Annotated in this window: 89 protein-coding genes and 2 pseudogenes; 59 read left to right on the forward strand and 32 right to left on the reverse strand. The window is 41.8% G+C overall.

All coding sequences use genetic code 11. The features are described from left to right. The first annotated feature begins 249 nt into the window (after positions 1-249). Both FTV31_RS06005 and FTV31_RS06010 read left to right on the forward strand, forming a co-directional pair. Positions 250-1620 carry an MFS transporter gene (locus tag FTV31_RS06005; protein WP_180013632.1) on the forward strand — a complete coding sequence of 457 codons (1371 nt, stop codon included), beginning with the start codon at positions 250-252 and terminating at the stop codon, positions 1618-1620. A 112-nt stretch (positions 1621-1732) separates the two neighbouring features. Beyond that, on the forward strand, positions 1733-3076 hold the full coding sequence (locus FTV31_RS06010; RefSeq protein ID WP_180013634.1) for a DcaP family trimeric outer membrane transporter: 1344 nt from the start codon (positions 1733-1735) through the stop codon (positions 3074-3076). Between the two features lie 41 nt (positions 3077-3117). Here the strand turns inward: FTV31_RS06010 and FTV31_RS06015 are convergent, their stop codons facing one another. Further along, positions 3118-4539 (reverse strand): PLP-dependent aminotransferase family protein, encoded by a 1422-nt coding sequence (locus tag FTV31_RS06015; protein ID WP_180013636.1) that lies wholly within the window; start codon positions 4537-4539, stop codon positions 3118-3120. Between the two features lie 189 nt (positions 4540-4728). On the opposite strand from FTV31_RS06015, the gene FTV31_RS06020 reads away from it, so the two are divergent. From FTV31_RS06020 to FTV31_RS06040, 5 genes are all read left to right on the forward strand, one after another. Next, a complete protein-coding gene (locus tag FTV31_RS06020) occupies positions 4729-4890 on the forward strand; it encodes a hypothetical protein (RefSeq protein ID WP_166138668.1) in 162 nt (53 codons plus the stop codon). Between the two features lie 260 nt (positions 4891-5150). Next, on the forward strand, positions 5151-6788 hold the full coding sequence (locus tag FTV31_RS06025) for a long-chain-fatty-acid--CoA ligase (protein WP_180013639.1): 1638 nt from the start codon (positions 5151-5153) through the stop codon (positions 6786-6788). Positions 6789-7106: 318 nt separating this feature from the next. Next, positions 7107-8129 (forward strand): flavin reductase family protein, encoded by a 1023-nt coding sequence (locus FTV31_RS06030; protein WP_180013641.1) that lies wholly within the window; start codon positions 7107-7109, stop codon positions 8127-8129. Positions 8130-8169: 40 nt separating this feature from the next. Next, positions 8170-9336, forward strand: a complete 1167-nt coding sequence (locus FTV31_RS06035) for an acyl-CoA desaturase (protein WP_180013643.1) — start codon at positions 8170-8172, stop codon at positions 9334-9336. A 251-nt stretch (positions 9337-9587) separates the two neighbouring features. Continuing rightward, positions 9588-9938, forward strand: a complete 351-nt coding sequence (locus FTV31_RS06040; RefSeq protein WP_159122938.1) for a hypothetical protein — start codon at positions 9588-9590, stop codon at positions 9936-9938. A 69-nt stretch (positions 9939-10007) separates the two neighbouring features. On the opposite strand, the gene FTV31_RS06045 is transcribed toward FTV31_RS06040, so the two are convergent. Further along, positions 10008-10718: an HAD family phosphatase gene (locus FTV31_RS06045; RefSeq protein ID WP_180013645.1), complete on the reverse strand. Its 711-nt coding sequence runs from the start codon at positions 10716-10718 to the stop codon at positions 10008-10010. A gap of 279 nt (positions 10719-10997) precedes the next feature. Here FTV31_RS06045 and FTV31_RS06050 point away from each other — a divergent pair, with 279 nt between their 5' ends. Beyond that, positions 10998-11891, forward strand: coding sequence for a LysR family transcriptional regulator (locus tag FTV31_RS06050; RefSeq protein ID WP_034587124.1), 894 nt, complete (start codon positions 10998-11000; stop codon positions 11889-11891). 420 nt (positions 11892-12311) lie between these two features. Beyond that, positions 12312-14438, forward strand: a pseudogene (mtlD, locus tag FTV31_RS06055) (bifunctional mannitol-1-phosphate dehydrogenase/phosphatase). Positions 14439-14509: 71 nt separating this feature from the next. On the opposite strand, the gene FTV31_RS06060 reads toward mtlD, so the two are convergent. Together FTV31_RS06060 and FTV31_RS06065 are read right to left on the reverse strand one after the other, a co-directional pair. After that, a complete protein-coding gene (locus FTV31_RS06060; RefSeq protein WP_180013647.1) occupies positions 14510-15514 on the reverse strand; it encodes an ABC transporter substrate-binding protein in 1005 nt (334 codons plus the stop codon). Positions 15515-15524: 10 nt separating this feature from the next. Continuing rightward, positions 15525-16103 carry an ANTAR domain-containing response regulator gene (locus tag FTV31_RS06065; protein WP_004785667.1) on the reverse strand — a complete coding sequence of 193 codons (579 nt, stop codon included), beginning with the start codon at positions 16101-16103 and terminating at the stop codon, positions 15525-15527. Between the two features lie 344 nt (positions 16104-16447). Here FTV31_RS06065 and FTV31_RS06070 point away from each other — a divergent pair, with 344 nt between their 5' ends. Both FTV31_RS06070 and FTV31_RS06075 read left to right on the forward strand, forming a co-directional pair. After that, on the forward strand, positions 16448-16651 hold the full coding sequence (locus FTV31_RS06070; protein ID WP_125278494.1) for a hypothetical protein: 204 nt from the start codon (positions 16448-16450) through the stop codon (positions 16649-16651). Between the two features lie 485 nt (positions 16652-17136). Continuing rightward, positions 17137-19302 carry a TonB-dependent receptor domain-containing protein gene (locus FTV31_RS06075; RefSeq protein WP_180013649.1) on the forward strand — a complete coding sequence of 722 codons (2166 nt, stop codon included), beginning with the start codon at positions 17137-17139 and terminating at the stop codon, positions 19300-19302. A 66-nt stretch (positions 19303-19368) separates the two neighbouring features. Here the strand turns inward: FTV31_RS06075 and FTV31_RS06080 are convergent, their stop codons facing one another. Together FTV31_RS06080 and FTV31_RS06085 are read right to left on the reverse strand one after the other, a co-directional pair. Continuing rightward, the gene (locus FTV31_RS06080) at positions 19369-19977 is read right to left on the reverse strand and encodes a MarC family protein (protein WP_159122944.1); all 609 of its coding nucleotides are present in this window, start codon (positions 19975-19977) and stop codon (positions 19369-19371) included. 28 nt (positions 19978-20005) lie between these two features. Then, entirely contained in the window at positions 20006-22042 is a 2037-nt protein-coding gene (locus tag FTV31_RS06085) for a choline transporter (RefSeq protein WP_180013651.1), read from the reverse strand. A gap of 271 nt (positions 22043-22313) precedes the next feature. On the opposite strand from FTV31_RS06085, the gene betI reads away from it, so the two are divergent. From betI to FTV31_RS06110, 5 genes are all read left to right on the forward strand, one after another. Then, on the forward strand, positions 22314-22892 hold the full coding sequence (gene betI / locus FTV31_RS06090; protein WP_005235723.1) for a transcriptional regulator BetI: 579 nt from the start codon (positions 22314-22316) through the stop codon (positions 22890-22892). Between the two features lie 21 nt (positions 22893-22913). Continuing rightward, positions 22914-24389: a betaine-aldehyde dehydrogenase gene (gene betB / locus FTV31_RS06095; protein WP_180013653.1), complete on the forward strand. Its 1476-nt coding sequence runs from the start codon at positions 22914-22916 to the stop codon at positions 24387-24389. 10 nt (positions 24390-24399) lie between these two features. Next, positions 24400-26055, forward strand: a complete 1656-nt coding sequence (gene betA, locus FTV31_RS06100) for a choline dehydrogenase (protein WP_179992563.1) — start codon at positions 24400-24402, stop codon at positions 26053-26055. A 127-nt stretch (positions 26056-26182) separates the two neighbouring features. Then, positions 26183-26953: a hypothetical protein gene (locus FTV31_RS06105; RefSeq protein ID WP_180013655.1), complete on the forward strand. Its 771-nt coding sequence runs from the start codon at positions 26183-26185 to the stop codon at positions 26951-26953. A 355-nt stretch (positions 26954-27308) separates the two neighbouring features. Further along, positions 27309-29507 (forward strand): OsmC domain/YcaO domain-containing protein, encoded by a 2199-nt coding sequence (locus FTV31_RS06110; protein WP_180013656.1) that lies wholly within the window; start codon positions 27309-27311, stop codon positions 29505-29507. Between the two features lie 163 nt (positions 29508-29670). Here FTV31_RS06110 and FTV31_RS06115 read toward each other — a convergent pair whose 3' ends face one another. Continuing rightward, entirely contained in the window at positions 29671-30507 is an 837-nt protein-coding gene (locus FTV31_RS06115; protein ID WP_180013658.1) for an IclR family transcriptional regulator, read from the reverse strand. A 568-nt stretch (positions 30508-31075) separates the two neighbouring features. On the opposite strand from FTV31_RS06115, the gene FTV31_RS06120 reads away from it, so the two are divergent. From FTV31_RS06120 to FTV31_RS06140, 5 genes are all read left to right on the forward strand, one after another. After that, positions 31076-32230 (forward strand): acyl-CoA dehydrogenase family protein, encoded by a 1155-nt coding sequence (locus tag FTV31_RS06120; protein WP_180013660.1) that lies wholly within the window; start codon positions 31076-31078, stop codon positions 32228-32230. 32 nt (positions 32231-32262) lie between these two features. Next, positions 32263-33462: an acyl-CoA dehydrogenase gene (locus tag FTV31_RS06125; protein ID WP_005235711.1), complete on the forward strand. Its 1200-nt coding sequence runs from the start codon at positions 32263-32265 to the stop codon at positions 33460-33462. 210 nt (positions 33463-33672) lie between these two features. Continuing rightward, entirely contained in the window at positions 33673-34953 is a 1281-nt protein-coding gene (locus FTV31_RS06130; protein ID WP_004785691.1) for an MFS transporter, read from the forward strand. Positions 34954-35003: 50 nt separating this feature from the next. Continuing rightward, positions 35004-35672 carry a 3-oxoacid CoA-transferase subunit A gene (locus tag FTV31_RS06135; protein WP_180013662.1) on the forward strand — a complete coding sequence of 223 codons (669 nt, stop codon included), beginning with the start codon at positions 35004-35006 and terminating at the stop codon, positions 35670-35672. Next, entirely contained in the window at positions 35672-36346 is a 675-nt protein-coding gene (locus tag FTV31_RS06140; RefSeq protein ID WP_180013664.1) for a 3-oxoacid CoA-transferase subunit B, read from the forward strand. The genes FTV31_RS06135 and FTV31_RS06140 overlap by 1 nt, the downstream gene beginning before the upstream one ends. Before the next feature lie 243 nt (positions 36347-36589). Here the strand turns inward: FTV31_RS06140 and FTV31_RS06145 are convergent, their stop codons facing one another. The 4 genes from FTV31_RS06145 to FTV31_RS06160 all read right to left on the reverse strand — a co-directional run bounded on the left by FTV31_RS06145 (position 36590) and on the right by FTV31_RS06160 (position 41880). Next, the gene (locus tag FTV31_RS06145; protein WP_180013666.1) at positions 36590-37321 is read right to left on the reverse strand and encodes a hypothetical protein; all 732 of its coding nucleotides are present in this window, start codon (positions 37319-37321) and stop codon (positions 36590-36592) included. A 554-nt stretch (positions 37322-37875) separates the two neighbouring features. Further along, positions 37876-39075 carry an MFS transporter gene (locus FTV31_RS06150; protein WP_180013668.1) on the reverse strand — a complete coding sequence of 400 codons (1200 nt, stop codon included), beginning with the start codon at positions 39073-39075 and terminating at the stop codon, positions 37876-37878. 17 nt (positions 39076-39092) lie between these two features. After that, the gene (locus tag FTV31_RS06155) at positions 39093-40358 is read right to left on the reverse strand and encodes a DcaP family trimeric outer membrane transporter (protein WP_180013670.1); all 1266 of its coding nucleotides are present in this window, start codon (positions 40356-40358) and stop codon (positions 39093-39095) included. A gap of 223 nt (positions 40359-40581) precedes the next feature. Next, positions 40582-41880: an MFS transporter gene (locus FTV31_RS06160; protein ID WP_180013672.1), complete on the reverse strand. Its 1299-nt coding sequence runs from the start codon at positions 41878-41880 to the stop codon at positions 40582-40584. 450 nt (positions 41881-42330) lie between these two features. On the opposite strand from FTV31_RS06160, the gene FTV31_RS06165 reads away from it, so the two are divergent. The 3 genes from FTV31_RS06165 to FTV31_RS06175 are packed head-to-tail and all read left to right on the forward strand — an operon-like array spanning position 42331 to position 45864. Further along, a complete protein-coding gene (locus FTV31_RS06165) occupies positions 42331-43104 on the forward strand; it encodes an enoyl-CoA hydratase (RefSeq protein WP_004785705.1) in 774 nt (257 codons plus the stop codon). Positions 43105-43106: 2 nt separating this feature from the next. Beyond that, positions 43107-44627 (forward strand): 3-hydroxyacyl-CoA dehydrogenase, encoded by a 1521-nt coding sequence (locus FTV31_RS06170; RefSeq protein WP_180013674.1) that lies wholly within the window; start codon positions 43107-43109, stop codon positions 44625-44627. A gap of 25 nt (positions 44628-44652) precedes the next feature. Then, a complete protein-coding gene (locus FTV31_RS06175; protein WP_125278510.1) occupies positions 44653-45864 on the forward strand; it encodes a 3-oxoadipyl-CoA thiolase in 1212 nt (403 codons plus the stop codon). 131 nt (positions 45865-45995) lie between these two features. Here FTV31_RS06175 and FTV31_RS06180 read toward each other — a convergent pair whose 3' ends face one another. Then, entirely contained in the window at positions 45996-46433 is a 438-nt protein-coding gene (locus FTV31_RS06180; protein ID WP_180012405.1) for a PaaI family thioesterase, read from the reverse strand. Positions 46434-46544: 111 nt separating this feature from the next. On the opposite strand from FTV31_RS06180, the gene FTV31_RS06185 reads away from it, so the two are divergent. The 7 genes from FTV31_RS06185 to FTV31_RS06215 all read left to right on the forward strand — a co-directional run bounded on the left by FTV31_RS06185 (position 46545) and on the right by FTV31_RS06215 (position 54533). Continuing rightward, positions 46545-47300: a class II aldolase/adducin family protein gene (locus tag FTV31_RS06185; protein ID WP_180013675.1), complete on the forward strand. Its 756-nt coding sequence runs from the start codon at positions 46545-46547 to the stop codon at positions 47298-47300. After that, complete coding sequence (locus tag FTV31_RS06190) at positions 47297-48220, forward strand: glyoxylate/hydroxypyruvate reductase A (protein ID WP_180013677.1); 924 nt, start codon at positions 47297-47299, stop codon at positions 48218-48220. The genes FTV31_RS06185 and FTV31_RS06190 overlap by 4 nt, the downstream gene beginning before the upstream one ends. A gap of 36 nt (positions 48221-48256) precedes the next feature. Beyond that, complete coding sequence (locus FTV31_RS06195; protein ID WP_180013679.1) at positions 48257-49045, forward strand: enoyl-CoA hydratase-related protein; 789 nt, start codon at positions 48257-48259, stop codon at positions 49043-49045. Positions 49046-49056: 11 nt separating this feature from the next. Then, positions 49057-50037, forward strand: a complete 981-nt coding sequence (locus tag FTV31_RS06200) for a nitronate monooxygenase family protein (RefSeq protein ID WP_180013681.1) — start codon at positions 49057-49059, stop codon at positions 50035-50037. A gap of 207 nt (positions 50038-50244) precedes the next feature. Continuing rightward, complete coding sequence (locus FTV31_RS06205; protein WP_125278516.1) at positions 50245-52047, forward strand: acyl-CoA dehydrogenase C-terminal domain-containing protein; 1803 nt, start codon at positions 50245-50247, stop codon at positions 52045-52047. A 134-nt stretch (positions 52048-52181) separates the two neighbouring features. Beyond that, positions 52182-53021, forward strand: coding sequence for an alpha/beta fold hydrolase (locus tag FTV31_RS06210; protein WP_180013683.1), 840 nt, complete (start codon positions 52182-52184; stop codon positions 53019-53021). A 15-nt stretch (positions 53022-53036) separates the two neighbouring features. Next, positions 53037-54533, forward strand: coding sequence for an NAD(P)/FAD-dependent oxidoreductase (locus FTV31_RS06215; protein ID WP_180013685.1), 1497 nt, complete (start codon positions 53037-53039; stop codon positions 54531-54533). 69 nt (positions 54534-54602) lie between these two features. On the opposite strand, the pseudogene FTV31_RS06220 reads toward FTV31_RS06215, so the two are convergent. Beyond that, positions 54603-55875 (reverse strand): annotated as a pseudogene (locus tag FTV31_RS06220) (MFS transporter). 282 nt (positions 55876-56157) lie between these two features. Here FTV31_RS06220 and FTV31_RS06225 point away from each other — a divergent pair. Then, positions 56158-57840 carry an AMP-binding protein gene (locus FTV31_RS06225; protein ID WP_180013687.1) on the forward strand — a complete coding sequence of 561 codons (1683 nt, stop codon included), beginning with the start codon at positions 56158-56160 and terminating at the stop codon, positions 57838-57840. 60 nt (positions 57841-57900) lie between these two features. Here FTV31_RS06225 and FTV31_RS06230 read toward each other — a convergent pair whose 3' ends face one another. Continuing rightward, positions 57901-59124 (reverse strand): CaiB/BaiF CoA-transferase family protein, encoded by a 1224-nt coding sequence (locus FTV31_RS06230; RefSeq protein WP_180013689.1) that lies wholly within the window; start codon positions 59122-59124, stop codon positions 57901-57903. A 345-nt stretch (positions 59125-59469) separates the two neighbouring features. Here FTV31_RS06230 and FTV31_RS06235 point away from each other — a divergent pair, with 345 nt between their 5' ends. Further along, positions 59470-60759 (forward strand): MFS transporter, encoded by a 1290-nt coding sequence (locus FTV31_RS06235; RefSeq protein WP_180013691.1) that lies wholly within the window; start codon positions 59470-59472, stop codon positions 60757-60759. 85 nt (positions 60760-60844) lie between these two features. Here the strand turns inward: FTV31_RS06235 and FTV31_RS06240 are convergent, their stop codons facing one another. Further along, positions 60845-61333, reverse strand: coding sequence for a MarR family transcriptional regulator (locus FTV31_RS06240; RefSeq protein WP_180013693.1), 489 nt, complete (start codon positions 61331-61333; stop codon positions 60845-60847). 504 nt (positions 61334-61837) lie between these two features. On the opposite strand from FTV31_RS06240, the gene FTV31_RS06245 reads away from it, so the two are divergent. The 4 genes from FTV31_RS06245 to aliA are packed head-to-tail and all read left to right on the forward strand — an operon-like array spanning position 61838 to position 66335. Then, complete coding sequence (locus FTV31_RS06245) at positions 61838-62602, forward strand: glucose 1-dehydrogenase (RefSeq protein ID WP_180013695.1); 765 nt, start codon at positions 61838-61840, stop codon at positions 62600-62602. A gap of 58 nt (positions 62603-62660) precedes the next feature. Continuing rightward, complete coding sequence (gene badI / locus FTV31_RS06250) at positions 62661-63443, forward strand: 2-ketocyclohexanecarboxyl-CoA hydrolase (protein ID WP_180013697.1); 783 nt, start codon at positions 62661-62663, stop codon at positions 63441-63443. Between the two features lie 12 nt (positions 63444-63455). Then, positions 63456-64613 (forward strand): cyclohexanecarboxyl-CoA dehydrogenase, encoded by a 1158-nt coding sequence (gene aliB, locus FTV31_RS06255; protein ID WP_180013700.1) that lies wholly within the window; start codon positions 63456-63458, stop codon positions 64611-64613. Between the two features lie 54 nt (positions 64614-64667). Beyond that, a complete protein-coding gene (gene aliA / locus FTV31_RS06260; protein ID WP_180013702.1) occupies positions 64668-66335 on the forward strand; it encodes a cyclohexanecarboxylate-CoA ligase in 1668 nt (555 codons plus the stop codon). A 102-nt stretch (positions 66336-66437) separates the two neighbouring features. Here the strand turns inward: aliA and FTV31_RS06265 are convergent, their stop codons facing one another. The 3 genes from FTV31_RS06265 to FTV31_RS06275 form a co-directional block, all read right to left on the reverse strand. Then, entirely contained in the window at positions 66438-67115 is a 678-nt protein-coding gene (locus FTV31_RS06265; RefSeq protein WP_180013703.1) for a type 1 glutamine amidotransferase domain-containing protein, read from the reverse strand. A 165-nt stretch (positions 67116-67280) separates the two neighbouring features. After that, a complete protein-coding gene (locus FTV31_RS06270) occupies positions 67281-67445 on the reverse strand; it encodes a hypothetical protein (protein ID WP_180013705.1) in 165 nt (54 codons plus the stop codon). A 228-nt stretch (positions 67446-67673) separates the two neighbouring features. Continuing rightward, positions 67674-68543, reverse strand: a complete 870-nt coding sequence (locus FTV31_RS06275) for an SDR family oxidoreductase (RefSeq protein ID WP_034706266.1) — start codon at positions 68541-68543, stop codon at positions 67674-67676. Between the two features lie 378 nt (positions 68544-68921). Between FTV31_RS06275 and FTV31_RS06280 the strand changes: the two genes are divergently transcribed. Genes FTV31_RS06280 through FTV31_RS06290 form a run of 3 tightly spaced genes read left to right on the forward strand, consistent with a single transcriptional unit; the run spans position 68922 to position 72089 of the window. Further along, positions 68922-70145, forward strand: a complete 1224-nt coding sequence (locus FTV31_RS06280; protein ID WP_180013707.1) for an efflux RND transporter periplasmic adaptor subunit — start codon at positions 68922-68924, stop codon at positions 70143-70145. Continuing rightward, positions 70142-71365 carry an ABC transporter permease gene (locus tag FTV31_RS06285; protein WP_180013709.1) on the forward strand — a complete coding sequence of 408 codons (1224 nt, stop codon included), beginning with the start codon at positions 70142-70144 and terminating at the stop codon, positions 71363-71365. Before FTV31_RS06280 ends, FTV31_RS06285 begins: the two co-directional genes overlap by 4 nt. Further along, positions 71358-72089, forward strand: coding sequence for an ABC transporter ATP-binding protein (locus FTV31_RS06290; RefSeq protein WP_159123573.1), 732 nt, complete (start codon positions 71358-71360; stop codon positions 72087-72089). Before FTV31_RS06285 ends, FTV31_RS06290 begins: the two co-directional genes overlap by 8 nt. A 63-nt stretch (positions 72090-72152) precedes the next feature. Here the strand turns inward: FTV31_RS06290 and FTV31_RS06295 are convergent, their stop codons facing one another. Beyond that, a complete protein-coding gene (locus tag FTV31_RS06295; protein WP_034170879.1) occupies positions 72153-72464 on the reverse strand; it encodes a metalloregulator ArsR/SmtB family transcription factor in 312 nt (103 codons plus the stop codon). A gap of 100 nt (positions 72465-72564) precedes the next feature. Between FTV31_RS06295 and FTV31_RS06300 the strand changes: the two genes are divergently transcribed. The 6 genes from FTV31_RS06300 to FTV31_RS06325 all read left to right on the forward strand — a co-directional run bounded on the left by FTV31_RS06300 (position 72565) and on the right by FTV31_RS06325 (position 77632). Further along, the gene (locus FTV31_RS06300) at positions 72565-72981 is read left to right on the forward strand and encodes a YeeE/YedE family protein (protein ID WP_180013711.1); all 417 of its coding nucleotides are present in this window, start codon (positions 72565-72567) and stop codon (positions 72979-72981) included. Then, the gene (locus tag FTV31_RS06305) at positions 72982-73398 is read left to right on the forward strand and encodes a DUF6691 family protein (RefSeq protein WP_180013713.1); all 417 of its coding nucleotides are present in this window, start codon (positions 72982-72984) and stop codon (positions 73396-73398) included. Between the two features lie 2 nt (positions 73399-73400). Beyond that, positions 73401-74276 (forward strand): MBL fold metallo-hydrolase, encoded by an 876-nt coding sequence (locus FTV31_RS06310; RefSeq protein ID WP_180013714.1) that lies wholly within the window; start codon positions 73401-73403, stop codon positions 74274-74276. A 118-nt stretch (positions 74277-74394) separates the two neighbouring features. Further along, positions 74395-74820, forward strand: a complete 426-nt coding sequence (locus FTV31_RS06315; protein WP_180013716.1) for a hypothetical protein — start codon at positions 74395-74397, stop codon at positions 74818-74820. A gap of 39 nt (positions 74821-74859) precedes the next feature. Then, complete coding sequence (locus FTV31_RS06320) at positions 74860-76752, forward strand: copper resistance system multicopper oxidase (protein WP_180013718.1); 1893 nt, start codon at positions 74860-74862, stop codon at positions 76750-76752. Next, positions 76739-77632 carry a copper resistance protein B gene (locus FTV31_RS06325; protein WP_180013720.1) on the forward strand — a complete coding sequence of 298 codons (894 nt, stop codon included), beginning with the start codon at positions 76739-76741 and terminating at the stop codon, positions 77630-77632. Before FTV31_RS06320 ends, FTV31_RS06325 begins: the two co-directional genes overlap by 14 nt. Positions 77633-78017: 385 nt before the next feature. On the opposite strand, the gene FTV31_RS06330 is transcribed toward FTV31_RS06325, so the two are convergent. From FTV31_RS06330 to cynS, 5 genes are all read right to left on the reverse strand, one after another. Then, positions 78018-79577 (reverse strand): PepSY domain-containing protein, encoded by a 1560-nt coding sequence (locus tag FTV31_RS06330; protein ID WP_180013722.1) that lies wholly within the window; start codon positions 79575-79577, stop codon positions 78018-78020. A 3-nt stretch (positions 79578-79580) separates the two neighbouring features. After that, on the reverse strand, positions 79581-79859 hold the full coding sequence (locus FTV31_RS06335; protein WP_104426131.1) for a hypothetical protein: 279 nt from the start codon (positions 79857-79859) through the stop codon (positions 79581-79583). 45 nt (positions 79860-79904) lie between these two features. Next, the gene (locus FTV31_RS06340) at positions 79905-80516 is read right to left on the reverse strand and encodes a DUF4198 domain-containing protein (protein WP_180013724.1); all 612 of its coding nucleotides are present in this window, start codon (positions 80514-80516) and stop codon (positions 79905-79907) included. Between the two features lie 72 nt (positions 80517-80588). Further along, positions 80589-82745 carry a TonB-dependent siderophore receptor gene (locus FTV31_RS06345; protein ID WP_180013726.1) on the reverse strand — a complete coding sequence of 719 codons (2157 nt, stop codon included), beginning with the start codon at positions 82743-82745 and terminating at the stop codon, positions 80589-80591. A 349-nt stretch (positions 82746-83094) separates the two neighbouring features. Then, positions 83095-83544: a cyanase gene (gene cynS / locus FTV31_RS06350; protein ID WP_004785763.1), complete on the reverse strand. Its 450-nt coding sequence runs from the start codon at positions 83542-83544 to the stop codon at positions 83095-83097. 280 nt (positions 83545-83824) lie between these two features. On the opposite strand from cynS, the gene FTV31_RS06355 reads away from it, so the two are divergent. The 7 genes from FTV31_RS06355 to FTV31_RS06385 all read left to right on the forward strand — a co-directional run bounded on the left by FTV31_RS06355 (position 83825) and on the right by FTV31_RS06385 (position 91991). Beyond that, positions 83825-84634, forward strand: a complete 810-nt coding sequence (locus tag FTV31_RS06355) for a formate/nitrite transporter family protein (protein WP_004785766.1) — start codon at positions 83825-83827, stop codon at positions 84632-84634. Positions 84635-84685: 51 nt separating this feature from the next. Beyond that, positions 84686-86410, forward strand: a complete 1725-nt coding sequence (locus FTV31_RS06360) for a bifunctional protein-serine/threonine kinase/phosphatase (RefSeq protein ID WP_180013728.1) — start codon at positions 84686-84688, stop codon at positions 86408-86410. Between the two features lie 177 nt (positions 86411-86587). Next, positions 86588-87904 (forward strand): sorbosone dehydrogenase family protein, encoded by a 1317-nt coding sequence (locus tag FTV31_RS06365; RefSeq protein WP_180013729.1) that lies wholly within the window; start codon positions 86588-86590, stop codon positions 87902-87904. A gap of 447 nt (positions 87905-88351) precedes the next feature. Then, positions 88352-89044 carry a metallophosphoesterase gene (locus tag FTV31_RS06370; RefSeq protein ID WP_180013731.1) on the forward strand — a complete coding sequence of 231 codons (693 nt, stop codon included), beginning with the start codon at positions 88352-88354 and terminating at the stop codon, positions 89042-89044. A gap of 295 nt (positions 89045-89339) precedes the next feature. Beyond that, entirely contained in the window at positions 89340-90338 is a 999-nt protein-coding gene (locus tag FTV31_RS06375) for a putative oxygenase MesX (RefSeq protein WP_180013733.1), read from the forward strand. Positions 90339-90380: 42 nt separating this feature from the next. After that, positions 90381-91409, forward strand: coding sequence for a methionine synthase (locus tag FTV31_RS06380; RefSeq protein ID WP_179993025.1), 1029 nt, complete (start codon positions 90381-90383; stop codon positions 91407-91409). An 87-nt stretch (positions 91410-91496) separates the two neighbouring features. Next, positions 91497-91991, forward strand: a complete 495-nt coding sequence (locus FTV31_RS06385) for a flavin reductase (RefSeq protein WP_180013735.1) — start codon at positions 91497-91499, stop codon at positions 91989-91991. A 65-nt stretch (positions 91992-92056) separates the two neighbouring features. On the opposite strand, the gene FTV31_RS06390 is transcribed toward FTV31_RS06385, so the two are convergent. The 3 genes from FTV31_RS06390 to FTV31_RS06400 form a co-directional block, all read right to left on the reverse strand. After that, the gene (locus FTV31_RS06390; protein WP_166137214.1) at positions 92057-92755 is read right to left on the reverse strand and encodes a DUF1826 domain-containing protein; all 699 of its coding nucleotides are present in this window, start codon (positions 92753-92755) and stop codon (positions 92057-92059) included. 120 nt (positions 92756-92875) lie between these two features. Further along, entirely contained in the window at positions 92876-93340 is a 465-nt protein-coding gene (locus FTV31_RS06395; RefSeq protein ID WP_034170895.1) for a DMT family transporter, read from the reverse strand. 12 nt (positions 93341-93352) lie between these two features. Then, on the reverse strand, positions 93353-93781 hold the full coding sequence (locus tag FTV31_RS06400; RefSeq protein WP_180013737.1) for a DMT family transporter: 429 nt from the start codon (positions 93779-93781) through the stop codon (positions 93353-93355). Between the two features lie 134 nt (positions 93782-93915). On the opposite strand from FTV31_RS06400, the gene FTV31_RS06405 reads away from it, so the two are divergent. Next, positions 93916-94398, forward strand: coding sequence for a LysR family transcriptional regulator (locus FTV31_RS06405; RefSeq protein ID WP_180013739.1), 483 nt, complete (start codon positions 93916-93918; stop codon positions 94396-94398). Positions 94399-94752: 354 nt separating this feature from the next. Here the strand turns inward: FTV31_RS06405 and FTV31_RS06410 are convergent, their stop codons facing one another. Then, positions 94753-95547 (reverse strand): IclR family transcriptional regulator, encoded by a 795-nt coding sequence (locus FTV31_RS06410; RefSeq protein WP_180013741.1) that lies wholly within the window; start codon positions 95545-95547, stop codon positions 94753-94755. A 425-nt stretch (positions 95548-95972) separates the two neighbouring features. Here FTV31_RS06410 and FTV31_RS06415 point away from each other — a divergent pair, with 425 nt between their 5' ends. The 4 genes from FTV31_RS06415 to FTV31_RS06430 all read left to right on the forward strand — a co-directional run bounded on the left by FTV31_RS06415 (position 95973) and on the right by FTV31_RS06430 (position 99952). Next, positions 95973-98048, forward strand: coding sequence for an FUSC family protein (locus tag FTV31_RS06415; protein WP_180013743.1), 2076 nt, complete (start codon positions 95973-95975; stop codon positions 98046-98048). A gap of 3 nt (positions 98049-98051) precedes the next feature. Further along, the gene (locus tag FTV31_RS06420; protein ID WP_180013745.1) at positions 98052-98252 is read left to right on the forward strand and encodes a DUF1656 domain-containing protein; all 201 of its coding nucleotides are present in this window, start codon (positions 98052-98054) and stop codon (positions 98250-98252) included. Between the two features lie 34 nt (positions 98253-98286). Beyond that, positions 98287-99297 (forward strand): HlyD family secretion protein, encoded by a 1011-nt coding sequence (locus FTV31_RS06425; protein WP_180013746.1) that lies wholly within the window; start codon positions 98287-98289, stop codon positions 99295-99297. A 211-nt stretch (positions 99298-99508) separates the two neighbouring features. Further along, positions 99509-99952, forward strand: coding sequence for a BLUF domain-containing protein (locus FTV31_RS06430; RefSeq protein ID WP_180013747.1), 444 nt, complete (start codon positions 99509-99511; stop codon positions 99950-99952). Positions 99953-100156: 204 nt separating this feature from the next. Here FTV31_RS06430 and FTV31_RS06435 read toward each other — a convergent pair whose 3' ends face one another. The 4 genes from FTV31_RS06435 to FTV31_RS06450 form a co-directional block, all read right to left on the reverse strand. After that, entirely contained in the window at positions 100157-100447 is a 291-nt protein-coding gene (locus FTV31_RS06435; protein ID WP_180013748.1) for a hypothetical protein, read from the reverse strand. A 634-nt stretch (positions 100448-101081) separates the two neighbouring features. Then, positions 101082-103214 carry a TonB-dependent receptor gene (locus FTV31_RS06440; RefSeq protein WP_180013750.1) on the reverse strand — a complete coding sequence of 711 codons (2133 nt, stop codon included), beginning with the start codon at positions 103212-103214 and terminating at the stop codon, positions 101082-101084. A gap of 233 nt (positions 103215-103447) precedes the next feature. Next, positions 103448-105850, reverse strand: coding sequence for a glucose/quinate/shikimate family membrane-bound PQQ-dependent dehydrogenase (locus tag FTV31_RS06445; protein WP_180013752.1), 2403 nt, complete (start codon positions 105848-105850; stop codon positions 103448-103450). A gap of 166 nt (positions 105851-106016) precedes the next feature. Next, a complete protein-coding gene (locus FTV31_RS06450; RefSeq protein WP_180013754.1) occupies positions 106017-107261 on the reverse strand; it encodes a carbohydrate porin in 1245 nt (414 codons plus the stop codon). 336 nt (positions 107262-107597) lie between these two features. Between FTV31_RS06450 and FTV31_RS17565 the strand changes: the two genes are divergently transcribed. Next, positions 107598-107774, forward strand: a 177-nt coding sequence (locus FTV31_RS17565) for a transposase family protein (protein WP_180013756.1), incomplete at its 3' end; no start/stop codon positions are given.

A 107774-nucleotide genomic window follows, 5' to 3' on the forward strand; every position in this document is an offset into this window, starting at 1 on the left:
TGAGGATCAGAAAGCTTGTTTGAATCGATGTATTTCATCCGCAGATTATGCACGAATGCTAAGAAATCCGGAGTGCAAATATTAACCAAAAAGAAGATCGTTTTTTGATTTATGAAAGAGATCTTATAAAGCCTTTTCTTGAAGGCAGACTTTATAGGTATAGAAGCATGCCTATTCAGTTTTGGACATTTATACACATCTTCTGCATTGTGAATCTCATAAATTGAACTTCACAATTAGGAGGTGGAGATGTCTACAAATAAAGTGAATATAAATACGCTGATTGATGAAGCAAAGTTCACGCCTTTTCATTGGGGCGTCCTGATCTGGTGTTTGCTGATCATTATTTTTGACGGTTATGACCTGGTGATTTACGGCGTTGCTTTACCATTACTGATGCAGGAATGGTCACTCAGTGCAGTACAGGCCGGCATGTTAGCCAGCACCGCCTTGTTTGGTATGATGTTTGGAGCCATGAGCTTTGGCACTTTGTCCGATAAACTGGGACGTAAAAAAACCATCATGATCTGTGTCGCAATCTTTAGTGGTTTTACGTTTATCGGTGCCTTTGCAACATCACCTGTCGAATTCGGGATTTTACGTTTTCTTGCCGGACTCGGAATTGGTGGCGTGATGCCAAACGTCGTTGCCCTGATGACGGAATACGCACCAAAAAGGATTCGCAGTACACTGGTCGCTTTGATGTTTAGTGGCTATGCCATCGGCGGGATGACATCTGCCTTGCTTGGCGCATGGCTGGTGCCACAGTTTGGCTGGAAAATCATGTTCTTGCTTGCGGGTACTCCTTTACTGTTTCTGCCGATACTCTGGAAATATTTACCAGAATCGCTGATGTATCTGACCAATAAGCAGCAAACGGCTCAAGCGCAAAGCATTATCCGGAAAATTTCGCCGACACAGGTAATTGGATCTGACACCCAGTTCGTCCTGAATGAAGTACAAAAGGGTGATGAGGCACCATTAAAGGCTTTATTTCAGCAAGGCCGTACATTTAGTACCTTCATGTTCTGGCTGGCTTTCTTTATGTGCCTATTGATGGTCTATGCACTGGGTAGCTGGTTACCAAAACTGATGATCCAGGCTGGATATTCACTGGGTACCAGCATGATCTTCCTATTTGCTCTGAATATTGGTGGCATGATTGGGGCTATTGGTGGGGGATATCTGGCAGACCGGTTCCATATCAAAAAAGTACTGACGATCATGTTTCTTTGTGGGGCAGCTTCTTTAATCCTGCTCGGTTATAACAGTCCGCAATTCGTGCTTTATAGCTTGATTGCTGTGGCCGGTGCAGCAACCATTGGTTCTCAAATCCTGCTCTACACCTTCGTAGCGCAATATTATCCATCAACGGTGCGTTCCACTGGCATGGGTTGGGCTTCCGGAATTGGACGTATCGGTGCGATCGTTGGACCGGTATTGACAGGTGCTTTACTCACCATGAATTTACCGCATCAAATGAACTTCTTTGCAATTGCGATTCCTGGTTTGATTGCTGCGCTGGCAATTTTCCTGGTGAACTTAAAAATGTCTGTAGAAGGTCAAGCCCTTGCTACACCTGAGATTCGCACTGATTCTCTCGCTGAAAAAGCAAGTTAATGGATTAAATATCAATTAATAAAGAAAACACTTCTAATGATAGAGATCGCCATCGTAAGCAGTGGTGATCTGTTGTTAGAATCGAGACGCATAATAAAAAAGTGAGTTTAGGATGAACACGAAACAATTATTTAATAATCAAACAATCACATTAAAACGCACGGTTCTGATGAGCATGATGGCAATGAGTTTAGGGGGTATCAGCTTGTCTACCCAGGCACAAACTCCAGCTCAGTCCAATCAGCAGGAAATTGAGCAGTTGCGTCAGGAGGTTCAAGCTCTACGCGCCTTGATTGAACAGCAGCAGACTCAGACAGCTGCTGTGACTGCACCTGTAGCGACAACGCCGGCACCTGCAAATACAGCAGTAGCCCCTGCGAGCAAACCTGTGATGAAAATTGCCAGTGGGGCCGAGTTTAATCTATACGGTAATATCCGTGCTGATGCCTCTTATCAGGCTGAGGGCGGTGCAGCGACACGTATGTATAACCAGATTAATGCCGTACCTCTTGAAGGCACAGGTGAACGCAGTGATGAGTTTAAATCCACGCTTTCAGCCACCCGTTTAGGGATGGATTTTAAAGCGCCCGTGGGTGCTGGGGATAATGCCTTAAGCGGTAAGGTTGAGGTCGATTTCCTGGGTGGAGCTGGTTTTGATAACCTGCGTATCCGTCATGCCTATATCAGCTATGCTGACTGGTTAATTGGTCAAACCTGGTCAAACTTTGCAACTCCGGACTATATACCTGAGACGGTAGATGCACTGGTTTATGCCGGTGGTTCAATTAAACGGACACCTCAGATTCGTCATACCAGTACTTTGAGTCCAGCGACCAATCTGGTGCTTGCAGTAGAAGATCCGAAAGATGCGACCATTACGGGAATCAAACAGCGTTTACCTGCCTTAACAGCACGCTTAAACCACAAATTTGCGGATAATCTTTCTGTCAGCGCGCGTGCGATGGGGAATGAAAAACGCGTGAATGAAGATGAAAAAACTGCATGGGGTGTAGGTGTAGGTGCGAAATACGAGTTTGTTCCAGGCACCAGCCTTAAGGCAGATTATTATCATGTCAAAGGGGATAGCAGTTTTGTCTCTTACGCCAATCCAGGTGTCGTTACAGCTGCTAATGGAGATCTTCTACAGAGTGAATTCGACTCAATTACAGTCGGTCTAACGCAGCAGTTTAATGATAAATTGCGTGGTACTGTAGGCTATGGTTATATGAATTTCGACCAAGATAATGGCTATCTTGCTGCTCCTGGTCTGAATCTAACAGCAGTGAACAAAGACCTTTGGCAGGCTTGGGCTAATGTGTTCTATAACCCTACAAAACCGCTGAGTTTTGGCCTGGAATATGTTTATGGTGAACGTGAAGCATTGGGTGCTGCACCAAATGGCAGTACAAAAGGTGAAGATAACCGAGTGAATGCCGTTGCAATTTACAGTTTCTAAGCTCTAGCGATTTTACATAAGAAACTTAAAGCGTGGATGAGTTAATCCACGCTTTTTGCATGATTCAGGATCACCTCTGCCAGCACATTGACAGCATTTTCTATCTCAGAAGTCCAGTCAAATGAACAGTTCAGGCGAATATAATTCTGGCTGGTATGTTCCGGTTTAAACAGCAAAGCAGGAGCAATGGCAATATTGTGCTGAATCAGCTGTTCATATAAAACCTGACCATCCAGCTGTTCCGGCAATTTGATCCAGAGAAAATAGCCACTAGAATAATAATAAATTTCACAGACTGAATCTAAACGTGCTTTGAGTTCCTGATAAAATTTTTGCTTATACTTTTCCAGCTGCTGTCTTAAATGGCGCAAATGCTTTTCATAATGATGATGGGACAGAAAATCAACCAATGCATTTTGTAATAGCGGACTAACAGTCAAAGTACTCATGAGCTGTAAATGCTGGATTGCATCGGAAAATGGGCCAGCGAAAACCCAGCCGGCCCGCGCACCCATGCCCAGGGTTTTAGAAAATGAAGAGCAGTGCAATACCCGTTGATGCTGATCAAAATATTTTACGGAAACCGGTTTATGAGCGCCGTAATTGAGTTCCTGATAGACATCATCTTCAATCAGATATACCTGATATTCATTCAACAGTTCCGCAATTCTTTGCTTGATCTCTGAATTTACCGTAAAGCCAATCGGATTATGCACATTCAGCATCAGCCAGCAAACTTTGATCGGGTACTGTTTTAGGGCCTGTTCAAATGATTCCAGGTCAAAACCAAACTGCGGATGTTCAGGGATTGTGATGACTTGCAAGCCTAAACGTTCAGCCGCCTGCCAGGCACCATAAAAAATGGTTTGCTGGAGCAGGATAAAATCACCAGGTTGAGTCAAAGCCTGTAAAGACAGATTAAGGGCTTCCAATGCACCAGAAGTAATGACAATGTCATCCGAAGTGCAGTTTATGCCTTGTAACTGATAGCGGTTAGCAATCAGTTGGCGTAATTCCTGATTACCCGGTGGCATATGATTTTGATGGCTATAACTGCTTTTTCTTTTGCTATGCTGCGCCAAAATCTGCATAAACCGGCTGTTATATAACAGTTCAGCATTTGGAAAAGCTGAACCAAAAGGCGCAATATTTGGAGTTTGCAGTGACTTTAAATAATTAAATACCACAGAGTTAATTTTAACTTTGGAGTTTAAGCCAATCTGTACCGCGGGTTCTTTGCTGTTATAGGTTTGAGGTCGCTCCGCAATATAGTAGCCAGATTTATCTTTGGCATAGACCAATCCTTGCGATTCAAGCACCTGATAGGCATTAAGCACCGTCATCAGGCTATAGCCGGACAGTTCAGTTTGTTCCCGTAATGAAGGTAATTTGTCATGCGCCTTCCATGCGCCATTTTCAATCATCTGGCGAATATTTTGGGCTAGCTTTTCAGATTTAAACATAAGAAAATAAAATCTAAACTGTACTAATATAATCAGGATTATATTATGAATAAGTTATTAAAATATAACAAATCAAAAAAATAAGTGGCTAACTGTTATATTTTTTTAAATGAATATTGTATCTATACAGCTGATTTAGGTCTGCTGATAATAAAACTCATAATGCCAGACCAACCTATGGGTGATCATATGAATTCAGAAGACAACAAAGCACCAAAATATGCGGATAGCAGTATTTCTGATGCAGCATTCAAGAAGATGATTCTCTGGTTTGCACTTTATACTGGTTTATTCTGCCTAGGCGTTATCTTTGTAGTAAATGCAGACAAAATTATGATGAGCGGCTTTTAAAATTCTCTTCTCCCTGAACACTATCATCGCCCCAATCTAAATTGGGGCTTTTTTTATGGCACACATTACCAGTTTTATTTTCTACTTTTTCTGCATCCACTCTATGACTTTGTCACAATTTGACACTCACAAAGTCAGATTTCCTTGCTAGATTCAGACTGTTTGATGATAAAAATGAATACAGGCTTTTCGCCAACGCATCATACAGAAATAACAACGATATAGCAGATGGACAAATAACAAGGATAAAGGAGTGAAGCATGCTCGGAAATATGATGTTCCAGCCCTTACTGATCAGCAGCATGATTGAACATGCCGGCCGTTATCATGCCGATACTGAGATCATTTCTAAAAATACCGATACCAGCATTAAAAAGACCAATTGGGGAGAAATCCGGGAAAACTCGAAACGTTTTGCCAATGTATTACAGCAATTCGGTTTGACACTCGACGACCGGGTTGCGACTATTGCCTGGAATAATCATCGACATCTAGAATCATGGTATGCCATTTCGGGGAGCGGGCTAGTTTGCCATACCATTAACCCGCGTTTATTTCCGGAACAGCTGGTATTTATTATCAATGATGCTGCCGATCGAATACTGCTGTTTGATAAAACCTTTGCACCTTTAATTAAAGCCGTCAAACCGTTATTAAAAACTGTAGAACAGTATATCTGTCTGGATGCTGAAGATTCGTCGATTCGTGAAGCCATTCCGGAAGTTCAGTTTTATGACGATTTGCTTGCCCAGCAATCTGCAGAATTTGACTGGCCTGAACTGGATGAAAATACAGCAAGTTCACTGTGTTATACCTCCGGTACGACTGGAAATCCGAAAGGGGTTTTATATAGCCATCGCTCAACAGTGCTGCATAGTTATGCGATTATCATGCCGGATTCCCTGAATGTGGCAGCGCGTGACATCATGCTGCCGGTGGTACCAATGTTCCATGTCAATGCCTGGGGAACCCCATATGCCGCTGCCATGGTCGGTTGTACCTTGGTGTTGCCGGGGCCAGGCCTGGATGGAGCTAGTCTGGTTAATCTGATTGATACGTATAAAGTCTCTGTGGCTTTAGGTGTTCCGACGATCTGGCAAGGGCTGATTGCGGCTGCCCAGCAAAGTGGTTCAAAACTGGAAAGCCTGAAACGGAATGTGGTCGGTGGTTCTGCCTGTCCACCGGCTATGCTGAAAACCTTTAAAGAGCAGTTTAACTGCGAAACCATTCATGCCTGGGGGATGACTGAAACCAGTCCACTTGGTAGTGCCAATCAGCTAAAAACCAAACACCTTGATCTGGCGGATGAAGAAAAAATGCAGATTCGTCTGTCTCAAGGTCGTCCACCGTTTGGCGTTGATTTACGTTTAACCGATGAAGAAAAAGGAACTCAGGAAATTGCCCGGGATGGTGAAACCATAGGTAATCTGCAGATTAAAGGGCACTGGATCATTGATCACTATTTTGGCAAGGAAGAATCTGCGCTCACAGCAGATGGCTGGTTTGATACCGGAGATATTGCTACCTTAAATGAAGATGGCTTTATGAAGCTGTGTGACCGTTCCAAAGATCTGATCAAGTCAGGCGGTGAATGGATCTCTTCAGTCGATCTTGAAAATATGGCGATGGGACATCCTGAAATTGCCATGGCTGCCGTGATTGCGGCACAGCATCCTAAATGGGATGAGCGTCCCGTTCTGATTGCGATTAAAAAGCCAGAGAGTCATGTGAGTGAAGCTGAAATTCTGGATTACTATGCGGACAAAGTCGCTAAATGGCAGATCCCGGATCGCGTGATCTTTGTAGATTCTATTCCGTTAAGTGGAACCGGCAAGATGCTGAAAAAAGACCTGCGTGAACTTTATGGCTCTATCTTGCTGGAACAGGCCGTAGGTTAAGCTATTTCTTTAAAAGGTAAAATTTTGCCTTTTTAACTCACCGAATATTTAAAACAGAAACTGATCTCTTATAAAGAGGTCAGTTTTTTTATATGTTTTTGCAAAAAATATACAGACCAAAAAACCAATTTATTCAGTTCATACAGTTTTAACAGCACTTTCTGGTTAGGATTGTCTTACAAAAAGTCTAACTATGGTTTCTAAGCACATAATTTGACCTACATTGACATGGTGCGAGCTTCAGAATTCTTTATTCTGGACTACATAATAAATAGACAGTTGTACATTAATACTGTCTGCGGAATAGAGGGGATAAAAATGACAAGTATGACAACCTACAAGCCGCATTGGATTCGTGAAGATTTCATTGATTTTGTTGGTGAAAAAATCCATCCAACCTGGGCACTCAAAAAAGTCAAAGCATCGGTCGTGAATATTCAGGCGGTTAGCCCAGACTTTTTCAAAATCCAGTTACGTCCAAATTATAACTTTAACCGCGGGTCATTTCAGGCCGGTCAAAATATCGCGGTGACTCTGCGTCTGGATGGAGTACGTCATCAACGTCATTATTCTATCGTGACCATTTTAAAAAATGGTGATGTGATTATTGCAGTCAAGCAGCAAGGTAAAGTGTCACGTGCCTTAACTTTATTGCAACTAGGTGCAGTGGTCGAGCTGTCTCAGCTACAGGGCGAATTTACCTTATTAAACTCTCCTAAACCGATTCTGTTTCTGGCATCTGGCAGTGGTATTACAGCAATTTATTCCTTATTGCAAAAAGCAGTCGTGCAGTTTCAGCATCCGATTGATCTGATCTATTTCACCCGTGATGATGCATTTCATTCCGAGATCAAAACCTTGGCGTTGATGCATCCTCATCTGAAATATCATCATTTTAATACAGTCGAGCATAAGCAACATCTGAGCCAGCAATTGCTAAACAAGCTGGTACCAGACTTTGAACAGCGTGAAATCTATGCGTGTGGTTCAGCGGGAATGATGAAAACTGCACTCAAAATTGCCGATAAACTGGCGGTGAAATCTAGCTTCCATTCTGAATATTTCCAGATTGCGATGGATGAAAAAGTGAAAGCACAGCCTGTACAGTTTTTAAGATCGCAGCAGGAATTTCAGGCAGAATCTAATTTGCTGGAAAGTGCAGAGCAGGCGGGTCTTCGTCCAGCGCATGGTTGCCGTATGGGTATCTGTAATACTTGCTCATGTACTAAAGTCAGCGGTTCGGTGAAAAACATGCTGACGGGTGAGATCGACCACGGCAGCAATACTCCAATCAAACTTTGTATTTCACAGGCCGTCAGTCCTGTAGTGATTAATTTATAAGCTATTTCAACCATTACTAAACGAATAAGAAGGTGCTCCCATGAATATGCAAATTGATTTTAAAAAATACAGTAAATCTCAATTTCTAAGCTCGGAACAGGTTGAAGAGTTCGGTGCCAAGGTTGATGCTATCCGCCGTGAAGTAATGGAAGATTTGGGCGAGAAAGACGCAGAATATATTTATAAAATCCGTAATTTTGTACGTTATAGCGAGATTGCTTCCCGCGGCATGTTGATGTTTGCAGGCTGGTTGCCGCCAGTCTGGTTAGCGGGCACAGGCTTATTGGGTATCTCGAAAATCGTGGAAAATATGGAACTTGGCCATAACGTGATGCACGGCCAGTTCGACTGGATGAATGATCCGAGTCTGAATGGTTCGACTTATGATTGGGATACTATTTCCACTGGGGATGACTGGAAATACACGCATAATTATATTCACCACACGTATACCAATATTGTCGGTATGGATCACGATGTCGGTTATGGCCTGATCCGTGTCAGTGAATCTCAGCCGTGGGAACTACGTTTTATCTGGAATATTCCTTTAACCATTCAGTTGATGGTGTTCTTTGAGTGGTATGTGGGTGTACAGCGTTTGCATCTGGAAGATGTAATTGCCTATAAAACCAAAACATGGAAACAGGTCTGGGAAGAAGCAGCACCTTTACGCAAAAAAATGCGCCGTCAGGTTCTGAAAGATTATGTATTTTTCCCGATTATTGCCGGTCCAAATGCGATTCCAGTATTTACTGGGAATGCGGTTGCCAATGTGATTCGTAGCCTATGGGCGTCTGCAGTGATCTTCAATGGACATTTCACTGAAGATGCAGAAACCTTTGAAATGGACAATACCGACAATGAAACCCGTGCGGAATGGTATCTGCGTCAGATCCGTGGTTCGAGCAACTTCAGTGGCGCGAACTGGTTGCATATTCTGAGTGGTAATTTAAGCCATCAGATTGAGCATCATCTGTTCCCAGATATGCCAGCAAACCGTTATGCCGAAGTAGCACCAAAAATCAAAGCCTTATGTGCTGAGTACGGGATTCACTATAACGAAGCCAGCTTTATGAAACAGTTCTCGACTGTATGGGTCAGACTGGCGAAATGCTCACTGCCAAATGAATGGAATCAGCAAATTGCAGAAAAAACTCACGCAGTTAAATCGGTGTTTCGTTACTTTAAATCCAAACTTGTAAATTAATTTTTTAAGGTTTCTCTATTATCCAGTTTGGTACTCCTCAATAGATTTGGATGGTCTATTGAGGATTTTTTTACCTGTTAAAAAGTGGTCAGTTCACACGAATTTATGAATGAAATATGAAGATGATTTTCAAAAAATGACGAAGGCGGGACAGATTTACTACCGCTGAAACGCTTCGCCTACAAGCTAAGCGTTTACCTCAAGGAGGTTCTTTTTATAATGGCCGCGTTCTATCATTCAAGGTCTCAGTTTTGAAATATCTTAAATATTTTTCAGGCATCTCACTTTTATTGCTGTTAACCGCGTGTAATACCCCGGAAACTCCAGCACCAGATTATCAGGGGAACTGGAAAAATACACTGGAAAATCCAAAATTGGAAAATATCCTGGTAATTTCCAAAAATGGTGAAAACTATTTCATTACCAATACCATTAAAGATAAAGAAAGCGGCAAAACCGACAAGAAAAATCCGATGCCCGCTTCAGTCGCTGATAATGGTCTGCTTCAGATTAATTCAGGTACAGGTGTCGTTGATTTCGCGATTGACGAAAAAACTGGCAATCTGGTCGGCTCAGGCTCCGTCTATAAAAAAGCCAAATAATGCTCTAATCTAATCAATTCAGAGATAACACGAAAAATGCCATGAACAGAAAGGATTCATGGCATTTTTTTAATTCACCAATTTTATGAGACCAGCAAAATCTTCTACAAAATAATCTGCCTTGGCTTTAATCAAATCCATTTCATGCGCAGAATACTGGTCGTAAATTGCCACGACATCAATCCCCGCATTGTTGGCAGCTTCCACCCCAATTAAAGAGTCTTCAATAATCAGGCAATCTTTGGCCACAATTTCAAAATGCTGGAGCGCATTTAAATACACTTCTGGATGCGGTTTGATATTCTCAACATTTTCGCGAGTCAAGATAATCGCAAAATCATCATCAAAACTGATTTTCTGATTAATCTTCTGGTTATTGTCCTGATAACGCTGCACATTGAACAAGCTGGTGGTAGTCGTGAGTGCCAATTGTATCCCTTGCTGTTTTAAGGCTTGAATCAGCAGCTCAGCTTGCGGTTTGAGTTCAATCACATGATCCAGAAAATGCCGTGAAATATGATAACGACGGTTTTTAACCTCTTCCTTGCTGGGTTCAAAACCATATAGCTCTTTTAAATAGCCACAATATTCTAGATAAGGATCGGGCATACGTCTAAAGGCTTTCAGTTGCAGGTCACGCAGTTGCTGAATCTGATCCAGACCGACTTCGATCCCCGATAATTCTAGAATCAGGGCAGCATCCACCTGGTTCCAGATGCCGACGGAATCAATCAAGGTGCCATCCAAATCAAAACACACCAGCTTTTTGCTCTGAAACATCCAATACCTTTCTTAATTCAATCATAAAATTCTACAAGGCCAAGTATAGCGTAGGTGGGATAGGGGTTTAAGCAGTTTTAATCGAACAACAGGGACCTGATTAAAATCAGGATTACATGACTTTAATCAGAGAAAAATAAAATGATTTTTTTATCAAAGAGGCAGGATCATTACATTGTAAATGCATGCAAAGTGTTATATTTAAGTATTGGCGCTTGATAATTTTCCGCAGATGATAAGCCGGCCAGACGATTAAAAAGTTAAAGGAAATGGGTTGCTGTGTTTGAACTAGACTGTAAATTGCTCAGTATTTTTTATTATGTGTATAAATTCAAAAATGTATCACAGGCAGCCGATTACCTTGAAATGAGCCAGCCGACGGTGAGTAACCTGCTCAATAAAATCCGGCAGCATTATCACGATCCCTTGTTTTTACGCATCGGCAATGAAATGTTGCCAACTGAACTGTCCAAGCATTTGTTTCCTTTGGTCAGTGAGGCCTTAAGCAAGGTTGAAGCGATTAATAACTTCACCATCGACTTTGATCAAGCCACTTCACAGCAACAATTCACCTTGGCCATGACCGACGTTTCGCATCTGGTGTTGCTGCCTAAAATTTCTCAATACTTAAAAGAACATGCCTCACATATCCGTCTGAATGTGCGCCCGATTACGTCAGAAACCAGTTATCTGATGGCCAATGGCGAAATCGATCTGGCACTGGGTTTTTTACCGAATCTGGAAAATGGTTTTTATCAGCAGAAACTGTTTGAACAATATTATGTGGTGATTGCGGCGAAAGACCATCCGCGTCTGACCGGTGACAGCATGACCACAGAAGACTATCTGCGCGAAACCCATATCGATATTGATGCCGGCATGGGGCATTATCATATTGAAAACGAGTTGCTGAATCTGGAACTGAAGCGTGACATCCTGATGCGTCTGCCAAGTTATCTCGGTGTAGGTTTGGTGGTGCAGGAAACCGATGCGATTGCCACCGTGCCGTACTATTTAAGTGAAGTGTTGTTGTCTCGCGGCAATCTGAAAATCTTTAATGCACCGATTGCGTTCCCAACCTATGCAGTCAAACAGTACTGGCACATGTCCTGCCATCACAAGATCAGTCATCAGTGGCTACGGCATACCTTGCATGAAATTTTAACGAAATAGCGTGCATGTTCAGTGTTATTTAGAAATGGTTAATCTCAACGTTTAAAAATCCTGGTCTAGGCTGGGATTTTTAGTTTTTGGTACATCTTGATTCATTAAAAATGTGATTTGCACCTTCATTGTTCATTTCATAAGTCAAATCAGTATTACTTGAATGAAAAATCGTAATACTAAATTGGCACAGCATTTGAATTTATCTACACCTCCTAATTTGAATATTTATTTTTTATAAGAAACAACTTGCTGGTTACTTTTTGTTACCTAACGGTTACATAAGAAAACCTAAAACTATTTAATTTAGTCTTTATTGATTAATTTATAGTCAGAACTATTTCATATCTTTACATCGGTTTATTTAATCTCTTATTTTCCTTAAGGTATTGTCCACTTCTTAACTCATTGAATTATAAAAGGGGAGCAATGCTAGAATTTAAAAATCAAATCGTACACGGCGCAATTTTCGATATGGATGGAACCATGTTTGATACTGAACGTTTGCGCTTTCAAACCTTGCAACAAGCTTCGCGTGAGCTGATCGACGTCGAATTTTCTGAAAACTATTTAATGCAGTGCTTGGGCTTAAGTGCCCGTAGTGCCGAGCAACTGGCCAAAGAGCGTTATGGACAAGATGTTCCTTATGCCGAGATCCGCCAGCGCGCCGATGTACTGGAACTAGAACATGTACGCAATTATGGTGTTCCAATTAAAAAAGGTTTATTACAGGTACTGGAACGCCTACGCAAGGCAGGTCTAAAAATGGCTGTGGCGACTTCGAGTCGACGTGCGATCGCAGAAGAATATCTGATCAATGCCAATGTCTATAAATTTTTTGATGTGCTGGTGTGTGGTGATGAGATTAAACAGGGGAAACCTCATCCAGAAATTTTTATCAGCGCAGCCGAAAAAATCAATTTAAGTCCGGCTCAATGCCTGATGTTTGAAGATTCCGAAAATGGCCTGCGATCTGCTTATGATGCAGGTGGTATGACGGTACTTTTCAAAGACATTAAAACGCCGAATAAATCAATGCTGGCACAAGCCCAGTATTATTATGAAACGATGGAAGATTTTCTGATAGATCTGAACCAGTTTGTTCCGGTTCTGGAAATGCCTGAACTTGAGACTGCATTTCCGCAAACGCTGAATCAGTTAACAGTTGGGATTCACGGCTTCGGTGCAATTGGCGGTGGTTATCTGGCTCAGGTGTTATCACACTGGGATGGCTATACGCGTCCACGCAAAATTATTGCCTCAACGCGTAATCCACTCTATCAATCTGCCGTAAATGCGTTTGGCACCTATTGCATTCGTTATGGTCAGAACTCTTTTGACCAGCGTATTGAAAATATGAGTGTGATTGATGCGCATGATCTGGAGCAAATGCAGAACATGTATATTGAATCCAGTCTGGTGGCAGTCTGTGTCCCTGAGGAAGCTCTGGTTTCTGAAGCAGAAGTAATTGCACAGGGTTTATATGCGCGATACTTGGCCTACGAGCAGCAGTAACAGCCGCTGACGCTGTTAATTATCCTGAATAAAATCGGGGCCAAACAGCTGGTGATGCAGCAGATTCTGAGCCGTCTGAAACAGATTACGGATGAACAGACAGCGCAGCACATTATGGATCAGCATTATTTCTGTGACACAGTGGTGAACCGTATGGTATCCAAACTGTCCGACCAGAAACTGTACCGTCAGCTGCGCATCAAATACAACATGTTCAAGCAGTATCAGCTGGATGAAGATCTGTCCGTAGTGGATCTGGATGATTCTACAGCCCTGAATGCAGAGCAGGAACATCAGGCGGGCTTATATATTGAAGACCTGCGCCGTAATTTTCAGCCAAGTCATATTCTGCAGTCGATGGACCTGATTCTGTTTAATGCCGAAACGGATATGCCAATCTATGTGGAAAATAACAGTCCATTATTGGCTAAAATGCGCCAAATGATTCTGGTAGATGATATTGCCAATATCCAGCTGATTAAAAACCGCTTATGGAATGGTGTGCATGCGATGATGGCCTGGTATGCCAGCCTGCGCGGTCATCAGACCATTGGCGTGGCCATGTCAGATCATGCGGTCAGAAAATTCATGCAGCAGGCCTTAGCGCAGGTGAAGCATGGTCTCTGTTACCAGATTCCTAAGCATGCTTCAGATCTGGAACGTCTGGCACAAAGTTTTACTGAATCCTGTGCCTATGCTTATCAGGACCCATGTGCACGTGTAGGGCGTGAACCCTTAAGAAAGCTGAAACACAATGAACGGGTTATGGGTTCATTATCGACCTTGCTTAAATATAGTTTACCGTTTGATGTGGTTTTAAAAGGCGCAGTGTTAGGTTATATTTATGCTCTGGAACAGGGTGAATGCGAGCAGCAGGAACTGTTGATGCATTTACAAATCCAGTTAAGACATATGGCATTAGAGCCGCAGCTATATGAGACCTTGTATGATGAAATGTCACAATTCATCAATCAGATTATCGCTGGAAAATTGTCCTTACAAAAATTCATGCAACTGGATTTGCAGCAAGCGCTCAGCTAAATATCAGCAGTAAATAAAAAGACCCAGAACGATTCTGGGTCTTTTTTTATGGAAGTTTATAAATTTATAATTTATACAGTCGTGGATTCTTGCTGATAAATACAGGATTGGGCAATCTGTTGCTGATCATCTGCGGACAGATTAATATTTTCCCATTTTTCCATCTGCTCTAATAGCCAGATAAAATCGGTGAATTGAGGCTCAACACTTTCACCTGCAAGGTTACGAATAATATTCTGAATCTTATGGAAGTCATAAACGTGTCGAGAAGCTGAACATTCAAACTGGATAATCTGATAATCCATCAGCATGTCCCAGACTTCAGAAAGATCCGTAGCATGCTTTAAATCCATCTGGGCTTTATTTACAGCTGCGACTAAGGCCTCTACAGTCAGTGGATGCAACTCGCCCCATTCCTGAGTTATTGCTAGTACTTTATCTGCCACTTTAGGAATCACATTTTGGCTTGCTGCGACAATCAGGCTATAACCTTCAAGCTTGGCCTGAATATTCCAAGGTTCACCCACACAAAAACCATCAAAAATCTGTGCTGCAATCCCTTTGACCATCAAAGGGGGAGGTGAGGTCTTGAGCAATATATTTTTAGCATATTGCGCATCAGTTAAAGCCAGCCATTCTCTTAAACAGTAATGATGAATGGAGTATTTATAAACATGAGCCAGACCTACTTTATGTTGCTGCTTTAAGGCACTGACCAGCTTTTGTGACGTGATCTGTTCATTATCTTCAGGCTGAATGCCCAGTTCATAACACAAATCCTGTCTTAAGCTGATAAATGCCTGATTGATACTGAGGACTAATGGGGTCTGCAAAGCGACTTGTAACTGGTCTGCGCCCAAAGCAGCCGCGGGAAGCATGGCAGACAGGCAATGGGCAGCATCCAGAAAGCCATAGGCCAGACGGTCGCGTAAGCTGGACCAGGAGGCTTCACGGATCAGGTTTACCTTTAAACCCTGTTCAGTAAAATAACCTTGTCGCTCCGCCCAAAGAATGGCAACACAATCAAGCAGTGGAATATAGCCAATATTGAGTTCTGTTTTTTCTAATGTTGTCATTGAATGCTCCTTATTGGCCGGATAACAGTTTTTGTGCATCAAGTAAGCGCCTTGCCATATCGCCAATGGTAATCCGGTGACTCATGGCATTTTTGCGCAACAGGGCAAATGCTTCTTCTTCACTCAGTCCATGCAGCTGGATCAGCAGGACTTTGGCTTTATCAATATCCCTGCGATCACTTAATTTTTCCTGAGTTTCCTTCAGGTCATGTAACAGTTTTTTATGTTTCTGGAATTGTTCAATCGATATTTCCAGAATATTTTCCAGTTTGGTTGGATCAATCCCGTCCACAATATATGCCGTGACTCCGGCATCAATGGCATTTCTGATGGTGTCCTTGTTGGAATTTTGGGTAAATAGAACCGTAGGTAATTCATACTGACTCACGCAGCTTTCGATAATATCGCGATGAGGATGATCCATATTTAACAGAATGACATCGGCATGCAGGCTTTTGATATCAACAATGTTGAGGTCATTCAGAATGACACAGGCCACCACATGAAAATCATGCGCAAGCAAAGAAGCCTGAATAAATTCAGCGCGTTCTGGATCATCATCAATCAGGGCAATTCGTAATTTAGACATGCAAGATTTTTAGCTAGTACATCGGGGAATATTCCATGAGGACTTATGCAAAAAACATACCATGCAATTTGGTGCAAAAAATCAGGAGATCAGATTAAAAGTGTCATAAAAATAGTGCATAGAGTCTGATGAAACCAAATTACTCTGACTAAAATGAGGCGTAATCAAAATAATTGCCCTAAAACAAGGAGTTTCAAGGCGAATAAGAATATAAAATTTATCCTTTAGATCAATTTTAATTTCATCAAGATGATCGGGAAAATAAAAAATCAAATATAGATAAAAATATTGGAATAATAATTGCTTATTTTTAATCCACTATAAAATAAAAAGGTGGAATAGACATGAAATTACAACTTATACCATCCCTGCTAGTAGTAATGAGCAGTCTTTTGATGGCGGGTAATGTGATGGCAGAAGATGGTGGTTTACGTTTTACCGAGAAAACTCTGGCCAAAGTGGCAGAAATGAAAACCAAGAAAAAATCAGCTGAAACCCAGCAAGCTGTACCATTACAAGCACAAGTAATCGAAAATGCCTCTAAATAAAATAATAGCTAGAATACATGAAGAAACTCTCCAGCAGGAGGGTTTCTTTTTTGGGCTGAAATCTATAAGCCATAGTTCAAAAAATAAGAATTCTATTTTCTAGTTATGACTAAGATTTTGGTCTAGAAACCTGTCTATTAAACTGATCTTGATGAATCAGAATATTGTTTATATCTTCAAAATTTTTAATTTAAATCACTTTTTGCCAACTCGAATTAGATGGTTACAAGAAAAAAATACATATTTATAAATTACAAATACTTAATAAATTAGATGTCAGAACTTGTATGAATCTGTCTGTGATCTTGTAAAGTACTGACAGATTTTTTGTATAGAAAAAATTAAAAATATTGCCGCACCAGTCAGATATTTTGGCAGAAAATATCTGCTTAATTTTACATGCTTCATTTATGCTACAGCTTAAATTTTTAAGCCAAGTCCTAAAGCAGATCAGGATCACTTATACAGGATTGTATAAATTCGCCATGAATATGATAAAAATTCCTCTCAAAAAAAATCCGCTTAGCCTGATGATATTGTCGGCATTTTCAGGCCATCTTTATGCTGAAACTACGCTAGCACAGGATAGTGTTCAGCAACTGGACACTATTGTGGTGACCACTGAGCAAAATACAAATTCCCAGCAACAGACTGCGGCCGAACTCGCTAAAGTTTCGGGAGGAACCAATTTTATTTCAGATCAGCAGCTCGAACATCAGCGTCTGGGAACCATTGCTGACGTCTTCCGTCTCCAGCCCGGCATTTATGCCCAATCGCCGGGCAATGAAGGAGCCAAAATTTCTATCCGTGGTTCTGGCATTAACCGTACTTCTGGTGCACATGCATCCGGAACTTATGTCATGATCGATGATATTCCCTTTACCGGACCGGGTGGTACAGCTTATGAACTGCTTGAACCATGGTGGATTGATCATGTTGAGGTGTACCGTGGTGCCAATGGTTTAAAACAGGGCGGATTGTCCTTAGGTGGAACAGTTAATTATAAAAGTAAGACTGGTGCAGAGCAGAATGGCTCTGAATTAAAATATGAAACGGGTAGCCATGGCTATCAGAAATACCAGTTTAGTACTGGCCGACAACTCGATAAGTTAGATTATTATCTGACAGTAACGGGTTCACAGTTTGATGGGATTCAGGATCATGCCGAAGGTGATGGTAAAGGTCTAGCTTTTAATCTGGGTTATCAGATCAGTCCAGATATTGAGACCCGCTTTTATGTCCGTTACCGTGAAAGCAAACATTTAACGCCAGGGCGCATTACCCAGGAACAGCTCAAGAATAATCCTGAAGCAGCCAATGATTTTAATCTGGCTGTAGATGCCAAGCGGATTCAACCGGGCAGTACCTGGCTGGCAAATACTACCACTTGGAACTTGCAGGATGATGCCAAACTGACCGGTAGTCTGGCTTATCACCATTATCCATTGGATCTACGTGAAAGTAGTTATCGTACCAATGTCGATTATGAGGATATTAGTGCGCGGGTTCAGTATGAGAAACCTTATCAGTTATTCGGTCTTGAACATCAAGGGCGAGTTGCTTTTCGAAGTACCACGCACCGTCCGAATAGTGGTGTAAACGAAACAATTCGACGCGATACTACGATTGACGGTGCGCTTTATCCGGCAGATACCGTAACACGCCGTTATACCTATCGTGGTTCAGACAATGTATTGCAATTTGATCAGGAAACCCAGTTGAATGATCAGTTTAAGCTTGATCTTGGATTGGCAGCTGCCTATACCCATCGTGAGAGTGAAGTGACTTACCCAGTCGCCAGTCCTGAAGTCAGTCGCTATGAATGGAATTTCGCACCGCGTATTGGTCTGACTTATCAGCCAAATGAAACATTACAATGGTTTGCCAATTTAAGTCGTAGTATTGAACCGGCACATCCATGGGCAATGGCATGGTCTTCACCATATTATTTTGACAGTGGTGTTGCTTCAGGGCGGGTACGTGAACCTATTTATCTGGACACGCAAACTGCAAATACTTTAGAACTGGGTGGCAGGGGTCAATCAGCTTGGGGCGATTGGGCACTGAGCTACTATTATTCCAAAGTTAAAAATGAGCTATTGTCTTCTGAAATGATTAAGGATTATGGCAATAGTTCGGCTCCCTCAGAAGAACGAATTAGTGTCGAATCCAATGCGACTCCAACCCTTCATCAAGGTGTGGAACTCAGTCTGGATACACCATTGTATGCATCACAGCAGGGCGAGCTTCGCCTACGACAGGCTTATACCTTGAGTGATTTCCAATATAAAAACGATCCTTTATTTGGCAAAAACCAGTTGCCGGGAATTCCAAAACATCTTTATCAGGCACAGCTCAGTTATGCCTTGAATAACGGTCTTTATGTGGGTCTAAATACAGAATATGCATCGAAGATGGCGCATGATTATGCCAATAGCCGCTTCAGTGATGATTATCAGATCTGGGGTATTGATCTGGGATATGCGCCAGAAGATCAGTCATGGAGTGCCTGGGTTAACTTCAAGAATATCACCGATGAAAAATATGCAGCAGTGGTGATTCCAGGTTATGACGACAAAGGTGCGGATGCAGCACGATCTTCACCGGGTGAAGGCTTCTCGACCTATGCAGGTGTATCGTTTAAATTTTAAAATCATCAATTCATAAAAAAAGCGGGCATTTTGCCCGCTTTGTTTATCCTGTCAGCTTATATAAAACTAGCCTTCCAGAATTCCACTGACACCAGTCACAATCATATCAATGGCAATGGTTCCGATTAACAGTGCTGCGACACGACCGACAATATCGACATAAAGGTCAATATAATTGGAATATTTGTGTTGCATATGATCATGCAGATATTTCATCAGGATCAGTAAGCTACAGGTTAAAAATAAAGTGAAAAAAATCACCAGAATAGTCTGCATTAAACTGAGCTGTACACCAGTAATAACTGAAGCTGAAATGGTACCGGGGCCAATCATAAAAGGCATGGCAATGGTGCCAGCCAGATGATTTGGTGCTCCGCGCATGACCCCAATCGTATCCGCACCTTCAAAGACATAGCGATAACCAATCACCAGAAAAATCAGACCACCGAAAATCTGGAAGGATTCAAAGCGAGCATGTAGCACTTCATTGAAGAAGGCTTCACCAGTTTTCGCAAAAATGATGAAAACAATAAAGCTGATCAGGCTGCCCTGAATCAATGCCATATTGAAGACCTTTGCTTCAGAATTACGAATAATTCCAAGCATATAGATACTCATCAAAAATGGATTGAGTAACGAAAAAAACAGGGCAAAGGCATTTAAACTTGCTGACATCATTCAATCCTTCCGTAGTTGAGTGATCCTAGATTTCACGATCCGGGAAAAGTGGACGTTTACCCGGACTAATCCGGTTGATGTGCAGATACATCATATGACGTTCATATTTATCCAGAATGTCGTTAATGACTTGTTCCTTGCTATAACCGACCAGATCATTGCCTTGCGATCCTTCAAACAGGTAACTTTCCAGACGATAGTAATAGCGTCTAGTCCGTTTACCCCGTGAACTAAAGTTTGGTGTGGCATAACGTACTGGCCAGATTTGATAGACGAAGTTTTCTTCTTCATCCAGCTGAATGGTGAGATCCAGATGATACAGTTCAGGTTCTTCATCAAGCGGCTTTTCCTGAATATTCACTTGAATACCTTTATCGGTTAACTCAGTCGCAACTGCTTCAATGGCTGGCTTGCAGACATCATCCAGCATGGCGCGGGTCTGTGAAAGGCTTGGATGCAACATCACCCGGCTCAGACGTTTTTTCCAGTTGAAGATGTCGACATTACCGACGACTGGTGCAGCATTCAGACTGGTACTGGCCTGACGGAAATCCTCAAGTCGCAAGGATTTATACAATCCAGCCATGACAAAGAAGATCACGAAACTAAAAGGCAGCCCCATAATAATGGTGGTGTTCTGTAATGCTGTCACACCGTTAGCCATCAGCATAGCTAGCGTCAACAGACCGATTGCAATCGCCCAGAACACACTGAGCCAGCGCGGTGAATCATGCTCAATATTAGTGAATTTAGTAGTGAAGTTCCCCAATACCAATGCCCCTGAATCCGCTGAAGTCACATAGAACAGCAAACCTGTAATGGTGGCGACACCTGCGAGAAATGTGAAACCTGGATACTGTGCCAGTAGGTCATAAAAACCATGTGCCGGGTTTTCTAAAACAGTGGTCGCAAGCTGAGTATTACCATCAAAAATCACGCTGTATAAAGCACTGTTACCGAAAATAGACAACCAGGTCAGGGTAAATAACAGAGGAATAACCAAAGTCCCGGTGACAAATTCACGAATGGTACGACCACGAGAAATACGGGCCAGGAACAGACCTACAAATGGCGACCAGGCAATCCACCATGCCCAGAAGAACAGGGTCCAACTATTCATCCATTCTTTCGGTTGTTCAAAAGGAAAACTGCTTAAAGAGAGTTTCGGGAACTGGCTGAGATAATCACCAAAATTCTGAATTAGAGCTGCTAATAAAAACTCGGTATTTCCCATAAAGAGAATAAAGAGCAGCAACCCGATTGATACGTAAATATTAATTTCAGACAGAACCCGGATACCTTTATTGACACCCGCAGTGACGGAAATAATGGTAATAATGACTGCAACACCAATTAATGCAGTTTGAATCCAGATATTTTCCGGTAAGCCGAACAGGACATGCAGACCGTAATTTAGCTGAACCACACCAATACCGCAGGTGGTGGCAATACCAAAGATTGTGCCCAGTACCGCAGCCGTATCCACCGTATGGCCAATCGGGCCATTAATTCTTTTTCCAAAAATAGGATAAAGCGCAGAGCGAATTGTCAGTGGTAAATTATAGCGATAACTGAAATATCCCAACGCAACCCCAATCAGCGCATACATACTCCAGCCAGTCAGACCATAGTGAAATAGGGTCCAGACCATGGACTGACGCGCGGCTTCAAAAGTTTCAGCTTCACCGACTGGTGGACTCATATAGTGCGACAGGGGTTCAGCGACCGAGAAGAACATCAAGTCAATCCCGATCCCGGCTGAGAACAACATGGCCGACCAGCTCAGCAGGCTGAATTCGGGTTTAGAATGTTTGGGACCAAGCTTGATTTCGCCATAACGTGAGCAGGCGATAAAGACAATAAAAACCAGATACAGCGTTGCCGCCAGCAGGTAATACCAGCTAAAGGTACTACTGACCCAGTTTAAAATATTAATAATGACTAGATTGGCTTGTTCATTAAATAAAATCGTGATGATAGAAAACAGCAGAATAAGCGTCGCCGAACAATAAAAGACTACCTTATTCAGACTATCTTGCACCTCTTCGTTTTTCTTTTGCATAAATCTCTGACCATCGTTTTTGTTGCCGGATGATCTACAGTGCAGTGTGATTTAAAAGCAAAAGCTGGCCCTAAAGCTTCCTTGTTTTCGTGAATTACAAACTTTTGCAAATCCAAAACAAACTGCGCTGTACATCAAGGGTGAGCTGGCACTATAATTTTTATTAATTGAACGTTCAATTAAAAAAGCGTTTATGAATTGTTACATCATTCAGCTATTTGCTTTAGCAGAATGATTTTTTATTGCTACATCAGTTATTCAGGTTAGTCCTATGCCAAAAGTTGGTATGCAACCGATCCGTCGTCAGCAACTGATCGATGCCACCTTAGCTGCAGTGAATGAGCTAGGTTTTGCAGAAGCTTCAATTAGTCAGATTGCTCAGAGGGCAGGTGTCTCAACCGGCATCATAAGTCATTATTTTCAAGGTAAAAATGGGTTAATTGAAGCCACAATGCGTTACTTATTGCAGCAATTAGGTAAATCTGTTGCTGAAATCAAGTCACAGGTGAATGACGCCCCTGAACAACGCTTACTGGCGATTGTGCGTGGCAATTTTACTGCTCCACAAACGGATAAAGCGGCCATGAAGGTGTGGTTGGCTTTTTGGGCCAGCAGTCTGCACCAGCCTGATTTACATCGTTTACAGCAAATTAACCATTACCGCTTACATTCCAATCTTAAATATGAATTCATGAAAAAGCTGAGTAAGGATCAAGCTGAGAAGGCAGCACAAGGTCTGGCTGCACTCATTGATGGATTCTGGCTAAGAGGTGCTTTAGTAAGTGGCGAAATTGATCCAGAACTGCCAATTGAACTGTGTAGTGAATATATCCGGCAACAACTCAAATAACCAATCTGCGAGGGAATTCCATTGACAACATTCAAACTGCAACGTCCTTATATCCATGGACAATATGTCGATGCAACGTCCAATAGCACGTTTCAAACTATTAACCCTGCAACAGGCGAAGTCCTGGCTGAAGTGCAGGTCTGTTCAAAAAATGATATCGATCGTGCGGTTGAATCTGCACAACAAGGGCAAAAAGTCTGGGCAGAAATGACGGCGATTCAACGTTCGCGCATCTTGAACAAGGCAGTCGCCATTTTACGCGAGCGCAACGATGAGCTGGCAAAATTAGAAAGTCTGGACAGCGGTAAAGCCTTTAGTGAAACATCGACTGTTGATATTACGACAGGTGCAGATGTACTCGAATATTATGCGGGGATTCTACCGGTTCTTGAAGGCCAGCAAATCCCGCTGAGAAGCAGTTCCTTTGTCTATACTCGCCGTGAACCTTTGGGTGTTGTCGCTGGAATTGGCGCATGGAATTATCCGATTCAGATCGCATTGTGGAAATCTGCACCGGCACTCGCTGCAGGCAATGCCATGATTTTCAAAGCCAGTGAAGTTACGCCTTTAACTGCGCTGAAACTGGCAGAAATTTATACTGAAGCTGGTGTACCGCATGGTGTCTTTAATGTGGTTACCGGCAGTGGTGAAATTGGTGGTTATCTGACTTCGCATCCTGATATTGCCAAAGTATCGTTCACTGGTGGTGTTTCTACCGGCAAAAAGGTCATGGCGCAAGCTGCTAATTCTAGTTTGAAAGAAGTCACTATGGAGCTGGGCGGTAAGTCCCCGCTGATTATCTGTGAAGATGCCGATCTGGATCTGGCGGCTGATATTGCCATGATGGCCAATTTCTATAGTTCCGGTCAGGTCTGTACCAACGGTACTCGCATTTTTGTGCCTTTGCCATTGAAAGCAGCATTTGAAGAAAAGATTTTGCAGCGTGTTGAACATATCCGTATGGGTGATCCTCTCGATCCTGAAACCAATTTCGGTCCGGTGTCCAGCTTTGAGCATATGGAAAAAGTGCTGGGTTATATCGAAAAAGGCAAGATAGAAGGGGCGCGCTTATTGTGTGGCGGCGGCCGTGCCGAAGATGAACAGTTTGCCCAAGGGGCGTATGTCCTGCCAACCGTATTTACCGACTGCCGCGATGACATGACCATTGTACGTGAAGAAATCTTCGGTCCAGTCATGAGCATCCTGAGTTATGACACCGAGCAAGAAGCCATTCGTCGTGCCAATGATACCGATTATGGTCTGGCCGCCGGTGTTGTCACACCAGACTTAGCCCGTGCACACCGAATTATTCATCAGGTCGAAGCAGGTATCTGCTGGATCAATACCTGGGGTGAATCGCCAGCAGAAATGCCGGTCGGTGGTTATAAACATTCCGGTGTCGGACGTGAAAATGGGCTTGTGACCTTACAGCATTACACCCAGACCAAATCGGTTCAGGTCGAACTCAGTCCTTTCCAGTCTGTATTCAGCGCATAAGGGGGATTTGATGAATTACGACTATATTATTATCGGTGCAGGTTCTGCGGGTAATGTTCTGGCAGCGCGTTTAACTGAAGATCCAGATACTAAAGTGCTATTACTTGAGGCAGGTGGCCCGGATTATCGTCTGGATTTTAGAACCCAGATGCCAGCTGCTTTGGCTTATCCTTTACAAGGCCGCCGTTATAACTGGGCCTATCTGACCGATCCAGAACCCCACATGAACAATCGCCGTATGGAATGCGGCCGTGGTAAAGGTCTGGGGGGTTCTTCACTGATTAACGGCATGTGCTATATCCGTGGTAATGCTATGGATCTGGAACAGTGGGCTAGCTTTAAAGGTCTGGAACATTGGAACTATGCGCAGTGTCTACCATATTATAAAAAAGCTGAAACCCGCGATATTGGCGGCAATGACTATCATGGCGATTCAGGTCCGGTTTCAGTCGCAACGCCTAAGAATGGTAATAATGAGCTGTTTCATGCCATGGTCGAAGCTGGAGTACAGGCAGGTTATCCACGTACCGATGACCTGAATGGCTATCAGCAGGAAGGCTTCGGGCCAATGGATCGTACTGTGACACCACAAGGTCGTCGCTCCAGTACGGCACGTGGTTATCTGGATATGGCCAAAGGCCGGGATAATCTCACCATTATTACCCATGCCATGACCAACCGGATTCTGTTTAATCGTAATCAGGCCATTGGCGTAGAATATTTTGAAGGCCAAAATACCTTACAGCCGATTCAGGTCTTTGCAGATCGTGAAGTTCTACTATGTGCAGGTGCAATTGCATCTCCACAAATCCTGCAACGCTCTGGTGTAGGTCCGGCTGAATTATTAAAAAGTCTGGATATTCCGGTGGTTCAGGACCTGCCGGGTGTGGGTGAAAACCTGCAAGACCATCTGGAAATGTACTTACAATATAAGTGCAAAAAACCGGTCAGCTTATACCCAGCATTAAAATGGTATAACCAGCCCATGATTGGCGCAGAATGGTTATTCCTGGGTAAAGGCATTGGTGCCAGCAACCAGTTTGAAGCCGGGGGCTTTATCCGTTCTTCGGATGAGTTCGAATGGCCAAACATCCAGTATCACTTCCTGCCAGTGGCGATCAATTACAATGGGACCAATGCTATCCATGAGCACGGCTTCCAGGCTCATGTCGGTTCCATGCGCTCACCATCTCGTGGTCGGGTTCGCCTGAAATCCAAAGATCCGTTTGAACATCCAAGCATTCTGTTCAACTATATGAGTACCGAACAGGACTGGCGTGAATTCCGTGATGCTATTCGCATTACCCGTGAAATTATGCATCAGCCAGCTCTGGATCCTTATCGTGGTGAGGAAATCAGTCCGGGTAAAAATCTGCAAACTGATGCAGAAATTGATGAATTTGTTCGTAATCATGCAGAAACAGCGTATCATCCGTCCTGTAGCTGTAAAATGGGTGAGGATGATATGGCAGTTGTCGATGGTTATGGGCGTGTGCATGAGATGCAAGGCCTGCGTGTCATCGATGCTTCAATTATGCCGCTTATTATTACAGGCAACCTCAATGCAACCACGATCATGATGGCTGAAAAGCTTGCAGATCATATCCGTGGCAAGCAGGCATTACCTGCTTCTACAGCGCCTTTCTACCGGGCCCCACGCGCTTAAGTCATGGCTATATTCCTGTCGCTTGTTGCATCAAGGAATATAGCGGAATTTATTTTTACCCAAAGCTGGATAAGGCTGTAATTGGTTTCAGTGTTATCCATTCTTTGCTTAATATAATTTATATTTTATGAGAATTTTCAAACAAACAGTCCTTTTCGGCTGTGCTGCTGTTTCTAGTGTTTATTGTTTTGCAGACGATGCAGAAGCAAAAAAAATTGAAACCAGTGGAAACATCAGTGTAGTTTCTAAATACATCTCCCGTGGTCTGACCAATGCACCAGAAAATGATGACGTTGCCTTACAGGCAGCGCTGAATCTGGCTTATGGTAATTTTTATGTCGGTTACTGGGGCTCAACCTTAGGTTATTCCTATCCGGAACTGGAAGGCAAAAAATCACATCGTCGTGATAAAGTCGAACATGATTTTATCATGGGCTATACCTATAGCAGTGAAAACTACGACTGGAATTTTTGGGATGCGACCTATTATTATCCGGGTGGCAGCCATACCACTTCAAATGAATTAGGTTTGAATGTAAGTCGTGCACTGAATGACAAGACCAGTGTTACAGCGGGTGTGTCGACCTATTTATATGATGTGGCCTATGCCAATCAGGGCGATACTTTTTATACCTTGGATTTAACCCATCAGATTAATGACAAGCTTGGTGCACATGTCGGTGCAGCAGGTGGTTATTTTAATGATGAAGGTAAATATGAAGGTAATGAGCTAGGTAATACCACAAAACAGCATGCTTTCCGTTATGCAACTGCTGGATTAAGTTATGAAGTTGCGCCGAAGTTGACCTTGTCTGGTGATTATATCTTCGGTGGTTACGACCGTTTCGGTGATAAGCAGCGCGATCTCGCTGTGTTTGGCATTGGCTATGACTTTTAAGTTGGATCTTGATCTGATTTAAAAGATGCATCTCGCAGTCCATGAAATCCAGTCGGGAACAGTAAGTATTAATAAAAACAGTCTGTTCCCGGCTTAAAGCCAGATTTTCTGCATATTTAATTAACAGATATTTTGATAAATCTGCAGGAAATTCGAGCAAACATTATCAATTTCATAAAATGATTCTATAATAGCGCCCATTCTTACTCGAGCTTATCCTGAAACTAACTGGTTGAAGGTTTAACCCGGGTTATTTTTATTTTTGAGTCAAATTCTCCTCCGTGATTCGGCTTGTATATTCAGATTTAGCATCTTATCTGTCCGTGGCGGCATATAAGAATATTTAGGTATCCACATGGAAATTAAGGTCAATTATCTCGATAATCTTCGTCAGGAAGCCAAGTTCGATGACTTCACGGTAATCGCCGATCAGCCAATCCGCTATAAAGGCGACGGTTCTGCGCCAGGTCCATTTGATTATTTTCTGGCTTCATCTGCATTGTGTGCGGCTTATTTTGTTAAAGTCTACTGTGCAGCGCGTGACATTCCGACCGACAATATCCGTCTGTCCCAAAACAATATCGTCGACCCTGAAAACCGCTACAAACAGATTTTTAAAATTCAGGTTGAGTTACCAGCTGATATTTCTGAAAAAGACCGTCAGGGAATTTTGCGTTCGATCGACCGTTGTACCGTCAAAAAAGTCATTCAGACTGGTCCTGAATTTGTCATAGAAGAAGTTGAGAGCATTGATGCCGATGCGCAGGCTTTATTAATGCCAAATCTGGCTTCAGACAGCCTGACCTGTATTCCGGGGAAAGACCTGCCACTCGAAGAAACTATTGCCAATATGTCTGCGATTCTGGCAGGCCTCGGTATGAAGATTGAAATTGCGTCTTGGCGTAACATTGTACCGAATGTCTGGTCGCTGCATATTCGTGATGCTCAGTCACCAATGTGCTTTACCAATGGTAAAGGTTCAACCAAAGAAAGTGCGCTGGCGTCTGCACTGGGTGAATTTATTGAACGTCTGAACTGTAACTTCTTCTATAACGATCAGTTCTGGGGTGAAGATATTGCCAATGCAGAATTTGTGCATTATCCGGATGAAAAATGGTTCCAGCCGGGTCCAAATGGCGAGTTACCAGCAGAAGTTTTAGATGAACATACCCGTGAAATTTATGATCCTGATGATGAGTTACTAGGCACTCATCTTTATGATACTAACTCAGGCAATAAAGCACGCGGTATCTGTTCATTGCCATTCGTACGTCAGTCTGATGGTGAAACTGTATATTTCCCATCGAATCTGATTGAAAACCTGTACCTCAGTAATGGTATGAGTGCGGGCAATACCTTGGCTGAAGCTCAAGTACAATGTCTGTCTGAAATTTTTGAACGTGCGGTTAAACGCGAAATTCTGGAAGGCGAACTGGCACTTCCGGATGTACCTGAACACGTACTGGCAAAATATCCGAAAATTGTGGAAGGCATTAAAGGCCTGGAAGAACAGGGCTTCCCGGTACTGGTCAAAGATGCTTCTTTAGGCGGTCAGTTCCCGGTGATGTGCGTGACCTTGATGAACCCGCGTACGGGTGGTGTCTTTGCTTCATTTGGTGCCCATCCTAACTTTGAAGTGGCTTTAGAGCGCAGTCTGACTGAACTGTTACAAGGTCGTAGTTTTGAAGGTCTGAATGATCTGCCAAAACCAACCTTCAGTTCAAATGCGGTGACTGAACCGAATAACTTCGTTGAGCACTTTATTGACTCAAGTGGTGTCGTATCTTGGCGTTTCTTCAGTGCAAAATCTGACTATGATTTTGTCGAGTGGGACTTCACCAATAATGGCCAAAACTCAAATGCCGATGAAGCGCAGGAATTGTTTACCATATTGGAAGAGATGGGCCACGAGGTTTATATGGCGGTCTATCAGCATTTAGGTGCAACCGCTTGTCGTATTCTAGTGCCGGGTTATTCTGAAATTTATCTGATGGAAGATCTGGTTTGGGACAATACCAATAAGGCGCTTTTATATCGTGAAGACATTCTGAACCTGCATCGTCTGGATGATGAACAGCTAGAAGCTCTGGTTGAACGTCTGGAAGAAGCAGATGAAGATGATTACACCGAGATCCGTACCCTGATCGGGATTGAATTTGACGAAAATACCGAATGGGGTCAGCTGACCATTCTGGAACTAAAACTGCTGATCTATCTGGCTCTACAGCAATTTGAAGAAGCTAAAGATCTGGTCGAACAGTTCCTGCAATACAATACCAACACGGTTGAACGTGGCCTGTTCTATCAATGCATGAATGTAGTGCTTGAAGTCATTCTGGATGATGAAATGGAACTGGAAGACTATGAACACAACTTCCGTCGTATGTTTGGCGATGCCCGTATGGATGCAGTTCTAGGTTCAGTAGAAGGCACAGTACGTTTCTACGGTTTAGCTGAAACCAATATGCAGCTTGAAGGTCTGGATCGTCATCTACGTTTAATTGATAGTTACAAGAAACTGCATGTAGCGCGTGCCAAGTTTGTAGCAGCGTAGTAAGTGAAGATGATTAGCTGACTTTGCTAGTCTTTAAATCTTTAAAAAAATAGCCCATCTTAGAATGGGCTATTTTTTCTATTGCTCTAAAATCTTAGAAGTAATTTAAAAAAGAAAAAATAAAGGGCGATCATTGCCACCCATTTAAATCTTAAATAACAGCTTAAATATTATTTAAAGTCAGAGAAATGTTATTGACCATATGAATCAGACGAGGACCAATCTCATTTTCCAGTTTTTCCTGATTGAGTAAATAAGTTGGCGCGCCGCAGTTAAAGGTCAAAATACCATGTTTAGGATGAATCAATGGCACTGCAACAGAGTTCACATCTTTGGTCCAGTCACCCAGAGATAGGCAATAGCCATAATCCTGATAATCACGGATGGCACGTTCTAAATTACGCTTAATGGTTGGCCATTGATCTTCATTTCTTTTCTTGATCGCATCAAATAGATATTCACGTTCTTTAACTTCCATCGCAGCCAGACAGGCACGGCCCATCGCACTACTATGAATAGGCAGGGTAGAGCCAACTGGACGACGCATGGTCAAAGTAGACTCTGTGTGAACGACTTCCAAATAAATCATGCTCAGACGATCACGTGTTGCCATGGCGACAGGCGCTTGCGCATAACGTGACATTTCTTCCATAAATGGATAAGCCTGGGTACGTGCCGAAATATTGCTGAGCGCCGCATAACCCAGAGCCAATACACCAACGTCCAACAGGTATTTGGTCGTATTCGGTAACTGTTTTAGATAACCTAAAGAAACCAACGTGCTGGTGATCCGGGCAACAGTCGGTTTTGGCAGATTAGTGAGTTGTGCAATTTCTTGGTTGCCCAGTAATTGATTCGTTGCGGAAAAACATCTGAGGATTTCTAAACCACGTGCAATAGACGCGATAAATTGTGGGTTATTTTCTCTATGAATATGTGAAATCGGATCTAAACGGATCTCATCAAAATTAGGTATTTCACCAGTTTTATTTTTTGTCATGGTCAGAGCAATTAAAGGTAAATTAATAAATATGATAGCAATTAAATTTCACGATACAAAATAAAACACTTCTATTAGTGATAAAAATAAATAAAAAAGTGCTCACTTTATCTGTATTTAAGTTAATTAGCGCTATTCAGCTAAAAACCATGCAGAATCTATAGGTTTTTGAGACCTGTAATGATTTTTAAGTATCTTTAGAAAATTTAAAGTTCGCCAGATAAAATTTCAGGAAAATGGAGCCAATCAAAACGAGAATCATCAGCACGATTTAATTGAAATCTTATTATCTCGCTGCGCTTTTATAGAATCAATTATGATCTGATTCAAATCATCTCACTCTTTTCTAAATCTACCAACAATCTAAAAATTTCGCATTGTGAAATAAAATTCTAACTAAAATTTTTAATTAAAGCTAGAAAAATTTGCTTTTTTGCTTAAAAAATAAAATTTTTAATAATTTTTCTTGCTCAAAATGAATTTTTATGATTATTTATTTCGTATTACGAAACTAAAATTAAAGGGTAAAGGAATTTACCCAGATGAACTAAATAACATGGAGATCCCTATGATTCGCGATCCGGAAATGCTCGAGCAACTTCTTTCGACTATTCGTAACTTTGTCAAAAATGAACTAGTCCCTTTAGAACATGAAGTTGAAGAAAGTAACGCGATTCCTGAGCGTATTGTCGAGCAGATGAAAGAATTGGGTCTGTTTGGCCTAACTATTCCAGAGGAATACGGCGGTTTAGGTATCACCATGGAAGAGGAAATTCTGGTCGCAATGGAATTAGGCCGTACATCGGCTGCATTCCGTTCTTTGATCGGGACCAATAACGGGATCGGTTCAAGCGGGATCGTGATTGACGGTACAGAAGAGCAAAAACAGAAATACCTGCCACGTTATGCGACTGGTGAAATCATTGGTTCATTCTGTTTAACTGAGCCAGATTCAGGTTCAGATGCAGCATCTTTAAAAACCAGCGCGGTTAAAGATGGCGATTACTATATTTTAAACGGTACCAAACGTTTTATTACCAATGCACCGCGTGCAACGACATTTACGGTGATGGCGCGTACCAATCCTGACATCAAAGGTACAAGCGGCATTTCTGCATTCCTGGTAGAAGCGAATACTCCGGGCCTAAGTCTGGGCAAAATTGATAAAAAAATGGGCCAACATGGTTCATACACTTGTGACGTGATTTTTGACAACTGTAAAGTTCATAAAGATCAGTTGATCGGTGGTGTTGAAGGCATTGGCTTTAAAACTGCAATGCGTGTCCTGGATAAAGGCCGTCTGCACATTGCTGGCTATAGCGTAGGTATGGCAGAGCGTATGCTGGAAGACGCTTTAAATTATGCAGTGGAACGCAAGCAGTTCGGTCAACCGATTGCGAGTTTCCAGCTTATCCAAGGCATGCTGGCAGACTCTAAAGCTGAGATTTACGCAGCCAAATGTATGGTTCTAGATGCTGCTCGTCTGCGTGACGAAGGTAAGAATGTGACCACAGAATCTTCATGCGCGAAAATGTTTGCCACTGAAATGTGTGGCCGTGTAGCGGATCGCTGTCTGCAAATTCATGGTGGCGCGGGCTATATCAGTGAATATTCAATTGAACGTTTCTACCGTGATGTGCGTTTATTCCGTCTGTATGAAGGTACAACTCAAATCCAGCAAATCATCATTGCACGTGAAATGATTAAACAAGCAACCGCTTAAGCAGCAAATTTTAGAATATTGGAAATATTAAAATGAGCACAAGAATTAGATTTGACTGGCAAGATCCATTCTTACTGGAACAGCAACTGACTGAAGAAGAGCGCATGATCCGTGACAGCGCACATGCCTACTGTCAAGACAAGCTGATGCCACGCGTACTAGAACAGTTCCGTCATGAAAAAACTGACCCAACGATTTTTCGTGAAATGGGTGAGCTGGGTCTGCTGGGCCCAACCATTCCTGAGCAATACGGTGGCGCAGGTCTAAACTATGTCAGCTATGGTCTGATTGCACGTGAAGTAGAACGTGTGGATTCGGGTTATCGTTCAATGGCCAGCGTACAAAGCTCGCTAGTGATGGTGCCAATCAATGAATTTGGTTCTGAAGAACAGAAGCAGAAATATTTACCGAAATTGGCGACCGGTGAATATATCGGTTGTTTCGGTCTGACTGAACCAGATCATGGTTCTGATCCGGGCAGCATGATTACTCGTGCCAAAAAAGTCGATGGTGGTTACCGTCTGACTGGCGCAAAAATGTGGATTACCAACAGTCCGATTGCAGATGTCTTTGTGGTTTGGGCAAAAGAAGTGTCTCCTGAAGGCAACGTCGGTGATATTCGTGGTTTTATCTTGGAAAAAGGCTGGGAAGGGCTTTCTGCCCCAGCGATTCACGGTAAGGTTGGCCTGCGTGCTTCGATTACCGGTGAAATCGTGATGGACAATGTTTTTGTTCCAGAAGAAAACGCGTTCCCGGAAATTCGTGGTCTAAAAGGTCCATTTACCTGTCTGAACAGTGCCCGTTATGGTATTGCCTGGGGTGCGATGGGTGCAGCTGAATTCTGTTGGCATACAGCGCATCAATACACCATGGACCGTAAACAGTTTGGCCGTCCATTGGCTGCGAATCAGCTGATCCAGAAAAAACTGGCAGACATGCAAACTGAAATTGCATTGGGTCTGCAAGTGGCTTTACGTTTCGGACGCATGAAAGATGAAGGCATTGCTTCAGTAGAAGGCACTTCACTGATCAAGCGTAATAACTGTGGTAAAGCTTTAGACATTGCCCGTTTAGCGCGTGACATGATGGGTGGTAACGGGATCTCTGATGAATTTGGTGTAGCTCGTCATCTGGTGAATCTGGAAGTGGTCAACACTTATGAAGGTACCCATGATGTACATGCCTTGATTCTAGGTCGTGCTCAAACAGGAATTGCTGCATTCTCCAACTAAATGCAGATCAACCTCTAGCCAGCATTGCTGGCTAGTTTGTTTTGGCTGACTTCTATTGAAGTCAGCCAATCCAGTTCTGGGATGGATTTTAAAAATCTAGTCAGATTCAGAATTAAAGATCAATCAAACCCTTTATGTTTCATTTAATTAATTAGGTGAAACATAAACTTCTAAAAGGCACAGGAGTGCCAGCAAAGTGTAAAGGACATTATGAATACGCTTAATTCACAACAAAACCTTCTACCAGAAGAAAATATGCCTAAGAAAAAGGTCTGGATTCTGGCTTTTATCTTTTCATTTTTAGCGTTATTGGTAGACGGTGCAGATCTTGCACTATTAGCCTACAGTCTAACCAGCCTCAAACAAGAATTTTCTTTAAGTAGTATTCAGGCAGGTGCACTCGGTAGCTGGACACTTGCTGGTATGGCCATTGGTGGCTTTTTTGGTGGCTGGGCTTGTGACCGCTTTGGACGAGTTCGGGTGATTGTTGTTGCGATCGCTTTATTCTCTTCATTAACCTTCTGGCTGGGCTTCACTCAAAGCTATGAAGAATTCAAATGGTTGCGATTCTTTTCAGCAATTGGCTTAGGTGCCCTCTATATTGCCTGTAATACTCTAATGGCAGAGTATGTGCCAACAAAATATCGTTCTACAGTACTTGCTGCTTTAATGACAGGTTGGACACTTGGTTCAGTCGTTGCCACTGTACTTGCAGGATGGCTGCTTCCAGAGCTAGGCTGGCGTTACCTTTACTATATTGCCATTGTTCCGATTGTTCTTGCCATTGGCATGTTCTTCCTGGTACCAGAACCACAAGCCTGGTTAAAGGCACGTCAAGAAAGATTGGCCGCCAAAGCCAGCGGCGTAGTGCAGGAAAAACCGAAGAATACGTTTAAAATGATTTTTGCCGATGCTTTAAGCCGTCGCATGTTCATCCTCTGGTCATTCAGTACTGCATTTTTACAGTTTGGTTATTACGGTGTAAGTAACTGGTTACCGGCTTATCTGGAATCAGACTTAGGTATCAAATTTAAAGAAATGACCACCTATATGATTGGGACCTTCCTGATCATGATGTGTACCAAAGTGATCGCAGGTATTATTGCGGATAAAATTGGTCGTCGTGCTGTATTTGCTTTCGGTACCATGGGCACCGCAATCTTTATCCCCATCATTGTCTTTGGCAACACACCGGACAATATCTTATGGCTCATGCTGTTTTTCGGATTCCTTTACGGTATTCCATATGGCATTAACGCGACTTATATGACTGAAAGTTTCTCTACCAAAGTCCGTGGTACAGCTACAGGTGGCGCTTATAACATTGGCCGTCTAGGCGCAGTATTGGCACCTTTAACCATCGGTTATTTTGCGCAAGGTGGCTCAATTGGTACAGGTCTACTCATCATGAGTGTGGCTTATTTTATTTGTGGCCTGATCCCGGCGATTTTCATTAAAAACCGTTTATTTGACCCACAAAAAGCTGACTAATTAATTGATCAAACATTTATAAAGACAGGAAGATGCTAGGAAGCAATTAAATGAATAAAATCACACAGGATATCGAAACCATACTCAAGCAGATTCCAGATGGTGCGCATATTATGACCAGTGGCTTCGGTCTGGCAGGACAGCCAATCGAACTGATTGAAGCTTTGATTGATATGGGTCCTAAAGATCTGACCATCATCAACAATAATGCTGCTTCTGGTGATCGTGGCTTAACCAACCTGTTATTGTCAGGACTGGTGAAAAAAATGATCTGTTCATTTCCTCGTGCCAATAACTCCAAGGTGTTTGAAGAGCTGTATAAAGCTGGAAAGGTTGAACTAGAGTTGGTACCACAAGGCAACTTGGCTTGCCGTATCCAGGCAGCGGGTGCAGGTCTGGGCGCTATTTTTACGCCTACAGGTTACGGCACCAAGATTGCTGAAGGCAAAGAAACCCGCCATATCAATGGCAAGGACTATGTGCTGGAATATCCAATTCATGCAGACTATGCCTTGGTTTATGGCAATCAGGCTGATCAATGGGGCAATTTAACCTACCGTAAAGCAGCCCGAAACTTTGGCCCGTTAATGGCAAAAGCAGCCAGAACAACAATTGCCCAAGTGCATGAAATTGTAGAGCTAGGCGAGCTTGATCCAGAGATTATCGTAACGCCGGGTATTTTTGTGCAGCATGTGGTGAAGGTAGGAGATATCAAATAATGACAATTCAAAAACGTACACGCGAACAGATTGTAGAAAAAGTTGCACAGGATATTCCGACCGGTTCTTATGTGAATTTAGGCATTGGCTTACCAACACGCGTTGCCGGTTATTTAAAGCCTGAGCAAGATATTGTCTTGCATTCCGAAAATGGCGTTCTGGGTTTTACCGCTTTAACTGATCCTGATCAAGCTGATGATGATCTGATTAATGCCGGTAAAGAACTAGTCAGCATGCTGGATGGCGGCAGTTTTATGAACTCTGCAGATTCCTTCGATATTATGCGTGGCGGCCATTTAGATTTCTGTATTATGGGCGCCTTTCAGGTTGCTGTGAACGGTGATCTCGCTAACTGGCATACCGGTGCACTGGATGCAGTTCCAGCGGTGGGTGGGGCGATGGATCTGGCGGTTGGTGCTCGCTGTGTCTATGTTTGCATGGAACATGTCACTAAAAATGGCGAACCGCGAATTGTGGAAGAGCTGACTTATCCAATTACTGGTAAAAACTGCGTTGACCGTATTTATACCGATTTGTGCATTATTGAACTCAAAGATAATCAGGCTTGGGTGCTAGAAATAGTGGATGGCTTGAGTTTCGAAGAACTTCAGCAACAGACCGGATGCAAGTTGCTCGATGGCCGTGCAGCTGCACAGTTAAAAGCATCCATATAATAAGCTAAATCTTTTAAATATGGTTAAAAATCGCAGCTTAGGCTGCGATTTTTTTATGTGCTGTATATTTTTGTGCTTAGTTGCGTATTCTAAAAGCGGACATTTCTATTTTGGGCTTACACTTTAGAGTTCGTATAACAGCCATTATGTTAAATAAGTCATAAATTAACCTGAATTCTGCTTAACCCAACAATTCGATTACAAAATTATTGGTTTGAGCAAAATTAAAGTTATTTAAAATACTTAAATCAGAATTTTATGTTTAATATAAACTATATAAAGAAAATTAATTAAAAAAAAGAAAGTATATAAATAAACATCTAATCTGGAAATTTTAATGAAATTCATATAATCGTCTTTAAAATTAATGATCACTCCATCTTGGTTCCACATTCTAAAAATAATATTTCTATTTTTAGATGTTATATAATACTCAATCATATAAATTTTATGATTGTTTTTTCCACTTGAGATATATGGGCACTTTATATTTACTAAATGGCATTGGAATAATAGTTTTTCATTATTTTTTATCTTAATAACTTGAGGTATACCATAACGTGTTGGCGTTCTTCCCTTTAAAACGTAAGTATTTCCTTGAAGGGTAAATTTATCTATAATTAAATTTTTCTCCATTTCTTCAATATTTATTGATTGATAGATTCTCTTTTCTTTTATATCAAGAATATTAAAAAAAATTAACATCAAAATTAAAAAAATACCAACAAAAAATATATATAAATTTTTTTCTATTTTTATTTTTAGTAGATTAAGTATATAAAAAATGAAAGGTATAAAAAATATAAACCCATAAAAAATCGAGTATTTAATAAAATAAAAAATAAAACTATATTTTGTTGTTTGAATTATAGAGCAATAGACTGAAACAAATAAAACTAAAAATAAACCAAATAAAAAAAATACTCCATAATATTTTTTATCCTTATTACCCATAAAATTAGATATTTCAATCATTATTTTCTCAACTAATAATATTTTTCTATTTCTATGAAAAGTAGGCTTTACTTAACTTACTACACCTAGGATTTAGTCTAGTATGATAACGAAGACTAGATAATTTCTTAAAGATTTCCTAAAATTAACATAATACACGTTATACGCAAGTATTTTATTTATTTTTATAAATCATATTCTTACCGTATAACAAAAAAGCCCAATCATCACAGATTGGGCTTTTTTATAGTTTTTCATGTTTCACACTCAATAAATTAGCAATGTTCCACGGTTTTATGTAGTTTCATTTAACCCCAGAACAGAAAAAAATGTCCATATGAAATAAGAATAGATATCCAAGTAATTATGGTTTAGGAACATTCTCTATTTAAGTGAAAAAAGAATTCAATACTTGGCCTGAAAATGATGCTGGCAGGAGTGAACTCTTTTTTTTGGTAACCAAGTCATCCACTCCCTAGCAATAAATTCCAATATAGAAATGCAGAGATAATGTGTCATGTACTGCGCACCCAATCTTATATTCTATGAGTTCACAGTATTTAAATTTATTTTAATTAGGACTGGGACTGGATATTGACCAGATTGCGTTCTCGGCTTAGGTCGTAGCGGTTAATACTAAAGATGAGCAGGGCAAAGACAAAGCCCAATGCAACGCAGGCTGACCAGCCGTACATTTTCCATAGGTTTAGCGATAGAAATGCACCGATTCCAGCACCTGAAAAATAACAGGTCATATAGATCGCATTAATACGGGAACGGGCCTGCACTGAGATCCGATATACCAGATTCTGATTTAAAACATGTAGCGAAGAAATCCCAAAATAGGCAGGAATTAATCCAATGATATATACCCATAAATAGCTTTGCGCAAAAAACAGGGGAATCCAGGCCAGAATTAAGCCCGTTGTAGCGAGTTGTGCCACCCATTTTTCTCGGTGCCGTCCAATCATTTTACCAGTCCATTGTGATGACCAGATGCCAACCACACCAACAATGCCCATCAAGCCAATCTGGAAATCATTAAAATGATAGGGTGCTTCCGCCAGCACAAAAGTCATGGTGGTAAAAATAATACTCAGCATACCAAAGCCCAAACCACCAATGATGCTGCGTCGAATCAGCATCGGTTCAGTCTTGGCAAAGGTAAATAATGAACGATAAATCTGCAAGATGCTCATCTGTAACTGACTTTTCGCTTTAGGTAACTGATACCACATAGCGATACTCAATAAGAGAATAGAACAGCCACTCAATAGGTAAACGGCATGCCAGGACCATAAGGTAGAAATCAGTCCTGATACAGTTCGGGCAAATAGAATACCGACTAGAACACCACTCATCAGCAGACCGACCACTTCAGCACTTTTTTCTCGTTGAGACAGGTTAGCGGCAAAAGGAATCAGAATCTGAGTGGTAATGGAACAGAAAGAGGCGAGTAGGGTAAAACCATAGAGCATATGCAGATTAGTACTGGCAGAAAGTCCGATCAGTGCCAGTCCGGTACATAGCATGAGGCTGCAAATATAGAGACGTTTTTCAAATAAATCGCCTAGAGGTACAAACAAAAATAACCCAGTGGCATAACCAATCTGGGTTAAAACGACAGTCCAGCCAGACTCGGCCACACTGATATGCAGATCTTCTGCGATAGAATAAATTAATGGCTGGTTAAAATAGTTACAACCTGCGCAAAGTGCGCAGGTCATAGCCATCATAAACATAAACTTTCTTGAAATTTGCCCTTGGGCTGACATCCTTGTCTCCTAAGGCTTTAGAAACTATAAGTCGCTGATAAGTTCACACGAGAAACATCCGCTTCTCGATTATCAAAAGTTTCACGCTTACCGTGGTGATATTCTGCGCCCAGATTAACCTTTGGAACTGGAGAATAAATCACGTTCGCTACATAGTCAGTTAAACGTTTATTGGTTTCAGGATTCGCGCGTGCATAGTCGCTAGAATCATCAAAATCAACAACGCTAGCATTAATGCTACTACGTAGTTTCGGCGTGAATTTATGTGTAAAGCCGATATTTAAGCTATTAAACTCATTCAGTAAAAGTTCATTATTGATTGGATCGACTGAGTAATCTCCACCCCAGGCAGCACCGTCGGTGGTTGAACCTTGAGTCAAGAAAGCTGCAATACGCTGGTCGCCAACCATATGGAAATAGTTACCCTGAATCGAGTTTTGATCATTGAGATGATAACGTCCACCAAGGCCTACACCCCAACCAACTTTTTCAATATCACCTGTATCTGTTTGCGCTTGCTTTTGATTGACAAAGCCTTGAGCCAATAAATGCAGCGGCCCTGATTGATGAACATATTTAGTGGTTAAAGCAGGTAGGGCAGAAGAACGATCACCACCGGCCATATACTCCAGACCTACATTCCAGGTATTTTCCGGATCAAGTTTGAAAGCATAGCTGACTTGAGGCGTACGTAGAACTGACCCACCCAGCAATAAACTGTAATCGACAGCTTCAGTACTAATTTCCGGTGTAGACATCAATGACCAGGCCTGACCAAAAGTCCAGTTATAGTATTTTAAATGTGCATGACGAATACGTAATCCACCATCGCCTTTACCATTATTGGTCCAGAAGTCAGCTTCTAAACGTGCAGAAATATTCTGGTTTCCACCCAAGTCTTTCGCCAGGAAACCAATTCGGCTGGCAGCTGCAGTAAAATCTGAACGGGTAGAGTCAGGCTCAGTAAAAGGGACTTTATTAATCTGGTTAATGGTACGGCCACGAGCTTCAGTAGTACTTTTGAAATCGACTGCGCCATCAAAGCGAATCAATCCATAGACATCGACATTATCTACCATTGAACTCAAAGTTTTAGAGTCTTGCGCTTTGGCTTTTTCCTGCTGGTTTTTAAACGCAAGTTGCGCGGCTTTTTGCTGTTCCAGTTCGGCTTGGATTTGCTTTAACTGTGATTCTAAAAACTGCATCCGGTCTTCAGACGCTTCTGCTGAAAATGCCTGTGCTGAAGCAATACCACATAATGTCGCTAAAACTAATTTTTTCATTTCTTAATCCCTAAAGAAATTTTCTGATATCTAAGAAGGAAAATCTTTCCTTATCGTTGCTCTAATTGCTAAATGCAGAGATGCTGACTTTTAAATGATGAATACGAGTCTAGTTCAACCCAGAAACATCCTGTTCAGGTCAAAGGGTATGTATTTGATATTTAAAGTCATCAAAATATGGATGAAGGAGGGCAATGAATTCATAGCCCTCCTGAGTTAAAAGTTATTCAGCTTTTTGTGGATCGTATAAACGGTCTTTAATAAACAGGGCAGGAATCAAACCGCATAGGAAGTAAGCTGCACCCATCACCAATAGACCCGTACCGATCGAACCATTCATCGCAAGATAACCAATCGTAATTGGAGCGAATATTGCACCGATACGACCAATATTGAACGCACCACCGACTGCTGTACCACGAACCCCAGTTGGGAAACTTTCAGTTAAATAAGTTGCATTAATCGCATATGGAATACCGTACAGGAAACCGAAGATCAGCATCAGTACACCAATGTTATCAGCATTGTGCATATACACCACGACAGGAATAAACAGTGCTGTTCCCATGGTGCCGAAAGCAAACACAATACGGCGACCAATTTTATCAGCCACATAACCTGCAATGATTTTGGCAAACATCATGGTGATAAAGGTACCTACCATGTATAACGCCATTTCCTTGAATTTAATGCCCAATTCAGCTTCAAGATAACTTGGTAACCAGTTACTTACACCGAAATAACCGAATAGCAGGAAACCAGAGCTGAAAGACCATAAGATGAACATCTTGCCATGGGTCTTATCTTTAAGAATGGTGATATATGGATTGCCTTTTTTGGCATCATTATCCACGATCTGACCAGTTCTTTTCATTTCACGGACACGTTTCCATGACTCTGGTTCTGGTACCATAAAGTGCATCAAAATACCCAAAGCTAATGGGGCAATTGTCACCCAGTACAGCATACGCCAGCCGAATTCAGGAATAATCCAGCCAGAAACCATGGTAATCACCAATGAACCTAAAGTGAAACCAGTCATTAATGTTGCCAATACTGTAGTACGGTATTTGGTCGGTACGTATTCTGACATCAGGGTATTACAGGCAATATATAAACAGCCTAAACCTAAGCACGAAAGGGTGCGTAAAATCGCAAACTCTTGATAAGACTGGGCAAAACCTGAATAGGCAGACAAAATCGAGAAGGAAATAGTGGCCAATACGATGACACGTACGCGACCGAATTTGTCACAGGCCCATCCGCCAATAAAGCCACCGATCCCCATACCCAAAAGAGAATAACTTCCCAGAGCACCCGCTTGTACTGAAGTCAGTCCCCATTCTGCTTTCAAACTGGTCAAGCTGAAAGCCAGAATGCCAATGTCTGCACCGTCACATAGTAAAATCAAAAAAGCGAAGACAAAGGCCGTCATCCACAGGCGTTTAGGTGCCTGCTTAACGGTGCTGTCGGAGGAGACCCCCGTTTTAGTTTCCTCAGCTACGATGGTATCGCTTGTCATTCTTATATCCTCTATATATTAAAGTAGCATTCCTCTGCTACCGCTAAATCCATTTTCTTCCTCACGGAAAAGCATTTTCCTCATCTAAGGTCTAAGCGTCTGTGCGCATTCGTCCTGTTACGATCAGGCTGGATCTGATTTTTCCGTTTCACCTTGAGTGAAAAATCACTGAACAACGTAGTATCCTTATGACGGAAATTAATTTTTTTATTTTGTATTGTGGTTATTATTTGCATAAATGAATAACCAAAATTCTAATTAAATAATTAATTCCGTATTGCGAAATCAATTAATCATAAAATAGCCAACTGAACAAGAGTTTTTACTCTAATTTTTATTAAAAAATAACTTTTTTGAGTTTTTGAGAGAAAAAATCTTGATTTATGGGTCTAGAAACCGTAGTTTTATATAAAATAAAATTTCGCTATACAAAATAAATGGAGATTTTTGATGGAACAGGTAGTTCAAGTAGAGCAAATCTCGACACATGTGGCGATGGTCAAGATCCATCGTCCAGAAGCTAAAAATGCCCTGAATACAGAAGTACGTCAGAAACTGGCTGCGGCTTTTCTGCAATTGAATGACGATGAAAATATCCGTGCCATTATTCTCACTGGTGGTGAAACTGATTTCGCAGCAGGCGCTGACCTTAAAGAATTAGCCAATGCTGAAACCATCCAGATGATGCAGCGTCGTACTGAGCGTTACTGGCAAGCCATTGCACAATGTTCAAAGCCGGTGATCGCAGCAGTAAACGGTTATGCATTGGGTGGTGGCTGTGAACTGGCGATGCATGCAGACATTATCATTGCTGGTAAAAGTGCCCAGTTCGGTCAACCTGAAGTCAAAGTAGGGGTAATGCCGGGTGCTGGTGGTACACAGCGTTTATTCCGTGCCGTGGGTAAATTTCATGCAATGCGCATCATTATGACGGGTTGTCTGGTTCCTGCACCAGAAGCGTATCAGATTGGTCTGGTGTCTCAAGTAACGGAAGACAGCGAAACCCTGGCAACAGCAATCAAGATGGCTGAAGGTCTGGCAAAAATGCCGCCAATCGCGCTGGAACAAATCAAGGAAGTGGCTTTACTGGCTGAAGATGTGCCACTCAATGCCGGCTTAATGCTGGAACGTAAATCCTTCCAGATGCTGTTTTCTTCAGAAGATCAAAAAGAAGGTATGCAAGCCTTTATTGAAAAACGTAAACCAAATTATCAGGGACGATAAGCATGAGCATTCAAATTCAGAAAATCGGTATTATTGGTGTAGGTACGATGGGTGCGGGCATTGCCCAGATCGCAATTCAATCTGGCCATGATGTCGTGTTGTTTGATGCCAAAGCAGGTGCTGCTGAACAGGCACAGGAAAAGCTGGCTAAAACATTAAATACCCTGGCTGATAAAGGTAAATTCAGCCATGAAAAAGCTGCTGAAGATCTTGCTCATTTATCGATTGCTCATCAGATCGAAGACCTGAAAGATTGCGATTTAATTGTTGAAGCGATTATTGAAAATCTGGAAATCAAACAAAAGCTGATGCAGCAACTGGAAGGCATTGTGAAACCGGAAGCAATTCTGGCATCCAATACATCTTCACTCTCCATCAGTGCGATCGCTGCCAATTGCAGCCAGCCGGAACGCGTTGCCGGTTATCACTTCTTTAATCCGGTTCCACTGATGAAAGTGGTTGAGGTCATTGAAGGCTTTAATACCCGTGCTGATATTGTGGATGCGCTCACTCAGTTATCTACGAAAATGGGACATCGCCCGGTAAAAGCCAAAGATACCCCGGGATTTATCATTAACCATGCTGGCCGTGCTTTTGGTAGCGAAGCCTATGCGATTCTGAATGAAAATGTCACTCCATTTTATGACATTGACCGCATCTATCGTGACGGGATCGGTTTCAAAATGGGACCATTCGAGTTAGGCGATCTGACCGGCATGGATGTATCTCATCCAGTGAGCGAATCGATCTATCACCAATATTATGAAGAAGCGCGTTACCGCCCAAGCGTGATTACCCGCCAGCGTTTTATTGCCAAACAATTAGGCCGCAAAACTGGTAAAGGTTTTTATGATTACACTTCAGGTAGCAAAGTAGGTGATGTGGCTCCAACATTGGTTGAAAAGCTGGATCAATATCCATCGGTTTGGTTAGGTACAGAATATAGCGAAGACCGTCAGGCGCTTGAGCAATATCTGCAGCAGTTCAACATCCAGATTGAGCAAACTGAAACACCTTCAGCAGATGCTTTAATTTTAATTGCCACTTATGGTGAAGATGCCACTTCAGCCGCAGTTCATTATCAGGTGTCTCCGCAGCAAGTAGTCTGTATCGATCTACTTTACGGTCTAAATAAACACCGTACTTTAATGCCAACGTTTGTGACCAAAGCTGAACTGGTAACCGCAGCACAATCGATTTTCAATCTGGATGGTGTGACTGCGAGTACAATTCAGGAAAGCGTCGGCTTTGTGGCGCAACGTGCTTTGGCCATGATCGTGAATCTAGGCTGTGATATTGCCCAGCAAGGTGTTGCAACAGTAGAAGACATTAACGTTGCCGTGAAATTAGGCCTTGGTTATCCATACGGCCCAATTGAATGGGGCGATGTACTGGGTGCGGAAAAAATTCTGAAAATTTTAGACCGCATGACGGCGATTACCCGTGACCAGCGTTACCGTCCAAGTCCTTGGTTACGTCGCCGCGTTCAACTCGGTTTACCTCTTGTTCATACTACACATTAATTAAAAAGTTAAAGGAATAACACTCATGTTAAATGCTTATATTTATGATGGTTTACGTTCTCCAATCGGTCGCCATGCAGGAAGCCTGGCCACTGTGCGTCCAGATGATCTGGCAGCAACAGTCATTAAAAATCTGCTAGAAAAAACCAGTATTCCAGCAGCTGACGTAGAAGATGTGATCTTTGGTAGCACGAACCAAGCCGGTGAAGACAGCCGTAATGTGGCTCGATTTGCAGCATTGCTTGCTGGTATGCCAGTGACCGTTCCAGGTCAAACAGTTAACCGTCTATGTGCGTCGGGCCTGGGTGCTGTGATCGATTCAGCCCGTGCCATTACCGCAGGTGAAGGCGAACTGTATATTGCAGGTGGTGTAGAGAGCATGACACGTGCACCGTTTGTAATGGCTAAAGCTGAAAGCGCGTATTCACGTGATGCCAAAATCTATGACACCACCATTGGTACACGTTTCCCGAACCGTAAATTCACCGATCAGTTTGGCGCGCACAGCATGCCAGAAACAGGGGATAACGTCGCTGAAGAGTTTGGCATTACGCGTGAACAGGCAGATACTTTTGCTGCTGCATCACAAGCGAAATATCAAGCTGCAAAAGAAGCAGGTTTCTTTGAAGGTGAAATTACCCCGATTGAAGTTTCACAAGGGCGTAAATTACCGCCTAAATTAGTGACTGAAGATGAACATCCACGTCCATCTTCGACATTTGAAGCATTATCCAAGTTAAAACCGCTTTTCGAAGGTGGTGTGGTGACTGCAGGTAATGCATCAGGTATCAATGACGGCGCTGCAGCACTGATTATCGGCAGTGAAAAAGTTCAGGAACAGTATGGCTTAAAACCTTTAGCACGTATCCTGTCTTCTGCAGCCGCTGGCATTGAGCCACGCATCATGGGTGCGGGTCCAATCGAAGCGATCAAAAAAGCCGTAAAACGTGCAGGTTTGACGCTAGATGATATGGACATTATCGAGATCAATGAAGCATTTGCCAGCCAGGTATTATCTTGCCTGAAAGGTCTGGATGTGGCGTTTGATGATCCGCGTGTGAATCCAAATGGTGGTGGTATTGCAATTGGCCATCCATTGGGTTGTTCAGGTGCGCGTTTGGCCTTAACCGTTGCGCGTCAATTGCAGCGTACTGGGAAAAAATATGCCGTGATCAGCTTATGTATCGGTCTGGGTCAAGGTCTGGCGATGGTGATTGAAAACCCTGAAGCTGCTTAACAGCTTTAGTTATCGTATTAATGCCATGTATAGATGATATGCATGGCATTTTTTATTGGGCTATTTATATAGAAATAAAAATCCCTGCATATAGCAGGGAATATTCAAATCAGTTTAAATCAGCGTAAGGATTATTTGCGGCCAGTAACCAATAAAGTCGCTGAACCAAAGGCATAAATTTTACCGTCTTTATCGACAATTCGGCCTTCTGAAGTCAGCACATTACGTCCAATTCGGATCACTTCACCAATGGCTGTATAGGTTTCGCCATTTTTCATGGCTTTAAGCATTTTGACATTCAGGTCAATAGTGGAAAAACTGACACCAGCATCAACTGTGGTATGCACTGCTGCACCGGTTACGCTATCCAGAACAGTGGCGCAGAATCCACCATGAATGCCACCTTGCAGGTTGAAATGACGTTCATCTGGATAAACTTCATATTCCACATAGTTTTCACGGACAACACTGAGTTTCATGGGAATCAATTGTCCCATCGCTGAACCAGGCAATTCGCCATTTTTAATTGCAGTTAAATATTCGAGTCCATTCATTTGAGCTGTAGTCATATAGCTTCCCTTTAATAAAAATATTTCGCTTTATGAAATAATATTCTGTTTTTCTAAAATTATGATATAACAGATAGTGATCGAAATGCTATATTTTTCCAGGATGGAATGATGACAATAAAAAATCTCGTCACAGATGTTGAATGGCAGGCACGCTGTGAACTCGCAGCACTTTATCGTATTATTGCGCATTATCGGATGACCGACCTGATTGATACTCATATCAGCCTAAGAGTCCCAGATCAACCAGACTGTTTTCTGATTAACCAATATGGTGTCGCATTTGAAAAAATGCGTGCCTCAACACTGGTGAAGATTAATCATGAAGGACAGGTGGTAGAAAGCTATGAGCAGGACAAGCCAGTCAATATGGCAGGTTTTGTAATTCATTCTGCGATTCATGACGCGCATCCTCATCTCAACTGTGTCATTCATACGCATACTGCAGATGGTATTGCCGTCTCTGCTCAGAAACACGGGCTTCTCTCAATTTCCCAGCACGCCATGAAATTTTATCAACATGTAGCCTATCACGAATATGAAGGCGTCGCGCTTTCAACTGATGAGCAGGAGCGCCTGATTCAGGACTTGGGCAGCCATCGCGCCATGATTTTACGCAATCATGGCCTATTAACGGCTGGGGAAACCATTGCGCGGGCTTTTCATGAAATCTATTTCCTGGAGCGCGCCTGTCAGGCACAGGTGAAAGCCTTAAGCGGCGGTGCTGAATTGCATTATCCAGCAGAAGAAGTCCGAATTAAAACAGCCAAGCAGTTCGCCAGTCCTCTCATTGAACCGATTTTACAGCGTGCCTGGCAGGCCGCTTTGTCCCTGATTGAGCATCAATATACGGAGTATGCATCATGATTGTTATTTCCAGTTCTGTACCAAATATTGAAGCCATTCTGGTCAAGTCTTTTCAAAAATATGCGCCTGCTGGCAGTTTCTGTACAGTGGACAGTCCTGAAGCTGAACAGGCAACCACAGTCGCTGCCTGGTTTCCAGATCTGGAAAAAGTGCAGCAGCTACCAAAGCTTGGCCTGATTCATTCGATTGCTGCTGGGGTAGAACATTTAAACTTAAATGCTGTACGCCCAGATCAAGCCGTTTGCCGGGTACTGGATCCACATCACCAAAAGGGCATGTTTGATTATCTGCTTTGGGGCGTGCTGTATTTTCAGCGTTATTTTGACCGCATGATCCAACAGCAAAAGCAGCAGCTGTGGAAGCAGTATCGCCAGAGCTATAGCCATCATATGCAGATCGGGATTATGGGACTGGGGCATATGGGCGGATACGTAGCAGAACGTTTCGCAGACATGGGCTATCAAGTCTCTGGTTGGTCGAATTCCCCAAAAGACATTAATCAAGTCAAAAGTTATGTGGGTCAAGAACAGCTTTCCGAGTTCCTGGCGCAAAGTCAGATTCTGATTAACCTGCTACCACTCACCGAAGAGAATACTGGGATTCTTTCTGCTGAATTATTTCAGCAACTGCCTGAACAGTCAGCTTTGATTCATGTCGGGCGTGGCCAGCATTTAATCGAGCAGGATTTATTGGATGCACTGGATTCTGGCCATCTACGTGGTGCGATTGTTGATGTCTTTGAGCAGGAGCCATTACCTGCGGATCATCAGTTTTGGCAGCACGAAAAAATTGTGGTGACACCACATGTGGCCTCACATGCCCCAATGTCTGTGGTGGTAGAGCAGATACTAGAAAATGACCGTCGTTTAAATCAGGGTCTAGATTTGTGTCATCAAGTGGATGTCAATAAAGGCTATTAATTGTAGGGATACAGACAAAAAATAAGGAAATTGATGATGTGGGAAATGATTCAGACCCAGATTCAGCAAGGCGTCGCCACTTTAAGTTTTAACCGTCCAGATTCACTCAACAGTTTCAACCGGCAAATGCATGAAGAAGTCCAGCAGGTACTGAAAAGTTGGAATACGAATCCAGACATTCGGGTAATTGTGATTCGGGGTAATGGCCGGGCATTTTCAGCGGGACAGGATTTAAAAGAACGTGCCGGACAGCGCGGTAGTGTGCCGTTGCCTCCCGAAGGTTCGTTGGCCAAATATTATAATCCTTTGATTAATCTGATTCGTAAAAGTCCCAAACCGGTGATTGCAGCGGTAAATGGTGTGGCTGCCGGTGCAGGGGCTAATATCGCGCTGGCTTGTGATCTGGTCATTGCCAAGGAAAGTGCCAAATTTATTCAAGCCTTTTCTAAAATTGGCTTAATTCCTGATGCCGGCGGTACCTGGATGTTGCCGCGTTTAATTGGTTATGCACGTGCTATGGCATTAACCTTACTCGGTGAACCTGTGCATGCCAAAGAAGCGGCTGAAATGGGCATGATCTGGAAAATGATCCCTGATGCAGAATTTAATGCTTATATCGATGAGTTTGCACAGCGACTGGCACAACAGCCGACCTATGCACTGGCTTTAACTAAACAGGCGCTACAACGCAGTGCGGAAAATAGCATGGATCAACAACTGGAGCTGGAACAAAACCTGCAATACTTGGCCTTGAGTAGCCAGGATTACAAAGAAGGTGTACAAGCCTTTGTCGAAAAACGCCCTGCACAATTTACCGGACGCTAAGGAGAGCATTCATGAAAATTCAAACGCGTATTACCGAGCTTTTAGGCATTCGCTATCCGATTATTCAAGGCGGCATGATGTGGGTCGGTACCGCAGAAATGGCCAGTGCAGTCTCCAATGCAGGTGGTTTGGGAACGCTGACGGCATTGACGCAACCTACACCTGAAGCGCTGACCAGGGAAATTGCACGCTGCCGAGAAATGACGGATCAGCCTTTTGCGGTCAATTTAACTTTATTACCCGCTGTAAACCCACCGCCGTATGCCGAATATCGTCAGGCCATTATTGAAAGTGGAATCAAGATTGTAGAAACGGCAGGTAACAAGCCACATGAACATATTGAGGCCTTTAAACAGCATGGCATCATTGTAATTCATAAATGTACCTCGGTCCGTCATGCACTTTCAGCACAAAGAATCGGTGCGGATGTGATCTCGATTGATGGTTTTGAATGTGCCGGCCATCCGGGTGAAGATGATATTCCTGGGCTTATCTTAATTCCAGCAGCTGCTGATCAGCTTACCGTACCGATTGTGGCTAGTGGTGGTTTTGCTGATGGACGTGGTCTGGTGGCAGCACTTGCTTTAGGTGCTGAAGGAATCAATATGGGAACACGCTTTTGTGCTACTCAAGAAGCGCCGATCCATCCTAATATCAAGCAGTTTTATGTCGACAATGATGAAAGGGCAACGCATCTTCTTTACCGTCAGTTCAGAAATACTGCGCGTGTTGCGAAGAATGCAGTATCTGATCTTGTCGTTAAAATGGGTGAAGATCCAAATCTGGAATTTGAACAGATTCGCCCTTATGTCAGTGGCTTAAAAGGCAAGCTGGCTTTGGAAAATGGCGATGTTGATGCAGGCATACTGACAGCAGGTCAAGTGATGGGATTGATCCATGACATTCCAACCTGTCAAACGCTGATTGACACTATCATGCAAGAAGCAGAACAGATTGTTCAGCAACGTTTGGCTCAGTTTTTCCCGCGCTAGATCGCTTTATTTTAATCATTTAATCAAAAGCCATTCATTACCGAATGGCTTTTTTATACCAAAGTTTTAATTTTTTAAATGTGATTTTTTATGTCATGACTAGATTTTATACATGAACTTATATTATATTCGATCTAAAACATAATTTCGTATTATGAAATTAATTGTCATAAATATACAAATTAGAACTCATACAAGGGAATTACGATGAGAAATTATATTGCGCCATTAAAAGACATGAAGTTTGTGCTGAAAGATCTGCTCAATGTTGAACAGAAATACGAAGGCTATGCAAAGTTCGCAGACAAAGTTTCTATGGATATTATGGAACAATATCTGGAAGTCGCTGCGGACTTTTGCCAAAACGAACTTCTGCCAATTAATGCGACAGGCGACCAGCAGGGCTGCCGTTTGCAAGATGGCGTCGTAACTACACCAGATGGTTTTAAAGCAGCTTATGACAAATATGTAGAACTTGGCTTTACCTCATTAACTGGCGATGAAAAATATGGCGGCCAAGGCTTCCCGACTTTATACCGTATTGCCATTTCAGAAATTATCACGGCGACCAACTGGTCTTGGGGTATGTACCCAGGCCTGTCTCATGGTGCGATGCGTACTTTAGAACATCACGGTAGTGATGAACAAAAACAGAAATTCCTGGTGCCTTTAATTGCAGGACGCTGGACCGGAACCATGTGTTTAACTGAATCACATGCCGGTTCTGATCTGGGCCTAATCCGTACCAAAGCGGTGCCAAATGAAGATGGCAGCTACAGCATCAGCGGTGAGAAAATCTTTATTTCTGCAGGTGAACATGACCTGGCTGAAAATATCGTACATATCGTGTTAGCACGTTTACCGGATGCGCCTGCAGGTACCAAGGGTATTTCGCTGTTTATCGTGCCTAAATACAATCTGGATGAAGCTGGAAATGTGGCTTCTCGCAATGGCGTGGTGTGTAGCGCGATTGAACACAAAATGGGTATTCATGGCAATGCGACCTGTGTACTGAATTTTGATAATGCCAAAGGTTTCCTGATCGGGCCTGAAAACCGCGGTTTGAACTGCATGTTTACCTTCATGAACTCTGCCCGTATCGGTACAGCGATTCAAGGTTTGGCTGCAGCTGAATCTTCTTATCAAGGCGCGTTGGCTTATGCCAAAGACCGTCTGGCGATGCGTTCACTTGAAGGCGCGAAAGAGCCAAACCTGCCTGCGGATCCAATTATCGTGCATCCGGCAGTACGCAATATGCTACTGACGCAGAAAGTATTTGCAGAAGGTTCACGTGCCTTGGCTTATTATCTGGCGACTTATGCTGATATTGCTGAAGCAACGGATAATCCTGAAGAGAAGAAAGCCGCAGAAGATCGTCTGGCATTATTAACCCCAATTGCCAAAGCCTTAATGACTGAAACGGGTGTAGAAGCAGCCAAACACGGTATGCAGGTCTTTGGCGGTCACGGTTATATTGCTGAACATGGCATGGAACAGATTGCCCGTGATGCACGTATTGCCAGTCTTTATGAAGGCACCACTGAAATTCAATCAATCGATTTACTGGCGCGTAAAGTGCTGGGTTCAAAACTAGGTTTGTTGACTGCATTAACAGATGAAATCCAAGGTTTTGTGAAAGAGCATCAGCAACATGCCCAGTTTAACCAGCAGGTTGCACAAGTGAGCCAGTTGACTGAGCAATGGTTAGAATTAACCAAGACGATTCAGGCTCAGGCGCAACAGTCTGCCAATGAAATCGGTGCGGCATCTGTCGATTACCTATATTTCTCTGGTTATGTAGTGTCTTCGTATTTATGGCTGAAAATGGCGATTACGGCGCAGCAAAAAATTGAAGAAGGCAATACTGATCCGTTCTATGCAGCAAAGATCAAAACTGCGCAATTCTTCTTTGCACGCATTCTGCCAAGAACTTCAACTCACGTTGCCAATATTCAGGCCGGTGGTGAGAGCCTGTTCTTGCTTACACCAGAAGAGTTTAAATTCGATTAATCCTTTTACCCATGATCAATCTCTCGATCGTGGGTCTTTTTTCTTACTACTTTTTTCATCCTGCACAAAATTCAATATTGATGGGTGCTTTTTAGTATTGCATCGGCCATAAAACAACAAGATCAGGAGTCTATATGGATTTAGACACGATTACGCGACAATGTCCTTATGGTGATCTACACCTCACTTATCATGAAGTCGGACAGAAATCCTCATATCCCACCATTATTCTGATTCATGGCACAGGTGGAAATACCGACAAGCATTTCAGTTATATTTTTCCCATGCTCGGTATCCATCAGCGGGTTTTATCGATTGATTTACATACCCCAGATAAAGCCGATCTGGCAGTGACTGATTTTAGTCAGCAAGTTGAAGCATTGATTCAGCATACAGTGGCAGAAGATGAAGCGATTACTGTGGTGGGGTATTCACTCGGTGCCGTGATTGCTGCACAAGTAGCTGCCAGTCTCAAACAGCGTATCGCACGTTTGATTCTGTTAGCCGGTTGGGCAAAAACCAGTTCGGTGCAACAACTACGCACCACGATCTGGCAACAGTTATTTAATGATCAGTCTGCGGCTTTACCGCATTTTGTGAATTATTGCCTGTATAGCGATGATTATCTGTCTGCTCGAACTGAAAAACAGGTGCTCGATCTGGCACGTTTCGTCAAACCTTCCCAAGATGCAGCCAAACAGCGTGAACTTAATTATCGTATTGATATCACCGCCATTTTGCCGGACATCGCTGCGGAGACTTTGATCGTGGCTTGTCGTGAAGACCGTATGGTGCCATTAGCCCAAGCCAAATTACTGTTTGCTTCAATTCAGAACAGCCGCTATATCGAAATTTCTTCGGGACATGCGATTCATATTGAAACGCCAGCAGAGGCGGTGCAACTGATCAACCAGTTTAGCCAGCATCCAGAACAGTATCCGGCGAATCAAAAAATCCAGCCCATGATGCCTTAAAAAGGGAGAAAAATAATGCAAGCTCAAGGACAGCGCAGCAAGATTTTAATTGTAGGCAGCGGTTTTGGTGGATTAGGTATGGCGATCCGTCTTAAACAGCAGGGCATTCACGATTTTAAAATTATTGAACGTGCAGCAGAAGTAGGTGGCACATGGCGTGATAATACCTATCCCGGCGTCGCCTGTGATGTACCCTCACATTTATATTCTTTCTCTTTCATTAAAAATCCCAATTGGTCACGTGTCTTTCCGCAAGGGGCAGAAATTCAGCGTTATTTAATCCAATGCTGCGATCAGAAAAATATCCGGCCACATATCGATTTTCATACACAACTTGAAAATGCAAGCTGGAATGCCAAACAACGTATCTGGAATATTCAGACCTCTAACGGTCTGTATCAGGCAGAATTTTTAATCACCGCTACTGGGCATCTGGCAGATGAACATCTGCCACAAATTCCGGGACTGGATGAATTTCAAGGTCAGGTGATGCATTCTGCACGCTGGAATCACGAAGTGAGTCTGGATAATCAGCGCGTGGTTGTTGTGGGTTCAGGGGCTTCAGCTATCCAGCTTGTACCGGAAATTGCCAAAACAGCAAAAAGTCTAACCGTATTGCAACGCAGTGCACCGTATATTTTGCCGCGACCAGACCGACCTTATTCTGAGTCAGAAAAACAGCTCTTCCGCAAAGATCCGGATAGCATGTCAGCGTTAAGACATTCCTTGTTCTGGGGCAATGAATATAATTTTGCCCAGCGCCGTAATCTGAAAAGCCAGATCGAGCGGGTCAAGAAAAACTGCCTGCAATTCTTGAAACACCAGATTTCAGATCCTAAATTACAGCAGAAACTCACACCGAATTATGAACCGGGCTGCAAGCGTTTATTGCTGTCCAATGATTATTATCCGACTTTTCTAAAACCCAATGTCACGCTTGAAGACTCAGCTTTGGCTGAAATTACGAAAGATGGTGTGATCAGTAAGTCCGGCAATGAGTTTTCTGGAGATATCATCGTCTTTGCTACTGGATTTGAAGCAGCACGTCCACCTTATGCGGCAAAGGTGGTAGGTAAACATGGCTTAAGCCTTGAGCAGCAATGGTCTAGTGGTATGCAGGGTTATCAATCTACGACAGTCCATAACTTTCCAAATCTGTTTATCTTAAACGGTCCAAATACCGGAAGTGGGCATAATTCAGCACTTTATTTTCTGGAAACCCAGTTTGATCTGGTACTGGATGCCTTGCAGTTTTTTGAACAGGAACAGATTCAGGTCTTTGAAGCCGATCAGAACGCTGAAAATCGCTATATGCAAGAGTTACAGCAGCTTTCCCAAGGCAGTGTCTGGTTATCAGAAAGCTGTAAAAGCTGGTATCTAGACCCAGTGAGTCGCAAGCTGACTTTGGTCTGGCCAGATTATGCGCATTCATTTAGAGACAAAAACCAGCATTTTATTCGCAGTGGTTACCATTATGAATACATGGAAAATGCTCAAAGAAAAGTTGTCTGATTTTTAAATTTTATTCATTAAAAAAAACCAGTCTATTTGACTGGTTTTTTTATCAAAAGATGATAGAGATTAATCTGCTTTTTGCGGATCATATAAGCGGTCACGTATAAACAGTGCAGGAATCAGACCGCAAATAAAATAGGCACCTGCCATTACCAATAGTCCCGTTCCAATTGAGCCTCCATGAGCAAAATATCCAATTGTGAGGGGTGCAAATACTGCTCCGATACGGCCGATATTGAATGCACCACCTACAGCCGTACCACGAATCGAAGTAGGGAAGCTTTCAGTCATATATGTGGCATTAATGGCAAATGGCATACCATACAAGAAGCCGAACATGAGCATCAGGTACAAAATATTAGTTGGTGTATTGAAATAAATTACAATCGGAAGAAACAGGGCTGTGCCCATGGTTCCAAAAGCGAACAAGGCACGTCGTCCGAAACGATCTGCTAGAATCCCTGCGACGATCTTGGCAAAAATCATGATCATAAACGTGCCAACCATATAGCCAGTCATGGCCTTAAAGCTGATGCCCAGATCCGATTCCAGATAGGCAGGTAACCAGTTACTTAAACCGGCATAGCCAAATTGCAGGGCACCTGCACTTAAAATCCATAGTAAAAATATCCAGCGATGATTTTTATCCTTGAGAATGACTTTATAAGGATTCTCTTTTTTCACCTTAACTTTGCTAGCTGCTTCCTGACGTTTTAATTCACGTGAACGTAGCCATGAATCCGGCTCAGGAACAAGGAAATAAAGCAGAAAAGCCAGAACGATCGGGCAAATGGTAATCCAGTACAGCATACGCCAGCCATATTCAGGAATAATCCAGCCCGCCAGTAAAGTTGCACATAATGAACCTAAGGTAAACCGGTCATAAGTGCTGCCAGAACAGTCGTCCGGTATTTTTCGGAACATATTCTGACATTAAGGTATTACAGGCGATGTATAGGGAACCCAGTCCAATAGCTGCAATACTGCGAATAATTAAAAACTGATGGTAAGATTCGACAAAGCCCAAGGTGCAGGATAAGCTGGAAGCAAGAATCATATAAAATACAATAACTTTCACCCGGCCAAAACGGTCAAAGGCCCAACCGCCAATTAATCCGCCAATCACTCCACCGACCAGACTCCAGCTGCCTAAGGCACCTGCCTGAACCGTGGTTAAATTAAATTCAGCTTTGATACTGGTGAGGCTATAGGCCAAAAAAGCCAGATCAACACCGTCTGTAAGTAAAATAAGAAAACATAGAATAAATGCGGTCATCCATATTTTTTTAGGCTGAACTGTGACCTGTTCAGCTTCTAGCACTGAAGTTTCATACGTCATCATCGACATCCTTTCCTTGTTACGTTGTTGTTTTATAAGAATGGATCGACATTCTTTTGTTGCTTTTACTGATTTATTATTTCGCTATAAGAAATGTCATATTATTAATTGATAAAATATATCCAAATAATTAGCCATAAAATTCGTGATTTTATTTGTAAAAATTTGAAATTAGCCAAATATTGCATTGATTTGGGAGGAAAGATAACGTTATTATTTTTTAATCAAAATAAAGTTTCACGATACAAAATAAATTTTAAAATCAAGGATAGGAGTGCTGTAATGACTAGTCAGCCATGGATGGAAGAATATAAAAAATGGAATGTTAATCCGGAATTTACCCGGCCTGATCCTGAAAAAACTTTGAGTACGACAATTGCAGAGAATCTGCTTAAGTTTAAGGATAAGACTGCATTCTTTTATCTGGATCGAAAGTTCAGCTATCAGGAGATTGACGTTTATAGCCAGAAACTGGCGACCTATCTTCAAAATCTAGGCTTGGCAGCCGGTAGCCGCATCGCGGTGATGTTGCCGAATATTATTCAATATCCGATTGCGACTTTCGCGATTATTCGTGCGGGTTATATTCTGGTTAATGTAAACCCGATGTACACCCAGCGTGAGTTGTATCATCAAGTTCAGGATTCAGGAGCAGAAGCCTTGATTATTCTGGGCTCAACCTTAGAACAGTTAAATAATCTGGATGAATGTTCTGCGCTAAAACATGTGATTTCTACCCATCCGCTCGATTTCATTCAGGATCAGTCAGTTTCAATTTATAGCCAAACAGCGCAATATCCTGATAAACATTTTTCTGACTTTAAGCAGGCCATTGATCAGGTACAGGTGATTGATTTTGTAGCGCCTGTACAGCAGCAGGAAGATACTGTCATTCTGCAATATACCGGTGGGACTACAGGTGTTTCCAAAGGGGCTGAACTCAGTCATCGCAATATCTTATTTAATATTGCCCAGAACAGTACGGTGTTCATTAGCCATTTTGGCGATCGTTATGCCACTGAAGAAGAATATGTGTTTTGTGCCTTGCCGCTGTATCACATTTATGGTTTTACTATTTGCCTGTTCAGTTATGGTCTGAGTCGCGGTTTTACCAATGTCCTGATTCCAAATCCAAGAGATCTGGATGCATTGGTAGATCAATATCATAAACATCCTCCGACGGTGTTTCCGGGCGTGAATACCATGTTTAATGCATTGGCTCATCATCCACGTTTTCGCGAGCTGGATCACTCACGCCTAAAAACCACGACAGGTGGCGGTGCATCTGTTTTAAAAAATACGGCAGAATTATGGTATGAAGTCACAGGCTGTCATATCTATGAAGGCTACGGTCTTTCTGAGACCTCACCAACGGCAACATTTAACCCGCCTTTAAGCAAGCGCTTTAGCGGTAGTATTGGCTTGCCATTGGCAGGCACAGAAATTCAGATTCTGGATGATGAAGGAAAACCTGTAGCACTTCATCAGGCTGGAGAAATTGCTATTCGCGGCCCTCAGGTGATGAAAGGTTACTGGAAGCAACCGGAAGCAACAGCACAGGTATTTACCAAAGATGGTTTCTTCCTGACAGGTGATATCGGTTGTATGGACGAGCAGGGTTATATCACTATTCTGGACCGTAAAAAGGACATGATTCTGGTCTCCGGCTTTAATGTCTATCCAAATGAGCTGGAAGGCGTTTTATCCAAACATCCTAAAGTACTGGAATGTGCCGTCATTGGAGTGGATGATGAAAAATCTGGACAAGTTCCGAAAGCCTTTATTGTAAAACAGGATACCAGTCTGACCGAGAAGGAAGTCATGACCTATCTGAGACTACAACTGACCAGTTATAAGCTGCCAAAATATATTGAGTTTGTGTCTGGTTTGCCAAAGTCTGCAGTCGGTAAAATTCTACGTCGTGAGTTGCCTAAAACCGTGCAGCCGGATGCTAAAGCCTGTTAAGGAATGACATAGTCAAAATAAAAAAGGAATCTTTCGATTCCTTTTTTATTGCTTGCTAGTTTAGCGCTGCTGGATGACTTTTTTACTTTTCAGCTCTTCCATTTCAGCAGGGCTTAAATACTGGCTCAAGATGGCGTCGGTATCTTCACCCAGACACGGTGGTGCTTTTTTATATTCTACCGGGGTCTTGGAAAGTTTAATCGGCGAACCAATCGAGGTGTAATCGTCACGTAGAGTATGCGGCATATGAATGACCATTTCACGCGCCAGAACCTGTTCTTCTTCCAAAGCCTGTTTCAGGTTATTGATCATGCCCACTGGAACTTTGACTGCATGAATCAGATCTACCCAGTGTTTTGCCGGTTGAGAGTAGAAATGAGCCTGTAAGAGAGTGGTGAGTTCTTCACGATGTGTAACCCGTCCTGAATTTTTCAAGAAGCGCGGATCTTCTGCCACGTTATTCAAACCCACGGCCTGACACAGCGCTTGAAATTGCAGGTCATTCCCACAGGCAATAATGAACTCACCTTCCTGTGCTTTAAACACCTGATAAGGCACAATATTGGCATGGGCATTTCCGAAGCGGCCAGGGACTTTACCTGAGGTCAGATAATTCATGGCTAGAACAGAGAGGGAAGCGACCTGGGTATCCAGCAGTGCCATATCAATATGCTGACCTTCACCAGTTTTTTCACGAGACAATAAAGCAGCTTGAATCGCAATTGCAGCATATAAGCCAGTGGTCAGATCAGCAAAGGCTAGACCTGCTTTTTGCGGACCACCCCCTGGAAGGTCATCACGTTCACCCGTAACACTCATCATACCGCCCATACCCTGAACAATGAAGTCATAGCCTGGTTCTTGCGCACGCGGGCCATTCTGGCCAAAGCCGGTAATTGAACAGTACACCAGACGCGGATTTATCTGGCTCAGACTTTCATAATCCAGACCATATCTTTTCAATGAACCCGCTTTATAGTTCTCAATGACTACATCGCTTTGTTCTGCGAGTTTCTTGATAATGCGTTGACCTTCCGGGGTAGATAAATCTACGGCAACCGAATGTTTACCACGATTGGCTGAAAGGTAGTAAGCCGATTCATGGGTATCTTCCTGCTGATTATTTTTAAGCCAAGGTGGTCCCCAGATTCGTGTGTCATCTCCATGATCAGGCTTTTCAATTTTAATCACTTCTGCACCTAAGTCCGCCAGAATCTGGCTACACCAAGGACCAGCCAAAATCCGGCTTAAATCCAGTACACGAAAGCCCGTTAAAGCACCCATCGTTACGCTCCTTGTTCGATGTTATTTAGATTACATGTCATTTTAATAATCGCTTTAAAGCTATATGAAAATGGAAAAACAATCAACTTTACGATACTTAATTTCGTCTAACAAAATAAAACATCTAAAATGATTGAAAAATCATCCTAACTTCTTTAGCCTGATGACGAGAATAAATACGATTCAAAAATAACAGGAAAGGGAAAAGTCTCGGGAATGAGACTATAAGAACAGGAGTAAGTACTGTGCTTTGAAAACGGATCGCGCTTAAAGCGCATGCATACAGAAGTGTGCATACACAAGATCAGAATGAAAAAACCTAAGGATAGGAATAGAGATTTAAATATGACGGAATTAGTAAGAGAACAACTTTTAGAAAGAGAACTCGCAAAGATAAAACCCACTACCAAACGAACCCAGCAGATTGCCTTTGTCTTTGCCTTTTTGGCACTCCTGGTCGATGGCGCGGACATGCTACTGCTGTCCTTCAGCTTAAACAGCCTGAAAGCAGAATTTGGTTTAAGTAATTTACAAGCCGGTACCTTGGGTAGTTTTACACTGGCGGGTATGGCGATTGGAGGTTTTATTGGTGGCTGGGCCTGCGACCGTTTAGGTCGGGTACGTACAGTCGTTATTTCAATTCTGATCTTTTCAGTATTAACTGCAGCCTTGGGCTTTACCCAAAATTATGAACAGTTCGCCGTACTACGTTTTCTGTCTGCATTTGGGATCGGGTCTTTATATATTGCAGCCAGTACACTGATGGCTGAATATGTACCAACCAAATACCGGACTACAATTTTAGGTACCTTACAGGCAGGTTGGACGGTAGGCTATATCGTAGCTACTGTATTGGCAGGTTGGATTATTCCTGAATATGGCTGGCGTACCCTGTTTTTTGTCGCGATTATCCCATCCATTATGGCGATTTTTATCCAGAAACTGGTTCCTGAACCTGAATCGTGGCAGCGTGCAAGATTATTGCGTTTATATGCACCCGCTGAAGTCACCACCAAACAGCCTGTTAAGAAAAGTACCGTCAAAGAAATCTTTGCAGATCCTGCGAATCGTAAAATGTTTATTTTATGGATTTTTACGGCTGGGTTCCTGCAGTTTGGCTATTACGGCGTAAATAACTGGATGCCTGCTTATCTAGAATCTGAATTACATATGAACTTTAAATCAATGGCAGGTTATATGATCGGAACCTATGTTGCCATGATTTTTGGTAAAGTTCTGGCCGGTTTTGCTGCAGACCGTTTAGGTCGACGCGCCGTTTTCTCGTTTGGCGCGATTGGTACGGCGATTTTCTTACCCGTAATTGTGCTGTTCAACACCCCGGATAATATTGCCTATCTGCTGATTTTCTTTGGCTTCCTCTATGGTATTCCGTATGCAATTAATGCCACTTATATGACCGAAAGCTTTGCCACTTCGATCCGCGGTACAGCCGTCGGTGGTGCTTATAATGCAGGACGTATTGGTGCGATGTTTGCACCTGCGATTATTGGTGCAGCAGCCAGCGGAGGTTCAATTGGCTTGGGCTTCCTGATTATGGGCGGAGCCTATTTCTTGTGTGGTGCAGTGTCTGGGATCTTTATCAAAGATCGTCAATACGACCCACAAAAAGCATAATTATCTTTTAAACAATGATATTAAAAATGAGCCTCATAAGGGCTCATTTTTTTATCTATTTAATTTTAAAATAAGATTTCTATTTTTATTGGTCTAACTCTTTTTGCAGGTGAATACTTTTCAGACCATCATTTACTTTATTGAGTAAATGGATCAAGGTGATGACATCATCAAAAGCCAGCTTATTGAGGGCTTGTCCATAAAACTCAAAAAAATCATCCTGCAGGCTATCCCAGGTCTGAAAACCCTCAGTGGTAAGCGCAACAATTTTGGCACGTCGATCCTGCTCATTGATAACACGCTCTACCAGTCCATCACGTTCCAGTCGTTTTAAGACCGCATCCAGATTTTGGCGGCTTACCCCCAGATATTCAGTCAGATCTGAAAAAGACATACCAGATTTAACTTTAGGACGAGACAGGGCACCCAGCACGGCCCAATGCACTGGAGATATTTTTAGCTCATTTAAGCATTTTCGATCCAGACTGTTTCCCACCTGAAACAGACGGAAAAACAGCCGGTTATGAGCGGAATATAAGGATTGATCATATTTTTTTGACAAAGTATCACTCACTATATGCAACATCCTCAAAACTGAAATAGCTAAACGGCGCAAAGTATAACCTATCGCTTTTTCGCATAATTCAGTTTCTTTTATAATTTGTTTTAAAAATCATAGTGTTTTAGCAGAAATCTGCACCTTTAAATCCTGTACTAAGCAGTTGAACAATTCAAAATATCTCTCTTGATATTCACGGTCTCAGTTCGTTCCCTAGCTGAATAGCAAGACAGTCATCTAGCAATCTAAAGAAATAGAACATCCTTCCTTAAATAGAAATAGTTTAGTAATAAGCTGGGACTAGATATTGGTTACTCTAAAGATAAAAGTCAATATAGGTCAATACATTGAATAAATAAAATTATTAAATAATTGTTATTTATAGATTTATAAAAATATAAATATTATTTTATGTAAATATGTTGACATAAATTCAATCTCTTTCTATTTTAGATAAAACACACCGAATTAGAACAATAGCCGATTAAATTCGACAACAAATAGCGTAGGGATAAAACAATGAAAGGATTAAAAGATAAGGTCGTGATTGTGACAGGTGGTGCAGGCGGAATAGGTTCCGCAACCTGCCGACGTTTGGCAGAAGAAGGCGCTAAAGTTGCTATTTTTGATATGAATCTGGAAGCTGCCGAGAAGTTGGCAAATGAAATTAATCAATACGGTCGGGCGCTGGCGATTCAATGTGATATTACCCAAAGTAACGTCGTTGAACAGGCGGTTCAAAAAACGGAAACTGAATTAGGCCCGATCGATGGACTAGTGAATAATGCTGGTTGGGACATTTTTAAACCCTTCATTAAAAGCACCCCAGACGAATGGCAGAAACTGATCCAGATCAATCTGGTCGGTATGCTGAATATGCACTTTGCTGTGCTGAAAGGCATGGTCGAACGTAATTCCGGCAGCATCGTTAATATTGCCTCAGATGCAGCCCGTGTCGGTTCTTCGGGCGAAGCTGTCTATGCCGCCTGTAAGGGAGGTTTGCTATCTTTCTCCAAAACGCTGGCACGCGAACATTCACGCCACAACATCAAAATTAATGTGATTTGCCCAGGACCGACGGATACGGCCTTACTGGCAGGCGTGACTGAAGGTGCGTCGAATCCGGAAAAATTACGTGAAGCCTTTGTTCGTGCCATTCCACTGGGCCGTTTGGGTCAACCGGATGATTTGGCATCTGCGATTGCCTTTTTCTTGAGCGAAGATGCCAGCTTTATTACTGGACAGGTGCTTAGTGTCTCTGGTGGCCTGACCATGAACGGTTAAAACATCAAATTAATCGACAATAAATCAGACAGATAAAACAGTACAGGACGTAATGAACATGAATTTTGAAGATATCTTATACGAAGTAAAAAACGGTGTAGCTTGGATCACAATTAATCGTCCAGAAAAAATGAATGCTTTTCGTGGTACGACCTGTGATGAACTGATTAAGGCCTTAAACAAGGCTGGTTATGACCGTAATGTTGGTGCGATTGTATTGGCGGGTGCGGGTGAAAAAGCGTTTTGTACCGGTGGTGACCAGTCTGCACATGATGGCAATTATGACGGTCGTGGCACCATTGGTTTACCGATGGAAGAATTGCATACCGCCATTCGTGACGTACCAAAACCGGTAATTGCACGGGTACAAGGTTATGCGATTGGTGGTGGCAATGTCTTGGCCACCATTTGTGACCTGACTATCTGTTCAGAAAAAGCCATTTTCGGTCAGGTCGGACCAAAGATGGGTTCAGTTGATCCCGGTTATGGCACAGCGTTTTTAGCACGCGTCGTCGGTGAGAAGAAAGCCCGTGAAATCTGGTATATGTGCCGCCGTTATTCTGGTCAGGAAGCGGTTGAAATTGGCTTGGCCAATAAATGTGTGCCGGCAGATCAACTTGATGCAGAAGTTCAGGCATGGGGCGAAGAAATCTGTCAGCGTAGTCCGACCGCAATCGCGATTGCCAAACGCAGTTTCAATATGGATACCGCACATCAGGCAGGGATCGCTGGCATGGGTATGTATGCGCTAAAACTTTATTACGATACTGAAGAGTCTCGTGAAGGCGTGAATGCATTGAAGGAAAAACGTCAGCCTGAATTCCGTAAATATGCCAAATAAGGAGACTCATTAATGAAAAAGAATCCTTATATCACCGAAGATCTAGAATTTTTAGCTGAAACGGCAGAAAAATTTGCCCAGAAATATGTGGCTCCCGGATTTCTGGAGCGCGACCAAAGCCGAGTCTTTGATCGTGATCTAGTCAAAAAAATGGGTGAAATGGGCTTTATTGCGCCAGAGCTCCCAGAACAATATGGCGGTCAGGGGATGGGCCGATTGGCAGCAGGGATTATCCATGAAGCCATTGCCAAGGCTGATTTAAGTTTTTCCTATATCAATCTGCTTGCATCGTTAAATGGCCAGATTCTGGCAGAACATGGCCAACCTGAAGTGGTGGAGCCGTGGTTAAAAAAACTGACTGCTGGTGAAGCAATTTTTTCAATTGCATTGACCGAACCACGTGGTGGTTCAGATGCTGCCAATTTACGCTTAAAGATCGTACGTGATGGCGATGAATATGTCATTAACGGTGAAAAAACTTCGATTTCAGCAGCCGATCAGGCAGATGCTTCAGTGGTCTTTGGCCGCAGCGGTACAAATGAGAGCGGAGCCCATGGTGTTACGGCGCTTTTAGTTCCAATGAACTTACCAGGCATCAGCACCACACGTTTTGACTGTCACGGCCAGCGTGCGATTGGTCGCGGTTCGATCTTCTTTGACAATGTCCGTGTACCAGTAAATCATCGTCTGGGCAATGAAAATAAAGGTTTCGTTCAGGTTATGCAAGGCTTTGATTTCTCGCGTGCCCTGATTGGTCTGCAAGTTTTGGCGGTTGCACGCGTCAGTCTGGATGAGGCTTGGGAATATGCTGCGCAACGTGAAGCTTTTGGTCAGCCATTGACTGCTTTCCAGGGTGTTTCCCATCCGTTAGCAGAATATGAAACGCAGGTTGAAGCTGCGCGCTTACTTTGTCTGCAAACATTATGGTTGAAAGACAACCATCTGCCACATACCTCTGAAGCAGGCATGTGTAAATGGTGGGGGCCGAAACTGGCCTATGATGTGATTCATCAATGCCTGCTGACTTTTGGTCATGCCGGTTATGATCGTGGTGTGATGGAACAGCGCATGCGTGATGTACTGGGCTTCCAGATTGGCGACGGAACAGCACAGATCATGAAAACAATTATCGCTCGGCATAAGGCAGGACGTAAGGCTGTACCAGCTTAAGGAAAGTATGCCCCCGCCAAAATAAGACTATTATAAAAAATGAGGAATAAGCGAATGGATTTCGATGCGGTTCTAATCCCGACAAGAAAAGAGGCCATGCTCAAACAGGGACACTGGCTCAATCAAACAATTCTCGATTTTTTGCGCAGTGCGGTAGAAAAAAATCCGGACAAAACAGCTTTAGTGAGTTTTAAGGTCGAGAATCAAACTGAACAGACCTTCAGCTACCAGCAGCTTTGGAATATGACCAATAAAATTGCGCTGGGCTTGAAACAGTTGGGTGTGGAGAAAAATGATGTGGTGTCTTGCCAGTTACCGAACTGGTGGGAATTTACCTTGCTGTATCTGGCTTGTAGTCGTATTGGGGCCGTATTGAATCCACTCATACCGATATTCCGTGAGCGTGAACTGGAATTCATGCTGAAACATGGTGAATCCAAAGTTTTTGTTGTGCCTAAAACTTTCCGCAATTTTAGCCATGAACAGTTGGCCAATCAGCTACAAAGCAAGCTGGAAACCCTAAAACACGTAGTTGTAGTGAATGGGGATGGCGAGAATAATTTTGATCACCTGTTGCTTAATCATAGTCTGGAACAGAATGCTGCAGCCATTGCTGAGCTAGATGGGCTTGAATCTGGCCCAGATGATATTACCCAACTGATCTTTACTTCGGGCACCACAGGTGAACCGAAAGGCGTGATGCATACGGCCAATACCTTATTTTCCAATATTGTGCCTTATGCAGAGCGACTGCATTTAACTGAAAATGATGTGGTGTTGATGGCATCACCGATGGCGCATCAGACCGGATTTATGTATGGCCTGATGATGCCAATTCAGCTCAATACCAAAGTGGTATTACAGGATGTCTGGGATGTCTCCAAAGCAGTCGATCTGATTCATCAGCATGAGGTGAATTTCACCATGGCTTCCACACCATTCCTGAATGACCTGTCCAATACTGTGGCTGAACAGCATGACAAAGTCGATTCACTGAAAATTTTCCTTTGTGCTGGTGCGCCAATTCCAGGACCTCTTGTACAAAAAGCCCGGGAGATTTTAGGCGTAAAAGTGATTTCAGCCTGGGGTATGACCGAATGTGGTGCGGTCACTACTACCTGTCCAGAAGATGACGATGAACGTTCTTTTAATACTGATGGCATCGCCTTGCCGGGTGTAGACGTCAAAATTGTCGATAAAACAGGGAAGGCCAAGCCGGTGAATGAGTCTGGTCGCTTGATGATTCGCGCTTGTTCTGGATTCGGTGGCTACCTCAAACGTGCTCATTTAAATGATACCGATGCAGATGGCTGGTTTGATACGGGCGATATCGCCTATCAGGATGAAAAAGGTTATATCCGGATTTGTGGCCGTAAAAAGGATGTAATCATTCGTGGCGGTGAAAATATTCCGGTCGCAGAAATTGAATCACTTTTATATAAACATCCCAATGTGGCGGTGGTCGCTTTAGTGGCTTATGCAGATGAACGGCTGGGTGAGCGTGCCTGTGCGATTATTAAGTTAAAAGATCCTTCACAGTCTTTAAGTTTTAATGATTTGGTCGATTTCCTGAAAACCCATAATCTGGCAGTTCAATATATTCCAGAACGTTTGGAAATTTGGGACGAGATTCCAATGACGCCATCGGGGAAAATCCAGAAATTTAAACTCAGAGAGTTACTGGCCCAGCATATTGCATCAACAGCAGCAGTAGCGAATTAGAACTGAGAATAAAACTGAACAAACCCTGATGTGACATCACATCAGGGTTTTTAACCAGTAAATAAGTAACTGGTCTACAATGACTTATATCTGGATGAAATCTTATTTTAATAACTTTAATAGTGCCTCAGCCGTTGCAGCAGAAGATGCCGGATTCTGTCCGGTAATTAACAGGCCATCTTGCTGTACATGCACTTGCCAGTCCTCAGTTTTGGAATACTGTCCGCCTTTTTCTTTCAGCGTATCTTCAACTAAAAATGGCACAATATCTGTCAGGCCAACACCATCTTCTTCGGTATTACTAAAGCCAGTCACTGATTTGCCTTCGACAATAGGTCGGCCTTCTGCATTCTTAACATCGCGAAGTACACCCGGTGCATGACAGACAAGTGCCACAGGTTTATTGGCCTGTAGAGTCTGTTCAATTAAGGAAATAGAATGCTGGTCATTGGCCAGATCCCATAACGGTCCATGACCGCCCGGATAAAAGACCGCATCAAAATCCTGATTTAGCACTTCACTTAATTTATGCGTATTGGCAAGTGCCTGCATGGCTACTTCATCTGCTTCAAAACGTTTGGTTGTTTCGGTTTGCGCATCAGGTTCATTACTTTTTGGATCAAGTGGTGGCTGGCCACCGGCTGGAGAGGCTAACGTTACGTCTGCGCCTGCATCAATAAAAGTGTAATAAGGCGCGGCGAGTTCTTCGAGCCAGAATCCGGTTTTTTTACCCGTTTCGCCAAGTTGATCATGGGAGGTTAATACAATCAGAATTTTCATATTTTTCCCTAAAATTATCTTGAATGATTTGATGAAACAGACGGAAGAATCTAAATATCTAACGCCATCAGACTTTTTCGATTATTTAAAAATAAAAAGAATAAAATCGAAATAGTTGAAATGATGCTAAATCAATAGCATCACTTTCCTTGAACTTTGGACAGCTCAGTCTTTCTTTTTCTTGCCACCGCCGTCCTGCTTATTCACAGTCGACCAGGCAATACGTTCTGCTTCATCTTCAGAACGACCACGATCTTTTTCACTGTCTTCAATATGCTTAGCTTGCCGTTTTTGCTTTTCGGTATAAGCTGATTTATCACCTCTAGGCATTTTACTATCCTCATCAGGTAGGGTCTGAAATCACTATAACAAGGGATGATTTTGGCGCGGGTAATCATCTGTCAGGATTTGTTTAAATTGTTTTATAGCTACAAGATGGATTTTATAGATATCCATCAAATTCTTTTTTTTTAAAGATGTCTAAACTAAAACGTATTAAATATTTTAGAAGAAAGTAGATAACGGCTAGAAAGACCGCAATCTACTTTCAAACTTTGATTAGCCGTTAATAATACTGCCACCATTTACGTGAATGACCTGACCTGAAATATAGCTGGCTTCTTCACTGGCCAGAAATAAATAGGCAGGAGCGACCTCACTCGGTTGTCCCATGCGTCCCATTGGTGTCTGTTTACCAAAATCTTCCAGTTGTTCTTCATCAAAGCTACTTGGAATGAGTGGTGTCCAGATTGGGCCTGGTGCAACACCATTCACACGAATTCCGGTTTTATTCTTCGCCAGATTGGTAGATAAGCTGCGGGTGAATGAAGTAATTGCGCCTTTGGTACTCGAATAGTCTATCAGCGTGTCATGTCCATGATAGCTGGTGATACTGGTCGTATTAATAATACTGTCACCTGCCTGCATATGCGGAAGCACCGCCTGAGTCAGATGGAACATGGACAGGATATTGACATTAAAGGTCTTGAATAACTGGTCTGGAGAAATATCAGTAATACTGTCCTGCGGATACTGCACACCTGCATTATTTACCAGAATATTAATGGTTTTAAATTCCTGAAGGGTCTGCTCCACCATTTTCTTGATTTCATCAGGATGCTGTAAATCGCACTGAATCAGCAGGCAACGGCGTCCTTCTGCTTCAACCATTTTTTTGGTATCAAGCGCATCCCGGTCTTCATCCAGATAGCAAATGGCAATATCAGCACCTTCGCGGGCAAACAATACTGATACAGAGCGACCAATCCCGCTGTCACCACCTGTAATGAGTGCTACTTTGCCTTTTAATTTATCGCTACCTTTATAATTCTCTTTAATGACTTCCGGGGTAGGATCCATTTTAGTCTGGTCACCCGGTTGATGGGCTTGGGTTTCAGTTGAAGCTGGAGTTTCAGGATAGTTATTCATATTTTTTCCATGATTGCTCTTGATGAAAAAATATATTAGGAGCTTTTAGTTGGGATTGAATTAGACTCAACATTTCATAACAGAACCTGTGCAAGATTTAGCATTTATACATTTAGCTTAAATTGACACTTTAGAACTGCCTGTTTTGGTTATTCAAATTTCACTTCTAGAATGAAATATCGGGTTTATTTTTAGGGAAAAGAGCGATAAGCAGGAATATACCTTCAGTGGATTGCAGCAGAGTTAAGTCGATTTAAGAACCAATCTGCAAAATAAAACCAATAACTTATTTACAACCAAATAAATCTAAAATATACAGCTAGATAAGCTACAAGTATTTCTTTACAACTGCGCTTTTAACCAGAATGGAGAAGCACATTGCGCGCTATCCGCTATAAATATATTGTCCTGATTCTTTTACTTCTGCTCGTTGCATTTGGCGTATTTCGCTGGTGGCAAGGGCCACAAGTTACAGGTTATACCTTAGAGCCGATGCCGCTGGTGCAATCAGTCGTTGCTACCGGGCAGGTAATCACCGTTTCACGTGCTCAAGTCGGTAGTGAAGTAACCGGCGTGGTACTAGAACGTCGGGTCAAGGAAGGTGATCGGGTCAAACCGGGCGATTTGCTGGTTGTACTTAAATCGGATGAACTGGCAGCCCAAGTCCGTCAGGCAGAAGTCGCATTGAATGAACTGGCAACCAATCGCCGTCCACAAGCCTCAGCAGAATTAGCTTCAGCAAAAGCTCAGCTGGAACAGGCCAGCCGTGAAGCGACGCGTCGTCGCAATGCCGAAGCAGGCATCCTTTCGGCAGAAGAAATTGAACAGGCTGTAGAGGCAGAAAGGGTAGCACGCAATAATTATGAAACTGTGCGTTTAAAAGCAGCTGCACTGGCACCTGGTCAGGTAGAGGAGGCTTCATTGCGTGAGCAGCTTTCGGTAGCACAGGCTCAACTGGCTAAAACTAAAATCCGGGCAACTGTTGCTGGAACGGTGCTGACCCGTGATGTTGAGCCTGGCGATCTGGTTCAGCCAGGACGTACCTTATTTACCATTGCAATGGATGGTAATACCGAAATCCGTGTACCACTGGATGAACGTAATCTGTCACGGCTAGCTTTATCCCAGAAAGCCACTGCAATTGCCGATGCTTATCCGGATAAACCTTTTCCGGCACGAATTAATTTTATTGCACCGAGTATCGATCCTCAACGCGGCACGGTAGAAGTGCGTCTATCGGTTGATCCGGTACCTGATTTCCTGCGTCAGGATATGACGGTATCGGTTAATGTCGAGACAGGTCGCCGTGATCGTACCTTAGCGATTCCGAATGATGCGCTAGGGAAAGTACAGGGCGATCAGGCCACCGTATTACTGGTACGTGATAGCAAAATCCAGCGACAAAAAGTGCAACTGGGTCTGCGTGGACTTGCCATGTCCGAAGTGATTTCCGGTTTAAAAGCGGGTGACCAGGTACTGTCAGATGCAACTTCAACTTTAAAAGATGGCACACGAGTTCGATTTAAGCCCGAAGAAATCAACTATGCCGACCAGAATAATGATGCCAGCAATAAAAATGAATTACCGGTGAAATTCGAGTGAAAAAATTACTAGGGCGTCTCTGGATCGAATGGAAAATCGCAATCAGTTTTTTGCGAGAAGGCCGGATGCAATCTCTGATGATTACAGTGGGTGTTGCTGTAGGGGTGTCTGTGATTGTTTTTATCTCGGCACTGATACAGGGCTTGCAGTCCAATATCATCGACAGGACTTTAGGAACGCAGGCGCATATCCGTTTATTGTCTCCCGATGAAGTGAACCAAGTTATATCAGCACCCGCAGGCACTGTGCAGCTGGTTCTGGAAGATAAACGGGCTCAAAGGCTGCGCTCTATCAATAACTGGCAAGAAGTCGTGACGACCTTGGATCAGGTGCCTTTATTGACAGCTGTTTCTCCTGTAGTTTCTGGACCTGCATTTGCACAGCGCGGTGAAGCTCAGGAATCAGTTGCGCTGGTGGGCATGGACCCAGAACGTTATCAGAAAATTATTCCACTTAAAGAATATATGATCAGTGGACAGTTACGTGTCGGCGCGGATGATGTACTCATTGGCAGTCAGCTGGCTAAAGATCTGGGTGTACAGGTGGGTAGCAAGCTACGATTAGATACCGGGCAGGACAATAGTACTGTCGTAAATATTGCCGGGATTTTTGAACTCGGAGTACGTGAGCTGGATTCGCGCTATGTCTATATGGATTTAAAGCAGGCGCAGTCCTTACTCAGTCTGCCAGGTGGGATCACCGTAATCGACCTGACGGTAGAAGATATTTTTGAAGCAGAAAATATTGCAACGCAGGTCGGGCGTTTGACTTCCTTACAGGCAGAAAGCTGGATTAAAACCAATGGCCAGTTAATGAATGCCATCTCAGCGCAGAGCCTTTCAACCAATATGATTATTATTTTTGTGGCCATATCCGTTGCTTTTGGTATTGCTAGCGTCTTGTCAGTCAGTGTCGTACAACGGACTCGTGAAATTGGCATTTTAAGGGCGACAGGGGCTACACAAAGACAAATCCTGCGCGTTTTCCTGTTTCAGGGCGCAATTTTTGGCTTGTTGGGGTCTATTATCGGCAGTGCAGTCAGTTATTTACTGGTCTGGATCTTTAATGAATTTGGCCCAGGCCTGTTCTATATTCCAATTTCAATCAATCTGCTATTGCTGGCTTTATTGCTGGCCACATTGACTGGTGTAGTGGCAGCGGCTATACCATCCCGTCGTGCTGCGGCACTTGATCCTGTGGAGGCAATTCGTCATGTCTGATTCATCGAATGAAGTCTTGCGGCTGGAAGCACTACGTAAATCTTATAATATTGGTCAGCCTAATGAAGTCGAAGTTCTGCATGGCATTGATTTGTGTATTGAACGTAATGACTTTGCAGCACTAATTGGTCCTTCAGGCTCGGGGAAAAGTACTTTATTGAATATTCTGGGTCTATTGGACCAGCCAACTAGCGGTGAACTATATCTGCTTGGTCAACCCACCAGCCGTATGGATGACGCTGCACGTACCGCATTACGCGGCAGCAGTATTGGTTTTGTATTTCAGTTTCACCATCTGATTCAAGCTTTTAATGCATTAGACAATGTCCTTATGCCGTTAATGATGGCGCATGGAAAGCCTGATCAAAAGGCTCTAGACCGAGCCTATGAACTTCTGGCTGCAGTCGGGCTGGAAAAGTATGCACATCGAAAACCGAATGAGCTTTCCGGCGGGCAACAACAGCGTGTTGCAATTGCTCGGGCACTGATTACAGAACCCGCCTTGTTACTGGCCGATGAACCGACCGGGAACCTGGATACCCAGACCGCGTCTGAAGTTTTTGAACTGTTTCGTAAAGTAAATAAGGAACAGGGCTGTGCCATTTTGCTGGTGACTCATGATCCGCGCTTGTCTGTTAGTTGTGATCGCACCATCAAGTTAGTTGACGGCCTGATTCAAAGTGATACCAGAACAGCTCCAGCAGATATTCCTGAAAATACTTAATTTTTAAATATTTTAAGAATTTGTATTCTCCAATTATGGATAAATAAAGATTTTTCTTATCACTTAAGCCTTGCAATAAAGCTGATACAAGGTTTGCATCAGGGTAAGTACTTTGGGGTCGGAAAGCTGATAGAAAATCTGCTTTCCTTCACGACGCGTGCTGACCATTTCGGCTTTTCGCAGTACCGTAAGTTGTTGTGAGAGAGTGGGTTGGTGAATATCTGTTTGTAGCTCAATCTGTTGCACATTCATTTCACTATCGACCAGTACACATAGAATTTTCAGGCGGTCAGAATTCGACAACACTTTTAAGCGTTCGCTCACCACATGAGCCTGAGAAAAATCAATACGTGTCTGAGATTCATCTGCTGTCATATAAAAAAACCTGTATTAGTCACGCAATATTTAAAAACCGCCTTGATTAATATTTATAATTATATAATATAAAATTATATATTGTAAGTTGGATATGCTCATGCATGACTTTTTGGCAGCGTTTCTCGGTGGATTACTGCTTGGTCTTTCAGTGGTCGGCTATCTGTATGTGAATGGCCGTATTGCGGGCGTGAGTGGTTTGATTGGGCAAGTACTTAATCGAAAGACGATCTTCAAAACTCCTGCGGTCTGGTTTTTAGCAGGACTATTTATAGTTCCATTTATCTACGGCGTATTGTTTCAGCCAGAAATTGAGCTGAATGCCAGCCCATGGATGATGGTCATTGCCGGTTTGCTGGTCGGTTTTGGTACACGTTTAGGTTCAGGTTGTACCAGTGGGCATGGCATCTGTGGGATTAGCCGTCTGTCAAATCGCTCCTTTGTTGCGACCGGGTCTTTTATGCTGGCGGGATTTATCACGGTTTATGTTGTTCGTCATCTGGTTGGAGCTATCTAAATGAAAAATCTATTGGCTTTTCTATTTGGTGGCCTGTTTTCAGTCGGCTTAATGCTCTCAGGTATGTCTAATCCTGAAAAAGTTCTGGATTTTCTGGATCTGTTTGGGGATTGGGATGCCAGTCTTGCCTTTGTCATGATGGGGGCAATTCTGGTGGCTTTTATTCCTTTCCAGAAAGCTAAACATAATCCACATCCGACCACTTTATTTAATGAACCCATTGATTTACCAAAGAATCAAAAAATTGACCCTAAACTGCTGTCGGGTAGTTTATTATTTGGTATCGGTTGGGGAATTGCAGGCATTTGTCCGGCACCCAGTTTTACCCTGATTGGTTTGGGACATTATCAAGCCTTGTATTTTATTTCAGCTATGCTGCTTGGGGTCTGGATTCACCGTAAATGGGCAGGAGTATAAATATGACACAGCAGCCAAACGTCAAAGCGTTTTTTGATAAAAATACCAATACTTTTAGTTATGTGGTGAGCGATCCTCAAACTGCCCAATGTGCCATTATTGATAGCGTGCTGGATTATGATGCTGCGTCTGCCACCACATCGACAGAGCATGCCGATCAGATGATTGCCTATGTAAAATCACAAGGTTTGACCGTGGAATGGATTCTGGAAACTCATGTACATGCTGATCATCTGACAGCTGCCCCATATCTAAAACAGCAATTAGGTGGCAAGATTGCAATTAGTAAGAAAATTGCGCTGGTGCAGGAAACTTTTGGCAAGATATATCATCTGGACATGAAACAGATCAATGCGCATCAGCCTTTTGACTATCTGTTTGAAGATGGTGAGCATTTCAAGATTGGAGAACTGGAAGTTTATAATATTCCTACACCTGGCCATACACCTGCCTGTTTAAGCTATGTGATTGGTGATGCCGTTTTTGTGGGCGATACACTGTTTATGCCGGACTATGGCACGGCCCGTTGTGATTTTCCAAATGGCAGTGCCTCAGTTTTATATGATTCTGTTCACAAGCTGTTTCAACTCCCGGAAAGTACCCGTGTATTTCTGTGTCATGACTATTTGCCAGAGTCACGTCATGAATATCAATGTGAAACCACGATTCAGCAGCAAAAACAGCAAAACATTCATATCCGTGAAGGGATTAGCAAATCTGAATTTGTACAGATGCGTCAGCAGCGTGATGCAGGTCTAAGTATGCCTAAACTGATTTTGCCTGCCATCCAGATCAATATGAATGGAGGACAGTTTCCAATGCCAGAAAACAATGGTGTGTCTTATTTGAAGCTGCCGCTAAATTATTTTAAGAAGTGATCAATTTATCAGGAACAAAATATTAATCTTTAAATTAAGCGTTTATAAAGTTTGCGAATTTTAATATTCCACCCTATGCTATTTGGGTTAACTCATTTTTATATTTTCAGGGTGCATCGTGCTCAGACAGTTCTTTAAACAGATCTGGTTTGTAATGCTTATGGTCTTCGCCGTAGGCTGGAGCAGTATATCTGTTGCTTCAACAAAAACGATGCATCTGGAAACGTCAGCCAAGCAGATGAGTTCCCATTGTCAGGAAATGGCAGAAATAGAGAAGTTACATAGCCAGCATCAAGCTATGCATGGTTCTGCTCATGATATGAGTCAGGACATGGATTGCCACTCCGACTTAAATGACCATAAAGATGACTGTCCGGATTGTATTTATGCTTCTTGCCATAACCTGAGTAGCTGGATCAATGTGGAAATCTCGAAGTTAACTCTCCCTGAGATTCATGCCTTAGAAACTACTTTTATTTCTAATTATCAAGCAAAGCACCTTGCCGGGTATTGGCAGGAAATTCTGCGCCCACCTAAAACTTAATCCTCGTTATTTATATTTTAATAAATCAAGGATTAAGTTATGTCGATTAAAATTAGTCAAAGCCTGTTATTGGGCTTAAGTTTAGTGATCTCGTCTTCATTATTTGCTGCTGTAAAAGAATATCAGCTAGTTATTGAAGAAGGTCCAGTCAATCTCACCGGTAAAACCGTACAGCGTATTACAGTGAATGGAAAATTTCCTGCGCCTTTACTGGAGTTTGAGGAAGGTGATGAAGCTGTTATTCACGTCAAAAACAAGCTAAAGAATAAAGAAAGCTCTCTGCATTGGCATGGTTTATTGCTGCCCGGCCTTATGGATGGCGTCCCGGGTTTTAACGGGTTTCAGGGTATTGCACCTGATCAGGAATTTGTCTATCGCTTTAAAATTCGCCAGAGTGGAACCTACTGGTATCATGCCCATTCCAAGGGTCAGGAACAGGACGGCCTTTACGGCGCCTTTGTAATCTATCCCAAGAACCCGGTGGAAGTTCCTGCACATGAGCAGACCGAGCGTGATTATGTGGTCATGCTTTCAGAATTTCATGAGCAGTCCGGCCAGCAGATCATGAATAATCTAAAAAAATCTGCCGAGTATTATCAAAATCAGCGTGAAACTCTGAGCGATGTTTTTCAGCAAATCAAACGGGAAGGGCTTAAAGCCACCTGGAATGATCGCAAAATGTGGAACCAGATGCGCATGCTGAAAACCGATCTGTCTGATGTAACCGGCTATACCTTTTTGGTGAATGGAAAAACGCCTGAACAGAACTGGATGGGACAGTTTAAACTGAATGAAAAAATGCGACTGCGTTTTATCAATGCCTCTGCCATGTCATTCTTCGATGTGCGTATTCCACAGTTAAAAATGACAGTCGTCAGTGCAGACGGGCAGCCTGTCAAACCTGTAGCGGTCGATGAATTCCGCATTGGTGCCGCAGAAACCTATGATGTAATTGTAGAGCCCACTGCGGAACATTATCAGATTGAAGCTGAATCGATTGACCGTTCCGGTTTTGCGATTGGCAGCTTACAGAATGAATTAAAGCCAGCTCATCATGCCATACACAAACCTATATCCCGTCCTCGTGCCTTATTGACCATGGAAGATATGGGACATGGCAATATGCAGGGTGAAGCACACGAGCAGATGAATCATCAGAATCATACTAGTCATGACATGAATGTCAAAAAAGATACTGAACATTCGATGATGGGGCATAAGCAGCATGCATCAGCTAAAGTTATCGAGCAAGGAGAGGACAATCATACCGAGCATTCAGATACTCCATTCGCTATAGATCATGTGAATCACTCAAATATGACCGGGGATATGCAACATGAAAAAGATGCCAAAACTTCTACGCAGCAACCAGTTTACGGCTGGGCCAATGCCTCTACACCGGTAGGGCATAAAGCTTTGCAATATAGCGACCTCAAATCTTTAACTCCGCAAAAAGATATTCGCGACGCAGAAAGCGAATTGGTGATTCGTTTAGGCGGCACCATGGAACGGTATATCTGGACCATGAACGGCAAGAAATTTAATGAAGCAGAGCCGCTCAAAGTGAAATTTGGGGAACGGATCAGGCTGAAATTTATCAATGACAGTATGATGGCACATCCGATGCATTTACATGGCATGTTCATGCAGCTCGAAAATGGCCAGTCTGCAATAGATATGCCGAATAAACATACAGTGATTGTCCCACCTGGAAAAACCGTTACGACTTTGCTGACTGCAGATGAACTAGGTGAATGGGCGATTCATTGTCATCTGTTGTATCACATGACTGCCGGAATGATGAATAAACTGATTGTAGCAAATGTTCAGGAAAATGACGTTTCGACTCAGAATACTGTGCGGGAAGAGCATTCCCATCATCACATGACAAAACCAGTAGAAAAACAAGGAGATGCTCATGCACACCATTAATCTTTGTTTGAAGCCTGTTTTGGCTAGTGTATTGGCTTTGGGAAATATGACTGTTTTTGCCGAAGATATATCTCAACAGCATGCTGATCATTCGATGCATCATCAACAATCACTCCAATCGTCAGAGCATTATTTAACTTCAGTAGCACCGGAAATTACTGAAAATTTAATTCCAGATTCAGCTTCAACCTATTCCAGCGAACATGATCATCGCAAGGAACATGGAGGGCAAATTTATACGCGGGTCAAACTGGACAATAAATGGATCAAAAACTCAGAAGGTGAGGGAGGCTTACAGTCTGAGAATGAGCTTCGGATTGGCACGGATGAAAATAAACTGTTCATTAAACTCAAAGCTGACAAACAAGAATCCAGAGCAACAGAATATGCAGTCCAAGCTCTGTATAGCCGGAATATTTCAGATTTCTGGGATGCTCAGGCGGGTCTTCGCTACCGTCAGGAAAATTTGAGGCAGCCTAATACTGGGCAAGATATTGAACATGTAGATGCAGTATTTGGATTCCATGGACTGGCGCCGTATTTCTTTGAAACCAATACACATCTGTATCTTGGTGAAGATGATTTTATCGGGCTTGAATTGGAAACAGAACGTGATCTGCTACTCACACAAAAACTGATTTTGCAGCCTTATTTTGAAGTTGACCTCATTCTGAAGGATAAAGCAGCCAATGCCAAAAAGACTGGAATAAGTCATGCGGCATTCGGTCTGGAAACTCGTTATGAAATCAATAAAAAGATCATGCCTTACCTTAATATTGCTTATGAATATTCCAAGGGCAACGAGAAAACTTCATGGCAGGACGCATCTAATTCTGAACAGGGCTGGCGTTATGGAATCGGTTTAAGAGTGATGTTCTAAACAGATATATATGTAAGCTAACTTTTATGAGGCGGAAAATTATTTTCTCGCCTCATCTATGTTCAGCTAGATCTTATTTTTCACAGACTTTCATAAGACTGTAATCATGCTTTTGTTTGTTTTAAATTATTCATTTTCAGAATAAATATAAATACGATTGGACTTATAAAAACCCAAAGTGCCATAAAGCTAATACTACTACTGAATTGAGTTCGTAAAAGGGACAATACCAATAGTAAAAGACTGCCTGAGATCAATTTAACGATGACCGGATAACTCACAAGAAAAGAATATCGAGACTGTCTGGTTTTTAAAATCTGTTTTTCACTCACTGCATAAAAACCAAAACAGGCCATCCAGATCAGTCCTACTATTGCCATCCATATCATGAAGAAGACTCCTGCTGTGCAGTTTTAAGCTTGGCCTGAATTTTATGAACAGCTTTTTGCTGGATAGGTGTAATTTTCTGATGTAGGAAGTAAGCGAGAAGTGCCAAGATCCAGAGCATCAGATCGATACGCAAAAACAGCCAATAGTTCGCAAAAGAATCCAGATAATGCTGGGACCACAAATAATACAGGTCGATGAGTGGAAGTATAAAAGCGGCACAGATGAGAATTTTAAGCTGCGTTTTCCATAAATGCTGTTGTGGCGTTAAACAGGCCAAGATAAAACTACTCAGCCAAATACTAAAGAAGATATAGATTTCATAATTTGTGGTGCCCACAGGAATGTGAATCAAACGGTTTGCATAAAGATAAGCCAGCATGGCAATAGGTAAACCAATTATCATGGTGATATTCAGACGATTCACCAGATAATATCCAAAGTGAAAACGATCCGATTTTTTCTGCATCTGTCGTTTCAGGCTCCAGAGCAATAATCCGGAAGCGATCATGGCACAGCCTAATATGCCTGAGAAAAATAGGGCGAAACGTAAAACAGGTTCGGCAAAACGTGCCATATGCAAACCATATACTCCAGCATTCAGGGTAGCAATTGCACTGTCATTACGGGTGTTTTCAAGCAATTTGCCTGTCGTCGCATTGAATACGAGTTGTGCCTGATTGCGGGTAATAGAATGATCTTTCAATTCGGTTAAGGTAATCTTTGCCAGCTGGGTATTCGGCTGCTTCACGGTAATATTGTCAAATTCTGATTTTCCCCAGTGCCGCTGCGCCGTAGTGATAAAATGTTGAATCGGTAACATCTCCGTTTTAATGGGCATAGCAGAGGGAGCAAGCACATTTATGGTTCGGATTTCTTCAAAATATTGAAATGGATTTTCTGGATATAGCTGCTTCATGCCAGAAGGCAAAACAATATAAAAGAAAATAGCCAGTCCAGTAAAAGTTATAGTTAAAAAGAACGGTAGCGCAATGACGGAACTGACATTATGAAAATCCAGATAGGAACGTTGTCCTTTAAAAGCTCTCAGAGTAAAGAAGTCAGTCAGAATTTTTTTATGAGTAATGATTCCGGAAATCAGGGTCATCAACATGATGAATGCAGCAATGGTGACAATCAGACGACCAATGGTATAAGGTACGCCATATAGCTGAAAATGAAAGTTATAGAAAAAATCTCCGCCCTGTGTAGCCGAAAGCGTTAATTCCTTACCTGTCATAGCATCCAGGGTTTTAAGTTGATAAGCACCCTCTGCAGTTTGCCAATAAATTTTATTAACCGGTAAATCCTGATTCGCTACCCCGATATACCAGTTCTGTGCATCAGGTGCATGTTGCTGTAAATAACTATAAGCAGTTTTTAAAGCAATTTCCTGGTTAACCTGCATCGTGGCAAATTGTGGCTGCATCCACATTGTAATTTCATGGCGATAATAAGTGACCGCACCTGTTAAAAAGATCGCGAAGAGGAGCCAGCCAAAACTTAAACCTAGCCATGAATGTAGCCATGCCATAGATTGACGGACAGATTTATGCATGGTTTAACCTATGAAGCGGGAAATGACAAATAAAACAATGAGAGGAATCAAGCTATAGACTGAAAGTGTTTTAAGACTTTGGATACAGAAGATTCCAATCACAAAACAGACATAAAAAATGAGGGCAATAAAGGCAGCCAGATAAACCGATTCAGCTTTAGGTAAACTCGCCTGTAAAAAATAGGCCAGATCGAGAGCAATCAGATAACTACATAAATAACCAATACCAAAGCTCATGCTTAATCGATACAGGATAGCAAGTGGCTGAAGGGTAGAAATCATGGAAAGGCCTTTATATGAATCTGTATAAATAAATATTGAGGCAACTTAATGCACGAAGCTTAAAGTAGTGACCAGGTACTGTTTCTTATACACTTGCTGATTCAATTTTCCTGTCTTGTCTACTTCTTGACTCACCTCTAGTACATATTGACCCTTCCATGGCGTAGCAATATTAATTTGGCCATGCTTGTTGGTCGTATAGTTTTTAAGCCAGTGCTGTGGGGAATAGACAGTCACTTTGACATCCGCAGCGGGTTTACCCTGATACATGACTGTAAAAGTATTACTGTTCGGTTGAACCGGTACGATATCCAGCTCTGAGTCTGCTTTTAGGTTTTGTCTGCCGGATTTCGCGTGATAGCTGAGTAAGGATTCCCCATAGATCAGTTCATGATGGAGCTCTACATCTGCTTGATCTTTTGTAGAGTAGACCAGATGATCCTGGTGTAGTTGGGGACTAAATTGTTTTTTAGTCTGAATCGCTTTTGCTTGGCTGAATGACTTTAAGGCACCTTCTTGAGTCTCTTTGAGCTGTTCACTATATTCACCAAAGAATGCATGTGTTTTTGCATCTGAAGCACGTTCTAGCCAAAGCATATGGGCCTGAGTAGAAAGGGTCATTGACAGTCCAATTGTCAAAGTAATGATTTTTTTCATGAATTCTGCCTGATTATTGTTTGCATATAAGAAAATGAGCTCCGAATATTCTTTCAAAGCTCAAGCGAAAAATTAATATTTGAATTTTACGGCCACACTGTAATTTGCCGGTGCACCATAGAAGCCTTGCTGATTCGGGAAATTAAATAAGTATTTTTCATTGGTCAGATTATTCCCGTTGGCCTGCAAAGTAATGTGATCATTGAGTTCATAACTGGCCATCAGATTCACAAGCGCATATGCATCCTGTTTGATAATGCCTGCTTGTTGGGTAACAACACCCTCTGTAGCAGCTTCAGGAACTTCTAGATAAGTTTTATCCTGCCATTGCACACCAAGGCCCAGTTTCAGTTTTGGAAGTTGTGGCACCTGATAGGTAGTTAAAAGATTAAAAGACTGGGTTGGATTAAAGGTACGCGCATCACCGCCATTGATCAGATCTTTCAGGCTAAACTGGGTATAACCAAAGCTTAAGTTAAAATGGTTGGTCAGTTGTCCCGCCAAACCAAACTCGTAGCCTTGAGAACGCAGGTCACTGACCTGAGTTGTGCGTAAAGTCGGGATACCATCAGAATCACGAAGCGGATAATTACTTTGCTCCGTTCTGAACACAGCCATGCTGGCGGTAAGCTTGTCATCTAGCCAAGAACCTTTGACTCCGACTTCATAGCTTTCACCTTCGATCGGTTTGTTAATGCTGCCATCATCTGCTTTGGTGGTTTGCGGACGGAAAATCGAGGTATAACTCAGATAGCCTGTATATTCAGGGCTAAAATTATAGGTCAGACCGGCATAGGGTAAAACTTTATCTTCATCATAAACAGTATCTTTTCCATAACTACTGCCACTGCTTTCAGCCTGAACGTAGTTCACACCTAAAAGCAGTTTCAGATCATCATTCAGATGCAGTCGGGTCGCAGCATAAAGGCTCTGGTTCTTCTGCCGGATATGCATTTCACCACTGGTTTTCGACATATCCCAGCTTGGTTCTTCGGGTGTAAAGCTGGCTAAATCTGTGGTCAGCGGATTGACAAAGCTGCCAGCATAACCCAATTCATCCAGACGATTTTTGGCCCAGACATAGCCCAATGAGGCTTCATGGCGTTGTCCCCAAAGCGGATAGGTGCCGCTAAAACTCAGGCTGGCTTGTTGTTCTTTATTGTCATCAATATACATGCCTGGATATAAGAAAATACCTGAAGTACCGTCAGCACCAGGTTTACCGGACAGGAATAAAAGTTTTGAATCCCGGTCAGTCCGTTTTTCCTCATAACTCAGTTTAGCTTTCCAATCAGCACCAAGTTGTTGTTCGATCTCGGCAAAATAGTTTTTAATATTACTGTCCCAGTAGGCCCAGTCCGGACTGTAATTATAATTTCTTGAATAGCTTAACTGTTCACCTTCAGTATTGATTAAAGGATTGGAACCCCAATTGACACCATTTGGATTATGATTCGTTTCGGTATAACCAGCAGTTATTAAGGTCGAATCAGTCAGGTCAGCCTCAACAACTGCACCAATGCCATTTTTTTCGAGTTCATAGTGATCCAGATAACTATCACCTGTCTGCTGATAGCCAAATACTCGGCCTCTGATTTTTCCATCCTGTGTCAGGGAAGAGGAAACATCTGCTTCATAACGTTGGGTATTCCATGAACCATAACTGGTATTAAACGCGGCCTGAAGTTCCTGAGTAGGGCGTTTTCTAATCATATTAATGGTAGCGCCCGGATCGCCAATACCATTATTTAAGGCATTTGCACCTTTAACGATCTCTATACGGTCAAATAAAAAGCTGTCTGGATTGTCATTATTGTAGTTATAGCCTTCAAGCGGAATCCCAACGCCGTCTACCAATACGTTTGAGATTTCAAAACCACGTGATAGATAGGAAGTTCGTTCGGTCTCCTGGTTACTTACAATGATCCCCGGTGAGTTGCGGAGTACATCACGGGTATTATCCAGTGCAAAGTCATCTAATTGTTGACGCGTCACTACATTCACTGTTTGTGGCGTTTCCTTAAGAGGAATATTTAGTTTAGAAGCTGTTGCAGAATTTTGAATAATATAGCTTTTAGTCTGTTCAGAGCTTTCTGTTGTTTGTGCTGCATCAGTGACTATCGTGATGGTAGGAAGTTGCTGACTATTTTCTGCAAAACTTTGCTGTGTCATCAATATGGCAAAACTGAGCAAAGATAGCTTGAAAGTTGGATGATTGGTATAAAACATTTTAATGAATGTAAATGATAATAATTATCGCTAATGTTATTGATTAGATATTTTTAAATCAATCTAAATACAATAGGAAATTTAAATTAAAAATTACTCATTGATAGAGGAATACTTTGCAGTTAAAGCAGATTAAAAGAAGAAGGGGTTAAGATTTTGCTTAAAATAAAAACGATTTATTTTAGTAAAATAATATGTAAATTATTGACTTCATATTAATTTTTTAAATTTATAAAGTATATTCGCTAAATTTTTTTCATGTAGAGAATGAGATTAATGCTCAAATATAAAAAGAAAAATGAAATAAAAAAAAGCCATCACATTGATGGCTTTTTATAAATGATATTGATCAATAAGTTTTATAAGGCAAGAACTTGCCAGACAATACGACATTGACACGGTCGCCATTCGGATTTTCTTCGCGTTGAATATCCATACTAAAATCAATCGCGCTCATAATACCGTCACCAAATTCTTCATGAATCAGTTCTTTAATGGTAGAACCATATACATTCACCACTTCATACCAACGATAAATTAAAGGATCGGTCGGTACGCTGGTTGGCAGGGAACCTTTATATGGTACGATCTGTAGCCATGCAACGGCTTCATCACTTAAGCCAAAAATCTGACCAATCTTTTCTGCTTGCTCTTTATTAAACGCCATCTGACCTAAACATGCAGCGGTTACCCATTCTTTAGAAAGACCAATCTCTTTGGCAACATCTGACCACTTAATTGACTTTAAAACTTTCGCTGAAATGATCATGTCAGTTACTTGTTGACGATGGGTAATCATAATCCTCTCCAAATTATTCTCAAATGAATGTATGCAGAACGCATAATGCAGATATCATGCCAACAGCATTCTAGAGTTCATGCTAAATAGAAAATGAATATTTAAGTGATTGTTAATTATTTGTGGCATAGCTTTTGCTTCTATTTCGATATACATGGCAACGACGCCATTCACCATTACCTGTTCTAATATTCAAGGCAACGGCGCCTAAGGTCTTCAATGATCTTAGGCGTCTTTTTTTCGAAAAACAGGTCCGTATATTGAAAAAGAGGACGACAACATGGCATATCTTGCTCCTGCGGAGTTTGCAAAAAAAGTAGTAGATGCGGGTGAATCCAAGCTTCATATGGCAACCCGTGATGTTTTGATTCGTGCCTTTATGGCAGGTGCGATTTTGGCCTTGGCAGCCGTATTTGCAATTACGATTGCAGTGCAAACTGGTGTGCCATTGATTGGCGCATTACTGTTTCCTGTTGGCTTCTGCATGTTGTATTTATTGGGCTATGACTTGCTGACTGGGGTATTTGTATTGACACCGCTGGCATGGCTGGATAAACGTCCTGGCGTAACTTGGGCACGCATTTTAAAAAACTGGGGACTGGTATTTTTAGGTAACTTTACTGGGTGTTTAGTTGTTGCAGTCCTGATGGCTGTTGTTTATACCATGGGCTTTGCGACTGATCCGAATCCAGTCGGTGAAAAAATTTCTCATATTGGTGAAGACCGGACCTTAGGTTATGCGGCTTATGGTTTCTCAGGCTGGATGACTATTTTTATTCGCGGCATGCTGTGTAACTGGATGGTGTCTTTAGGGGTGATTGGCGCAATGATGTCAACTACGGTGAGTGGCAAGTTCATCGCAATGTGGATGCCAGTGATGCTGTTCTTTGCCATGGGCTTTGAACATTCAGTGGTAAACATGTTCCTGTTCCCATTTGCCATGATGATGGGTGGTGACTTCTCGATTGCAGATTATTTCCTGTGGAATGAATTACCGGTTGCTTTAGGTAATCTGGTAGGGGGTTTAGCCTTAACAGGTCTGGCACTTTACACCACACATGTACGTACTGGCGCGAAAAAAGAATTCTAATAATGAATCATTTTTAAAGGGATCAATATGATCCCTTTTTGAGTTTTCAATATGAAAAAAACATTAAAAGTCGCTATTGGACAGTATTCTACGGCTGGTATTAAAGATCAGAATCAGGATTTTTATGGCATCTATTTGCCAGAAGGTCATGTACTGAAGCAAAAAGGTATAGGCTGTGCGATTGCCGACGGGATCGGCAGTAGCAATGTCAGTCACATTGCCGCAGAAACAGCCGTTAGCAGTTTTCTCTCTGATTATTATTCGACTTCGGATGCCTGGAGCACTCAGACTTCAGCAGCACGGGTGATTCGTGCCACTAATTCATGGTTATATGCACAAACTCAACAAAGTCAGGGACGTTTCGATAAAGATCGGGGCTATGTCTGTACCTTATCCGCACTTATTTTAAAGCAGCATCAGGCGCATATTTTTCACGTCGGTGATAGTCGTATTTATCGAATCCGAGATGGTGAAATTGAATTATTAACCCATGATCATCGCGTCTGTCTGTCTTCGACAGAACATTATCTCAGTCGTGCCTTAGGGGTGGATTATCGTATTGAAATTGATTATCAAAGCCTTGAACTAAAAGAAAAAGATGTCTTTCTACTCATGACTGATGGGGTTTATGAGTTTGTTACAGACCAACAATTATTAGATTTCACCTTAGCAGCAGATCACTTAAATCAGCTTGCCAAATTCCTGGTTGAACAGGCTTTAAAACAGGGCAGTGATGATAATTTAAGTCTTCAAGTGCTCCGTATTGAGCAGTTGCCTGAACCAGATCAGTTTTATATGCACCAGGATTATGTCTTTCCACCCCAGCTCAGCAAAGGTGAAGCATTTGAAGGCTATGTTATTGACAAAATCCTGCACCAAAATCACCGCAGTTGCCTATATTTGGCACACGATCATGATCGGCAACCGCTAGTGATTAAAACTCTGGCAGTAGATTTACAACAAGATGAACAGGCTGTTGAACAGTTTCAACTTGAAGACTGGGTTTCAAAGCGTCTTAAGCACGAAAATCTGCTGCAATGTTATACGCATCAATCAGAGAAAAAATATTTATTCCAGAGTTATGAATATTTGCAGGGAGAAACCTTAGATCGCTGGCTGCATCAACAGAAAAAGCCTTTGCAGATGGAAGATATTCTCCCTATTTTGCAGCAAACAGCATTGGCCTTAAATGCAATGCACCGACTGGAAATGTTGCATCAAGATGTACGTCCTGAAAATATTATGGTCTTAAACGTTGATAATACACTGAAAGTCAAACTGATTGATTATGGTTCAACTGCTGTACGAGGTTTAGTCGAAATTAATCCTAAACATGTGAATCGGCCACTTGGTACCTTGGCATTTATGGCACCTGAATATTTCATTGAACATTCACCATCCGTGCAGTCTGATCAATTTTCTTTGGCGGCAATGGCTTATTATTTACTGACTAAACAGCTTCCTTATGGTACAGATTTGGCTCGTTGTAATACGCTGAAGCAGCTAAAGAAAGTTCAATATCATTCCATTCAAAAATATCGGCCAGATTTACCACTTTGGTTAGACCAGATTCTAAAAAAGGCTCTGAGTATCGAGCCAATGTATCGTTATGAGGCATTGACTGAATTGATCCATGATCTGGAACACCCATCCAAGGAATTATTAAAATCCAAAGCCCCTACCATCATTGAACGTGATCCTTTACGTTTCTGGCAAATCAGTTGTGCTGTATTAGGACTTTTACTTTTATTAAGTATTGCATGGCCATTTATTTAAGAAGGTTGGAGTGAATATAAGTAAAAAAATTAGACAGCGTTCTATGCTTTAGGCAACTTGCGTCACTAGTATATTTACGGCAATCAATCCACAACCAGAAACTACAAGAACTATATCATTACGATTTCAACCACCTTTTAAAATGGGAGAGATAAAAACAAAAAGCAAGGAAATACCATGGCGGCTCAATTTCTCCTATCAGCCTTAAGTACCGTAATCATATTGGCATTTACCGGCTGTACAGTTTCATCCAAAACACCTGTAACAGATAGTTATGGCGCTCAGCCGTCTTTACCTGAACCAAAATCAAGACTGTTTCCGGTCGTCAACATTGCCCCTGCAAAAGGTTGGCCTGAAGGTGTCATGCCGACGCCAGCACCAGGTTTAAAAGTGCAAGCATTCGCACAAGGCCTTCAACACCCGCGCTGGTTATATGTATTGCCGAATGGAGATGTACTAGTAGCTGAAACTGATGCTCCACCTAAGCCTGAAGACAGTAAAGGGATTAAAGGTAAAATCATGAAAATGGTGATGAGAAGAGCAGGATCATCCTATCCAAGCGCCAACCGTATTAGCCTGCTGCGTGACAGTAATCAAGACGGCATTGCTGACCAGAAAACGGTATTTCTGCAAAATTTAAACTCGCCGTTTGGAATGACCTTAGTGGGTAATATGCTTTATGTCGCAAATACAGATGCTTTAGTGCGATTCTCTTATCAGCCAGGTATGACTCAGATCAAAGAAAAAGGAACTAATGTATTAGACTTGCCTGCAGGCCCTTTAAATCATCATTGGACAAAAAATGTTATTGCCAATCCTACAGGGACGAAGCTCTACATTACGGTAGGCTCCAATAGTAACGTTGCCGAAAATGGCATAGCTCAGGAAGAAGGGCGCGCCCTGATCATGGAATTTGACCTTTCTACAGGTCAAGCCCGACCGTTTGCTACAGGCCTGCGTAATCCCAATGGCATGGACTGGCAGCCTCAGAGTGGAGCTTTATGGACCGTAGTGAATGAGCGTGATGAGCTGGGCAATGATCTGGTTCCTGATTATATGACCTCAGTAAAAGATGGCGCTTTTTATGGCTGGCCTTATAGTTATTATGGCCAGCATGTGGATACCCGGGTAAAACCGCAAAAGCCTGAACTGGTCGCGAAAGCAATTAAGCCAGATTATGCCTTAGGAAATCATACTGCCTCTCTGGGACTGACATTTTATAAAGCCAATTTAATGCCTCAATATCGTGATGGAGCACTCATTGGTCAGCATGGTTCCTGGAACAGAAAACCTCATAGTGGCTATAAAGTTATTTTCATACCATTTCAAAATGGTCAACCTTCTGGTCAACCTCAAGATGTTCTGACCGGATTTTTAAGCAAAAATGGGGATGCATTTGGTCGACCTGTGGGTGTAGCTACAGATGCTCAAGGCGCAATATTAGTTGCTGATGATGTAGGGAACGTAATTTGGCGAGTATCACCGAATCAATAAATAAGTAGATGCTAATAAAATAAAAGCCTTATAGTCTCTCCCAAAACTATAAGGCTTAGCGGCTGTAGTCTCTACTTTTATCACTTACCATCCCAGTAAGTTCGCTGTCTTTCGACTTTATTATCGTTGTAATGCGATTATTATCAGCTTTCCTTGCTGACTCTTTATGTGAAACATAATGTCAAAAATTGAGGAATTAGGATATAGAGTATTTGCTCCAATCTATGTAAGCCAAAACTTACAAAAAATAATATATTTATACAAAACTTAACATTATGTGAATTTTCTTATATTTTACAAAGGTTTTTGAAGATAAAAATCATTCAATTGTAGTGTATAAATAACTATTTTCCAGTTATAAACAGCATTAAAATTAAAAGATATGATTTAAGAATCATCTTTTGCTTCAGGTTTGGCAGACAGGATTTCATGTTATAGAAGATATTTATGAACACTTTAACCAAGACGATTGATGGGTCTAATTTCTCTGCCATATATGTGGTCGGGGATCTGCATGGTTGTTATAGCTTGCTCATGCAAGAATTGGAGAAAGTTCATTTTAATTTTGAGAAAGATCTACTGATTTGTACCGGAGATCTGGTCGATCGAGGTAATGAAAACCTGGAATGTGTTTCATTGATAAGTCAGCCCTGGTTTTATTGCGTTCGCGGCAATCATGAGGAAATGTGTATTAAGGGCCGTGACGATGCATGGATTCAGGATGTGCATGCACAGAATGGCGGTGAGTGGTTCTATCTTTTATCAACCGAAAAACAGGATGAACTCAGTGAAATTTTTTCGGCACTTCCTTTGGCCATTGAGCTAAACCTAAAACATAAAAAGATTGGCATTTTGCACGCAGATATTGCGCTGAATGACTGGAATGTATTTAAAAAGAAAATTGCAAAAGGTGAAAATAGAATTCCAGGCTTAACTTCAGCATATACCAATGCTCTTTGGGGTAGAGGGAGAATTCGCAATCATTCTTATCGCTATGGAACCGTTAAAAATATCGATGAGATCTATCTGGGTCATACGATTTTAAAAGAACATACCCAAATTGATAATTGCCACTATATCGATGTCGGTTCTTCTTATACGCAGAAGTTGTGTGTCATTAAAATAAAAAATGCAAACTAAGTACTATTGCTAAGAACCAACTGCAAAACATATCAATAACTTCTACCTTAACTTCTGCCTTTAAAATTAACTTGATAGCTTATTTTTACAAAAGGTGATCTACATTAATTTTTGAATAAGAAACTGTATTTCGTCCAATTTAATTTTGAATAGGTATTCATACAATTAATTTCGCTATAGTGAATTTTTCTCATCTTTTAATGAATTTATATCGTTTTACTCATCTTTAGATTCACGTTTAAATGAGGTCGTACAGAAATTTGGCTTTATTTAAAAATTAGGATAGTGAATCTCCATGGGTAATCAATTTACATGCTCAATCAAGCGCATTCGTTTTGATGAAAATTATCAACCAGCAGACAACACACGTTTAACAACCAACTTTGCCAATCTGGCACGTGGTGAAAGTCGACAGGAAAATCTGCGCAGAACTCTAGCCATGATAAATCATCGTTTTAATTCATTAGCGACAAGTGATAATCCTAAAGGCGACCGTTATTCCCTTGAAATTGACATTATCTCTGCTGAACTTGATGTCGAAGGCAATGGTCAAACTTTCCCTTTTATCGAGATGTTGAAAAGTACCGTCATTGATCATCAAACTAATGAACGCATTGAAGGCATGATTGGAAACAGCTTTTCATCTTATGTACGTGATTATGACTTTAGCATTGTATTGCCATCCATCAGCGGTAAAGTTGATACCAAGCCTGAAAACTTTGGTGATTTGCACGGTAAACTTTACCAATATTTAATTCATTCGGATGTGTTTAAGACCGAGTTTAAGAAACAGCCGGTGATTTGCCTGAGTGTATCTACTACGAAAACCTATTACCGTACTGCACATGTGCATCCTGTACTCGGTGTGGAATATAAAAATGATGATTATTCACGTACAGATGCATACTTCAGAAAGATGGGCTTAAGCGTTCGCTATTTCAAACCTGAACATGGTAATGCACCGTTGGCATTCTATTTTGCCGGTGACTTATTGCGTGATTACACGGACTTCGAACTTATCAGTGCGATCAGTACCATGGAAAGTTTCCAGAAGATTTATCGTCCTGAAATTTACAACACCAATTCGCCTGCAGGTTTGATCTATCAACCAAGCCTGAATTATCAGGATTATTCGTTGACACAAATCGTTTACGACCGTGTGGAGCGTAGTCAATTAGCAGTTAAGCAGGGCAAATGGACAGAAGAAAATTTTATTAAGCCGTATAAAGACATTCTTGAAAAGTGGGCCGCAAATTTTACTGTAGATAATGCTCATCAAGTCCATGCTGCCTGAATGAAGAAATAAATTAACGAATATAGAGATAGAAGATTAGACATGAGCATTTTACTCCCAACATCTACAGCTGGCAGCTTGCCGAAACCGTCTTGGCTTGCCGAACCTGAGCAACTTTGGTCACCCTGGAAACTGGAAGGCGAGCAGCTCCTTGAAGCCAAGCGAGATGCTTTGAGCTTGTCCCTACATGAGCAACTACAGGCAGGCATTGATATCGTCAGTGATGGCGAACAAACCCGTCAGCACTTCGTGACCACCTTTATTGAACATCTGGAAGGTGTGGATTTCGAAAAGCGTGAGACGGTGCGTATTCGAAATCGCTATGATGCGAGTGTGCCATCCGTCGTGGGTGCTGTCGCTCGCAAGAAACCTGTATTTGTAGATGATGCCAAGTTCTTGCGTAGTCAAACTAAGCAGCCAATCAAATGGGCGTTGCCGGGTCCAATGACCATGATCGATACGCTTTATGATGCTCATTATAAGAGTCGTGAAAAACTGGCTTGGGAATTTGCAAAAATCCTGAATCAGGAAGCACTTGAACTCGAAGCAGCAGGTGTAGATATCATCCAGTTTGATGAGCCTGCATTTAATGTATTCTTTGATGAAGTAAATGACTGGGGCATTGCCACATTAGAACGTGCGCTTGAAGGTCTGAAATGTGAAACAGCAGTACATATCTGCTATGGCTATGGTATCAAAGCCAATACGGACTGGAAGAAAACCTTGGGTTCGGAATGGCGCCAATACGAAGCAGTTTTTCCGAAACTGCAAAAGTCCAAGATTGATATTGTTTCACTTGAATGCCAAAACTCTCATGTACCAATGGATCTGATTGAATTAATTCGTGGCAAAAAAGTCATGGTCGGCGCCATAGATGTCGCAACCAATCAAATTGAAACACCAGAACAGGTTGCAGATACTTTACGAAAGGCGCTTCAGTTCGTGGATGCTGACAAGCTGTATCCTTCAACCAACTGTGGTATGGCACCTTTATCGCGTCAAGTCGCACAAGGCAAACTGAATGCTTTAAGTGCTGGCGCAGCTATTGTTCGTCAAGAACTGACAGCCTGAGTATTCATTTGTCTTAAGAGCTGTATGAGGAATACATGTACTTTTACCGCTCTTCATCAAAGCGATAGTCAATTAGGGATTTAAGAGATGATTGAAGCGACTGACTTTAGAAATGCAATGTCCTTACTCACCACAGCAGTGAATGTCATTACAACCTCGGGTGAGACAGGAATGCATGGTTTTACGGCATCTGCAGTATGCAGCGTGACTGATACACCACCGACATTGCTGGTCTGTATGAATCAGTCATCTCGTTCACATGTGCATTTTATTGAGAACAAAATTTTGTCAGTGAACGTCTTAGGTCCACAGCATGAGCAAATTTCCAATGCATTTGCATCCAGCAAATTCAGTTCTGAACAAAGATTTCATTTAGGTTCTTGGACAACGCTAGAAACAGGTTCACCTGTATTAGATGATGCATTAGTGAGTTTTGACTGTGAAATCGAGAATATCCAGCAAGTAGGGACACATAGTATCTTGATGTGTCGAGTGGTTGCGATTCAACGGAGCGAACAAGACCAGAGCTTGGCATATTTTAATCGTGCTTACCACTCTGTTGGACAGTTAGAATTTGCGTGAATGAAAATGAGAAAAATGACAATAAGATAATGTGGATTTTCTCATTTTTAAGATTTGTATCGAATTTAACAAATCAAAAGCAATCGATATTCACCCTCATTTTCAACCGGAGCCCGATGTACACAAGGTAGGGCTCTTTGGGCTGGATGATCGACTGCCAATCGCCAAAGATGTCCCTGACCTAAATTTACAGGTTTTGCATTAGGCTTAGGTTGATAATGCAGATCAAAGAAATACTCTTCCAGAAAACCTTCAAATCCGGCTTCCGGGCCATCATATAATTCTTTCAGCTTTGCCCTGATTTCTGGAATCAGAATCTTTTGTTCCACCTGATCATTAGGCAAGATATCGCTTGCAGCACCATGATAGGTACATAAGAAAGTATCTGTTTCAATCGGAGAGCGATCGACATGGAATGAATAGACATCTGTAGTAATGAAATCGAGCTCATTATCCCGTTCATAGCATTTGAGCAGATTGAGTGAAGGGGAAGCGCCGTAGTCAGTCAGTAGCTGTATATCTTCTAAGATAATCTTTCTTGCCAGATGACCGCTTTCTGACAGCTGGAGTTTCATAAGATCATCAATTGAAACTTCAGTCATATTTTCCTGTAAATGAAGCTTATTCACGATCTCGGCAAAATCACCCGCTAAATTTCTAGACCAGCAAATCGCATTCATCGCACCCTTAAAATCCGAATTAACGAGTTCTGAAAAGTTTGAGACTACACGAATTTGTTTATTGCCTGAAAATTGATTATGCATGCTTAAGTGAAATGACTTATGAACTATGCCTAATATTACCCTTAGATTCCTCAAAATAACTTTATGAGCTCATAAAAAAAGAGATTTTAAAACCTAAAATCTCTTTCCTTTCACAGTATCTTAATTTTCAGCTTGTGCTTTGGCTGCAATATTACTTTTATAGATAAAAAATAGTGCAACAGCTAATAGGGCAATTGCTGCTAGTCTGGATCCATCTAAATGAATCACCGGATTATTCAACCATCCAAAATGATCGATGAGCAGACTCATTAATAACTGGCCACTAATGACGGCGACAGTGGTGGCAGCAGCGCCCAGTCTAGGCATAGCAAATACAATCGTAAGCATATAGGCCACGCCAAAAAATGCACCTGTTAATTGCCATCTTGGTGCGGTGAATAAATTCAATGCATGGTTGGGTTCAAGAAAGAAAGCGATTAGAAAACTGACTAGAGCACCTAAGACAAATGTCAGCCAAGAACTTTCTAATACACCTACTTTAGCACCCAAACGACCATTAATTGAAGATTGAGCACATAAAACTGCTCCGCCAAAAATAACGACCAATAACATTATATAAATCATGGAGAAGCTTCCTTATTGAATAAGCCATAATGCAGCTAAAATAGCTACCAGCGCGCCAATACGATATTTGTCTACAGCCCGTTTATGGCTACCTAACAAACCCCAGTGATCAATAATAAGACTGGTTGCAACCTGGCCAAACAGGATGCCCACCATGGTCAGGCCAACGCCAATATGAGGTGTCGCTACAGTTAAAGCCACTACATATATAGGGCCTAATATACCGCCAGTCAGTTGCCACCGTGGCTGCTTGAACATGAGAGAAAGCTTTGGGCGGCTAAAGATCAGTCCGAAGGTTAAGAGTAGTGAACCGATCGCGAAAATTCCCAAGGTCGCCCAGAAATGGCCAATTTCTTCCCCAAGTGGACCCAGTAGACCCGCTTCAACAGATAACCCCATACCTGCAAGAACGACTAATGGGAAAATCCACAACTGTTTCATATATGCTTTCCAAAGGAAGAAAGCACCGAATTATATTCTCTTATTTAAAAGCTACAATTCCACAATTTTTCAAAACATAATTGCTATTATGACAATAATAAAATGATTGAATTAAATTCAGGGACAGATCAATTATGCAACTCAATGCATTACGCTATTTTGTGATGGTGTCAACGACAGGCAGTTTTTCAGCTACAGCAAAGCATTTTCAGGTTCCATATTCCTCAGTATCTCGTTTTATTTCCAAACTTGAACAGGAAATTGGGCAACAACTTTTTTATCGTAATACACGCTCTGTTCGGCTAACTGACATAGGAGAAAAGTACTTTGTGCAAATTAAGGAAGTGCTTGATACGCTAGATCTGGCCAATGAAGAAATTTCTGGTAAAAATGCGATCAGAGGGTTAATTCGTATCAATACAGCGGTTGCGTTGGGAAGGCTACATATATCGCGTATCCTTCCTGACTGGATCAGTACAGTAGAGCCTTATTCTATAGGGATTCATCTGGTTTCTCCCGAAAACAGAATTCGTTCACAAAAAGTCAGAACTGTGCTTGATTTCATTTTAAAAGAAATTGGAAATCCGCCGTACTGGGATAATATTCTTAAATTATAAAATTTTTATGATCTAATTAGAGAAAGCTTAATTGATTTCTTAGTTATCTTTTTTCGATCAAGAAGGGTTCTAAAGCAGAGCTAAGATGAAAAGCATAAAATGGATGAACTTATACGATTTCAAATTTTAGATTTTATCTACACATCGCAATTGTAAAATTCTTAACTTTCCTTAAATGTATCTGCATTATTGCGATAAATCCCAAATTAAAATAAAAAAGCCTATCTCATTCGAAATAGGCTTTTTTACCTCTGAGGAATCTTCTCGCCATTTAATTCAGTAAGAATACTATGGCTTAAAGACTGATAATCATATTATGAGAATATGAATAGTTTTTCAAACATAATTTAAATTTTATTTGGTTAAATTATTACGAATGTCACTTGTGCTTTCAGGATGGTGGAGGAACTTATTTTCAATAATCTGTGCTTTCTCCTGAAGAATTTGTACTAATTTTTCCAGATTTACGAAATCAAATCTATTCTTTGAGGCTAATAAAGTAAGCGCTAAAGGTGGCTCTTTAAGAGAGAATTTAACTGGTACAGACAATCCTGCAACTTGAGGATCAAGTTCACCACTAGAATAATAATACCCCTGTTTTTTGATCTTTCTCATTTGTTCCAGAAAAGCGGTTTCATTCTGCACAAATCCCACTTCTGCAAATGCATCTGCATAACGTTGATAATAATCAAGCAACGCTTGTTTCGGTAAATGTGCCATGATGACTTTTGAAGATGAACCTACATAGACAGGACGTGGACAACCGCGTCCAAATGAAAGTAGATGTGCATTTTTAAAGACTTCGTCATGTAAGTCGATACAAGAATCATAATTGAGATGAGTCAATATACAAGAGAACTCAGTCCGTTCGACGATTTCCTGCATAAAGGGAATGCTGATCTGTACCAAAGGATCAGTTTTTCTTGAAATATAATCCAGAACAGCAATTTTTGAACCCAGCGTATAGTCGCCGGATGTGCCACTGATTCGCTGTAATAATTCAGCCGATACCAATTCTTTTAAATAGCGATAACTGGTGGGTTTGGAGAGGTTTAATTCTTCACTGATGATATCTACATTAATCACTGAACGTGATAACGAAAATAGATCGAGAACCGTAAGAATTTTTCCAAAACTTGCTTGCGCCATAAAAAAAACCTGAAGTGCTGACTATTGAAAAAGGTGATGACTCACTTTAGCTTAAAAGAGGGTAGTAGAGGCAACTATTTACCTAAAATTCTCGGATAATGAGGATATAGGAAGAAAAGATACAAATATTCAGCCTAACTGCCTGTGCAATGATAAAAAATCATACTTATTCTCATATAGAGATATTTTTATTGACAATAATGCGTTTATTTGAAAAAATTAATTAAGTAAATATCCAATGATGAATAATTAAGCAAAGTGTTCTCTTTTGCTTTTTATATTTTCATCAACCAGTTTCAGTTTAATCAGCTGAATATTCTAATTTTATAGACTTTCAACAAGTAAAAATTTTGTCACTGAGTTCTTTGGACTTGGTGGGCAGGTTATTTGCTTTAGAAAATAAAATAAGCTCTTAGAGAGAAACCATGCTGCTTATAAAATCTTTACTCGCATTTCGTCCAAATAAAATGGACTGGATTTTTGCGACTAAAACATTTTTAGCTGGCATTTTGGCGCTCTACGTTGCGTTGAGTTTAGATCTTGCTTATCCGATTTGGGCTATTGGCACAGTTTTCGTTATTGCCAATCCTTATACGGGTATGACCGCTTCAAAAAGTATCTATCGTGTACTAGGTACTTTATTAGGCGCAATTGTGGCAGTTGCAGTTACTCCTTGGCTAATCAATACACCGTGGTTATTTACGCTGTTTTTATCCTGTTGGGTTGGTCTTTGCTTATATTTCTCTCTGCTAGATCGCACACCGCGCAGTTATATATTGATGCTGGCTGGATATACGACTGTCATTATCTGCTTCAATATCATTTACTTTATTGATACTGCTTCATTATTTGATATGGCGGTAGGACGCTTTCTGGAAATTACCATTGGCGTCGTTTGCAGTGCGATTGTGACGACGACTATATTTCCAATGCATATTGGCCCCGCAGTGAAAAGTCGTGTCAGTAAAACCTTAGCGGATACTCAGCAGATTTTTAATAAAATTCTATTAGAACCACGTCAAGACCAGAACTATACAAAAGCTTTAAGCCAATTGGCTGCAGATATTGCAGATATTCATGTCATGGCTGTGCATTTAAGCTATGAAGAGTCAGCTCTACAGGGAATGACCAAACCACTGCAGGAAATGCTGAACCAGATCACAATGCTGGTGAGTAATTTGGTGGCAATGTCTGAACGCATGCAACAGTTAGACTTCATTGATACAGGATATCGCCAGTCATTATCAGATTTACATTCCAAAATTAATGCATATCTAACTGATGAACATCTATTGAAAGAGTCTGAACTCAATCAGGTTCCCACTGATTTTGAAACAGATTTCCTGAAAATTTTTGAACATTCAAAAGATGATCAAATTGTGATATTGAAAAGCTTGAAAATGGATGTCCGCCATTTCATTCAGAATATCCATGCGATTAAGTTGATCTGGCAGCGAATTCAGCAAGGGGATACTTCACTGCCTGAAATGATTGTTCCACTTACTACAAACTATCCAACTCTGCATCGTGATCATGGCGTAGCAGTGCGGGGCGGGGTTTCTGCATGCCTCACTGTTTTTATTGCTACTGCCTTTTGGATCTTAAGCGGCTGGAAAGCAGGATTTATGCTGGCTGAAATGGCTGCGATCAGTGCATGTATATTAACGGCGCTGGATAATCCAGTGCCTGCATTGAAGCTGTTTATTCGTAGTAGCTTATATGCTTCGATTGTTATCTTCATATATGCCTATGGAATTTTTCCAAATATTATAGAATTCTGGCAATTAGCACTTGTACTTGCACCATTCTGCATATATTGCCTGATGCTTTTTTTGCATCCACCCTTGGTTGGAATTGGTTTGCCTTTGTTGATGGGGACGATCATGGGGCTGAATTTTCAGAACCGTTATACCCTGGATCAAATTTCTTTCTTCGATGCAGCGATTGGTACAGTGATTGGGCCAATCATCGCTGTATTTATTATCCATATGATCCGTGCTATGTCACCAGATATAACCGTACAGCGCATTTTGGCCATTCATAACCGAGCCATTCGTCAGGCACTTTATATCCCTTATGGGGTACGGTTCCGTATCCATTTACGTACGATGATTGACCGCATCGGGGTATTGAATACTAAAGCAGTAGAATCTGAAGATCTGAAAAATAAAATCAATCAGGCACTCATTGAATCCAGCGCCGTCGTGGATCTGGCATGGTTACAGGAACTCATACTCAAGTTACCTGAACAGCAGCCTTTGACCCAGCAACTCGAAGATCTTCAAATACAGCTGGATGAATATTTTCGTGCCAAAGAAATTGGACAAAATTATGATGCTGCCTTCACACAGTTAATCAACAAAATACAGGCTCTAGAAGCAGATCTCATCATGCAGGAACATACAGATGTTTTAGAACGGCTGCATATTTCACTCAACAATATTCGTAGCAGCTTATGTCATATCAAGACACCGCCAAGATATGCAGGCGCAGGAGGTTAATACATGGGAGAGCTGAATATCTATGGTGTGTATGTGCCGATTTTATTGATTCAAGCTGTGATTGCCTATGTACTGCTCAGAATCTTGATGAAATGGCTAGACAGACTAGTCGCAAATGACTGGATCATCATGCCAAATATTTTCTACTTATGCATTTACGTACTTTTGCTGAGCGCCGTCCATTGGGCAGGCTTATTACTATGAGGTCTGATATTAAAATGATTGAGGAAAACCGTATATGACATCTGTCAATTTACGCAAATATTTGCGACCTGTACTTTTGACGGTAGTGGCTGTTCTCGCCATTTTAGTGATTCGACATATCTGGAATTATTATAATTCTGAGCCATGGACGAGGGACGGGCGTGTACGTGGTGATGTAATTCAGGTGTCATCAGATATTTCAGGCCTGGTCACAGAAGTACTGGTGCAAGATAACCAGACTATTAAGAAAGGGCAGCCTCTATTTAAAATTGATGTTGAACGTCAAGAACTGGAAGTTGAAGAGGCTCGTGCGGATCTTGCGAAAGCAAAAGCAGGTTTAGCGCAAGCTGAGGCTGAACTGGCGAATGCTAAAGCCAATGTCGTGAAATCCCAAGCGAGTATTCATCTGGCAGACAAAAATGCGAGCCGTTATTCAAGCTTAATGGATGGTGCTATTTCAAAACAGGAACAGGATCAGATTTTTGCTGCACGAGATGAATCACATGCCGAGCATGAGCAGTCCTTAGCTGCAATCGAACAGGCAAAAGCGAATATCGAACAGCAAAAAGCACTAATACAAGTCGCCGAGAATAACCTCAATCTCGCGCAACTTAATTTACATCGTTCAGAAGTTGTTGCTCCAGCAAATGGGACATTATCAAATTTTGAATTAAAAGAAGGGAACTATGTCAAAGTTGGCCAAGCGGTTGCAGCATTACTAGATCGCAAACAACTCTATGTAGTGGGTTATTTTGAAGAAACCAAACTGGATAAAATTTATGTGGGAGCACCAGCTACCATTCAGCTGATGGGTGATTCGCAAAAACTTAAGGGCCATGTGCAAGGTATTGCTTCTGGGATTGAAGATCGCGAACGTACTGCTGGTTCAGGTCTTTTAGCGAATGTAAATCCAACCTTTAGCTGGGTACGTTTAGCCCAACGTGTCCCTGTTAAAATTATTCTGGATGAATTACCAAAGAATGAACTTGCCTTCGTTGCAGGGAGAACAGCAACAGTGCATATAGAAAAGCAAGGAAAAAACTGACCTGTAATTCAATAACACAAGGTTCTTTACGAAAAGAGAACCTTGTTATGAATCCTGATTTAAAAAGATCAAACAGCTATATAAAAAAGGTAATAATAAGAAGTATGTAATTTGACCATTAAATTACCTTGTCATTACATTTTAATTGACCATTCGTTCAAATTTTTATATTTTCGTATGAACTTTTTTTAAACAGGAGGAATTTTTTATTATGAATGACGTAAGGCTTTTATATGTAAGTAAGTTCAAAGATGAGAGATACTCTACCTCTGAACTTTATAATATTTTAACAGAAGCCTTAGAATTTAATGAGTTACACAAAATCTTTGGCGCACTCTATTTCGGTAATAATTATTTTGTCCAGTGTTTGGAAGGCACTGAAGAAAGTGTAAAAGACCTTTTCTATAATCGAATAGTTAAAGATCCACGCCATAAGAACTGTGAAATTCTTTCTTATGAACTAATCGACTTCTATCTTTTCTCTAGTTGGCACATGAAGTATGCCAATGTTCATAATGATCTCATTGAGTTCTTTATCAAGAATCATCATGATGGATTTAACCCTTATCTCCTGGATTCAGATACTATTCCTGCTTTTATAGAATTACTCAGACAGCACGAAGATGATTTATACAAAGCCCAAGTGATGGCTTAGTCAAATTAAGATGTAACATGTGATATGTTAATTTAAAGAAATTGCTATATTACATGTTATATTTATAATTTTAAGTTATTGAAATTTATAGAATAATTAAATTTTTAGTTTTAAAAAATAGAGATGGTTAACCGTCTCTATTTTTTAATAGATTTAAAATTCCGAGACAACTTAAATAAATTCCAGCACTTCAAGTCTCAATATTTAAAATATTTCCTGATTACATATTTCTATTCTTGAAATAAAATCGAGAGGCATAGTTAGTCTTTCAGCAGTTATTGTTTCGAAATGAACCCAGATAGCTGCGTCTCTATTCTCAAAACTAATACTTACAAGCTTAACCAAGTCATAGGGTTCAACATTGTGAGTCAAGATAATATTATAAAAGTGATCTGAGCGTACGTAAGAGATAAGCATTTGATGAATAGCTACTTGTTCATCGCTACTTAGCTCACTATATTTACTTAGTTCAGGTAAATCATGTTGTTTGTTCACTTTAGTCCTTATCAATCTTCAAGTTTTTTATAGAGGACCAGAATTTTAACAATTTAGACAGGGCAGCATTTAGTTGTTTTGTATAAATAATTGAACTTTTTATGAATGATGCTGAACAACAATGCCAGCCAGATTAAAGCCCACACTATAATTAAAACTGTAACTATAAGAGCGTAGAAAACAATGTCTCAAATAAAAATTTATGCTTTAAATGAAACAATCGAAGTACATAGAATTGAATAAATCTATCCATCAAGCTTTAATCAAAGAGCTAAGTTATCTCGAGGAAAATATTTTTCAACGATTTATACCTTTAGAGTCTGAAATTTTATTTATCCAAAGGATCGATCTAGATTTTATATCATTATCGACGTTTCAATGTTTGAAGGAAGAACGAAGAGACCAAAAGAGTATTTATTTAGGCTTTTATTAAAAATATAAGTCATTGCTACATACAGGAATAGGCTATATGCATAATATCTTATTTAACATAATATACATTATACGAAATAAATCATTGTAACTCCAAAATAGAAATGTCCGCCCTAGATTCGCACTTATTGTTTATCTTGGCGGACATTCACATGTGAACATTAATCTTGAATAAATAGAGAAAGCTTAAATCAGATTTAAATTAAAACTCTTTTGTCACGCTTAACCCAGCACTCCAGTTACGACCTTCTGCAGGTTCATAGAAACGACCATTGCTTTCATTGACAATGACTGAACCTGAATAATCCTTATCAAACAGATTATCTACGCGTGCAAACGTTTTTATAGATAAATCTTTGACATTCCAGTTATAGCCTACATTAGCCCCAACCACTGTATAACTTGGTGCAACTTCAGAATTAATATCATTCACAAAAATTCGGTCTGAATAACGCACATCGAGACCTGCATTAAAACCATTTTCAGGTTTCCAGCCTAGACTGACAAAAGCCTGATTTTTAGCAATCCCGGGAATATAGTTTCCTGCGGCAACTCTAGATACTGCAACTTCTCCTTCCTCATCAAAAAGCTCTGGAATATCTGCATCAAAAGTTGCATCAATATAGCTATAGCTGGCTTGAGCTGTCAGATCTCGCCAGAGGTCTTTACTCCAAGATAGCTCTAATCCTTTTCTTAGAGTTTTATCTGCATTACGAAACGTTGAGCGCCCGCCATCACTTCCCGCAGAAACAATGTCATTTTTGGTTTGAGTCTGAAATGCTGCTAAGGTCATATCACCAAAGCGATTAGCAGATTTTAATCCTAGCTCATAAGTTTCGCTTTCAGCAGCTTTTAAACCAAAGGTTTCATTAGTGTCATTTGCTGGGTAAGCCATTTCAGTAAAGGTCGGTGTTTCAAAACCTTGTGCATAGCTTGTATAAGCCATTAACTTAGGGATAATTTTCCAGCTTAAAGCAACTGAAGGTAAAAGTTTCTCATAAGTAGTTTTACCTGAGTTATCTTTATTTTCACCTACAATATAATGATCTTCAGTTTTAAAATGTACATTGCTATAACGCAATCCAGTATCCAGCGTTAAATCAGGTACAAAGTTATAAGAAGCTTGTAAATAAGGGTCTGCACTCCACAAAGTATTATCTTCATCTCTACGAAGCTCACCTTTAACCCCTAAAGTGCTACCAACGAAGTTTTTATATCCTTTACGATCTTCAGTCATGCCATCAATTGCAACACCAGCAATCAGTTTGGTATTAGGAAAAATATCTTTACCTGTCCAGCGCAGGTCTGCGCCATAAAACTGACGATCAAAATCAATGACACCACCAGCTTGTTGAGGTTTATTTTGAGCAACATTTTTAATTGATTGATATTGAGTAACTTCACGCTGCCCCCAATATGCCATACCATATAGTTCTTGCTGATCACCAATTGGTTTGTTCCAAGTCAGACCGGTCTGAAACTGCTCAATTTCTTTTCGAGCATTGTAATCACGTACATTATCAACAACTTGTTTCGGATTAGCTTTCCAATCCTTTTTTTCTAAACCACCTGGATCATCTGCTGCAATTTTGACATAGTTATTGACCCAGTTAATTTTAGAGCCATCGTCCAGATCCCAAGTCAGCTTGGCATTGTTCAGTACTTTATGTGCACCACTATGATCACGGAAACCATCGGTATCAAAATAAGATGAACTGATGATATAGCTTGGTTCAGAAGCATTTTCTGAACCACCTTGTAGCACCAGGTTCGTTTGGCCTTTATTCTGACTGCCACCCGAATATCCCAAAGTGACTGAATCAGGTCCCTGCCCTTCACGGCTTTGTGTCAGGATGGTTCCGCCAGAAGAATTACCATATAGCGAAGAAAATGGCCCACTCAGCACTTCAATATGATCCAAGCTATTCAGGTCAATATTCGAGGTTTGCCCCTGCCCATCCGGCATAGTCGCAGGAATACCGTCTACATATAAACGTACTCCTCGCACACCGAAAGTCGAACGTGCACCGAAGCCCCGCATTGAGATCTGTAAATCCTGAGCATAATTTTCGCGGTTATTCAGCTGTAAACCTGGTACACCTTTTAAGGTTTCAGACAGATTTACATTCAGGCTATTCTGTTGTTCCTGATTCAGATAATAGGTAGATGCCGGTGTTTCCAGAATGGCACGATCTGTACGGGTTGCTTCAACCACAATGGGAGCCAGTCGCTGTACCTCTGTAACCGGTTCTTCCGCATAAATTCCTTGACTGATACAAGCAATCAGACAGGATAAAGTCGATTTCATCGGCAACCGCGTGGTATGAAGGTGCATAGCTAATATTCCTGATATCTGGCATTTACTCATGCCATGGGAGTTCAAAAGTTTTAAAAGTGTCTTATTAATTTTCGAAGACTCAGCACCTGCATAAGATCAAACTGAATACTTGCAGGAAAGCCGAGCTAAAGGTCCATCATTTTCTAATCAAGCTTTATTGTCATAACAGCCTGTATTTTGCATAAAAAAGCCTGACGAATCAGGCTTTTTTACTTAACTATAAAACTTCATTATTTATTGTCAGGTAGTGCATAGGCAACCAAAGAATCACCCATTTTGGTACCGAAGGAACCGTGACCACCCGCCATAATCACAACGTACTGCTTACCATTGGCTTCATAAGTCATTGGCGTCGCTTGACCACCTGCAGGCAGACGACCTTTCCACAGCTCATCACCATTAGTTACATTGATCGCACGGATGTAATTGTCTTGAGTTGCACCGACAAACATCACATTACCTGCAGTCGAGATTGGACCACCTAACATTGGTACACCCATTTTAAATGGAGGCAATGGAATGCCCGGCATACTGTCACGAATCGTACCGATACGACGTTTCCAAGCGATTTCATGATTGGTCAGGTCAACACCAGCCACATAACCCCATGCAGGTTGCTTACATGGCAAGCCGAATGGAGACAGGAAGGCACTGATTTCAACACCATAAGGCACGCCATACATGGGTTGTACGCCCGCTTCTGTGCCTGCACCTTTGGCAGTTTGCTCACGGTTAGGATCAGCAGGAATCAAGCGAGTCACGAATGGCAAACCAATTGGATTGGTCAATGCGATTTGACGGTCTGGGTTGACTGACATACCGCCCCATTCGAATACACCGAGGTTACCCGGGAACACCAACGTACCATTTTCAGATGGAGGTGTATAAATACCGTCATAGTTTAATTTCTTGAACGATACACGACACATCAACTGGTCAAACATAGTGGCACCCCACATGTCTTTATCAGTCAATCTATCTTTAGGTGCCAGGTTAAAGTCAGAGAATGGTTGAGTTTTTGAATACCACTCGCCCTTAGTTTGCGGACCGCGTTTTACTGACTGAGGTACTGGTTTTTCAGTAATCGGAACGATCGCTTCACCTGTACGACGGTCTAATACAAAGGCATTACCGGTTTTGGTCAGCACATAGATCGCTGGAACCATTTTCCCGTTTTTGTCTTTGATATCAGTCAATGTCGGTTGAGCGGGTACATCCATATCCCACAAGTCGTGGTGAGTAGTCTGGAAGTTCCAAATCAACTTACCGGTAGACGCATTAATCGCCAGCATAGAGTTTGCATAACGCTCATCTAGCTCAGTACGGTGACCACCGTAGATATCCGGTGTACCTACACCTGTTGGTACATAGACAATATCCAACTGTGCATCATAAGCCAATGGTGCCCATGCGTTTGGCGAATTGTTTACAAATTTTTGTCCTGGAGCTGGAATCGCGTTTGGATCTTCTGCGCCAGTATCAAATACCCATAATAATTCACCGGTATTTACGTCATAACCACGGATCACACCTGAAGGTTCTTCAGTTGAGTAGTTATCCGTCGTTGAACCCGCGATGATAATGGTTGTACCTGTAATCACTGGAGGTGAAGTCGGATTATAACCGCCTGGATATGGGAATGGCATGTCTTTTTGCAGATCAACTTCACCATTGTTACCAAAGTCAGAACATACTTTACCTGTAGTCGCATTCACTGCTACCAGACGTCCATCATTGACCGGTAAGATCACTTTTTGAGGACATTCAGCAGAAGTTGTTGAGCGTGCAGCCAGACTGCTTTCAAAACCTGCAGTATTGTTCGCATCATAATAAGATACGCCACGACAAGTTAAATGCTGGAAGGTATTGTCTGCTTTCAGTTTAGGATCGAAGCGCCATTTCTCCTTACCAGTCGCAGGATCAAGTGCAATCAGATATTGGTGAGTTGAACACATGAACAGGTTGTTCCCCACTTTAATTGGAGTCACCTGATTGGTCGTTTCACCAGAGTCTTTATCTGTTTTAGTATCGCCAGTACGGAATTCCCAAGCCAGTTCAAGATCTTTTACATTTTCAGAATTGATCTGTTTTAATGGAGAATAACGTAAACCTGACTGAGTACGACCATAAGCAGGCCAGTCTTCATCGGCAATACCCGGAATGGCTTGATGGACTGCAGGTTGCTGTGATTTTAATTCGCCACGGATTTCTTGCGGATCATTAAATACAGAATAAATCATGACAGCAATCGTAATTGCCAGCGAGCCAGTCAGCGCCATTTTTGCCGCTTTGCTGTCACCAAAACCACGAGTCACTGCAGGAATCAGCAGGGCCAGACCGAATAGGCCTAAAATATCTAGACGTGGTGCCAGTGCAAAGAAGTCTGAACCCACTTCCCAAAGACCCCATACCACTGTACCAAGGACCAATACTGCATAAACAATAAGGGCTGTGCTTTTACGTTTTTGTAATAACACGGCTGTCGCCAGGAAGAACAGACCGGCAATGATGTAGTACCAAGACCCACCAAGTGTTGCCAGATATATTCCTCCAAATAGCAGAACCAAACCGAAAATGGCAGCAATAGCTGCCAGAATCGTTTTCAGTACTGAACCTGAAGACGAAGTATTCATATTGAACACCTTTTTTTTGATTTCTTGAACGTCTAAGCACTTAAGCGGCATAGACACCATATTGTTAAGTTCTTAGTTATAAATACATGAATACTTGGAGTATCAGTTCATCAATGCCCCAAAGTAATGGAAGAATCAATTGTGTATTTGCAACTAAAAACTCCGATTAGAACGACGTATTAAACTTGATTCCGCCTACCCAGACATTTTCACCGTCTTTATATGCGCCGACATGATGGACATATTGCAGGTTTGGACGGATGGTTAGCCAGTTAGTTGCATGAATGCCGTAATAGATTTCCGCATCGACTTCTTCACTACGGTTACCCAATACATCATTGTTCATATTGATACGGGCAACACCCAAAGCGATTTCATCCTGTGGGCGGGCATTCATCGCACCTTTGTAGACAAGACCGACATTTTGCATATCACTAACTTGGTTGGTTTTAGAGTCATGAACAGTGACGTTCACAAAACCACTTAAACCACGAGAAGTATCCCCAGGATGTGCAGTGATTTGTTGTTTCGCTACGATCCAGCCCCCGTGATGATGACCTTTAGCATCTGAATTTGTATCAATGACATCTACATCAGCGGTACTGTAGTAATAACCAGCACGGTATTCACCTGGCAGTTTTTGTTCACCCAGTTTCGGTGTCCACACCACTTCTGCAGGAATGATCGCGCCTTTAGAGCCGTCTGTGCTCAGGTTAAAGCCTTTGCCGCGCTCCAGATTCTCAGGGTTGTATTCATAAACCCCTACCTGAGTATAAACTTCCGGGGTAACGTTATATTTAACCCGCGCAGCCCATTGAGAAACTGGCCAGTTATACCATTGATCTCCTACCCAGTTACCCACTTGTGAACCACACAATGCCAGATTCTGGAAATCACAATCGAAACTGTTAAAGTCTTCACCTTCACCAAAACGTCCGACTTTGACATCCAGTTTTTGATCCAGGAATTGTTTCTTGATCCAGAAATCTGTTAGACGCCAGGTTTGACCGCGGCCCCATACTTCCTGAACTGAACTTAAATGTCCTGTAAGCGCATCAGAAGTATTCGAAAGATTACGGCCATCACGATGAGTCACCGTAACTTGTGCTTCAGTGTCCTTCCAGCCGGCAATTTTTTCCAGATCCAGATGAGCACCCAGGTTTAACTGACCGGTATATTCTGTGCCATGGCTATTTGAGCGTTTCGCGTCAAGTAAAGTCGCCATTTCACCTGTATATCCAAAGCTAAAATCATAGCCCTGTTCTTGAAGCTGGATACGTTGACCATTCCAGTCACCCAACATCCACGGACTTTCTGCACTAAATGCATCAGCGGCCTGAGTAGTTGTATTTGCCAATAGCAATCCAACTAAGGATGTATAGACAGCCTTAGATAAGGGAGAAATAGACATTAAATGCTTCACCTTAATCACGTTTTTACTAAATATAGTACACTCATTTAATTTTTTAGTTTCAAATAATGAAGGAAAAGTATTAATAATGTTATAAAGTTTAGCTAATCTAATCCTTTTGTTAATTTTAATTTAATAAAATTTTAAATTTTAAATTCAATAATTTAAGAGAAAATAAATATAATATTAATAAAAATAATACTACCTATAAATATTTTTTCTACATCAGTTCTTTTGTACAAAAATTTACCAATTCGAATTGCGTAATAAAAAAATATTTGGTCTTTTCTCATTTTATATACTAAAACTTGATGGTCATTGCCGTTCTATTCTTGAATTTGTTACCGAGGAAAGCGGGAATACCGAACCTTATTTCACGTTGCGAAGAGTTACGGGGTTTCAGAGCCCACAGCCTCAAGAATTGTCCGTCATGTTGAAGACTGCCTGATTCGGTCCAATCTGTTTAATTTACCCAAAGATTTACCCGAGGGCGAAGGCATCGACTGGAATGTT

It is taken from the genome of Acinetobacter sp. YH16031, assembly GCF_013417335.1.
GTDB lineage: Bacteria > Pseudomonadota > Gammaproteobacteria > Pseudomonadales > Moraxellaceae > Acinetobacter.

Coding starts and splice junctions, on each gene's coding strand:
- FTV31_RS06205 (WP_125278516.1), top strand. CDS start 50,245: ATGAGAAATTATATTGCGCCATTAAAAGACATGAAGTTTGTGCTGAAA.
- FTV31_RS06025 (WP_180013639.1), top strand. CDS start 5,151: ATGCTCGGAAATATGATGTTCCAGCCCTTACTGATCAGCAGCATGATT.
- FTV31_RS06325 (WP_180013720.1), top strand. CDS start 76,739: ATGCACACCATTAATCTTTGTTTGAAGCCTGTTTTGGCTAGTGTATTG.
- FTV31_RS06385 (WP_180013735.1), top strand. CDS start 91,497: ATGATTGAAGCGACTGACTTTAGAAATGCAATGTCCTTACTCACCACA.
- FTV31_RS06125 (WP_005235711.1), top strand. CDS start 32,263: ATGAGCACAAGAATTAGATTTGACTGGCAAGATCCATTCTTACTGGAA.
- FTV31_RS06180 (WP_180012405.1), bottom strand. CDS start 46,433: ATGACTACAGCTCAAATGAATGGACTCGAATATTTAACTGCAATTAAA.
- FTV31_RS06345 (WP_180013726.1), bottom strand. CDS start 82,745: ATGTTTTATACCAATCATCCAACTTTCAAGCTATCTTTGCTCAGTTTT.
- betA (WP_179992563.1), top strand. CDS start 24,400: ATGAATTACGACTATATTATTATCGGTGCAGGTTCTGCGGGTAATGTT.
- FTV31_RS06430 (WP_180013747.1), top strand. CDS start 99,509: ATGAATGACGTAAGGCTTTTATATGTAAGTAAGTTCAAAGATGAGAGA.
- FTV31_RS06445 (WP_180013752.1), bottom strand. CDS start 105,850: ATGAATACTTCGTCTTCAGGTTCAGTACTGAAAACGATTCTGGCAGCT.
- FTV31_RS06300 (WP_180013711.1), top strand. CDS start 72,565: ATGCATGACTTTTTGGCAGCGTTTCTCGGTGGATTACTGCTTGGTCTT.
- FTV31_RS06265 (WP_180013703.1), bottom strand. CDS start 67,115: ATGAAAATTCTGATTGTATTAACCTCCCATGATCAACTTGGCGAAACG.
- FTV31_RS06395 (WP_034170895.1), bottom strand. CDS start 93,340: ATGATTTATATAATGTTATTGGTCGTTATTTTTGGCGGAGCAGTTTTA.
- FTV31_RS06175 (WP_125278510.1), top strand. CDS start 44,653: ATGTTAAATGCTTATATTTATGATGGTTTACGTTCTCCAATCGGTCGC.
- FTV31_RS06405 (WP_180013739.1), top strand. CDS start 93,916: ATGCAACTCAATGCATTACGCTATTTTGTGATGGTGTCAACGACAGGC.
- FTV31_RS06380 (WP_179993025.1), top strand. CDS start 90,381: ATGAGCATTTTACTCCCAACATCTACAGCTGGCAGCTTGCCGAAACCG.
- FTV31_RS06415 (WP_180013743.1), top strand. CDS start 95,973: ATGCTGCTTATAAAATCTTTACTCGCATTTCGTCCAAATAAAATGGAC.
- FTV31_RS06290 (WP_159123573.1), top strand. CDS start 71,358: ATGTCTGATTCATCGAATGAAGTCTTGCGGCTGGAAGCACTACGTAAA.
- FTV31_RS06045 (WP_180013645.1), bottom strand. CDS start 10,718: ATGTTTCAGAGCAAAAAGCTGGTGTGTTTTGATTTGGATGGCACCTTG.
- FTV31_RS06155 (WP_180013670.1), bottom strand. CDS start 40,358: ATGAAAAAATTAGTTTTAGCGACATTATGTGGTATTGCTTCAGCACAG.
- FTV31_RS06215 (WP_180013685.1), top strand. CDS start 53,037: ATGCAAGCTCAAGGACAGCGCAGCAAGATTTTAATTGTAGGCAGCGGT.
- FTV31_RS06085 (WP_180013651.1), bottom strand. CDS start 22,042: ATGCAAAAGAAAAACGAAGAGGTGCAAGATAGTCTGAATAAGGTAGTC.
- FTV31_RS06020 (WP_166138668.1), top strand. CDS start 4,729: ATGAATTCAGAAGACAACAAAGCACCAAAATATGCGGATAGCAGTATT.
- FTV31_RS06305 (WP_180013713.1), top strand. CDS start 72,982: ATGAAAAATCTATTGGCTTTTCTATTTGGTGGCCTGTTTTCAGTCGGC.
- FTV31_RS06355 (WP_004785766.1), top strand. CDS start 83,825: ATGGCATATCTTGCTCCTGCGGAGTTTGCAAAAAAAGTAGTAGATGCG.
- FTV31_RS06110 (WP_180013656.1), top strand. CDS start 27,309: ATGGAAATTAAGGTCAATTATCTCGATAATCTTCGTCAGGAAGCCAAG.
- cynS (WP_004785763.1), bottom strand. CDS start 83,544: ATGATTACCCATCGTCAACAAGTAACTGACATGATCATTTCAGCGAAA.
- FTV31_RS06230 (WP_180013689.1), bottom strand. CDS start 59,124: ATGGGTGCTTTAACGGGCTTTCGTGTACTGGATTTAAGCCGGATTTTG.
- FTV31_RS06450 (WP_180013754.1), bottom strand. CDS start 107,261: ATGTCTATTTCTCCCTTATCTAAGGCTGTCTATACATCCTTAGTTGGA.
- FTV31_RS06410 (WP_180013741.1), bottom strand. CDS start 95,547: ATGGCGCAAGCAAGTTTTGGAAAAATTCTTACGGTTCTCGATCTATTT.
- FTV31_RS06210 (WP_180013683.1), top strand. CDS start 52,182: ATGGATTTAGACACGATTACGCGACAATGTCCTTATGGTGATCTACAC.
- FTV31_RS06340 (WP_180013724.1), bottom strand. CDS start 80,516: ATGAAAAAAATCATTACTTTGACAATTGGACTGTCAATGACCCTTTCT.
- FTV31_RS06165 (WP_004785705.1), top strand. CDS start 42,331: ATGGAACAGGTAGTTCAAGTAGAGCAAATCTCGACACATGTGGCGATG.
- aliA (WP_180013702.1), top strand. CDS start 64,668: ATGGATTTCGATGCGGTTCTAATCCCGACAAGAAAAGAGGCCATGCTC.
- FTV31_RS06190 (WP_180013677.1), top strand. CDS start 47,297: ATGATTGTTATTTCCAGTTCTGTACCAAATATTGAAGCCATTCTGGTC.
- FTV31_RS06390 (WP_166137214.1), bottom strand. CDS start 92,755: ATGCATAATCAATTTTCAGGCAATAAACAAATTCGTGTAGTCTCAAAC.
- FTV31_RS06010 (WP_180013634.1), top strand. CDS start 1,733: ATGAACACGAAACAATTATTTAATAATCAAACAATCACATTAAAACGC.
- FTV31_RS06375 (WP_180013733.1), top strand. CDS start 89,340: ATGGGTAATCAATTTACATGCTCAATCAAGCGCATTCGTTTTGATGAA.
- FTV31_RS06115 (WP_180013658.1), bottom strand. CDS start 30,507: ATGACAAAAAATAAAACTGGTGAAATACCTAATTTTGATGAGATCCGT.
- FTV31_RS06145 (WP_180013666.1), bottom strand. CDS start 37,321: ATGATTGAAATATCTAATTTTATGGGTAATAAGGATAAAAAATATTAT.
- FTV31_RS06320 (WP_180013718.1), top strand. CDS start 74,860: ATGTCGATTAAAATTAGTCAAAGCCTGTTATTGGGCTTAAGTTTAGTG.
- FTV31_RS06075 (WP_180013649.1), top strand. CDS start 17,137: ATGAATATGATAAAAATTCCTCTCAAAAAAAATCCGCTTAGCCTGATG.
- FTV31_RS06060 (WP_180013647.1), bottom strand. CDS start 15,514: ATGACAACATTAGAAAAAACAGAACTCAATATTGGCTATATTCCACTG.
- FTV31_RS06140 (WP_180013664.1), top strand. CDS start 35,672: ATGACAATTCAAAAACGTACACGCGAACAGATTGTAGAAAAAGTTGCA.
- FTV31_RS06365 (WP_180013729.1), top strand. CDS start 86,588: ATGGCGGCTCAATTTCTCCTATCAGCCTTAAGTACCGTAATCATATTG.
- FTV31_RS06295 (WP_034170879.1), bottom strand. CDS start 72,464: ATGACAGCAGATGAATCTCAGACACGTATTGATTTTTCTCAGGCTCAT.
- FTV31_RS06200 (WP_180013681.1), top strand. CDS start 49,057: ATGAAAATTCAAACGCGTATTACCGAGCTTTTAGGCATTCGCTATCCG.
- FTV31_RS06225 (WP_180013687.1), top strand. CDS start 56,158: ATGACTAGTCAGCCATGGATGGAAGAATATAAAAAATGGAATGTTAAT.
- betI (WP_005235723.1), top strand. CDS start 22,314: ATGCCAAAAGTTGGTATGCAACCGATCCGTCGTCAGCAACTGATCGAT.
- FTV31_RS06235 (WP_180013691.1), top strand. CDS start 59,470: ATGACGGAATTAGTAAGAGAACAACTTTTAGAAAGAGAACTCGCAAAG.
- FTV31_RS06360 (WP_180013728.1), top strand. CDS start 84,686: ATGAAAAAAACATTAAAAGTCGCTATTGGACAGTATTCTACGGCTGGT.
- FTV31_RS06310 (WP_180013714.1), top strand. CDS start 73,401: ATGACACAGCAGCCAAACGTCAAAGCGTTTTTTGATAAAAATACCAAT.
- FTV31_RS06400 (WP_180013737.1), bottom strand. CDS start 93,781: ATGAAACAGTTGTGGATTTTCCCATTAGTCGTTCTTGCAGGTATGGGG.
- FTV31_RS06370 (WP_180013731.1), top strand. CDS start 88,352: ATGAACACTTTAACCAAGACGATTGATGGGTCTAATTTCTCTGCCATA.
- FTV31_RS06015 (WP_180013636.1), bottom strand. CDS start 4,539: ATGTTTAAATCTGAAAAGCTAGCCCAAAATATTCGCCAGATGATTGAA.
- FTV31_RS06270 (WP_180013705.1), bottom strand. CDS start 67,445: ATGCCTAGAGGTGATAAATCAGCTTATACCGAAAAGCAAAAACGGCAA.
- FTV31_RS06245 (WP_180013695.1), top strand. CDS start 61,838: ATGAAAGGATTAAAAGATAAGGTCGTGATTGTGACAGGTGGTGCAGGC.
- FTV31_RS06080 (WP_159122944.1), bottom strand. CDS start 19,977: ATGTCAGCAAGTTTAAATGCCTTTGCCCTGTTTTTTTCGTTACTCAAT.
- FTV31_RS06130 (WP_004785691.1), top strand. CDS start 33,673: ATGAATACGCTTAATTCACAACAAAACCTTCTACCAGAAGAAAATATG.
- aliB (WP_180013700.1), top strand. CDS start 63,456: ATGAAAAAGAATCCTTATATCACCGAAGATCTAGAATTTTTAGCTGAA.
- FTV31_RS06120 (WP_180013660.1), top strand. CDS start 31,076: ATGATTCGCGATCCGGAAATGCTCGAGCAACTTCTTTCGACTATTCGT.
- FTV31_RS06425 (WP_180013746.1), top strand. CDS start 98,287: ATGACATCTGTCAATTTACGCAAATATTTGCGACCTGTACTTTTGACG.
- FTV31_RS06330 (WP_180013722.1), bottom strand. CDS start 79,577: ATGCATAAATCTGTCCGTCAATCTATGGCATGGCTACATTCATGGCTA.
- FTV31_RS06170 (WP_180013674.1), top strand. CDS start 43,107: ATGAGCATTCAAATTCAGAAAATCGGTATTATTGGTGTAGGTACGATG.
- FTV31_RS06030 (WP_180013641.1), top strand. CDS start 7,107: ATGACAAGTATGACAACCTACAAGCCGCATTGGATTCGTGAAGATTTC.
- FTV31_RS06005 (WP_180013632.1), top strand. CDS start 250: ATGTCTACAAATAAAGTGAATATAAATACGCTGATTGATGAAGCAAAG.
- FTV31_RS06035 (WP_180013643.1), top strand. CDS start 8,170: ATGAATATGCAAATTGATTTTAAAAAATACAGTAAATCTCAATTTCTA.
- FTV31_RS06275 (WP_034706266.1), bottom strand. CDS start 68,543: ATGAATAACTATCCTGAAACTCCAGCTTCAACTGAAACCCAAGCCCAT.
- FTV31_RS06440 (WP_180013750.1), bottom strand. CDS start 103,214: ATGCACCTTCATACCACGCGGTTGCCGATGAAATCGACTTTATCCTGT.
- FTV31_RS06195 (WP_180013679.1), top strand. CDS start 48,257: ATGTGGGAAATGATTCAGACCCAGATTCAGCAAGGCGTCGCCACTTTA.
- FTV31_RS06150 (WP_180013668.1), bottom strand. CDS start 39,075: ATGTCAGCCCAAGGGCAAATTTCAAGAAAGTTTATGTTTATGATGGCT.
- FTV31_RS06065 (WP_004785667.1), bottom strand. CDS start 16,103: ATGTCTAAATTACGAATTGCCCTGATTGATGATGATCCAGAACGCGCT.
- FTV31_RS06185 (WP_180013675.1), top strand. CDS start 46,545: ATGACAATAAAAAATCTCGTCACAGATGTTGAATGGCAGGCACGCTGT.
- FTV31_RS06335 (WP_104426131.1), bottom strand. CDS start 79,859: ATGATTTCTACCCTTCAGCCACTTGCTATCCTGTATCGATTAAGCATG.
- badI (WP_180013697.1), top strand. CDS start 62,661: ATGAATTTTGAAGATATCTTATACGAAGTAAAAAACGGTGTAGCTTGG.
- FTV31_RS06420 (WP_180013745.1), top strand. CDS start 98,052: ATGGGAGAGCTGAATATCTATGGTGTGTATGTGCCGATTTTATTGATT.
- FTV31_RS06105 (WP_180013655.1), top strand. CDS start 26,183: ATGAGAATTTTCAAACAAACAGTCCTTTTCGGCTGTGCTGCTGTTTCT.
- FTV31_RS06135 (WP_180013662.1), top strand. CDS start 35,004: ATGAATAAAATCACACAGGATATCGAAACCATACTCAAGCAGATTCCA.
- FTV31_RS06160 (WP_180013672.1), bottom strand. CDS start 41,880: ATGACAAGCGATACCATCGTAGCTGAGGAAACTAAAACGGGGGTCTCC.
- FTV31_RS06070 (WP_125278494.1), top strand. CDS start 16,448: ATGAAATTACAACTTATACCATCCCTGCTAGTAGTAATGAGCAGTCTT.